101 protein-coding genes, 2 tRNA genes and 1 riboswitch (2 of these 104 only partly in view) are annotated in these 113,787 nt (G+C 60.8%); of the genes, 65 read left to right on the top strand and 38 right to left on the bottom strand.

Annotated features, from left to right (window positions below; translation table 11 throughout):
• The 3 genes in view from dxs to AC1Q5O_RS01125 are tightly spaced (at most 7 nt apart) and all read left to right on the top strand, a layout consistent with a single transcriptional unit that may run on beyond the window.
• Positions 1-526 carry the 3' end of a 1-deoxy-D-xylulose-5-phosphate synthase gene (gene dxs, locus AC1Q5O_RS01115; protein ID WP_346306388.1) on the top strand. 1,394 nt of this gene lie to the left of the window's left edge, so 526 of the gene's 1,920 nt are visible here — the last part of the coding sequence; the start codon falls outside the window, past its left edge; it ends in the stop codon at positions 524-526.
• A 6-nt stretch (positions 527-532) separates the two neighbouring features.
• The gene (locus tag AC1Q5O_RS01120) at positions 533-1,270 is read left to right on the top strand and encodes a TlyA family RNA methyltransferase (RefSeq protein ID WP_492561627.1); all 738 of its coding nucleotides are present in this window, start codon (positions 533-535) and stop codon (positions 1,268-1,270) included.
• A 7-nt stretch (positions 1,271-1,277) separates the two neighbouring features.
• The gene (locus AC1Q5O_RS01125) at positions 1,278-2,507 is read left to right on the top strand and encodes a class I SAM-dependent RNA methyltransferase (protein ID WP_464662926.1); all 1,230 of its coding nucleotides are present in this window, start codon (positions 1,278-1,280) and stop codon (positions 2,505-2,507) included.
• 16 nt (positions 2,508-2,523) lie between these two features.
• On the opposite strand, the gene tldD is transcribed toward AC1Q5O_RS01125, so the two are convergent.
• Together tldD and AC1Q5O_RS01135 are read right to left on the bottom strand one after the other, a co-directional pair.
• Positions 2,524-3,936, bottom strand: coding sequence for a metalloprotease TldD (tldD, locus tag AC1Q5O_RS01130; RefSeq protein ID WP_492561628.1), 1,413 nt, complete (start codon positions 3,934-3,936; stop codon positions 2,524-2,526).
• An 80-nt stretch (positions 3,937-4,016) separates the two neighbouring features.
• On the bottom strand, positions 4,017-4,535 hold the full coding sequence (locus AC1Q5O_RS01135; protein ID WP_223611539.1) for an invasion associated locus B family protein: 519 nt from the start codon (positions 4,533-4,535) through the stop codon (positions 4,017-4,019).
• Positions 4,536-4,919: 384 nt separating this feature from the next.
• Here AC1Q5O_RS01135 and coxB point away from each other — a divergent pair, with 384 nt between their 5' ends.
• The 11 genes from coxB (at position 4,920) to rnhA (ending at position 14,060) form a co-directional block, all read left to right on the top strand.
• Positions 4,920-5,765, top strand: a complete 846-nt coding sequence (gene coxB / locus AC1Q5O_RS01140; protein WP_105737343.1) for a cytochrome c oxidase subunit II — start codon at positions 4,920-4,922, stop codon at positions 5,763-5,765.
• A 39-nt stretch (positions 5,766-5,804) separates the two neighbouring features.
• Entirely contained in the window at positions 5,805-7,457 is a 1,653-nt protein-coding gene (gene ctaD, locus AC1Q5O_RS01145; RefSeq protein ID WP_346306384.1) for a cytochrome c oxidase subunit I, read from the top strand.
• 77 nt (positions 7,458-7,534) lie between these two features.
• Entirely contained in the window at positions 7,535-8,479 is a 945-nt protein-coding gene (gene cyoE / locus AC1Q5O_RS01150; protein WP_492561629.1) for a heme o synthase, read from the top strand.
• 1 nt (position 8,480) lies between these two features.
• Positions 8,481-8,636, top strand: coding sequence for a cytochrome c oxidase system small membrane protein (locus AC1Q5O_RS01155; RefSeq protein WP_165401776.1), 156 nt, complete (start codon positions 8,481-8,483; stop codon positions 8,634-8,636).
• Positions 8,636-9,277 (top strand): cytochrome c oxidase assembly protein, encoded by a 642-nt coding sequence (locus AC1Q5O_RS01160; protein WP_403170395.1) that lies wholly within the window; start codon positions 8,636-8,638, stop codon positions 9,275-9,277. Before AC1Q5O_RS01155 ends, AC1Q5O_RS01160 begins: the two co-directional genes overlap by 1 nt.
• Positions 9,278-9,335: 58 nt before the next feature.
• Positions 9,336-10,214, top strand: a complete 879-nt coding sequence (locus AC1Q5O_RS01165; protein WP_223611535.1) for a cytochrome c oxidase subunit 3 — start codon at positions 9,336-9,338, stop codon at positions 10,212-10,214.
• 193 nt (positions 10,215-10,407) lie between these two features.
• Positions 10,408-10,803 carry a DUF983 domain-containing protein gene (locus AC1Q5O_RS01170; protein ID WP_223611534.1) on the top strand — a complete coding sequence of 132 codons (396 nt, stop codon included), beginning with the start codon at positions 10,408-10,410 and terminating at the stop codon, positions 10,801-10,803.
• Between the two features lie 7 nt (positions 10,804-10,810).
• Positions 10,811-11,578: an SURF1 family protein gene (locus AC1Q5O_RS01175; protein ID WP_492561630.1), complete on the top strand. Its 768-nt coding sequence runs from the start codon at positions 10,811-10,813 to the stop codon at positions 11,576-11,578.
• A gap of 51 nt (positions 11,579-11,629) precedes the next feature.
• Positions 11,630-12,637, top strand: coding sequence for a 4-hydroxy-3-methylbut-2-enyl diphosphate reductase (gene ispH / locus AC1Q5O_RS01180; protein ID WP_346306381.1), 1,008 nt, complete (start codon positions 11,630-11,632; stop codon positions 12,635-12,637).
• Positions 12,638-12,639: 2 nt separating this feature from the next.
• Positions 12,640-13,620 carry a homoserine kinase gene (locus AC1Q5O_RS01185; protein ID WP_403170403.1) on the top strand — a complete coding sequence of 327 codons (981 nt, stop codon included), beginning with the start codon at positions 12,640-12,642 and terminating at the stop codon, positions 13,618-13,620.
• Positions 13,617-14,060, top strand: coding sequence for a ribonuclease HI (gene rnhA / locus AC1Q5O_RS01190; RefSeq protein ID WP_492561631.1), 444 nt, complete (start codon positions 13,617-13,619; stop codon positions 14,058-14,060). Before AC1Q5O_RS01185 ends, rnhA begins: the two co-directional genes overlap by 4 nt.
• A 55-nt stretch (positions 14,061-14,115) precedes the next feature.
• On the opposite strand, the gene AC1Q5O_RS01195 is transcribed toward rnhA, so the two are convergent.
• Complete coding sequence (locus tag AC1Q5O_RS01195) at positions 14,116-14,601, bottom strand: peroxiredoxin (protein ID WP_223611529.1); 486 nt, start codon at positions 14,599-14,601, stop codon at positions 14,116-14,118.
• A gap of 76 nt (positions 14,602-14,677) precedes the next feature.
• A complete protein-coding gene (locus AC1Q5O_RS01200) occupies positions 14,678-15,544 on the bottom strand; it encodes a protein-disulfide reductase DsbD domain-containing protein (RefSeq protein ID WP_492561632.1) in 867 nt (288 codons plus the stop codon).
• A gap of 115 nt (positions 15,545-15,659) precedes the next feature.
• Between AC1Q5O_RS01200 and AC1Q5O_RS01205 the strand changes: the two genes are divergently transcribed.
• Positions 15,660-16,262 (top strand): YqgE/AlgH family protein, encoded by a 603-nt coding sequence (locus AC1Q5O_RS01205; protein ID WP_223611527.1) that lies wholly within the window; start codon positions 15,660-15,662, stop codon positions 16,260-16,262.
• A gap of 3 nt (positions 16,263-16,265) precedes the next feature.
• Here AC1Q5O_RS01205 and AC1Q5O_RS01210 read toward each other — a convergent pair whose 3' ends face one another.
• From AC1Q5O_RS01210 to thrC, 4 genes are read right to left on the bottom strand one after another with little or no spacing between them, the layout of a single operon-like run.
• Complete coding sequence (locus tag AC1Q5O_RS01210; protein ID WP_223612378.1) at positions 16,266-19,145, bottom strand: EAL domain-containing protein; 2,880 nt, start codon at positions 19,143-19,145, stop codon at positions 16,266-16,268.
• A 35-nt stretch (positions 19,146-19,180) separates the two neighbouring features.
• On the bottom strand, positions 19,181-19,765 hold the full coding sequence (locus AC1Q5O_RS01215) for a GNAT family N-acetyltransferase (protein WP_492561633.1): 585 nt from the start codon (positions 19,763-19,765) through the stop codon (positions 19,181-19,183).
• Between the two features lie 20 nt (positions 19,766-19,785).
• Positions 19,786-21,081, bottom strand: a complete 1,296-nt coding sequence (locus AC1Q5O_RS01220) for a M16 family metallopeptidase (protein WP_492561634.1) — start codon at positions 21,079-21,081, stop codon at positions 19,786-19,788.
• Between the two features lie 10 nt (positions 21,082-21,091).
• Positions 21,092-22,489, bottom strand: coding sequence for a threonine synthase (gene thrC, locus AC1Q5O_RS01225; RefSeq protein ID WP_492561636.1), 1,398 nt, complete (start codon positions 22,487-22,489; stop codon positions 21,092-21,094).
• Positions 22,490-22,616: 127 nt separating this feature from the next.
• On the opposite strand from thrC, the gene AC1Q5O_RS01230 reads away from it, so the two are divergent.
• On the top strand, positions 22,617-23,210 hold the full coding sequence (locus AC1Q5O_RS01230) for a hypothetical protein (protein ID WP_492561637.1): 594 nt from the start codon (positions 22,617-22,619) through the stop codon (positions 23,208-23,210).
• Positions 23,211-23,455: 245 nt separating this feature from the next.
• On the opposite strand, the gene AC1Q5O_RS01235 is transcribed toward AC1Q5O_RS01230, so the two are convergent.
• Positions 23,456-24,142 (bottom strand): HAD family hydrolase, encoded by a 687-nt coding sequence (locus AC1Q5O_RS01235; RefSeq protein ID WP_492561638.1) that lies wholly within the window; start codon positions 24,140-24,142, stop codon positions 23,456-23,458.
• Between the two features lie 213 nt (positions 24,143-24,355).
• Between AC1Q5O_RS01235 and AC1Q5O_RS01240 the strand changes: the two genes are divergently transcribed.
• Entirely contained in the window at positions 24,356-25,489 is a 1,134-nt protein-coding gene (locus AC1Q5O_RS01240) for a site-specific DNA-methyltransferase (RefSeq protein WP_464662933.1), read from the top strand.
• Positions 25,490-25,578: 89 nt separating this feature from the next.
• Here the strand turns inward: AC1Q5O_RS01240 and AC1Q5O_RS01245 are convergent, their stop codons facing one another.
• Positions 25,579-26,190: an HAD family hydrolase gene (locus tag AC1Q5O_RS01245; RefSeq protein ID WP_492561639.1), complete on the bottom strand. Its 612-nt coding sequence runs from the start codon at positions 26,188-26,190 to the stop codon at positions 25,579-25,581.
• Positions 26,187-27,266 carry an A/G-specific adenine glycosylase gene (mutY, locus tag AC1Q5O_RS01250; protein WP_492561640.1) on the bottom strand — a complete coding sequence of 360 codons (1,080 nt, stop codon included), beginning with the start codon at positions 27,264-27,266 and terminating at the stop codon, positions 26,187-26,189. The genes AC1Q5O_RS01245 and mutY overlap by 4 nt, the downstream gene beginning before the upstream one ends.
• Before the next feature lie 87 nt (positions 27,267-27,353).
• Here mutY and AC1Q5O_RS01255 point away from each other — a divergent pair, with 87 nt between their 5' ends.
• The 7 genes from AC1Q5O_RS01255 (at position 27,354) to AC1Q5O_RS01285 (ending at position 38,264) form a co-directional block, all read left to right on the top strand.
• Complete coding sequence (locus AC1Q5O_RS01255) at positions 27,354-28,664, top strand: O-antigen ligase family protein (RefSeq protein WP_492561641.1); 1,311 nt, start codon at positions 27,354-27,356, stop codon at positions 28,662-28,664.
• 26 nt (positions 28,665-28,690) lie between these two features.
• Positions 28,691-29,665 carry an SDR family NAD(P)-dependent oxidoreductase gene (locus AC1Q5O_RS01260; protein WP_492561642.1) on the top strand — a complete coding sequence of 325 codons (975 nt, stop codon included), beginning with the start codon at positions 28,691-28,693 and terminating at the stop codon, positions 29,663-29,665.
• Between the two features lie 35 nt (positions 29,666-29,700).
• The gene (locus tag AC1Q5O_RS01265; RefSeq protein ID WP_492561643.1) at positions 29,701-30,201 is read left to right on the top strand and encodes a DUF721 domain-containing protein; all 501 of its coding nucleotides are present in this window, start codon (positions 29,701-29,703) and stop codon (positions 30,199-30,201) included.
• A gap of 138 nt (positions 30,202-30,339) precedes the next feature.
• Positions 30,340-31,053 carry a DsbA family protein gene (locus AC1Q5O_RS01270; protein ID WP_223611515.1) on the top strand — a complete coding sequence of 238 codons (714 nt, stop codon included), beginning with the start codon at positions 30,340-30,342 and terminating at the stop codon, positions 31,051-31,053.
• Between the two features lie 72 nt (positions 31,054-31,125).
• Positions 31,126-34,584, top strand: a complete 3,459-nt coding sequence (gene smc / locus AC1Q5O_RS01275) for a chromosome segregation protein SMC (protein WP_492561644.1) — start codon at positions 31,126-31,128, stop codon at positions 34,582-34,584.
• A 174-nt stretch (positions 34,585-34,758) separates the two neighbouring features.
• Positions 34,759-37,422, top strand: coding sequence for a pyruvate, phosphate dikinase (ppdK, locus tag AC1Q5O_RS01280; protein WP_492561645.1), 2,664 nt, complete (start codon positions 34,759-34,761; stop codon positions 37,420-37,422).
• Between the two features lie 89 nt (positions 37,423-37,511).
• Entirely contained in the window at positions 37,512-38,264 is a 753-nt protein-coding gene (locus AC1Q5O_RS01285) for a polysaccharide deacetylase family protein (protein WP_492561646.1), read from the top strand.
• Positions 38,265-38,315: 51 nt separating this feature from the next.
• Here AC1Q5O_RS01285 and AC1Q5O_RS01290 read toward each other — a convergent pair whose 3' ends face one another.
• Positions 38,316-39,524, bottom strand: coding sequence for an MFS transporter (locus AC1Q5O_RS01290; protein WP_492561647.1), 1,209 nt, complete (start codon positions 39,522-39,524; stop codon positions 38,316-38,318).
• 175 nt (positions 39,525-39,699) lie between these two features.
• Here AC1Q5O_RS01290 and AC1Q5O_RS01295 point away from each other — a divergent pair, with 175 nt between their 5' ends.
• On the top strand, positions 39,700-40,599 hold the full coding sequence (locus AC1Q5O_RS01295; protein ID WP_492563056.1) for a LysR family transcriptional regulator: 900 nt from the start codon (positions 39,700-39,702) through the stop codon (positions 40,597-40,599).
• Here the strand turns inward: AC1Q5O_RS01295 and AC1Q5O_RS01300 are convergent.
• Complete coding sequence (locus AC1Q5O_RS01300; protein WP_464662944.1) at positions 40,589-41,623, bottom strand: calcium:cation antiporter; 1,035 nt, start codon at positions 41,621-41,623, stop codon at positions 40,589-40,591. The genes AC1Q5O_RS01295 and AC1Q5O_RS01300 overlap by 11 nt on opposite strands.
• A gap of 333 nt (positions 41,624-41,956) precedes the next feature.
• Between AC1Q5O_RS01300 and gnd the strand changes: the two genes are divergently transcribed.
• Both gnd and AC1Q5O_RS01310 read left to right on the top strand, forming a co-directional pair.
• Positions 41,957-42,979 (top strand): phosphogluconate dehydrogenase (NAD(+)-dependent, decarboxylating), encoded by a 1,023-nt coding sequence (gene gnd / locus AC1Q5O_RS01305; RefSeq protein WP_492561648.1) that lies wholly within the window; start codon positions 41,957-41,959, stop codon positions 42,977-42,979.
• 336 nt (positions 42,980-43,315) lie between these two features.
• The gene (locus AC1Q5O_RS01310) at positions 43,316-44,311 is read left to right on the top strand and encodes an OmpA family protein (protein ID WP_492561649.1); all 996 of its coding nucleotides are present in this window, start codon (positions 43,316-43,318) and stop codon (positions 44,309-44,311) included.
• Between the two features lie 72 nt (positions 44,312-44,383).
• Here the strand turns inward: AC1Q5O_RS01310 and AC1Q5O_RS01315 are convergent, their stop codons facing one another.
• Both AC1Q5O_RS01315 and AC1Q5O_RS01320 read right to left on the bottom strand, forming a co-directional pair.
• Positions 44,384-44,800, bottom strand: a complete 417-nt coding sequence (locus tag AC1Q5O_RS01315) for a UCP034077 family protein (protein WP_492561650.1) — start codon at positions 44,798-44,800, stop codon at positions 44,384-44,386.
• Between the two features lie 217 nt (positions 44,801-45,017).
• Complete coding sequence (locus AC1Q5O_RS01320) at positions 45,018-46,109, bottom strand: citrate synthase/methylcitrate synthase (protein ID WP_492561651.1); 1,092 nt, start codon at positions 46,107-46,109, stop codon at positions 45,018-45,020.
• A gap of 87 nt (positions 46,110-46,196) precedes the next feature.
• Here AC1Q5O_RS01320 and AC1Q5O_RS01325 point away from each other — a divergent pair, with 87 nt between their 5' ends.
• The 3 genes from AC1Q5O_RS01325 (at position 46,197) to AC1Q5O_RS01335 (ending at position 49,206) form a co-directional block, all read left to right on the top strand.
• Positions 46,197-47,345 carry a citrate synthase gene (locus AC1Q5O_RS01325; protein ID WP_492561653.1) on the top strand — a complete coding sequence of 383 codons (1,149 nt, stop codon included), beginning with the start codon at positions 46,197-46,199 and terminating at the stop codon, positions 47,343-47,345.
• Between the two features lie 137 nt (positions 47,346-47,482).
• Positions 47,483-47,893 carry a YciI family protein gene (locus AC1Q5O_RS01330; protein WP_464662950.1) on the top strand — a complete coding sequence of 137 codons (411 nt, stop codon included), beginning with the start codon at positions 47,483-47,485 and terminating at the stop codon, positions 47,891-47,893.
• Between the two features lie 53 nt (positions 47,894-47,946).
• Positions 47,947-49,206, top strand: coding sequence for an RNA polymerase sigma factor (locus AC1Q5O_RS01335; RefSeq protein WP_464662951.1), 1,260 nt, complete (start codon positions 47,947-47,949; stop codon positions 49,204-49,206).
• Here the strand turns inward: AC1Q5O_RS01335 and AC1Q5O_RS01340 are convergent.
• Positions 49,203-49,667 (bottom strand): GNAT family N-acetyltransferase, encoded by a 465-nt coding sequence (locus tag AC1Q5O_RS01340; protein WP_492561654.1) that lies wholly within the window; start codon positions 49,665-49,667, stop codon positions 49,203-49,205. The genes AC1Q5O_RS01335 and AC1Q5O_RS01340 overlap by 4 nt on opposite strands.
• Before the next feature lie 70 nt (positions 49,668-49,737).
• Complete coding sequence (locus AC1Q5O_RS01345; protein WP_492561655.1) at positions 49,738-50,664, bottom strand: oxidoreductase; 927 nt, start codon at positions 50,662-50,664, stop codon at positions 49,738-49,740.
• A 99-nt stretch (positions 50,665-50,763) separates the two neighbouring features.
• On the opposite strand from AC1Q5O_RS01345, the gene AC1Q5O_RS01350 reads away from it, so the two are divergent.
• Together AC1Q5O_RS01350 and AC1Q5O_RS01355 are read left to right on the top strand one after the other, a co-directional pair.
• Complete coding sequence (locus AC1Q5O_RS01350; protein ID WP_492561656.1) at positions 50,764-51,363, top strand: TetR/AcrR family transcriptional regulator; 600 nt, start codon at positions 50,764-50,766, stop codon at positions 51,361-51,363.
• Between the two features lie 107 nt (positions 51,364-51,470).
• A complete protein-coding gene (locus tag AC1Q5O_RS01355) occupies positions 51,471-52,829 on the top strand; it encodes an esterase-like activity of phytase family protein (RefSeq protein WP_492561657.1) in 1,359 nt (452 codons plus the stop codon).
• A gap of 45 nt (positions 52,830-52,874) precedes the next feature.
• On the opposite strand, the gene AC1Q5O_RS01360 is transcribed toward AC1Q5O_RS01355, so the two are convergent.
• The 3 genes from AC1Q5O_RS01360 to AC1Q5O_RS01370 all read right to left on the bottom strand — a co-directional run bounded on the left by AC1Q5O_RS01360 (position 52,875) and on the right by AC1Q5O_RS01370 (position 55,221).
• Complete coding sequence (locus AC1Q5O_RS01360) at positions 52,875-54,272, bottom strand: aminotransferase (protein WP_492561658.1); 1,398 nt, start codon at positions 54,270-54,272, stop codon at positions 52,875-52,877.
• A 92-nt stretch (positions 54,273-54,364) separates the two neighbouring features.
• Positions 54,365-54,706 carry a hypothetical protein gene (locus AC1Q5O_RS01365; RefSeq protein ID WP_346306505.1) on the bottom strand — a complete coding sequence of 114 codons (342 nt, stop codon included), beginning with the start codon at positions 54,704-54,706 and terminating at the stop codon, positions 54,365-54,367.
• A 386-nt stretch (positions 54,707-55,092) separates the two neighbouring features.
• Complete coding sequence (locus AC1Q5O_RS01370) at positions 55,093-55,221, bottom strand: hypothetical protein (RefSeq protein ID WP_492561659.1); 129 nt, start codon at positions 55,219-55,221, stop codon at positions 55,093-55,095.
• 112 nt (positions 55,222-55,333) lie between these two features.
• Between AC1Q5O_RS01370 and AC1Q5O_RS01375 the strand changes: the two genes are divergently transcribed.
• Entirely contained in the window at positions 55,334-57,760 is a 2,427-nt protein-coding gene (locus AC1Q5O_RS01375; RefSeq protein ID WP_492561660.1) for an alkaline phosphatase family protein, read from the top strand.
• Positions 57,761-57,878: 118 nt separating this feature from the next.
• Positions 57,879-58,679, top strand: a complete 801-nt coding sequence (locus AC1Q5O_RS01380) for a DUF1499 domain-containing protein (RefSeq protein WP_492561661.1) — start codon at positions 57,879-57,881, stop codon at positions 58,677-58,679.
• Here AC1Q5O_RS01380 and AC1Q5O_RS01385 read toward each other — a convergent pair.
• Positions 58,664-59,569 (bottom strand): MBL fold metallo-hydrolase, encoded by a 906-nt coding sequence (locus AC1Q5O_RS01385; protein ID WP_492561662.1) that lies wholly within the window; start codon positions 59,567-59,569, stop codon positions 58,664-58,666. The two genes, AC1Q5O_RS01380 and AC1Q5O_RS01385, sit on opposite strands and share 16 nt — an antisense overlap.
• 105 nt (positions 59,570-59,674) lie before the next feature.
• Between AC1Q5O_RS01385 and AC1Q5O_RS01390 the strand changes: the two genes are divergently transcribed.
• The 7 genes from AC1Q5O_RS01390 to uraH all read left to right on the top strand — a co-directional run bounded on the left by AC1Q5O_RS01390 (position 59,675) and on the right by uraH (position 66,567).
• Positions 59,675-60,262 carry a biotin transporter BioY gene (locus AC1Q5O_RS01390; protein ID WP_492561663.1) on the top strand — a complete coding sequence of 196 codons (588 nt, stop codon included), beginning with the start codon at positions 59,675-59,677 and terminating at the stop codon, positions 60,260-60,262.
• A gap of 33 nt (positions 60,263-60,295) precedes the next feature.
• Positions 60,296-61,252, top strand: a complete 957-nt coding sequence (gene puuE / locus AC1Q5O_RS01395) for an allantoinase PuuE (protein WP_492561664.1) — start codon at positions 60,296-60,298, stop codon at positions 61,250-61,252.
• On the top strand, positions 61,249-61,749 hold the full coding sequence (locus AC1Q5O_RS01400) for an ureidoglycolate lyase (protein ID WP_492561665.1): 501 nt from the start codon (positions 61,249-61,251) through the stop codon (positions 61,747-61,749). Before puuE ends, AC1Q5O_RS01400 begins: the two co-directional genes overlap by 4 nt.
• A 203-nt stretch (positions 61,750-61,952) precedes the next feature.
• Positions 61,953-63,368: a xanthine dehydrogenase small subunit gene (gene xdhA / locus AC1Q5O_RS01405; RefSeq protein ID WP_492561666.1), complete on the top strand. Its 1,416-nt coding sequence runs from the start codon at positions 61,953-61,955 to the stop codon at positions 63,366-63,368.
• Complete coding sequence (xdhB, locus tag AC1Q5O_RS01410) at positions 63,365-65,710, top strand: xanthine dehydrogenase molybdopterin binding subunit (protein WP_492561667.1); 2,346 nt, start codon at positions 63,365-63,367, stop codon at positions 65,708-65,710. The genes xdhA and xdhB overlap by 4 nt, the downstream gene beginning before the upstream one ends.
• Complete coding sequence (uraD, locus tag AC1Q5O_RS01415) at positions 65,697-66,200, top strand: 2-oxo-4-hydroxy-4-carboxy-5-ureidoimidazoline decarboxylase (RefSeq protein ID WP_223611490.1); 504 nt, start codon at positions 65,697-65,699, stop codon at positions 66,198-66,200. The genes xdhB and uraD overlap by 14 nt, the downstream gene beginning before the upstream one ends.
• Before the next feature lie 10 nt (positions 66,201-66,210).
• Complete coding sequence (gene uraH, locus AC1Q5O_RS01420) at positions 66,211-66,567, top strand: hydroxyisourate hydrolase (RefSeq protein WP_492561668.1); 357 nt, start codon at positions 66,211-66,213, stop codon at positions 66,565-66,567.
• 165 nt (positions 66,568-66,732) lie between these two features.
• On the opposite strand, the gene AC1Q5O_RS01425 is transcribed toward uraH, so the two are convergent.
• On the bottom strand, positions 66,733-67,908 hold the full coding sequence (locus AC1Q5O_RS01425) for a DUF2793 domain-containing protein (protein WP_492561669.1): 1,176 nt from the start codon (positions 67,906-67,908) through the stop codon (positions 66,733-66,735).
• Between the two features lie 253 nt (positions 67,909-68,161).
• Between AC1Q5O_RS01425 and AC1Q5O_RS01430 the strand changes: the two genes are divergently transcribed.
• The gene (locus AC1Q5O_RS01430) at positions 68,162-70,030 is read left to right on the top strand and encodes a polysaccharide biosynthesis protein (RefSeq protein ID WP_464662967.1); all 1,869 of its coding nucleotides are present in this window, start codon (positions 68,162-68,164) and stop codon (positions 70,028-70,030) included.
• Between the two features lie 86 nt (positions 70,031-70,116).
• The gene (locus AC1Q5O_RS01435; protein WP_492561671.1) at positions 70,117-71,040 is read left to right on the top strand and encodes a glycosyltransferase; all 924 of its coding nucleotides are present in this window, start codon (positions 70,117-70,119) and stop codon (positions 71,038-71,040) included.
• Here AC1Q5O_RS01435 and AC1Q5O_RS01440 read toward each other — a convergent pair whose 3' ends face one another.
• The gene (locus tag AC1Q5O_RS01440; RefSeq protein WP_492561672.1) at positions 71,041-72,042 is read right to left on the bottom strand and encodes an MraY family glycosyltransferase; all 1,002 of its coding nucleotides are present in this window, start codon (positions 72,040-72,042) and stop codon (positions 71,041-71,043) included.
• Between the two features lie 442 nt (positions 72,043-72,484).
• On the opposite strand from AC1Q5O_RS01440, the gene AC1Q5O_RS01445 reads away from it, so the two are divergent.
• A tRNA-Gln gene (locus tag AC1Q5O_RS01445) sits at positions 72,485-72,559 on the top strand.
• Between the two features lie 46 nt (positions 72,560-72,605).
• Here AC1Q5O_RS01445 and AC1Q5O_RS01450 read toward each other — a convergent pair.
• Positions 72,606-73,574, bottom strand: a complete 969-nt coding sequence (locus AC1Q5O_RS01450; RefSeq protein ID WP_492561673.1) for an NAD-dependent epimerase/dehydratase family protein — start codon at positions 73,572-73,574, stop codon at positions 72,606-72,608.
• Positions 73,575-74,002: 428 nt separating this feature from the next.
• Here AC1Q5O_RS01450 and AC1Q5O_RS01455 point away from each other — a divergent pair, with 428 nt between their 5' ends.
• From AC1Q5O_RS01455 to AC1Q5O_RS01480, 6 genes are all read left to right on the top strand, one after another.
• On the top strand, positions 74,003-75,046 hold the full coding sequence (locus AC1Q5O_RS01455) for an autoinducer 2 ABC transporter substrate-binding protein (protein WP_223611483.1): 1,044 nt from the start codon (positions 74,003-74,005) through the stop codon (positions 75,044-75,046).
• A 181-nt stretch (positions 75,047-75,227) separates the two neighbouring features.
• On the top strand, positions 75,228-76,727 hold the full coding sequence (locus tag AC1Q5O_RS01460) for a sugar ABC transporter ATP-binding protein (RefSeq protein WP_223611482.1): 1,500 nt from the start codon (positions 75,228-75,230) through the stop codon (positions 76,725-76,727).
• Positions 76,724-77,701 (top strand): ABC transporter permease, encoded by a 978-nt coding sequence (locus tag AC1Q5O_RS01465; protein ID WP_492561674.1) that lies wholly within the window; start codon positions 76,724-76,726, stop codon positions 77,699-77,701. Before AC1Q5O_RS01460 ends, AC1Q5O_RS01465 begins: the two co-directional genes overlap by 4 nt.
• 17 nt (positions 77,702-77,718) lie before the next feature.
• On the top strand, positions 77,719-78,714 hold the full coding sequence (locus tag AC1Q5O_RS01470) for an ABC transporter permease (RefSeq protein ID WP_130268883.1): 996 nt from the start codon (positions 77,719-77,721) through the stop codon (positions 78,712-78,714).
• 72 nt (positions 78,715-78,786) lie between these two features.
• Entirely contained in the window at positions 78,787-79,716 is a 930-nt protein-coding gene (rbsK, locus tag AC1Q5O_RS01475; RefSeq protein WP_492561675.1) for a ribokinase, read from the top strand.
• 31 nt (positions 79,717-79,747) lie between these two features.
• A complete protein-coding gene (locus tag AC1Q5O_RS01480) occupies positions 79,748-80,203 on the top strand; it encodes an RbsD/FucU family protein (RefSeq protein ID WP_492561676.1) in 456 nt (151 codons plus the stop codon).
• A 165-nt stretch (positions 80,204-80,368) separates the two neighbouring features.
• On the opposite strand, the gene AC1Q5O_RS01485 is transcribed toward AC1Q5O_RS01480, so the two are convergent.
• The 6 genes from AC1Q5O_RS01485 to AC1Q5O_RS01510 form a co-directional block, all read right to left on the bottom strand.
• On the bottom strand, positions 80,369-81,352 hold the full coding sequence (locus AC1Q5O_RS01485; protein ID WP_492561677.1) for a LacI family DNA-binding transcriptional regulator: 984 nt from the start codon (positions 81,350-81,352) through the stop codon (positions 80,369-80,371).
• Positions 81,353-81,409: 57 nt separating this feature from the next.
• Positions 81,410-82,411, bottom strand: coding sequence for an ABC transporter permease (locus tag AC1Q5O_RS01490; protein WP_346305203.1), 1,002 nt, complete (start codon positions 82,409-82,411; stop codon positions 81,410-81,412).
• Positions 82,398-83,957, bottom strand: a complete 1,560-nt coding sequence (locus tag AC1Q5O_RS01495; protein ID WP_492561678.1) for a sugar ABC transporter ATP-binding protein — start codon at positions 83,955-83,957, stop codon at positions 82,398-82,400. The genes AC1Q5O_RS01490 and AC1Q5O_RS01495 overlap by 14 nt, the downstream gene beginning before the upstream one ends.
• 73 nt (positions 83,958-84,030) lie before the next feature.
• Positions 84,031-84,966 (bottom strand): sugar ABC transporter substrate-binding protein, encoded by a 936-nt coding sequence (locus AC1Q5O_RS01500; protein WP_464662973.1) that lies wholly within the window; start codon positions 84,964-84,966, stop codon positions 84,031-84,033.
• Between the two features lie 198 nt (positions 84,967-85,164).
• Positions 85,165-85,962: a glycosyltransferase family 32 protein gene (locus tag AC1Q5O_RS01505; RefSeq protein WP_130268888.1), complete on the bottom strand. Its 798-nt coding sequence runs from the start codon at positions 85,960-85,962 to the stop codon at positions 85,165-85,167.
• Positions 85,963-86,200: 238 nt separating this feature from the next.
• Positions 86,201-86,344: a hypothetical protein gene (locus AC1Q5O_RS01510; RefSeq protein ID WP_223611474.1), complete on the bottom strand. Its 144-nt coding sequence runs from the start codon at positions 86,342-86,344 to the stop codon at positions 86,201-86,203.
• Between AC1Q5O_RS01510 and cysD the strand changes: the two genes are divergently transcribed.
• The 3 genes from cysD (at position 86,343) to cysQ (ending at position 90,177) form a co-directional block, all read left to right on the top strand.
• Complete coding sequence (cysD, locus tag AC1Q5O_RS01515; RefSeq protein WP_223611473.1) at positions 86,343-87,248, top strand: sulfate adenylyltransferase subunit CysD; 906 nt, start codon at positions 86,343-86,345, stop codon at positions 87,246-87,248. The genes AC1Q5O_RS01510 and cysD overlap by 2 nt on opposite strands.
• A complete protein-coding gene (gene nodQ, locus AC1Q5O_RS01520; protein WP_492561679.1) occupies positions 87,248-89,185 on the top strand; it encodes a bifunctional sulfate adenylyltransferase/adenylyl-sulfate kinase NodQ in 1,938 nt (645 codons plus the stop codon). Before cysD ends, nodQ begins: the two co-directional genes overlap by 1 nt.
• Positions 89,186-89,364: 179 nt before the next feature.
• Complete coding sequence (gene cysQ / locus AC1Q5O_RS01525; RefSeq protein WP_492561680.1) at positions 89,365-90,177, top strand: 3'(2'),5'-bisphosphate nucleotidase CysQ; 813 nt, start codon at positions 89,365-89,367, stop codon at positions 90,175-90,177.
• A gap of 174 nt (positions 90,178-90,351) precedes the next feature.
• Here cysQ and AC1Q5O_RS01530 read toward each other — a convergent pair whose 3' ends face one another.
• The 4 genes from AC1Q5O_RS01530 to AC1Q5O_RS01545 form a co-directional block, all read right to left on the bottom strand.
• Positions 90,352-91,338: a FecCD family ABC transporter permease gene (locus AC1Q5O_RS01530; protein ID WP_492563057.1), complete on the bottom strand. Its 987-nt coding sequence runs from the start codon at positions 91,336-91,338 to the stop codon at positions 90,352-90,354.
• Positions 91,339-91,371: 33 nt separating this feature from the next.
• Positions 91,372-92,319: an ABC transporter substrate-binding protein gene (locus AC1Q5O_RS01535; RefSeq protein WP_492561681.1), complete on the bottom strand. Its 948-nt coding sequence runs from the start codon at positions 92,317-92,319 to the stop codon at positions 91,372-91,374.
• Positions 92,319-93,125 carry an ABC transporter ATP-binding protein gene (locus tag AC1Q5O_RS01540; protein WP_492561682.1) on the bottom strand — a complete coding sequence of 269 codons (807 nt, stop codon included), beginning with the start codon at positions 93,123-93,125 and terminating at the stop codon, positions 92,319-92,321. Before AC1Q5O_RS01540 ends, AC1Q5O_RS01535 begins: the two co-directional genes overlap by 1 nt.
• Positions 93,126-93,248: 123 nt before the next feature.
• Positions 93,249-93,611 (bottom strand): DUF1636 family protein, encoded by a 363-nt coding sequence (locus tag AC1Q5O_RS01545; RefSeq protein ID WP_492561683.1) that lies wholly within the window; start codon positions 93,609-93,611, stop codon positions 93,249-93,251.
• Positions 93,612-93,717: 106 nt separating this feature from the next.
• Positions 93,718-93,930, bottom strand: a riboswitch (cobalamin riboswitch).
• Positions 93,931-94,084: 154 nt separating this feature from the next.
• Here AC1Q5O_RS01545 and AC1Q5O_RS01550 point away from each other — a divergent pair.
• The 10 genes from AC1Q5O_RS01550 (at position 94,085) to AC1Q5O_RS01595 (ending at position 108,725) form a co-directional block, all read left to right on the top strand.
• Positions 94,085-97,405, top strand: coding sequence for a transglutaminase family protein (locus tag AC1Q5O_RS01550; protein WP_492561684.1), 3,321 nt, complete (start codon positions 94,085-94,087; stop codon positions 97,403-97,405).
• 198 nt (positions 97,406-97,603) lie between these two features.
• Positions 97,604-100,000 carry a circularly permuted type 2 ATP-grasp protein gene (locus AC1Q5O_RS01555; protein WP_492561685.1) on the top strand — a complete coding sequence of 799 codons (2,397 nt, stop codon included), beginning with the start codon at positions 97,604-97,606 and terminating at the stop codon, positions 99,998-100,000.
• Positions 100,001-100,011: 11 nt separating this feature from the next.
• The gene (locus AC1Q5O_RS01560; protein WP_492561686.1) at positions 100,012-100,890 is read left to right on the top strand and encodes a transglutaminase family protein; all 879 of its coding nucleotides are present in this window, start codon (positions 100,012-100,014) and stop codon (positions 100,888-100,890) included.
• 261 nt (positions 100,891-101,151) lie between these two features.
• Entirely contained in the window at positions 101,152-102,273 is a 1,122-nt protein-coding gene (gene ppaT / locus AC1Q5O_RS01565; protein WP_492563058.1) for a pyridoxamine--pyruvate transaminase, read from the top strand.
• Positions 102,274-102,286: 13 nt separating this feature from the next.
• The gene (locus tag AC1Q5O_RS01570) at positions 102,287-103,903 is read left to right on the top strand and encodes an ABC transporter substrate-binding protein (RefSeq protein WP_492561687.1); all 1,617 of its coding nucleotides are present in this window, start codon (positions 102,287-102,289) and stop codon (positions 103,901-103,903) included.
• Between the two features lie 121 nt (positions 103,904-104,024).
• Positions 104,025-105,005 (top strand): ABC transporter permease, encoded by a 981-nt coding sequence (locus AC1Q5O_RS01575; protein ID WP_492561688.1) that lies wholly within the window; start codon positions 104,025-104,027, stop codon positions 105,003-105,005.
• On the top strand, positions 105,002-105,820 hold the full coding sequence (locus AC1Q5O_RS01580; RefSeq protein WP_492561689.1) for an ABC transporter permease: 819 nt from the start codon (positions 105,002-105,004) through the stop codon (positions 105,818-105,820). The genes AC1Q5O_RS01575 and AC1Q5O_RS01580 overlap by 4 nt, the downstream gene beginning before the upstream one ends.
• A complete protein-coding gene (locus AC1Q5O_RS01585; protein WP_492561690.1) occupies positions 105,817-106,623 on the top strand; it encodes an ABC transporter ATP-binding protein in 807 nt (268 codons plus the stop codon). The genes AC1Q5O_RS01580 and AC1Q5O_RS01585 overlap by 4 nt, the downstream gene beginning before the upstream one ends.
• Positions 106,620-107,408 carry an ABC transporter ATP-binding protein gene (locus AC1Q5O_RS01590; protein ID WP_492561691.1) on the top strand — a complete coding sequence of 263 codons (789 nt, stop codon included), beginning with the start codon at positions 106,620-106,622 and terminating at the stop codon, positions 107,406-107,408. The genes AC1Q5O_RS01585 and AC1Q5O_RS01590 overlap by 4 nt, the downstream gene beginning before the upstream one ends.
• A 213-nt stretch (positions 107,409-107,621) precedes the next feature.
• Positions 107,622-108,725 carry a GGDEF domain-containing protein gene (locus AC1Q5O_RS01595; RefSeq protein WP_492561692.1) on the top strand — a complete coding sequence of 368 codons (1,104 nt, stop codon included), beginning with the start codon at positions 107,622-107,624 and terminating at the stop codon, positions 108,723-108,725.
• A gap of 10 nt (positions 108,726-108,735) precedes the next feature.
• Here AC1Q5O_RS01595 and AC1Q5O_RS01600 read toward each other — a convergent pair whose 3' ends face one another.
• Together AC1Q5O_RS01600 and AC1Q5O_RS01605 are read right to left on the bottom strand one after the other, a co-directional pair.
• On the bottom strand, positions 108,736-109,674 hold the full coding sequence (locus AC1Q5O_RS01600) for a phosphotransferase (protein WP_492561693.1): 939 nt from the start codon (positions 109,672-109,674) through the stop codon (positions 108,736-108,738).
• Complete coding sequence (locus tag AC1Q5O_RS01605; protein WP_492561695.1) at positions 109,646-110,290, bottom strand: FMN-binding negative transcriptional regulator; 645 nt, start codon at positions 110,288-110,290, stop codon at positions 109,646-109,648. Before AC1Q5O_RS01605 ends, AC1Q5O_RS01600 begins: the two co-directional genes overlap by 29 nt.
• A 188-nt stretch (positions 110,291-110,478) precedes the next feature.
• Between AC1Q5O_RS01605 and AC1Q5O_RS01610 the strand changes: the two genes are divergently transcribed.
• Positions 110,479-110,757 (top strand): hypothetical protein, encoded by a 279-nt coding sequence (locus AC1Q5O_RS01610; protein ID WP_472461561.1) that lies wholly within the window; start codon positions 110,479-110,481, stop codon positions 110,755-110,757.
• Positions 110,758-110,813: 56 nt separating this feature from the next.
• Here AC1Q5O_RS01610 and AC1Q5O_RS01615 read toward each other — a convergent pair.
• A tRNA-Pro gene (locus AC1Q5O_RS01615) sits at positions 110,814-110,890 on the bottom strand.
• A 257-nt stretch (positions 110,891-111,147) separates the two neighbouring features.
• Here AC1Q5O_RS01615 and AC1Q5O_RS01620 point away from each other — a divergent pair.
• A complete protein-coding gene (locus AC1Q5O_RS01620) occupies positions 111,148-113,382 on the top strand; it encodes an AGE family epimerase/isomerase (RefSeq protein ID WP_492561696.1) in 2,235 nt (744 codons plus the stop codon).
• Here the strand turns inward: AC1Q5O_RS01620 and AC1Q5O_RS01625 are convergent.
• Positions 113,379-113,787: the 3' portion of a TetR/AcrR family transcriptional regulator gene (locus AC1Q5O_RS01625; RefSeq protein ID WP_492561697.1), read on the bottom strand. It continues 233 nt past the right edge of the window; only the last 409 of its 642 coding nucleotides appear in the window; its start codon lies off the right edge, out of view; its stop codon occupies positions 113,379-113,381. The two genes, AC1Q5O_RS01620 and AC1Q5O_RS01625, sit on opposite strands and share 4 nt — an antisense overlap.

Genomic DNA, 113,787 nt, shown 5'->3' on the forward strand with positions numbered 1-113,787 from the left:
TGCGGAATATGACGAGGGTCCGATTTCGTTCCGCTATCCGCGCGGCGACGGCATCGGCATCGATCTGCCCGAACGCGGACAGATCCTGCAGATCGGCAGGGGCCGCATCATCCGCGAAGGCAGCAAGGTCGCATTGCTCTCCTTCGGCACGCGCCTGCAGGAATGCCTGGCGGCTGCCGATGAGCTGGATGCCGCAGGGCTTTCCACCACCGTTGCCGATGCCCGCTTCGCCAAGCCGCTGGATGAAGACATGATCCGCCGTCTGGCGCGCGAGCATCAGGTGCTTGTGACGGTGGAAGAGGGGGCCATTGGCGGCTTTGCCTCGCACGTCCTGCACTTCCTCAGCCGCGACGGTCTGCTTGACCATGGCTTGCGGGTCCGCACTCTGACCTTGCCGGACCTCTATCTCGATCACGCCAAGCCGGAAGCCATGTATGCGCGTTCGGGGCTCGACCGGGCCGGCATCGTCCAGACCGTCTTCGGTGCGTTCGGCCGCGACTATCTGGCAGCACCGGCCAGGGCATAGGCGGCAATGCGGCTGGATCAACTGCTTGTCGAAAAGGGCCTGTTTGCCAGCCGCTCCCGCGCGCGCGATGCCATTGTGCGCGGCACGGTCACCGTCGACAATGCGGTGGTCACCAAGCCCGGAGCAACGTTTTCCGGCATGGCCATCATCGGTGTCGACGACCCGGCAAGCGGTTACGTCTCGCGCGCCGCATTGAAACTGATTGCCGGTCTTGACCGGTTTTCCATCGATGCGCATGGCCTCGGTGCGCTGGATATCGGCGCGTCCACCGGCGGTTTCACCCAGGTCCTGCTCGAGCGCGGCGCAACGCACGTCGTTGCCGTGGATGTCGGCCACGACCAGCTGCATGACAGCCTGCGCACCGATCCGCGCGTCACCAATCTCGAAGGCCTGAATGCACGGGTGCTGTCCCGCGATCATCTGGGCGGGCAAAGCATTGGGCTGGTGGTGTCGGACGTCAGCTTCATCTCGCTGAAACTCGCTTTGCCGCCCGCATTGGAATTGGCCGAACCCGGCAGTCACTGCGTCCTCCTGGTCAAGCCGCAGTTCGAGGCCGGCCGCGAGGCGATCGGCAAGGGTGGCATTTTGCGCGATCCAATGGATGGCGAACGCGTTGCAAATGCTCTAAGGAACTGGCTGGATGGATTGCCGGGCTGGAAAGCCCTGGGGCTGTGCCCTTCGCCCATAGAGGGCGGCGATGGCAATCGCGAATATCTTCTGGCCGGTTTGAAGAGAAAAGATTGAAGAGCTGATGAGCACGCGCGTAACAATTGAGCGGATGGGCGCCGGTGGCGACGGCATTGCCGCAACGACGGCAGGCAGTGTCTATGTGCCGTTCTCGCTGCCCGGCGAGGTCGCCAATGTCGCGCTGGAAAACGGCCGTGCAACGATGATGGCCCTGCTTGAGGCATCGGCAGAGCGGATCGATCCCGCCTGCCGCCATTTTGAGGAATGCGGCGGTTGCGCGCTCCAGCATTGGCAGGACAGCGCCTATCAGGACTGGAAGCGTTCGCTGGTGCAGGACGCGCTCGGCGGGCGCGGATTGCAGTTCAAGCTCGATCCGCTCGTGCCCTGCGCGCCGCAGACCCGCCGCAGGGCAGTCTTTGCCGTCCGCACCAGCGACCATGGCGCCGTGCTCGGGTTCAATAGACACCAGAGCCACGAACTCATCGACATCACCGAATGTGCTGTCACGGTTCCGGAAATCGTTTCACGGCTGGATGACCTGCGCGAAGTGGTTGCGGTGCTGGGCGGCGGCATGAAGCCGTTCAAGCTGACGGTCACCGCCACTGCCTCCGGGCTCGACATCACCGCATCGGGATGCGGCGCGCCTGATGCTGCCAAGCGGCATGCCCTGACGAACCTTGTTCTGAAAAAGGGTTTTGCCCGGTTGAGCTTCGAGGGTGAAATCATCGTCGAGCCGAAAAAGCCGCTGGTGCATTTCGGCAAGGTTCCGGTCTATCTTCCGGCCGGCGGATTCCTGCAGGCAACCGTCGAGGCGGAGGAGGCCATGGCTGCGCTGGTGACAGGGCATCTCGCCAAGGCCAAGAAAACCCTCGATCTGTTCTGCGGCTCCGGCACGTTCGCATTGCGGATGGCGGAAAAGTCTGCCGTTCATGCCGTGGAAAGCGAACAGGTCGCGATTGATGCGCTGGATCGTGGTGCGCGTCATGTTCAGGGCTTGAAGCCGGTCAGCGTCGAGCGCCGCGATCTGTTCCGCCGGCCGTTTCTGGCGCGTGAGCTTGCGCCCTATACCGGACTGGTCTTCGATCCGCCGCGCGCCGGTGCGGAAGCCCAGGCCATCGAGATCGCAAAATCGAATGTGCCGAAAGTGGCTGCGGTGTCCTGCAATCCCGTGACGCTCGGGCGCGATCTGAGCATCCTCGTCAAGGGCGGCTACAAGATCGACCGCGTCGTCCCGATCGACCAGTTTCTCTGGTCGTCGCATGTCGAAGCCGTGGCACTGCTCTCGAAGAAATAGGCAGGAGAACGGCGGTTCAGACCGCCGTTCCACCCACGGTCATCTGGTCCATGCGCAGGTGTGGCTGGCCGACGCCGACCGGCACCCACTGGCCGCCCTTGCCGCAATTGCCCATGCCCGTATCGAGCTGCAGATCGTTGCCGATCATGGAAATGCGCTGCATGGCATCGGGGCCATTGCCGATGAGCATTGCGCCCTTGACCGGCGCGCCGATCCTGCCGTTCTCGATCATGTAGGCCTCGGTGCAGCCGAACACGAACTTGCCGGACGTGATATCCACCTGGCCGCCGCCGAACGAAACTGCATAGATGCCGTTCTTGACCGAGGCGATGATTTCTTCCGGCGTCTTGTCGCCGTCGAGCATGTAGGTGTTGGTCATGCGCGGCATCGGCGCGTGTGCATAGGATTCGCGCCGTCCGTTCCCGGTGGGCTGCATACCCATCAGGCGCGCGTTCTGCCGGTCCTGCATATAGCCGACGAGAATGCCGTCATCGATGAGAACGGTCTTGTTGGTCGGCATGCCTTCGTCGTCGACGGTCAGCGAGCCGCGACGCTCGGAAATCGTCCCGTCATCGACGACGGTAACGCCCTTCGATGCCACTTTCTGACCGAGCAGGCCGGCAAAGGCCGATGTCTTCTTGCGGTTGAAGTCGCCCTCGAGCCCGTGGCCGACCGCTTCGTGCAGCATCACGCCGGGCCAGCCGTTGGACAGGACAATATCGAATGTTCCCGCCGGGGCAGGAATGGCCTCGAGATTGACCAGAGCCTGACGCAGCGCTTCATCCGCCGCATGCTGCCATTTTTCGGCAGTGATGAACTCGCCAAAACCCTTGCGCCCGCCTGCTCCATAGGAACCGCTTTCCTGGCTGTCGCCATCGCCGACGACAACGGACACGTTGAGCCGGACCATGGGGCGGATGTCGCGGACGAAATGCCCGTCAGCACGCAGGATTTCGACCTGCTGCCACGATCCTGCCAGCGATACGCTGACCTGCCGGACCTTCGGATCCTTGGCGCGCAGATAGGCGTCGATTTCCTGCAACAGTTTGACTTTGGCTTCGAAACTGGGCGAGCCAATCGGGTTCTCGTCGCCGTAAAGACTGCGGTTGGTTCCGGGAGGGGCAGCGGTGTAGGCGCCGGCGTAGCCGGTGCGCACGGCGGAGGCGGCATCGGCGGCACGCTTGAGCGCGCCCAGCGAAAGCTCGCCCGCATGCGCATAGCCGACAGCTTCACCGGCAACAGCGCGCAGGCCAAATCCCTGATCCTGATTGAAGGTGCCGTTCTTCAGACGGCCATTGTCGAAGGCAAGACCTTCCGATTCCCGGTATTCGATGAAAAGCTCGCCGTCATCGGCGCCCTCAAGGCTTTGCTTGACGGTTTCGAGGATTTTTTCGCGCGGTGCGTCAAAACTGTCGATGAGGCTTTTCATGATCATTCATCCGTTCAGGTGATTATGAAGCGGATGTAGGGCCTCGCCCGGCCCGCTACAACAGAAAACTTATGGAGCGATCAGGGGAGGGCGTCGAAACCTTCGCCAAATCCATTGAGTTCAACGGGAATACCGATGCCTTCTTCCGGCGTCTGGAAGACGATGAAGGTTGCGGCCTTACCGGTCTTGAAGGTCTGGACCAACTGATCTTCCAGGATGACTTCCGCATAGCAGCCGTCTTCGAAGCAGCGGACGAAATAGGCGCGGCCGATATCCTTGCCATCCACGTTCAGGCCGAGCCCGTTGGGCAGGAGCACGCCGAGCGGTGCAAGCACGCGCAGGATCTTGGCCTTGTTGTCGGCGGTTTTGAGAACCACGACCGAAAGACCCATTTCCGGGCGATCCGCCGCGACGACATTCTGAATCAGGGCGCATTGCTCCGATTTCGCGCCTGCCGGCGTGTCGCACAGGATCGACCATGCGCCGTGAGTGGATTTGACCGTGCCGCTCTGCTGCGCTGCCATGGCACCGCCGGAAAAACCAGCAATGGACAGGGAAAGCAGACCGAGGGCGATGCTACGTAGCGCGAAAGAGGACATGTAGGCTCCAAAACGAATCATCCAGACGTTAAACCGCCACGGCCCGGATGAAAAGAATACCGCTCAAACACTCCCCAGCATACAGCGGCTCTGTCATCTCTGGTGTAATGCAAAAATGGCCGGATTGTGAGCCCTACACGTGTCGCCGGTCAAAATCGTCCGGAAAGTGAAAAAAGATACGTCTTTACAAGATGCTGTCATCCACAGGCGGCGCGCTGCGCGCAAAAATGCCGCACGGCATCACGTTCGCCTTCCTTGCGATGTAGGCTAATGTGTGATTTGAACGCGGCATATCGCCGGGCCACTTTTGAAGCCCGGTCTTAACGTATGGAATTGAAGCTTCATTCGGGAGATTTCTAGGTGAAGAAGAACATTGTCACGCTGATGGGTGTCCTGGGGGGCCTGTTAAGTGCCGGTACTGCATATGCTGCACAGCCTGAGCCTTGGCAGATGACGTTCCAGCCGGCAGGATCTGCCATTATGGAGCAGATCATCTGGTTCGAGCACTATACATTGTGGTTCATCGTCCCGATTACACTGTTCGTGATGGTCCTTCTGGGCTGGGTCATGATTCGCTACCGCGCCAGTGCCAATCCGGTTCCGTCCAAGACGAGCCACAACACGGCGGTGGAAGTGGTCTGGACCGTTGGTCCGGTTGTTATTCTTCTGTTCCTGGCAATTCCGTCCTTCCAGCTTCTCACCGCGCAGTATTCGCCCGAAGAAGCCAAGATGACGATCAAGGCGACGGGTTACCAGTGGTATTGGGGATATGAATACCAGGTGGGTGATGCACCGGTCTCCTTCGACTCCGTCATGCTCAAAGATGCCGATCGCGCTGCCGCAGGCAAGGAAGACCGCAAGGCCTATCCCCGTCTGCTTGCCGTGGACAATGAAATGGTTGTTCCTGTGAACACAACCGTTCGTCTTCTGGTGACGGGTGCCGACGTGATCCACTCCTTCTCGATGCCGGCCTTCGGCGTCAAGATGGATGCCGTCACCGGCCGCAGCAATGAAACATGGTTCAAGGCAGACAAGGAAGGCATGTATTATGGTCAGTGCTCGCAGATTTGCGGCAAGGATCATGCGTTCATGCCGATTGCGATCCATGTGGTTTCGCAAAGCCAGTATGATGCGTGGTTTGCTGCTGCCGGGAAGGATCTTCCAGGCGCATACAAGACACTCACCGCTAAAATCGACGCAGACAAGAACATAAACGTAGCCGGCAACTGAGCTGGTTGACGCGAATTATTGAGGAACGGGAGCACTTTGATGGCAGGTTCTGCAGCTCACGAGGACCATGGCGCCCATAAGCCGACAGGCTGGACGCGCTGGGTTTATTCGACCAACCACAAGGATATCGGCACGCTCTATCTGATCTTCGCGATCGTTGCCGGCATCATTGGCGGTTGCCTTTCGATCGCCATGCGTGCCGAGCTTCAGCAGCCCGGCATCCAGATTTTCAGCGGTCTTGCATCGATGGTCTACGGCTTCCAGGGTGACGCCGCCATCGATGGTGGCAAGCAGATGTACAATGTGTTCTCGACGGCACATGGTCTGGTCATGATCTTCTTCATGGTCATGCCTGCGCTGATCGGCGGTTTCGCCAACTGGATGGTTCCGATCATGATCGGTGCGCCTGACATGGCTTTCCCGCGCATGAACAACATCTCGTTCTGGCTGCTTCCGCCCGCGCTGCTTCTGCTCCTCCTGTCCATGTTCGTTCCGGGTCCTGCCGGCGGCTACGGCACGGGTGGCGGCTGGACCATCTATCCGCCGTATTCGACAACCGGCCAGCCCGGCCCGGCGATGGATTTTGCCATCCTGTCGCTGCACATTGCCGGTGCATCGTCGATCCTGGGTGCGATCAACTTCATCACCACGATCTTCAACATGCGTGCCCCCGGCATGACGCTGCACAAGATGCCGCTGTTTGCCTGGTCCGTGCTGATCACCGCGTTCCTGCTGCTGCTGGCTCTGCCGGTTCTGGCAGGCGGCATCACCATGCTTTTGACCGACCGCAACTTCGGCACGACGTTCTTCTCGCCGGAAGGTGGCGGTGATCCGCTGCTGTTCCAGCATCTCTTCTGGTTCTTCGGTCATCCCGAAGTGTACATCATGATCCTGCCGGCCTTCGGCATCATCAGCCACATCGTCTCGACCTTCTCGCGCAAGCCGATCTTCGGTTATCTCGGCATGGCCTATGCCATGGTTGCCATCGGCGTGGTCGGCTTCATCGTCTGGGCGCACCACATGTATACGGTTGGCCTTTCGCTCGACACACAGCGTTACTTCGTCTTCGCGACGATGGTCATCGCCGTGCCGACGGGCGTGAAGATCTTCTCGTGGATCGCGACCATGTGGGGCGGTTCCATCGAGTTCAAGCCGCCGATGGTCTGGGCAATCGGCTTCATCTTCCTGTTCACCGTTGGTGGTGTGACAGGTGTGCAGCTGGCTAATGCCGGTCTCGACCGTGCGATGCATGACACCTACTACGTGATCGCGCACTTCCATTACGTGCTGTCGCTGGGTGCTGTGTTCGGAATTTTCGCGGGCTGGTACTACTGGTTCCCGAAGATGACCGGCTACATGTACAACCACACCATTGCGCACACGCACTTCTGGGTGATGTTCGTCGGTGTTAACCTGGTGTTCTTCCCGCAGCACTTCCTCGGACTTGCCGGCATGCCGCGCCGCTACATCGACTATCCCGATGCATTCGCCGGCTGGAATGAAGTATCGTCCATCGGTTCCTACATCTCCGGTGTTGCCGTGCTGATCTTCCTCTTCGGTGTCTTCGAGGCTTTTGCCAAGAAGCGTGAAGCCGGCGCCAACCCCTGGGGTCCAGGTGCGACCACACTGGAATGGCAGCTGTCTTCGCCGCCCCCGTTCCATCAGTGGGAACAGCTTCCACGCATCAAGTAACAATACAACCGGGCCGCTGAACCCCAGCGGCCCGGGCATCTTCAAGTTGAAACGACCGAAACAACAAGACTGATCGAATGGCCCTGATTGAGAAAAATGCAACCGTAGATACCGCGATTGGCCTGTCTGAAGCCAATGCGTCGGACTATATTGCCTTGCTCAAGCCGCGCGTGATGTCACTGGTTGTCTTCACCGCCATTGTCGGCATGATGGCCGCGCCCGGTCATATCAATCCCATTCTCGGTGTTATCGCCATTCTCTGCATCGCCGTCGGTGCCGGAGCCTCCGGCGCGCTGAACATGTGGTACGATTCCGATATCGATGCCGTGATGAAGCGCACCGCCAACCGTCCCATTCCGGCCGGCCGGATCACGCGCGAAGAGGTACTGACCTTCGGTCTGCTGCTGTCCGCGTTCTCGGTGGTCACGCTCGGCCTTTTCGTCAATCTTCTCTCCGCGTTCCTGCTGGCCTTCACCATCTTCTTCTATGCGGTGGTCTATACGATGTGGCTGAAGCGCTCGACGCCGCAGAACATCGTCATCGGCGGAGCTGCGGGTGCATTTCCGCCCATGATCGGCTGGGCTGCCGTGACCAATTCGGTCGGCATCGAAAGCATCGTGCTTTTTCTCATCATCTTCCTGTGGACGCCGCCGCATTTCTGGGCGCTGTCGCTGTTCATGTCGGATGATTACGAGAAAGCCAAAATCCCGATGATGCCCAATGTCATGGGCGAAGCGTCGACGAAGTTCCAGATTTTCCTCTATACGCTGCTGGTAGCGCCGGTTGCCGTGCTGCCATGGGTCATGGGCTTTGCCGGCATTGTCTATGGCGTGTTTTCCGTCGGCGCCGGAGCAATGTTCCTTTTCTACGCCTGGACCGTCTGGCGTGCGCCGGTTGGCGCGCCGATGATCAAGCCGGCGAAGAAGATGTTCGCTTTCTCGATCTTCTATCTCTTTAGTCTCTACGCCGTACTTCTCGGCGAAATCCTTGTGCGCAAAGCACTTTTCCTGGCAGGTGCATGACATGAGTGATGATCGCGTTACACTGACACCCAAACAGAAAAGGGCGCAGCGCAGCCGCTCCATCGCGCTTGCCCTGGCCTTGGCCGCGTTCGTGATCCTCGTTTATGTCGGCACATGGGCCAAGCTCGGTGCCAGGATTCTCGAACGGCAGATGTGATGAGCGCTCCTGTGGAAGATAACCAGACACCAGCCGCGGATAGCACCCCTGCGCCAAAGCGCCGGGTTTCCGACCGGACAATCGCGATTTCCTGCCTTGCCTTTTTCTTCGGCATGGTGGGCATGGCTTTTGCGGCCGTGCCGCTCTACGCCATGTTCTGTCAGGTGACCGGTTATGGCGGCACGACCCAGCGGGTCGAGCAGATGTCCGACACGATCCTCGACAAGAAGATCACGGTTCGCTTCGACGCCAATACATCCGATGGGTTGGCGTGGCAGTTCAAGCCTGTGCAGCGCGAAGTGACGATGAACATTGGCGAGACCAAGCTCATTCACTATGAAGCGATCAACAAGCTGGACAAGCCGTCTGCCGGCCGTGCAGCCTTCAATGTCACGCCGCAGGCCGCCGGTGCCTATTTCAACAAGGTCGAGTGCTTCTGCTTCACCGACACCGTCCTGAAGCCGGGCGAAGACATGCAGATGCCCGTCGTTTTCTTCGTCGATCCGGATATCGTCAATTCGGAAGAACTGAAGGGCGTCAACACGATTACCCTGTCCTACACATTCTTTCCGATCGCGATGCCGGCACCGGTTGCCGCCAGTGCGGACGTGAAGAAAGACAAGCCGTCGGGACAGCTTTGAACTTGCGCTGACATTTTGTCAGTGGCTAAACAGATGAATAGAACTTGCGGGGGTTAAAATGGCCGAAGCGCACACAAAGAACCACGACTACCACATTATCGACCCAAGCCCATGGCCGTTCCTAGGCTCTGTCGGTGCTTTTGTCATGGCTATCGGCGGCATCGCTTACATGCGCTATCACAGCGGCGGGGAATTGCCGCTCTTTGGGCATAACCTGGCACAGCCATGGTTGTTCTTCATCGGCCTGGCCATCGTTCTCTACACCATGTTCGGCTGGTGGTCGGATACCATCCGGGAGAGCAAGGAAGGGCACCACACCCGCGTCGTTTCCCTGCACCTGCGCTATGGCATGATCATGTTCATCGCGTCGGAAGTGATGTTCTTCGTTGCCTGGTTCTGGGCCTTCTTCGATGCCAGCCTGTTCCCGGGCGAGGCAGAGCAGGTTGCCCGTGCGGCATTCACTGGCGGTCACTGGCCTCCCAAGGGCATCGAAGTTCTCGATCCGCTGCATCTGCCGCTGTACAACACCATCATCCTGCTGCTGTCCGGTACGACGGTCACCTGGGCGCACCATGCGCTGATCCATAAGGACCGCAAGGGCCTGATCACCGGCCTGACGCTGACTGTCCTGCTCGGCATGCTCTTCTCGTTCGTGCAGGGCTACGAGTACATGCACGCACCGTTCGCGTTCAAGGATTCGATCTACGGCGCGACGTTCTTCATGGCCACGGGTTTCCATGGCTTCCACGTGATCATCGGAACGATCTTCCTGCTGGTCTGCCTGTTGCGCGCCATGCGCGGCGATTTCACCCCGCAGAAGCATTTCGGCTTTGAGGCTGCCGCCTGGTACTGGCACTTCGTCGACGTGGTCTGGCTGTTCCTGTTCTTCTCGATCTACGTCTGGGCCTCATGGGGCGCGACGCTGGCCGTTGAATAAGCAAGCCGCTGCAAACAGAAATAAAGAGGGCGGTCATGGAAACATGGCCGCCCTTATTGTTTGGGCACAATCCCGATGAGGGGCGGGTGCTTCAACTTATCGACTGGACAGAGGGGTGCAATGGCGTCACTAATCGCGCAATGGATGAAATCTGGGCGCTGGTCCAGGATGGAACACCGATCGAGACCAACCCATGAGTGAAGACAGAGCCCTTTATCCGCCAGTTGACCCGTTCACTGCGGGCGTCAAGGCACGTTGCCCCCGCTGCGGGCAGGGCAAGCTGTTCGATGGTTTTCTGACACCGGCCCGGCAATGCTCCAGCTGCGGGCTCGATTATTCCTTTATCGATTCGGGCGATGGTCCGGCCGTGCTGGTGATGCTGCTGATCGGGTTCATCGTCGTCGGTCTGGCGCTGTGGATGGAAGTCACGCTCGATCCGCCGCTTTGGGTGCATTTCATCCTGTGGATTCCGCTGGCGCTTGTGCTTTGCCTGACCGCTCTGCGCTGGATGAAAGGTGTCCTGATTGCCCTTCAATACAAACACAAGGCTGCGGAAGGGCGTCTTGATATTCCCGCGGCCCATGAGTGATATCGCAATGCCAGTAAGGCCCACCCGGTTTCCATGGATCACGCTGAGCCTCAGCGCTATCCTCTTTGTCATTCTGATCGGGCTCGGTACCTGGCAGGTGGAACGCCTGCAATGGAAGGAAGCGCTGCTGGCAACCATCGCCGCGCGCACCCATTCCGCACCGCAGCCGCTGGCGGAGATCGAAAAGATCTGGGCGCAGGACCATGATGTCGAATACCGTCCCGTGACAGTCGCCGGGCGCCTGCTCAATGACCGCGAGCGGCATTTCTTCGCCACCTATGAGGGCTATTCCGGTTACTTCATCTATACGCCGCTGCAACTCGACGATGGCCGGGCGGTTTTCGTCAACCGCGGCTTCGTGCCCTACGACCAGAAGAACGCGTCGACACGCCAACAGGGCGAAGTGACGGGACCGGTGACCGTCACCGGGCTTGCGCGCAATCCGTTGGCAGGAAAACCGTCCTCCATTCTTCCCGATAATGATCTCGTCAAGAACATCTATTTCTGGAAAGACCTGCCTGTTATGGCGGCGCAGTCCAGCATCAATCCCGAACAGCTGGTGCCGTTCTTCATCGATGCAGATAAAACGCCCAATCCCGGCGGCTTTCCCATCGGCGGTGTCACCATCATCGATCTTCCCAACAGCCATCTGCAATATGCGGTCACGTGGTATGGTCTGGCGGCGACGCTGCTGACCATCGTGATCATCTCCATGGTGCGGCGCAGGCAGGGCGACAAAGCAGAAACTCAACCTTCGGACTTGACTTCCCGTTGATTGCCGCCCAATTCCATGGGCACATCCAACGCTTCGACTTCCGCGAGACCTATGACCATGGCTGACAAGAAACCACTGACAATCCGCCTGTGCGGACCGCGCGGATTTTGCGCCGGGGTGGATCGCGCCATCCAGATCGTCGTCCTGGCACTGAAGAAATATGGCGCACCGGTCTATGTCCGGCACGAGATCGTGCACAATCGCTATGTGGTGCAGGGCCTGCAGGCGCGCGGTGCCGTTTTCGTCGAAGAACTCGACGAAATCCCGGCAGAACATCGCAGCCAGCCCGTGGTTTTCTCTGCGCATGGCGTGCCGAAGTCGGTGCCGGAAGACGCGGAACACAAGAACCTGTTTTATCTCGATGCCACCTGTCCGCTTGTCTCCAAGGTGCACAAGCAGGCCATGCGCCATCAGCGGCTTGGGCGCCACGTCATTCTGGTCGGCCATTCCGGTCATCCTGAAGTCATCGGAACGATGGGGCAATTGCCGGAGGGCGCGGTTACATTGATCGAAACCATCGAAGACGCTGAGAACTATCAGCCGGCGGACCCGAAAAACCTCGGCTTCGTCACGCAGACGACGCTGTCGGTCGATGACACTGCCGGGATCATCGCTGCCTTGCAGAGTCGCTTTCCGGATTTGACCGCGCCGGCCGCCGAATCCATTTGCTATGCCACGACGAACCGTCAGGACGCTGTGAAAGCAGCGGCGCCCGGTTGCGATCTGTTCCTCGTCGTCGGTGCGCCGAATTCGTCCAATTCGAAGCGGCTGGTCGAGGTTGCAGAGCGCTCCGGTGCTTCGCAATCGCTGCTGGTGCAGCGGGCCGCGGATATCGACTGGGACCTGATCGGCGATATTGCGACCGTCGGCCTCTCCGCCGGTGCGTCCGCACCTGAAATCATCGTCGATGAAATCATCCAGTCCTTTTCGGAGCGCTATTCCGTGTCGATTGAACTTGCCGAGACGACCATCGAAACCGAGAATTTCCATGTCATGCGCGATCTGCGCGATGTGGAACTGACCAGCGGCGACATGGCATTCGTCAACGGAAGTCACTGATTATGGCTGTCTATACCGATATCAACGAAATCGATCTCGCGCACTTCCTTCGGGATTATGACATCGGCAACCTGCTCTCCTACAAGGGCATCGCCGAAGGCGTCGAGAATTCCAACTATCTGCTGCATACGAGCAAGGGCTCCTACATCCTGACGCTCTATGAAAAGCGGGTGAACAGCAATGATCTGCCGTTCTTTCTGGGGCTGATGCAGCACCTTGCGGGGAAGGGGATCAGCTGTCCCTTGCCCGTCGGGCAGAAGAACGGTTCCAGCATCGGCGAACTCGCGGGCCGCCCGGCCGCCATCGTCACCTTCCTTGAAGGCATGTGGATGCGCAGGCCCACGGTGCAGCACTGCCACGCGCTGGGAGAGGCGCTGGCGCGCATGCACGTGGCGGGGGCGGATTTCCCCATGCGCCGCAAGAACGCGCTCTCTGTCGCCGGCTGGCGGCCATTGTGGAACAATTCAAAGGCCAATGCCGACCGGGTCGAGCCGGGCCTCGCCAGCGAGACCGAAGCCGATCTGGCTTTCTTCGAAGCCCATTGGCCGCAACACCTGCCGGCCGGTGTCATCCATGCCGATCTTTTCCCGGATAACGTGTTCTTTCTCGGCGACAAGCTTTCCGGCCTGATCGATTTCTATTTCGCCTGCACGGATCTGCTCGCCTATGATGTTGCGGTCTGCCTGAATGCCTGGTGCTTTGAAAAGGACCATTCCTTCAATCTGACCAAGGGCACGGCATTGCTGCGCGGTTATAATTCCGTTCGCCCGCTGTCGGCGGAGGAGGCGGAAAGCCTGCCCATCCTCGCGCGCGGCTCGGCGCTGCGTTTCATGCTCACCCGGCTCTATGACTGGCTGACCGTTCCCGAGGGCAGTTTCGTCGTCAAGAAGGACCCGATGGAATATGTCCGCCGCATGCGCTTCCATCGCCAGATCAAATCCGCCGAAGAATATGGCCTTCTGCCAGCGGGTGCCGCCTCGTGAAGTCGATACAGGTTTTTACCGACGGCGCCTGTTCCGGCAATCCCGGCCCTGGCGGCTGGGGCGCAGTCCTGCGCTGGAACGGCAATGAGAAAGAGCTTTCCGGCGGTGAAGCGGATACCACGAACAACCGCATGGAGCTGATGGCGGCCATTGCCGCGCTCAATGCGCTGAAGGAGCCTTGTTCGGTCGATCTCTATACGGATTCGGTCTATGTCCGTGATGGCATTTCCGGCTGGATCGAGGGCTGGAAACGCAACGGCTGGAAAACCGCCGCCAAGAAGCCCGTGAAGAATGCCGAGCTTTGGCAGGCGCTTGATGAGGCACGCAAGCGCCACAAGGTTGTCTGGCACTGGGTCAAGGGCCATGCGGGGCACCCGGAGAACGAGCGTGCCGACGAGCTTGCCCGAACCGGCATGGCGCCGTTCAAAAACAGATCCTGAGCAAACAAAAGGGCCGGTCAGACCGGCCCCTTGCATGGGTTGGCTCTGTCGCTGTTTACAGCTGGCCGAGCAGGGTCGCTGCACTTGAGGTCACAGCCTGACCGGGCGAGTCCTCGATGTTGAGTTCTTTGACCACGCCATCCTCAACCAGCATGGAATAGCGCTTGGAGCGCACGCCCATCGTGCCGGCAGCAAGGTCGATATCCAGGCCGACAGCCTTGGTGAAGGTCGCATTGCCATCGGACAGGTACTGGATCTTGCCTTCGCCATTGGTGGCCTTGGCCCATGCGCCCATCACATGCGGATCGTTGACGGCGACAACGGCGATGGTGTCGACGCCCTTGGCCAGAATGGCATCGCGGTTTTCAAGATAACCCGGCAGATGGTTCATGCTGCAGGTCGGGGTGAAGGCACCCGGTACAGCGAAAAGCACCACCTTCTTGCCCTTGAACAGGGTGTCCGAGCTGACTTCGCTGACACCGTCATCGGATTTTGTCTTGAACGTGGCGTCCGGCAAACGCTCGCCTACCTTGATTGTCATGAATTGGCTCCATATGAACAAAATTAGCCCTATGCAGATAGGGCGTGCATGACCAAAAGTCGAGAGTAGACCGGTGCTATTCCTGTGCCTCAAGCTTGCCTGAAACCGCCTTCTCGCCCTGGACCAGGGTGTAGTTCAGCGTCACGGCCTTCTTGTCCTTGCCGGTGAGAACCGGCACCGAGAACACGGCGGTTGCCGCCTCGCGGCTTTTCAGTTTCGCCATGCCGAACGTCACGCCGCCCTCGCCGGCAACGAAGAGGTCGGTCTGCGGCTGATCCGTCGGCAGCTGAACGGTAACCTTGACATGATCATCCCGGCGCACGGCACTTTTCACGCCGAACGAAGCCGATGCCTTGTCGGGCAGGGCGGCAAATGCATCGCTGACAAGCGTTTTCGTCAGCGCGTCCGACGGGCTGTTGTCGATGGAAATATCGAATTCGGCGGTGACGGGAATGCAGATCGCCTCGCAGATGCCGAGAAACGCATGGCCCTTGAACTGAGCGGGTTTGGAGGGGTCGGCGAGTGTCAGGATAACCGGCAGCGCCACGGATTTCTTGTATCCTGACCACTTCGAAGTGCCGTCCTCAAACCGGTGTGGCGCAGGGAACCCGAGCGAATAGCTCTTGATGTTGCCCTCCTGGGAGAGTGCGAGTTCCGGCGGCACACCGGCATCGCCGGGCTCGCGCCAATAGGTTTTCCAGCCCGGATCAAGATTGATCTGTACCGCGCCGTGTACCTCGCTCACGCCCTTCTGGGGATTGTCGACAATCAGCCGGACGCTGCCGCCGGGTGTCTTTGTCCACTCGGAGGTTCCAGCCTGCGACGGCGAGGCAAAAGCCGCAACAGTCAACGCTGCAGCAAGAAAAATGGGCATGTTCGTGTTCATGCGCGGACCATTGCAGGCCTTTTCGGCCTTATCAAGGATGTCACGGAATTTGCTCATCATTTCTATGTGAGGCGCGCGTTATATCCTGCGCGAACGCGCATGGATTGCGGCTCTTTTACAATTCCTCGTTCAAAACCGTTGTCATTTGCGCAATCCTTGATACCTTTATTCGATGGATATTTTCAGAACGGCGAACAAAGAGACCGGATTTCTGAATGGTCAATTCCTTCTGGCGATGCCGGGAATGGACGACAGCCGCTTCGCGCGTTCGGTTATCTACGTCTGTGCGCACTCGGAAAAGGGTGCCATGGGGCTGATCATCAATCGCCCACAGGAGATGGAATTCTCCGACATTCTCGTGCAGCTCGGCGTTCTCGATGAACATCAGGCCATCATGCTGCCTGACTGCACCCGCGATTTCATCGTGCGCAATGGCGGACCGGTGGAGATGCGCCGCGGCTTTGTCCTGCATTCCGACGATTATCTGACGGATTCCACCATGCCGGTTTCGGAAGAGATTTGCCTGACAGGCACGGTGGATATTCTGCGCGCCATATCCGGCGGCCGCGGCCCGCGCTGCGCCCTGATGACCCTGGGTTATTCCGGCTGGGCGGCGGGACAGCTTGAAAACGAGATCGCCAACAATGGCTGGCTTACCTGCCGCGCGCCGCAGGAACTGCTGTTCGACACCGACCTCGAGAGCAAGTACGACCGCTTGCTGGCGCATATGGGCGTTGACCCGTCACGCCTCGCCACCGTCGCCGGCCACGCCTGACCCCTACGATGCCTTTGACTGCTGGAACTGCTCGCGCAGCAGCTTTGTCGCGACATCGAGCGTCAGCGGCGGGCTGAACATGAAGCTCTGGGCATATTCGCAGCCCATCTGACGCAATTGCAGCGCGTCGCTCTCATTCTCGATGCCTTCCGTCACAACCGACAGTCCGAGGTCATGCGCCATGCTGATCATCGAGCGCAGCAGCGTGACTTTCTGCGGCTGTTCGGCCTTGAGGAATGACCGGTCGATCTTGATCATGTCGAAGGGGAACGAGGTGAGGTAGGAGAGGGACGAATAGCCCGTTCCGAAATCATCCAGCGATACACCGACGCCCATGGCCTTGATGCTGGAGAGAACATGGGCGGACCGCTCGGGATTCTCCATCATCAGGGATTCCGTCAGTTCCAGTTTCAGGCTGGCCGGATCGATCTGTGTCTGGGTCAGCACCGAGCGCACATCGTCGATGAGATCCTGACGGATCAGCTGGCTGCTCGATATGTTCACCGAGACAAACAGCGGCGTGGCGCCGATGGTGCGCTGCCAATTGACCAGGTCTTCCGCCGCATGCTGCATGACGAACAGGCCAAGCTGCACGATCAGCCCCGAGCTTTCGGCAATCGGGATGAATTCGGATGGCGGTATCGAGCCGCGGCGCGGGTGATCCCAGCGCATCAGGGCTTCAAAACCGGCAATGGTGTTGTCCTCCAACCGCACGATCGGCTGATAGGCAATGTGGATTTCGTGGCGTTCGAGCGCGCGGCGCAGGTCGGATTCGAGCTGCAGCTTGTCGCTGCCCACCGCACGGAACGCCGGACGGAAGGGTTCGATCCGGTCGCCGCCAAAGCGTTTCGCCTGGAACATGGCAAGCTCGGCGTCCTTCACGAGGTCTTCCGGAGAGGCCGTGCTGCCGCTGGTCCAGGTGATCAGGCCAAGCGATGCGGTCAGGACGATTTCGCGCTTGGCGAAGGCAATGGGCGCGCGGATGGCCTGTTTGACGGCTTCGGCAAAGGCGGCGATGCGCGCCGGCTCGACTTCCGATACCAGGATCAGGCCGAACTGATCGGCGGAGAGACGGCTCAACGTGTCCTGCGGCCGCAAAAGGCGATGCAGGCGCCGCGAGACGGTCAGAAGGAACGTATCGCCTGCCGACATGCCGAGCCCGTCATTGACCTGCTTGAAGCGGTCGATATCGATGATGAACACGGTCGGGCGGATCTTGCTTTCGGTCTGCGCCATGGTGATGACGGAGCCGAGGCGGTCGAGGAACAGTTCACGGTTGGGCAGGCCGGTCAGATTGTCGTGGACCGCATCGTGCAGCAGGCGCTCTTCGGCCTTTTTCTGCTCGGTCACATCGATGAGGGTGCCGACGCAGCGGACAATCTCACCGTCGGAACCGATCACCGGGCGGGCTTTCAGCGTGTACCAGTAGTAGTGGCCGTCATTGGCGCGCAGGCGGAAGGTCTGCGAGATGCGGCCGCGGCGGTTTTCCAGAATGACGTCGAGTGTGGTGCGGAAACGGTCGCGGTCATCGGCATGCAGCGTTGGCAGCCAGTTGCGCACGGCGCCATGCAGCGAACTCGCCGAAGCGCCGAGGAAATTGGTAAGGTCCGGCGTCGTGACAACGCGGTCGCGCGGCACGTCCCAGTCCCAGACGATGTCGCCGGAACCGATGATGGCCAGCGCCTGCCGCTCCACGTCGGAGAACAGCCCCTGCTGCAGGGCGCCGCCGGAAAAGGCGTGCTGCATCACCGTGAACCCGATGAGCAGGACGATCAGCACGAGGCCGCCGCCGAGCGCCGGCTGGACGATGTCATTGGCAAGAATGCCGGAGACGGTCAGCCAGCTTCCCAGCAGCCAGACAAGCAGGAGCAGCCAGGTCGGTATGAGCATGATCGCCCGGTCATAACTTCGGAATGAAAAGAAGCCGATGAGGACGATGCCGGCAATGACCGTCAGGGCAAAGGAAAAGCGCGCAATGCCGGACGCGATGGGCGGATCGAAGATGGCCACGCCGGAGAGAATACCGAGACCCAGAATCCAGGTCAGCGCGCCGTAGCTGAAATTGTCGTGCCATCGGTTGAGATTGAGGTAGGTGAAGAGAAAGATCACCAGTGTCGCCGCAAGCGCCACTTCGGTGCCCGCCCGCCAGACCTGTTCATTGCCGGGCGTGATCTCGATCAGCTTGTTCCAGAAGCCGAAATCCACGCAGATATAGGCAAGAACCGCCCAGGCCATGGCGGCGGTCGCGGGAAAGAGCGATGTTCCCTTGACGACAAAAAGAATGGTCAGGAACAGCGCGAGAAGACCGGCAATACCGAGCAGGATGCCGCGGTAAAGCGTGTAGGAATTGACCGTGTCCTTGTAGGCGTTCGGCTCCCACACATAGACCTGCGGCAGGTTGGGCGAGGCGAGCTCGGCGACGAAGGTGATGACCGAACCCGGATTGAGCGTGACCAGGAAAATGTCGGCGTCTTCGCTGGCCTGTCTGTCGAGGGCAAAGCCCTCACTGGGGGTGATGGAGGTGATGCGCGTCGAGCCGAGATCCGGCCAGATGAAACCCGATCCGACCAGGCGGAAATGCGGAGCGACGATCAGGCGGTCGATCTGTTCATCGGTGGGATTGGCCAGCGAGAAGGCCGCCCAGTCGCCGGTGGAACGGCTATCATTGGCCTGCACCTCGATGCGGCGGACAATGCCGTCGGTGCCAGGCGCCGTGGAAATCTGGAAGGTCTCGCCCTGGTTTCGGTAAATCTCCACGGCCTTGGACAGATCGAGTGCGGTGCTTTCCTTGGTGATCTTGATGGTTTCAAAGGCGCTGGCAGCCGACAGCATGGACATCATCAAAAAGAGGAGGACAAAAATCCTCGATAGGCCTTTCAGCATGTGTCCGGTCAATGATGCCACGAATTCAACCTTTGTTATTTGGCGCGCACATCGTCTTCTATGAGCGAGAAGAGCAGATGGTCTTGCCACGTACCATTTATTTTCAGGTAGGAGCGTAGCAGTCCTTCCCTCTGAAATCCGGCTTTTTCGAGAAGGCGGATCGATCTTTCATTGCTTGGAATACAGGCGGCTTCCAGACGGTGCAACCGGACTTTCGTAAAAGCGTGGGATATCAGCAGGCGCAGCGCTTCGCTCATATAGCCCTGACCGGCATAGGGCGCACCCATCCAGTAACCAATCATGCCGTTTTGGCCGACACCCCGCCGGATGTTGCCAAGCGTGATGCCGCCGAGAAGGCGGGAATCTGAATTGTGGAAAAGAAAGAAGGGATGCGCCGTTCCCGCCGCCGACTCGTCATCATAGTGCCGAATCCGGTGGCGGAATGCGCTGCGTTCCAGATCGTCATCGGCCCACAGCGGTTCCCATGGTGCAAGGAAATCCCGGCTCGTTGCGCGCAAATTTGCCCAGGCCCGATAATCGGAAACCTGTGGAGGGCGCAGATAAAGCCGTTCGCCCTGCAGCAAGGGCGAAGCGCTTTTCAGGAAGGGCAGGGCGATCATGGCGATGTGCCGTTGACGCTCTAGACCGCTATTTTTCGTGGGCTCGGCGTTGCCGTTGCCAGCCCATGTCGAATATCAGGGAACTTCATCAAGGGGGCGATTGGACCAACGGCAGCCAAAGTCGGCGATGCGTCGATGAACAGCCGCCCGGCAAGATCGGTCAGGCGTTCCGTGGTGATCTTGGACAGGCGCTCCACCAGTTCCTCGGTGGAAACGGCATGGCCGTAGAGCAGCATCTGGCGGGCAATCTGCCCGGCGCGGCTTGCCGCGCTCTCATGCGACATCAGCAGGCTGGCGCGGTACTGCGCCCGCGCGCGGTTCAATTCGTCCTGCCCGATGTTGCGGGCCGCTTCGTGCAGTTCGTTGATGATGACGGGGATGAGCTTTTTCAGGTGACTGCGTCCGGTCGCGGCATGGATACCGAAAACGCCGGTGTCGGAGAAACCCCAATGGAAGGCATAGACCGAATAGCACAGCCCGCGCTTTTCCCGCACTTCCTGAAACAGCCGCGAGGACATGCCGCCGCCAAGAATCATGGCAAGGAGCTGCGAAGCATAGAAATCGCGCACGTGATAGGCGCGGCCCTCGAAGCCGAGAACGACCTGCGCATCCATCAGGTCGCGCTGCTCGCGGAAGTCTCCGCCGACATAATGGGCGACATCGGGTTCCGGCGCCGTTGTCTTTGCCCGGAAAGAGCCAAGGCGGCTTTCCACTTCCCGGACGAAGTCGTCGTGCTTGACGCCGCCGGCCGCGACAACAACCATGCGCTCGGCGCTGTACTGGTCATCCATGTAGCGGCGCAGATCGGCCGATGAAAAGGACTGGACGGTTTCCGGCGTGCCGAGAATGGTGCGCCCGATCGTCTGATTGCGGAAGGCGGTTTCGGTGAAGCGGTCGAAGACCACGTCGTCGGGCGTGTCATGCGCCGCGCCGATCTCCTGCATGATCACGTTTTTCTCGCGTTCCAGCTCTTCCGCGTCAAATTTGGAGCTGTTGAGAATATCGGCGAGAATATCGATGGCCAGCGGCATGTCATCGCGCAGGACGCGGGCATAGAAGGATGTCGTTTCAACACTGGTGGCGGCGTTGATCTCGCCGCCCACATCCTCGATATCGGCGGCTATTTTCCAGGCGGAGCGATTTTCCGTTCCCTTGAAGGCCATATGTTCCAGAAGATGGGCAATACCGTGCTGATTGCTCGCCTCGTTACGTGATCCTGCCTTGACCCAGATGCCAAGGGCTACACTCTCCACATGCGGCATTGTCTCTGTCGCAATCGTCAGACCGTTGGAGAGGCGACTGATTTCAACGCCCATTCAATGCTCCTTACCTTGCCGCTCTTGAACGTCGGCTGACATACTCTTCCACATTTCTAAGGTCATTGGGAAGTACCGTATACTGTTCTTTTCGCTGCATGAGGTCGCCGAGCCAGAGCGGAAGCGCCGGATGAACGCCGCTTGCGGCTTCCACCGCATCGGGAAATTTGGCCGGATGCGCCGTCGCGAGAACAATGCTGGGTACGCCGGTCCCGACTTTTTCGCGTGCGACCTTCAGGCCGATGGCGGAATGCGGATCGAGCAGGTAGCCCGATTGTGCCAGAACATCCTTGATCACAAGCGCGGTATCCGCAGTGGTTGAGCGCCCCGCGTCGAATTCGCCGCGGATTTTCGCAAGCGGCGCGTCGGCAATGGTAAAGCTGCCGGACTGCTTCAGGCCGTCCATCAGGCGGCGAACCGCTGCGGCATCGCGGCCATGCGCCTCGAACAGCAGGCGTTCGAAATTCGACGAAACCTGAATGTCCATGGACGGCGACGTGGTGTGGAAGACGCCGCGTGTTTCGTATTTTCCCGTCTCGATTGTCCGGGTCAAAATATCGTTATCGTTGGTTGCGATCACCAGCCGGTCGATGGGAAGCCCCATGCGCTTGGCGACATAGCCGGCAAAAATATCGCCGAAATTGCCGGTCGGGACCGTGAAGGAAACCGGCCGGTCCGGACTGCCGAGGGCAACCGCCGCGGTGAAGTAATAAACGATCTGCGGCATGATGCGCGCCCAGTTGATCGAATTGACGCCCGACAACGAAAGGGAGTCGCGGAAGTTCAGGTCGTTGAACATGCCTTTGACCAGCGACTGGCAGTCGTCGAAGTTGCCCTCGATGGCCAGGGCATGCACGTTGGACGCTGCCGATGTCGTCATCTGCCGCTGCTGCACCGGCGAGACGCGGTTATGCGGGAACAGGATGAAGATATCCGTGCGGTCACGATTGGCGAAGGCTTCGATGGCCGCGCCGCCCGTGTCGCCTGATGTGGCGCCGACAATGGTCGCGCGCTGGTCGCGTTTGGCAAGGATGTAGTCCATCAGCCGGGCGAGCAGCTGCATGGCGACATCCTTGAATGCAAGGGTGGGGCCATGGAAAAGCTCAAGGACGAATTCGTTGTGGCCGGTCTGGATCAGCGGGCAGACCGCCTTGTGGCGGAACGTTGCATAGGCTTCATGCACCATGCGCTCGAAATCCGCCTGATCGATATCGCCGGCAATGAACGGGGTGAGGACGCGGATTGCCACCTCTTCGTAGCTCTTGCCGCGCAAGGCGCGAATCTCTTCAGGGGAAAACTGTGGAAACTCCTGAGGCAGATAAAGGCCGCCATCGCGCGCCAGACCAGCCAGAAGGGCATCGGAAAAGCCCAAAACCGGCGCTTCTCCGCGAGTGCTTGCATATTTCATATCATTCGCCTTTTGTACCGCGCTTGCGAGCCAGCCAACTCCTGTGGCAGAAAGCTGGAAAGCACCGTCGCATTCTTACCTCACCGTTGGTATAGAACAGGTCCGTTCGTCAAGGAAAGTTCAGTTCATGAAGTCAGAAACACATAAATCTCTGCCCTTCTATCAACTTTGCGGCATGATTTTCGCTGTGGGTCTTGCGGGATGCTCCACCAGCGGTGCCAAGGATGCATCGAAGGATCCGGCAGTACAGGAAGCACAGGCGCGTATCACCGCAACAGAACTGACCGCCTATTGCCCGCCGGTGACGATCCGTGAGGGAACAGCAATCTTCAACAATTACGGCAAGGCGCCAAAGGCACCGGAAAACCTGATCTATCAGGCATCGATCGCCGACGAGACGCGCTCCTGCCAGCGCAACGGCGGCGCGCTCGGGATGAATGTCGCCATTTCCGGCAAGGTCGTTCCCGGCCCGAAATTCAGCCCCGGCACGCTGACCATGCCGATCCGTGTTGCTGTCATGCAGGGATCGAATGTGCTGTATTCCAAGCTCTACCGGCAGCCGATTTCGGCGACCGATACCTCGGCCGCATCGCAGTTCATTTTCAACGATCCCAATGTCAGCTTCCCGACGCCGACGGCGAAGGACATTCAGGTCTTCGTCGGATTCGACGAAGGCCCGGATGATTCCCAGGCAAAGACCAAGACAAAAAAGAAGAAGTGAGAATAAGGCTGGCGCAGCCGGCTTTATGAAAAAGGCACCGCTTGGCGGTGCCTTTTGTTTTGTTTGAATGGCAGAAATCTGTGGTGCGTGGTTCGACAAGCTCACCATGAGGGAAGTGGTTTGGCTGCAATGCCAATCGCTAAGGTTGCAGAATAGTGCTCCCTGCAACCCTTACCCTCCTCATGGTGAGCTTGTCGAACCACGCACCACAGCATTGCTGCTATTTCAGCTTGCTCGGTTCGATCCTAGACGGCTTCGGACCAGACGGCCATGGCCTCGATAACGGCGTGGAGGTCGCGGTGGCGGCTGATGACGGTTTCAGCGCCGGCATCGGTCAGCTTGTCCGCGTGGCCCGGATAGGTATGGGCGCCGCCGGTAAAGCCGATAACTCGCATGCCGGCGGTCACTGCCGCATGCACGCCGTGCGCGGAGTCTTCGATCACGATGCAGCGGGCAGGATCGACGTTGAAATGCTTGGCGGCGTAGATGTAGACATCCGGCGCCGGCTTTGATTTCCGGGTTCCCACTTCGCGCGCCGAGAAAATATTGGGAGCGAAGAGTTCGTAAAGCGAGCTTTGCTCCAGCATCATCTTCAACGAAGCGCTGGTCGAGTTCGAGGCAATGCATTTGGGGTATTTGAGCGCGGCGACGACCGGTTCGATACCCTCGATGACATTCAGTTCATGGCGCAGCTTGTGGTCCATCTGACGGGCGGATTCCTCGATCAGCGACGCGGAAATCGGGACACCCGATTCTTTCTCCACCTGAATGAGGATGTCGGTCCAGGTCAGTCCGGCAAAGCGCTCGGCAATGGCCTCGGCCTCAATCGGATAGCCCGACTCCGTCAACAGTTTCGATTCGACTTCGGCGGCCAATATCTCTGAATCGACGAGCACGCCATCGCAGTCGAAAATAATCAGCTGGGGTTCCATTACGTCATACCTGTTCGTGAAAAATGGCTGCATCGCGCAGCTTTGGGTCAAGTCTGGGGGATTACCGGCATCGACTACACTCTTATTGGCGATGCGTCAAAGAAAAGCGCATTGTTTTCATTCACGGATATCGGTCGGCTTTAACGCGATGTTTACCCTGCTCGGTAACCATAAGGTCAGTTCAGTAACGCGTCTCCAGTAATCGAGTATCCCATGTCCGTTGTTCGTCTCGTCAATGACCTGCCCCAGGCTGCGCCGCAATCCTCCTGGCTCGACACGATCCTCAAAGGCGACTGTGTTGCCGCCCTCAATCGTTTGCCCGATCATTCGATCGATGTCATCTTTGCCGATCCGCCCTACAATCTGCAGCTTGACGGCGATCTGCATCGCCCGGACCAGTCAAAGGTCGATGCTGTTGATGATCATTGGGACCAGTTCGACAGTTTCCAGGCCTATGATGCCTTCACCCGCGCCTGGCTGCTTGCCTGCCGCCGCGTCCTGAAGCCGAACGGCACCATCTGGGTCATCGGCTCCTATCACAATATCTTCCGCGTTGGCGCCACCATGCAGGATCTCGGATTCTGGATGCTCAACGACATCATCTGGCGCAAGAACAACCCCATGCCGAATTTCCGTGGCCGCCGTTTCCAGAACGCGCATGAAACCATGATCTGGGCGTCGCGCGACCAGAAGGGCAAGGGCTACACCTTCAACTATGAAGCGATGAAGGCTGCCAATGACGATTTGCAGATGCGGTCCGACTGGCTGTTTCCCATTTGCACCGGTGCGGAGCGTCTGAAAGATGAGAATGGCGACAAGATCCACCCGACACAGAAGCCGGAAGCCCTCCTGGCCCGTATTCTCATGGCTTCGTCCAAACCCGGCGACATCATTCTCGATCCATTCTTCGGGTCGGGAACAACAGGCGCGGTCGCCAAACGTCTGGGCCGTCATTTTGTCGGCGTTGAACGGGAACAGAAATACATCGACGCGGCGATGAGCCGGATTGCCTCGGTCGAGGAGCTGGGCGGCGCCGAACTCAAGGTGATGACCGGCAAGCGGGCCGAGCCGCGTGTTGCCTTCGGCAGCATCGTCGAAGCAGGGCTCTTGAAGCCCGGCGTCGTCTTGAGCGACATTCGCCAGCGGCATGCGGCCATCGTGCGCGCTGACGGAACCGTTGCCAGCAATGGCGATGCGGGTTCGATCCACCGCATGGGCGCCAAGGTGCAGGGTTTTGACGCCTGCAACGGCTGGACGTTCTGGCACTATGAGGAAGACGGCAAGCTCAAGCCGATTGACGAACTGCGTAAGCAGGTCCGCGACGGAATGGTTTCCGCCGGCGTTTAAATCCCAATCCGATCGGACGAGACCTCCAGTACCGCTCTGATCCCGGAACGCCCAAGGTTCACCTTGGGCGTTTCGTTGTGTGCAGCGGATCAGACGCGGATGCCGAGGCGGTTGAGGTCAGCGCGCAGTGTTTGCGGATCGATGAACTGCACCGACTGCCATCCGGCGGCCTGCGCCCCGGCGACATTCTTGGCGCTGTCATCGATGAAAAGCGTGGCGGCGGGATCCACGCCGAATGTTGCGACGTGATGGTCATAGATCGCCTTGTCAGGCTTGATCAGGCCGATATCGCCGGAGATGGTCACGCCGCGGCTTTCCGTCAGGAATGGGAAACGCTGCCAGGCTTCGCGCAGCGTATCTGAGGCGAAATTCGTCAGCATCGTCACATCGTGCCCGTCGGCGATCAGCTGGCGCATGATGACGACACTGTCGTCGATGCTATGGGTGATCATCTGGTGCCAGTTCTGCCGGAAGGCGCGGATCTGGTTTTCGCGGTCGGGAAAATCGGCGATCAGCAGCGCTTCGGCATCGGCCCATTTGCGGCCGCGGTCCTGTTCGATGTTCCACTCGTGGGTGCAGACGTTGTCGAAGAACCATTTGCGCTCGGCCGCATCCGGGATGACACTGCGGAGAGCAACATCGGGATCATAGTGAATAAGAACCTGTCCGATGTCGAAAACGATGTGTTTGACGGGTGTCATGCCTCTTTCCTTCTTTTCTCGAAAGCATCCGGTATTGCGGCAGCAATGGCTTTTTTCATCACCGTCGGCAATGCCTCATTGTCCAGATTCTCCACACTGATCCACCAGCCATTCCCGCCGGCCGGCTTGCGCACGTTCCGGGCCTCGTAGATCGTCAGGCGCAGTTCAAAATGCGTGAAAATATGGGTTATCGTGCCGCTGGGCACCCATTCGGCATCAAAGGGAGCCGCATCGATACCCGTTTCGCCATCGATTCGGGCGGTCCACTCCGTCGTCGGCACCTCGGTCATGCCGCCAAGCAGTCCCGTTTGAGCGCGCCCGCGCAGATAGACTTCACCATTGGTGGAAACGGCGATGAACGCCGCGCCCAGCCGGATTGGCTTTTCCTTTTTGGGCGCCTTCACCGGGAAAAACTCCGGGTCCGTGGTTTTCAGGGCCTCGCAATTGTCGTTGAGGGGGCAGATCACGCAGGCCGGCCGCTTGGGCGTGCAGATGGTTGCGCCAAGGTCCATCATCGCCTGCGCAAAATCACCCGGCCGTTTGTCGGGGGTCAGCAGCTGCATCAGCCGCCGGATCTCGGGCTTTGCCGCGGGCAGGGGCGTCGACAGGGCATAGAGGCGCGTGATGACGCGCTCGACATTGCCGTCGACAACGGCAATCGGCATGCCGAAGGCAATGGATGCAATGGCCGCCGCCGTATAGTCGCCGATTCCCGGCAATGATTTGAGCCCGGCAAGATCGGCGGGGAAATGCCCGCCGAAGTCCGCTGCCACGATATCGGCGCACTTTTTCAGGTTGCGCGCCCGGGAATAATAGCCGAGCCCGGCCCAGGCGCGCATCACGTCATCCTGGCTGGCGGCAGCCAGGTCCATGACCGTCGGCCACTTGCGTATGAAGGTCAGGAAATAGGGTTTTACCGCCTCGACCGTCGTCTGCTGAAGCATGATTTCCGACAGCCAGATGCGGTAGGGATTAGCTACAATTCCGGACTTGTGATCCCCCGGCGTTATGCGCCAGGGTAAAATGCGATGATGGCTATCATACCAGGCGAGCAGTTCATTCGTTATTGGTTGCATCAATTCAAAACTGCTTTACAGGGAAGTGAAGTGACATTTCTCATGAAACGGTTGCGAAAGTAAATTCAAGAACATTCGGATTCATAAATGTTCCCAGCTCAGTTGACCAACGCCCTGCTGCTACCCACAAAAGGGCGTCTCGTCGGTATTGATCGCAACAATCGCATCTTCACTTTCCTGTTTGCACTTTTCCCCGGCCTGCTGGTCAGCGGAACCTCGGTAACGCTGGTCTGCGCCTTCCTCTGGGCGATAATTTCCCTGATCCTGCGACGCTTTCCCTGGCAGATGACACGCCAGGACCGCATCATCGGCTGGATTTTTACCGCCTATGTCCTGGTGACGGTTCTCGTCGTGCTTCTCAGCCCGAATCTGGCGAAGGGCGCTGAATATCTCTTGAAGATGATCCCGTTCCTGGCGGTCTGGGCCATTATCCCCAGGCTGAGGGTGAGTCTCGACGGACGTATCGGTCCGTTCTTCGTGACCGGCGCGGGCATCGGAATGATCGGCGCCCTGATCTACAGCGTGGTCCAGATGCTCCTGCATGAGAGCCGGGCCACCGGCGGTGCGGGCAACGCAGCGGTTTTCGGGCTGTTCGCCGTGCTGTTCGGCAGCATCGCCCTGCTCAATGTCCACTCACAAAGCAAAACCGAACGGCTGATTGCGGTTGCAGGCTTCACCTGCGGGCTGGTCTGCGTGTTCCTTTCCGGCACCCGGTCGGCCTGGCTCGTCATCCCGTTTCACTGCGCCATCCTGTTCTGGTACCTGCGCGGCCAGACGCTGCCCTCGATCAATCGAACCGTTAAATTATTGATGGCGCTCCTGCTCGTGGTCGTGGCTCTTGCGGCAGTCCCGAAGGTCATGGACCGCTACAGCGCATTGCAGACCGACATCGTGCGGCTGGACGAAGATCCCAACGACATCAGCTCGCTGAGTGCCCGGCTTCTGCTGTGGAGCGGGGCTGAAAAGGCATTTCTCGCGTCACCGCTTGTCGGACAGGGCCCGCAAAACCGCATGCAGTCGGTCAACAGGGCTTTGGATCTGCCTCCCGAGAAGTATATGCTGTTCACGCATGTCCATAACGGCTTTTTGAATGCGGCAGTCGATGGCGGGGTGCTGGGGGTTCTGGCGCTGCTTCTGCTGCTGTCGGCCCCCATCGTCGCCGCGCGCCTGAAGGAACCCGGACCCGGGCGGGATTTGACAACGGCGCTTTCCTTGCTGCTCGTGACGGCCTATGTGATCACGGGAATGTTTGGCATCATGTTCGGGCACGACGCGACCGACGCGGTCTTCATCTATGTGACGCTGCTCATTTGCACGATTTCCGGTTCGACACCCTATCTGTCGGTGAGGGAAATCGCGGACCGCGCCGAACAAGACAAAGCCGCACTAGCGGCATGATAATGGGTTGGGGATAAAGTTCTGACATGAAAGCGATTGTTACCGGAGCGGCAGGCTTTATCGGCTTTCACGTGGCAAGGCGGCTCGCCAGGGAAGGCTTTGAGGTCATCGCCATCGACAACCTCAATGACTACTATCAGGTGGCCCTCAAGGAAACGCGCCTGTCGGCGCTCGATGGCCAGTCCAATATCCGTTTTGCCCGCGCCAATATTGCCAGGCCCGAGGAATTGCGTGCCGCGATTGCCGGCGACACCGATGCGGATGTCATCGTGCATCTGGCGGCTCAGGCGGGTGTGCGCTACTCCGTGGAAAATCCCGCCGCCTATGTCGATGCCAATGTTCAGGGACAGGTGACTGTGTTTGAACAGGCGCGCGTGATGCCGAAGCAGCCGCCGGTCGTCTATGCAAGCTCGTCGTCGGTTTACGGCGCCAACACCAAGGTGCCGTTTTCCGAGAGCGATCCGGTCAACAATCCGGTGTCCGTCTATGCGGCGACAAAGCGCTCTGCTGAACTGCTGGCCTATTCCTATGCGCATGTCCACAAGGTCGCTTCGACGGGCCTGCGATTCTTCACGGTCTATGGCCCCTATGGCCGTCCTGACATGGCGCCCTGGCTGTTCACGGACGCCATTTCAAAGGGCGAGCCGATTAAGGTCTATAATCACGGCAAGATGGCGCGCGATTTCACCTTCATCGATGATATTGTCAGCGGCGTGCTTGGTGCGGTGAACCGCATCCTGTCCAATCCGGCGGAAACTGCACCGGTCTACAATCTCGGCAACAACAATCCGGTGGCTTTGCTGCGCTTTATCGAAATCATCGAGCAGGCTGTGGGACGCGAAGCCGTCAAAAAGTTCGAGCCGATGCCGCCGGCGGATGTCGAGCGGACCTATGCCGACATCGACCTTGCCACGCGTGATCTCGGCTTCTGCCCGAAGACGACGCTGGAGGAGGGTATTCCCCTGTTTGTCGAATGGTTTCGCGGCTATAATGGCCGCTGACGCTTCCATTCCGGACATGCAAGGCAGTTTGCACCATGAGCGATGACCGCAAGCAAAGGGGATTCCGGCCATTGGCCGATCCCGCATCGGGCGTGCTCGATCCTGTCTTGCGCAAGCGCGCCGGGATCACGATAGAGCTTGTTCAGGCTTGGGAAGAAGTGGTTGGCCCCGCTCTTGGTGACCAGTCCCGCCCGCTGAAGCTGCTGTGGCCGCGCCGTGCGCATGAGGACGACCCGTTCCAGCCGGCGACACTGGTGATTGCCTGCCAGGGGTTTACCGCCATGCGCATCCAGCACGAGACCGGTGAAATCATCAGCCGGGTCAATGCCTTTCTCGGATTTGCCGCGGTCGGCCGCATCAAGATCGAGCAGAAGGCCATCACGCTGCCTGCGCCGAAGCGGCGTGCATTGCCGCCGGTCGACGCGGCAACCAGAGGGAAGATCAGTCGCGTCGTCGAAGCCATCGAGGACGATAGCCTGCGCGAGGCGCTGGAACGGCTCGGGCAAAGCATCCACGCGGAAAAGGTCAAGCGCTGAAACACGTTCTGCCTGATTTTATCCCGTTCAGATCACGAAAAATTCAAAGACAGATGGCAAGCTCTGCCTTAAAGAGACTGCCATAGGGCTCTACGGAGTCAAACAACGCATAATCAACACCGGAGACAGGTGATCCTTATGACTGACATGCTGACACGCCGAAACATTCTGACCCTCGCGGCCGTATCGACGGCGGCGCTCGCTGTGACTGCGGGCAACCCGGCATGGTCAGAAGATGCGGCCAAGCCCGCCGCGACACCGGTGCCCGGTACGCCCGCCGACGTCAAGATTCCGGAATCCGCCGGAAAGGTCGATCAGGCCAAGCTGATGGAGCAGGGTCCTCTCAAGGATATCGTGCTGGGCAAGGCCGATGCCCCCGTCACCATCGTCGAATACGCGTCGATGACCTGCCCGCATTGCGCCCACTTCACCGTTGCCACGCTGCCGACGATCAAGGAAAAGTACATCGACACGGGCAAGGCCAAGCTCATCCTGCGCGAATTCCCGTTCGATCCGCGCGCTGCCGCTGCCTTCATGCTCGCCCGCTGCGCGCCGGAAGACCGCTACTATCCGCTTGTCGATGTGCTGTTCAAACAGCAGGAACAGTGGGCCGCATCGGCAAATGCAGTAGAACCTTTGATGCAAATCTCCAAATTGGCCGGTTTTACACAGGAGTCGTTCAACGCTTGCTTGACGAACCAAAAACTTCTGGATGATGTGAATGCATCGCGTGACCGCGGAGCCAAGGATTTCGGCGTCAATGCAACGCCGACCTTCTTCATCAACGGCACGAAATATGCAGGAGCCCTATCGGTTGACGAAATGTCAGCGATTATCGACGGTCTACTCTGATAGCTGCCTGTTGAATTCAGGCGGACGCCTTGCCGCGTCCGCCCTTGCGGTTTTGTGCGGGAAGGGCCTCTGATGCGCTTCACGAAACTCCGCCTCCTCGGTTTCAAATCCTTCGTCGAACCCGCCGAATTCGTCATTGAAAGCGGATTGACCGGCGTTGTCGGCCCCAATGGCTGCGGCAAGTCCAATCTCGTGGAAGCCCTGCGCTGGGTCATGGGCGAAAGCTCCTACAAGAACATGCGCGCATCCGGCATGGATGACGTCATTTTCTCCGGCTCCGGCACGCGCCCGTCGCGCAATACGGCCGAAGTCACGCTCTTTCTAGACAATCATGATCGCAGTGCCCCGGCAACCTTCAACGATGCCGATGAACTGCAGGTGTCGCGCCGCATCGAACGCGAGGCGGGCTCGGTCTACCGCATCAACGGCAAGGATGCCCGCGCCAAGGACGTGCAGCTGCTGTTCGCGGATCAGTCGACCGGCGCCCGGTCGCCATCCATGGTCGGTCAGGGCCGCATTGGCGAACTTATCCAGGCCAAGCCGCAGGCCCGCCGGGCACTTCTCGAAGAAGCTGCCGGCATATCCGGCCTGCACACCCGCCGCCACGAAGCGGAACTGCGCCTGCGGGCAGCGGAACAAAATCTGGAGCGGCTGGAAGACGTCGTCGGCGAGCTGGAAACCCAGATCGAGAGCCTGAAACGGCAATCGCGCCAGGCCAATCGCTTCAAGAGCCTGTCGGCGGATATCCGCCGTTCCGAAGCGATCCTCCTGCATCTGAAGTGGGCGGTCGCCAAAAATCAAGAGGCCGAGGCGCAATCGGCTCTGTCTGCCGCAACATCAGGGGTTGGGGATTTCGCTCAGGTCCAGATGAACGCGGCGAAGGAACAGGCAATCGGCGCGCACAAGCTGCCGGATCTGCGTGAGGCGGAAGCCAAGGCTGCCGCGGCCCTGCAGCGCCTGACCATCGCCCGTTCGCAGATCGAGGAAGAGGCCCAGCGCATCCGGGCCCGCCAGTCGGAACTGGAAAAGCGTCTGGCCCAGCTCACCGCCGATATCGCCCGCGAAGAGCAGATGGTGCGCGATAATGCCGATATTCTGGCGCGCCTCGATGCGGAAGAGCGTTCGCTCAATCAGGACAACGCCAATGCCGGCGAACACGAACTGGAAACCCGCGCTGATTTTGAACGCGCCGATGCCAAGCTCCGGGAAAGCGAAGCGGCCCTTGCCAAGGTAACTGCTGAACGCGCCGAAGCCACCGCCGAACGGGCGCAGATCGAGCGCAATTTGCGCGAAAGCACGGAGCGCCGCGACCGCCTTGCCCGCCAGATGGGCGATGTGGAACGCGATCTCGCGGCGATAGCAGCGCAGATTGCGGCTCTTGCCGATCCCATCGAGAAGCAGGCGCTGGTTGAAGCCGCCGAGGCAACGCTCGAGCAGGCCGAGGAAGCCGCCCTGGCTGCGGAAGCGGCCGTCGAGACGGCGCGCCGCACGGAAGCGCAGTTGCGCCAGCCGGTGCAGGACGCGCGCAGCAATCTCAACCGCATCGAGACTGAAGCCCGCACCTTGGCCAAGATGATCAATGTCGGCGGGTCGGACCTGTTTCCCGCTGTTGTCGAAGCGGTAAAGGTCGAAAAGGGGTTTGAAATCGCCCTTGGCGCGGCGCTCGGTGAAGATCTCGACGCGCCGCTGGATCGCAGCGCCCCGGTTTTCTGGGGTGATGTGGACGGTGCCGGTGATGATCCCGCACTGCCGGCCGGGCTGAAAACCCTTGCCAGTGTGGTCAAGGCGCCGCGCCAGCTGACCCGTCGTCTTGCCCAGATCGGCATTGTCGACGAAGCGGACGGCGCACGCATTCAGGCATCGTTGAAGCCGGGTCAGCGACTGGTCAGCCGTTCCGGTGCGCTGTGGCGCTGGGATGGCTATACGGCAAGCGCCGATGCACCGACACCGGCGGCACAGCGTCTGGCCCAGAAAAACCGCCTGGCCGAGCTGGACGTCGAGGTTGTCGAAGCGACGAAGCGCCTGCGTGAGGCGGAAGCAGCGATCGCTGCGGCCGAAGCTGCCGTGCGGCAATCGGTCGAGAATGAACGCACGGCTCGCGATCACTGGCGGGCCATGCAGCGCGCCGTCAGCGATGCGCGTGAGGCGCTTGCATCAGCCGAACGGGCTGCAGGCCAGCTTTCCAGCCGCCGCGCCGCTTTGGACGAGGGCAAGGCCCGCCTCGCCGAAACGCTTGAAGAAACACAGGAACAGTTCCTTGAGGCAGAAGACCGGCTGGCCCGCGCGCCGGATCTGGAAGAGGTCAATATCCGCCTTAGCCAGCTGACCGCAGAAGTCATGACCGACCGGGCGGCGCTCGCCGAGGCACGTGCCGTGCATGAAGGGTTGCGCCGCGAGGCCGAGAACCGCATGCGGCGCCTGGAGTCCATCGGGTTTGAACGCAGGAGCTGGAACGACCGCGCGCTGAATGCCGACCGCCAGATTGAATCCCTGACCGAGCGGCGGCAGGAAGCGGAAGAAGAGTTTGCCGATCTGGTCGATGCGCCCGATGAAATTGCCGAACGCAACCGGGCGCTGCTGTCGCAGCTCTCGCAAGCGGAAGCGTTGCGCAAGGAGGCCGGTGATCGTCTGGCCGTGGCGGAAGCGCGTCAGCAGGAATTGGACCGCGCTGCCACCGATGCCATTCAGGCACTGGCCACGGCGCGTGAAGGCCGGGCACGGTCGGAAGAGCGTCTTGCCGCGGCGCAGGAACGCCGCCATGACGCCGAAACACGCATTGCCGAAGCTCTCAACTGCGCGCCGCACGAAGCAATGAAGCTGACCGGCCTTGGCCCCAACGATCCCTTGCCGGATGTCGATGCGACGGACCGCAATCTGGAACGGCTCAAGATCGAGCGCGAGCGTCTCGGTGCCGTCAACCTGCGGGCCGAGGAAGAGCAGGAAGAGTTGTCGGCGCGGCTCGAGGCGATTGTCAGCGAGCGCGAAGACATTATCGAGGCGGTCAAGAAACTGCGCCAGGCGATCCAGAGCCTCAATCGCGAGGGGCGCGAGCGTCTGCTTGCCGCGTTCGAGGTGGTGAATGCGCAGTTCCAGCGTCTGTTCACGCATCTGTTCGGCGGCGGCACGGCGGAGCTGCAATTGATTGAATCGGAAGACCCGCTCGAAGCCGGTCTTGAAATTCTTGCCCGCCCGCCCGGCAAGAAGCCGCAGACCATGACGCTGCTGTCCGGCGGCGAGCAGGCCCTGACCGCAATGGCGCTGATCTTTGCAGTGTTCCTGACCAATCCGGCACCGATCTGCGTGCTGGACGAGGTGGATGCGCCGCTCGATGATCACAATGTCGAGCGCTTCTGCAACCTGATGGACGAGATGGCGGCATCCACCGAAACACGGTTTGTCGTCATCACCCACAACCCGATCACCATGGCGCGCATGAACCGTCTCTTCGGTGTCACGATGGCCGAGCAGGGCGTCAGCCAGCTGGTGTCGGTCGATCTCCAGACCGCCGAGCAGCTGCGCGAGGCGAGCTGATACCAGACTGCTTCAAGCTTGAAATGACGAAGGATTTCAAAGATTAACGCGGATTTACTCTGCTAATCGATTTGAATGGTGCAATGCAGCATTTTTTGGTGGTGCTTCGCGAACCTATCGAATAGACCTTCTTCAGCGCTTTGCGGCGCGTGGACGGCGGCATGGGAGGCTGCAATGGCGAAGTGGGTTTACACATTCGGGGACGGCAAGGCGGAAGGCTCTGCCGGCGATCGCAACCTTCTGGGCGGCAAGGGGGCCAATCTGGCCGAGATGTGCGCGCTCGGGCTGCCGGTCCCGCCCGGATTTACCATCACGTCCGAGGTCTGCAGCTGGTTCTATGAGAATGGCCACCGCTATCCCGATACGCTCGAAGCTGATGCCAAGAAGGCGCTCGGTCACATTGCTGCGGTGACGGGCCGCGATTTCGGCGATCCGTCCAAGCCGCTGCTGGTGTCCGTGCGTTCCGGCTCCCGCGCTTCCATGCCGGGCATGATGGACACCGTGCTCAATCTCGGCCTCAATGATCAGACCGTGGAAGCCATCGCCCGCGAATCCGGCGATCCGCGCTTTGCCTATGACAGCTACCGCCGTTTCATCCAGATGTATTCCGACGTGGTCATGGGGCTCGACCATTCGGTCTTCGAGGAAATCCTCGAGGATACCAAGGCCAATCTCGGCGTCGAGATCGATACGGCGCTCTCGGCCGACGACTGGAAGGGCATCATCGACCTTTACAAGGCCAAGATCGAGGAAGAGCTGGAAGAGCCATTCCCGCAGGACCCGGAAAAGCAGCTTTGGGGCGCGATCGGCGCTGTTTTCTCCAGCTGGATGAACACGCGCGCCATCACCTATCGCCGCCTGCACAACATCCCGGAAAGCTGGGGCACGGCCGTCAATATCCAGGCCATGGTGTTCGGCAATATGGGCGAGCGTTCGGCAACGGGCGTTGCCTTCACGCGCAATCCGTCGACCGGTGAAAAGAAGCTCTATGGCGAGTTTCTCGTCAATGCCCAGGGCGAAGACGTGGTTGCGGGCATCAGGACGCCGCAGAACATCACGGAAGACGCGCGCATTGCCGCCGGTTCCGACAAGCCGTCGCTGGAAAAGCTGATGCCGGCCGCCTTTGCCGAATTCTGCGCCGTGTCGGACCGACTGGAAAAGCATTACACCGATATGCAGGATCTCGAATTCACCATCGAGAACGGCAAGCTGTGGATGCTGCAGACGCGGTCCGGCAAGCGCACCGCCAAGGCTGCGCTGAAGATCGCCGTCGAAATGGCGAATGAAGGGCTGATCACACGGGAAGAAGCGGTTTTGCGTATTGACCCGGCTTCGCTCGATCAGCTGCTGCATCCCACGATTGATCCTTCGGCCAAGCGCAATGTCATCGGCAGCGGGCTTCCAGCATCGCCGGGCGCGGCGACGGGTGAGATCGTGTTCTCGTCGGAAGATGCCGAACAGCTGAAGTCGGAAGGCCGCAAGGCCATCCTCGTGCGCATCGAAACCAGCCCGGAAGACATTCACGGCATGCACGCTGCCGAGGCCATCCTGACCACCCGCGGCGGCATGACCAGCCACGCGGCCGTTGTAGCGCGCGGCATGGGCAAGCCCTGCGTCTCCGGTGCGGGTTCCCTGCGCGTCGATTACCGCAATGAAACCCTGCTGGCCGCAGGCGTGCTTTTGAAGAAGGGCGACATCATCACCATCGATGGCGGTATCGGCCAGGTGCTCAAGGGCGCCGTTCCCATGCTGCAGCCGGAATTCTCCGGCGATTTTGCCAAGATCATGGAATGGGCCGACACGACGCGCCGCATGAAGGTGCGTGCCAATGCCGAAACGCCGAATGATGCGCGCATGGCGCGCTCGTTCGGGGCCGAGGGCATCGGTCTTTGCCGCACCGAGCATATGTTCTTTGACGGCGAGCGCATCATCGCCATGCGCGAAATGATCCTGGCCGACAGCGAGAAGGGCCGCCGCGCCGCGCTGGACAAACTGTTGCCGATGCAGCGCGCCGATTTCAAGGAGCTGTTCGAAATCATGAACGGCCTTCCCGTGACGATCCGGTTGCTTGACCCGCCGCTGCACGAATTCCTGCCGAAGACGGAAGAGGAAATCGCGGAAGTTGCTGCTGTCATGAATGTCAGCCCGGAGAAACTGCGCGAGCGCACCGACAGCCTGCATGAATTCAACCCGATGCTCGGCCATCGCGGCTGCCGCCTCGCCATTTCCTATCCGGAAATTGCCGAAATGCAGGTGCGGGCGATTTTCGAAGCCGCTGTGCAGGCGGCGGAAGTCACCGGCGCGCCGGTCGAACCGGAAATCATGGTGCCGCTGGTTGGCCTGCGTGCCGAACTTGATTTCGTCAAGGCGCGCATCGATGCGGTCGCCGCCGACGTGATGAAGGAAGCCGATATCAGGATCAATTACCTCGTCGGCACGATGATCGAACTGCCGCGCGCTGCGGTACGTGCGCATTCGATTGCCGAGGTGGCGGAGTTCTTCTCCTTCGGCACCAACGATCTGACGCAGACAACCTTCGGTATTTCGCGCGACGATGCATCCGCCTTCCTGATGACCTATCAGATGAAGGGTATCATCCAGCAGGATCCGTTCGTCTCCATTGATGTGGACGGCGTCGGCGAACTGGTGCGCATTGCCGTGGAAAAGGGCAAGACAACCCGACCGGATATCAAGCTGGGCATCTGCGGTGAACATGGCGGCGATCCGGCTTCCATTCACTTCTGCGAAGAAACCGGCCTTGACTATGTCTCCTGCTCGCCGTTCCGCGTGCCGATCGCGCGCCTGGCGGCGGCACAGGCCTCGGCCAAGCAAAAATAGCGCCTCGGCCCTGCTGGCAGGGCCGGTGCCGCATTTTGGACGTGATCTGCGCGTGTATCTGCGGGCAATTCTCAAGATTGGTAAACACCGTGCGCTCAGCTTCTGCCATCATCGCTGCTCTTCTTCTCGTCACGCCTGCGGGGATCGCAACGGCCGGGGATCATCCGGCGCCATTCGTCGAGCCGAAGCTTTATATTGCCAAGGGCGGCGCCGCGGCGCCGCAGGTGGCCCTGACGCTGGATGCCTGTTCCGGGCAGACGGACCTGCGCATTCTCAATACGCTGATCGAAAACCGCATCCCGGCAACGATCTTCGTCACCGCCCGCTGGATGCGGCACAATGCCGAGGCGCTTGCGGTCATGAAGGCGCATCCCGACCTGTTCGAACTGGAAAATCACGGCTTCAACCACATCCCCGCCATCGACAACCAGCCCACCATGTTCGGGTTGAAGACGGCAGGCTCGGAAGCCGCCATCCGCAGTGAAATCCAGGGCGGTGTCGACGCTATGCTGAAGGCCTCCGTCGCCAAGCCGGTCTGGTATCGCGATGCGACCGCCCGCTACAGCGAAAACGGTATCCGCATCATCCATGAGATGGGCTACCGGGTGGCCGGTTACTCGCTCAATGCCGATATGGGCGCCTCGCTGATGGCCGGGCTGGTGGAAAAGCGCATTGCCGCTGCCAAGGATGGCGATGTCATCATCGCCCATATCAACCAGCCGGGCCGTGTGGCCGGTGCCGGTGTTGCCAAAGGCGTTTTGGCCCTGCAGCAAAAGGGTTTTCGCTTCGTGCGCCTGCAGGACGTGACGGCTTCCGACCAGCCGGTGCGCTCCGGGGTCTGATCAGACCGGCAGCGAAACACCGCCGCCGGTTTTGCTTTCTCACAATCTTATTTATGCCGCTGTTACTGCAGCCGGAAAGCCGTGGCTTCGTGCCCGGACGGCGGCGATGAAGGCCAGGGCGAGCAGTACCAGCAGCACCCATGAGAACGAGGTGACGCCGGTTGTTTCCAGGAGGAAGCCGCCGATGATGCCGCCGCCGGCAATGCCGATGTTCCAGACGGTGACGATCATCGATTGTGCGACATCCGCCGCATCGCCCGCGGTTTTGGCCGATGCGGTCTGGAACAGGGTCGGCACGCCGCCATAGGTCACACCCCAGATGGCGAAGCTGAGATAGACCATCGTGCTGTTGGCGGACCAGATGGCCAGGAGCACGGCCGCCACGGCAAAGGCAGCGATGCAGATCAGCGTCAGTTCACGCAGCCAGCGGTCGATCATCAGGCCGATCATCCAGGTGCCGAGGATGGCAGACAGGCCAAAGACGAACAGCACCTTGTCGATGCTTCCGGCGAGCCCGGCGGGAACCAGAAACGGCGCGATGTAGGTATAGAGCACGTTATGGGCCACCACATAGGTGAGCGTGACAAACAGCACGGCCTTGACGCCCGGAATGGCGAAGACGCCGGAGATCGGCAATTGCCTGCCCGCTTCCTGGCCGGGAAAATCCGGCAATTTCCAGATGGTCCAGCCGACCAGCAGCACCGTCAGCCCGCTCATGATGCCGAACGTGTATTGCCAGCCGACAAACGCGCCCAGAAATGTCCCGGCGGGCACGCCGAGAGACAGCGCGACGGGAGCGCCGAGCATGGCGACGGCCATGGCCTTGCCTTTCATGTGGTCTGGCACCATGCGCCCGGCATAACCCGCAACCAGCGCCCAGAGCAGCCCGGCAAAGACGCCCGCAAAGAACCGGGCGCCGAGCGTGAGCGTGTAGCTGGTGGAAACCGCCGTGATCGTGTTGACGATGGCAAATCCGCCGATGGCGCTGAGCAGCAGTGGCTTGCGCCGCCATCCGCGTGTGGCTGCGGTCAGCGGGATAGCGGCGATGAGGGAGCCGAGAGCGTAGATGGTGACGAGCTGGCCCACCAGCGATTCGGACACTGCCAGACTGGCGCCCATCTGGGGCAGCAGACCCGCCGGCAGCGCTTCGGTGAGGACGGTGATGAAACCGGCTGCTGCAAGGGCAAGCAGGCCGCTGAACGGCAGCCGGAAGGAGGAGGCGGGAGGAGCCTCGTCCAGCGATGTTGTGATCGATGTCATGTCTTTGCCTGGTCAATAGGTAAGGGGTTGGGCAGGCGGAGAGGCGATGCCTTTACAGTGCAAAGCTTCACACCTGCGATGGGAAACCGAACCTAGTCATCTTCGCAAAACGGAAAAACAGGCTATAGTTCCTTTCACAAGCGACATTTTTGTCGGCAATGAAGAGGTGATGTCGATGGACAATCTGGGCTCGTGGAATGCCTTCGTGCAGGCCGCCGAATACCGCAGTTTCGTGGCCGCCGGCCGCCACCTCGGCGTTTCCCCCTCTGCCATCGGCAAATCCATTGCCCGGCTGGAGGAGCGGCTTGGTGCCCGGCTTTTTCACCGCAGCACCCGCAGCATCACGCTGACGCCCGAAGGCTCGCTGTTCCTGGAGCGGTGCCGCCGCATTTTCTGCGAGATCGAGGCGGCTGAACTGGAATTGTCGCAGGCCAATGAGGCGCCGCGCGGCAGGTTGCGTGTCAGCATGCCGATTGCGGACCGGTTGATGATGCCGGTGCTTTCCGCCTTCATGCGCGCCTATCCCGATATCGAGCTGGACATTGACTGCTCCGACCGGCTGGTCGATGTGATCGAGGACGGTTTCGACGCGGTCCTGCGCACCGGCGAGCCGAATGATTCGCGGCTGATGACCCGGGTGCTCGGCTCGTTCCGCAAGCGCCTTGTCGGATCACCGGACTATTTCGCGCGCATGGGAACACCAGATGTGCCGAAGGACCTGACGCGGCATCATTGCCTATTTTACCGCTATCCGACCACCGGAAAATTGCAACTCTGGCCGCTGTCCCGCGATGGCAGGGATGTGGAGCTTGACCTGCCCGCGACCCTCATCTGCAACACGTCGGCGCCACAGATCCACATGGCGCAGGAGGGGCTTGGCATCGCCTGCCTGCCGGATTTCACCATAATGGACGAGCTGCGGGCTGGAACGCTGGTCAGCGTTCTCGATGATTTCATCCCGTTTTCCGGCACGTTCCGCGTGCTCTGGCCGTCGAGCCGTTATCTCTCGCCCAAGCTGCGGGTGTTCGTCGATTTCGTCGCCGAACACCTCGATCTTGCGCCGGTCAGGGGCTGAAGATCAGCACGAGATAGACAAAGAAGATCATCAGATGCACCGCGCCTTCGAGCACCGTGGTGCGCAGGCCGGAAAAGGTCAGGGTGCTGAGGATCAGCGTTACCGCCAGCAGGGTCATTTCGGTGGATGACAGGCCGAGAATGGCGGTCTGGCCGGTGAACAGGCTGATGGCAAGCACGGCCGGCACGGTCAGGCCGACGGTCGAGGTTGCCGCACCCAGGCACAGATTGACCGCGCGCTGCAGTTCATTGCCGGAAACGGCGCGAAGCGCGGTAATGGCTTCCGGCGTGAAGACAATGGCGGCGATGAGCAAACCGCCGAGTGCGGTGGGCGCGCCGAAGCTGGCAATGCCATGGTCAAGCAGCGAGGCCAGGCTCTTTGACAGCAGCACGATCGGCAGGATGTTCAGGATCAGCAGCAGCGTGTGGCCGCCAATCGACCCGGCAGGCTTCGCGTGGGGCGCTTCGATTTCAGGCGATGCCTGCAGAACGTCCTCGTCTCCCTTGGGATAGACGAAGAAGTCGCGGTGCCGCCCGGTCTGCAGCACGAGGAAAATCACATAGAGGGCAATGGTGAAGATCGAGAAGAACACCGATTGAACCACGGTGAGGGAGCCATTGCTGGTGGAAACCGTGAAGTTCGGCAGGATCAGCGGGATGACCGTCAGCGGAATGATGACGATGAGATAGGATGCCGCGCCCTGCAGATTGTAGCCCTGCTGGCCGTAACGCAGCCCGCCGATGAGCAGGCCAAGGCCGACCACGCCGTTCAAAACGATCATCAGCACCGCGAACATCGTGTCGCGGCCGAGCGTCGGCGCATCCGAACTCAACATCACGGCGCTGATCAGCACCACTTCGATGATGACGATGGAGAGGGTGAGAATGAGCGTTCCGAGCGGTTCGCCCAGCAGTTCCGCCAGTTCCTCCGCCTCATGCACGACGCCGAAGGCCGACCAGATGATGACGCCGAACAGCCAGACAAACAGAAACGAAGCTTTCATCACCGAACTCAGATCGGCCATCCAGCCATATCCGAAAACAAGAAAGGCACCCACAGTTGCCCAAGCTACAATCAGTCTGATCCATCCGGATATCATCGGCCCTCCTTCATCGGGTTGAGGTATCATTTCATCTTGCAGAACCTATACAGGAAATTATTGGCGATCTTACCGTTTTCTGACGCTTTATCAAAGATTTCGCTCTGCCAACGGATACTCACCCATGCCCTGGCCGCTGCTATCACGCGCTTATGACGCAACGCTTGCTTGTGTCCGTGGTCCTGTCTGCCTAACTTGCTCCCGATGAGGAGCCCGCGGGCTCCCCCGACGGATTGCAAACACTCCAAGGAGAATGAAATGCAGCTTGGCATGATTGGGTTAGGGCGCATGGGCGCCAACATGGCGCAGCGCCTCATGAAGCGTGGTCACGCCCTCGTGGTTCACGACACCCGTGCCGAAAGCATGGCGGACCTGCAAAAACAGGGTGCGGCCGGAACGGTCGTACTGGAGGAGTTCGTCTCGCTTCTGGCCAAGCCGCGCGCCATCTGGCTGATGCTGCCCGCCGCCGTTGTCGACAGCGTTCTCGCCAAGCTCGTGCCGCTGCTCGAGCCGGGCGATATCCTCATCGATGGCGGCAATTCCTATTATCACGACGATATCCGCCGCGGCGGCGAGCTGAAGACAAAGGGCCTGCACTATGTCGATGTCGGCACCAGTGGCGGCGTCTTCGGACTGGAGCGCGGCTATTGCCTGATGATCGGCGGCGAAAAGGATGTGGTGGCGCATCTCTCGCCCGTATTCGCCTCGCTGGCGCCGGGTGGCAATGACCCGGCTGCGCCCGCCGTGGCTGCGCCGGGCAAGGGTACGGCGCCGCTCGGTTATCTGCATTGCGGTGCCAATGGTGCGGGCCACTTCGTCAAGATGGTCCATAACGGCATCGAATATGGTTTGATGGCGGCCTATGCGGAAGGCCTGAACATCCTGCGCAATGCGGATATCGGCCTGCGTTCGCATGAGGTGGACGCGGAAACCACGCCGCTCCTGCATCCCGAGCACTATCAATACAGTTTCGACCTGCCGCAGATCGCCGAGGTCTGGCGCCGCGGCAGCGTGATCAGCTCCTGGCTGCTGGATTTGACCGCCGACGCCCTGAACGACGATCCGACCCTGTCGAATTTCCAGGGGCGTGTTTCGGATTCGGGCGAGGGACGCTGGACGGCGATCGCCGCCATTGACGAGGCCGTACCCACGCCGGTTCTCAGCGCGGCGCTGCAGGAGCGTTTCAGCTCGCGCGGCAATGCCGACTTCGCCAACAAGGTGCTGTCGGCCATGCGCAGCGAGTTTGGCGGCCATGTGGAGAAACCCGCTTCCAAAGCCTGAGGCCCCGTGCGCAGCTCTGGTCCGGTCCCGCTGCGGGGCCGGAGCGGAGCTGTCTGTACATTGCGCTGGAATTTCGAACTATTGTTTTTGTATTTTGCTATTTGTCTAGACATTTCTCTTGGCGGAAGACGGGCATCCCGCATGTATTAAAACTGTGATCAAACGCCTGTAGATCGCCGGATTTGGTCTGGCGGTTGATCATTCAATGGTGAAAACGGGATATGTTTTGTGTATTGCTAAATGATTTTTGTATTATTATAAAGCAATCCTGTAGCGCAGCTTGTCCAAGGTTTCAGGCCGGCAGTGCAACAGCGTCACATCATTTTGGAGATACTCATGACATCGAAACTCTGCAGTGGAGTCTTCGCGGCACTTATGTTCATGGCCGTTTTCATCGCATCGTCGGCCCATGCGGCAGACAAGCCGGGCTGCCAGGATTTCCCCGGTATCAAGCGCTTTGAAGGGTCATCGATCATGTTGTGCGATGCGCGCAACTTTGCGGAATATACCCTGCCGACCGGAAAGTGGGTCAAGAACGAGGATGACTCCGCCAAGTCGGATTTTGCCAGCAAGGAAGCACTGGAAGGCCGCCTCACGCAGAATGTCTATTCCGTCCCTGCCGGACCTTCCTCGGCCGAAGTGTTCCGCAACTACCTGAACGATCTGCAATCGGCGGGCTACAAGGTCCTGTTCCAGGCCAAGCAGGCCGACACCTATCAACTGGAGAATGTCTTTGGCGAAAAAGGCCCCGGCGGCCAGTTGTTCGGCTACAGCCCGGACGAGGCGCGTTATGTGGCGGCCGTCAAGGAAGAGGGCGGCGTCAAAACCTACATTGCGCTCTATGTCATCGAATTCGAGGACGGCTATGTGCCGGAATTCGATGCGGTCAAGGGCCAGGTCTATGTCCGCCTCGACTCGCTTCAGGTCGGCAACCTGACCGACCAGATGGTCGTGGTTTCCGCCTCGCAGATCAGCAAGAGCCTCGATACGGCGGGCAAGGTTCTGCTCTACGGTATTCATTTCGACTTCAACAAGGCGTCAATCAAGCCGGAGTCGCGCCCGAGCCTTGATGAAATCGCCAAGTTCCTGAAGGATCAGCCGAACGAGAAACTCGATGTGGTTGGCCATACCGACAATATTGGCGGTGCTGACTTCAACATGCAGTTGTCGAAGGCGCGGGCCGATGCGGTTGTTGCCGATCTGGTCAGTACCTATAGTGTTTCGGCGAACCGTCTCAAGGCGAAGGGAGAGGGCTTGCAGTCGCCTGTCGCATCGAATGACGACGAAGCTGGACGGGCCAAGAACCGCCGGGTGGAACTCCATCGCCAGTAGTATTGGCATGCTCTTTGCCGGAACAGGAAAGGCGGCTCACGGAGCCGCCTTTTTGCCGTACATGGCCGCCGGTCAGTTTGGCCGCACGCTGGCTTGCCGGTTGCAATCACCGCCGCAGGCGTCAGGCGAAACAAACTGCATGGTGAAGACCTGGCCGCCAATGCCCTGGGCAAGTTCCGGTGACAATGTCAGCGGCGTGCAATCCCTGACGGCGGAAATGGCCGCATCGATGAAAGATTTGCGCGCTGCCGCGTCATTGCCCGGAAAATCGATGGCAGCCGTTCGCGGCGGGCCGATCAGCGAGCCGTCGCGCTTGAAGCTGAAACGGAGCGTCACGGTGGATTTTCGTGAACCCTCCGGCGCAGTCCAGCAGGCATGAAGCGCTTTGCCGACATCATCCATGGTGGTCAGCGGGCCGGCCATCACGGAGGGAGTGGTGGAGAGCGTCATGGCGAGTGCCAGAGACAGGCGATTGAGAAGCTGTGTCATGATCCCAGTTGCTCCTTTTGAAGGTCCAAAGACGGTGCACTTGAGTCCATCGACAGAATACCACCAAAAGCCCGTTTTAGTGAGTAAAAATACTATCTAAGGTTGAACATTACTGGGGTAATTGCAGTATTGTCTGGGATATCCGGGTTTAAACACGCACATGTGATGGTGGATGGCCATTTCCGGCCGTTTCCACCATCACATTACTTTGAAAAACCTATGCGGCCTTGATCGCGCGCGGTCCGATGTACCGTGATTGCGGGCGAATCAGCCGGCCATGTTGGGTCTGCTCCCTGGCATGGGCGATCCAGCCGCCGACCCGTCCCATGGCGAAGACGCTGGTAAAGCTGTCCCGCGGAAAACCAAGCGTTTCCAGCAGCAGTGCCGTATAGAATTCCACATTGGTCTTGAGCGGGCGGTCGGGTTTGCGGCGGGCGAGGATGCGCAATGCCGCCGCTTCGACGCTCTCCGCCAGTTTGAAGCGGCCCGCACCGTGATTGCCCGTTCCAGCCAGCCGCCGCAGCGCCTGCATCAATGCATCCGCGCGCGGGTCGCGCACCCGGTAGATGCGATGGCCGAAACCCATCAGCCGCTCGCCGTCGTCCAGTGCTCTTTCCAGCCAGGTTTCGGCGTTGTCCGGTGTGCCGATGGCGTCGAGCATGTCGAGAACCGGCCCCGGTGCACCGCCATGCAGCGGCCCCTTGAGCGCGCCGAATGCAGCCAGCACGGAGGACACCAGTCCCGCATGGGTGGACGCCACCACCCGAGCCGCGAATGTCGAGGCGTTCATGCCGTGGTCACTGACCGTAACGAGATAGGTATCGAGTGCGGCGGCTTCCTGCCGTGTGACGGTTCGGCCGTGCAGCATGTGCAATATATCCGCTGCGTGGCTGAGCGCGGTGTCGGGGGCGACAGGTGCCTGGCCGTTCTTCAGCCGGATGACCGCCGGGGTGAACACGGCGGGAGCCGCGATCAGACGCAGGGCGGTGGCAAGGTCATCCCCATCAGTGAATTGGGCGGTCAGTGCGCGCACCGCATCGGTGACCGGCAGTGCGAGCAAGGGCGCGGCAGCATCGGGTATCGTGCGGAAAACCTCCTGACGGGCCAGGCCGATGCGCGTGCGCAATCCGTCCGCGTCGAGCTTTTCGTCAAAGGCATCCGACAGCAGTAGCGCCAGCAATTCCTCATAGGAGACAACGCCGGCCAATTCATCCAGCGACCGGCCGCGAATGATCAATATGCCTCCAAGCCCGTCAACATCCGACAGCGTGGTTTCCGTGGCGACAACATCATCAAGACCGTTTTTCATGGCAAACTCCAGTTTTTGTTTCCGCCACAGGATGAGGTGCGCTATGATTGACGTCAATCTTGACGTAAATGATCAATGTGAGGTTCCATGGCGTGGTTGACGGCATCGCAGGCTCTGGCGGCCCTTGGCGTCCAGCCGCAGACCCTTTACGCCAATGTCAGCCGGGGACGGATTCAGGCCAAGCCCGATCCGCAGGACCCGCGCCGCAGCCTTTACAAGAGCGAGGATGTGAAACGCCTCGCCGGTCGCAAGGCCGGGCGGCGCACGGTGGCCAATGTCGCCGCCGAGGCCATCGGCTGGGGTGATCCGGTCCTGCCGTCGAGCATCTCGACCATTGCCGACGGGCGCTTGTGGTATCGCGGCAGGGATGCATCCGCATTGGCCGCCACGTCGACACTTGAACAAGTTGCAGCGCTGTTGTGGGAAGCGGAGGAAATCACCGCATCGCCTTCCGCCCATGATATGCCCAGGCCCGACCGCCCGCTGGAGGCAGCCATGATTGTCCTTGCCCGGCGTGCCGCAACGGACCTGCCGGCCCATGGCCGTTCGCGTGCCGTGCTGGTTGCCGAGGCATCCGGTGTCTTTGCGGACGTCGTTGCGGCGATGCTTGGCACAGGCAGCGCCGCCAATCACGCCGTTCACATCCGACTGGCCCATGCCTGGAATGCGCCGGAAGCGGAAGACTGCATCCGCCGGGCGCTGGTTCTGCTGGCCGATCATGAGCTCAATGCCTCGACCTTTGCGGCCCGCGTCGCCGCCTCGACCGGAGCGCCGCTGTCGGCCGGCATGCTCGCCGGTCTTGCCGCGCTGACCGGGCCACTGCATGGCGAGGCCTATCTCAGCGTGCAGGCGCTGGTCCGGACCGCACAGGCCACCGGCGCAGGTTTTGCGCTACGCGAACTGCTGGCCCAGGGCAGGGCCATCCCGGCCTTCGGGCACCCGCTCTATCCCCATGGTGACCGGCGCGCCGCGGCGCTGCTGGCACAGTTCGAACCGGGCGCCATCTATCGGCAGATTCGCGAAACGGCAGAGATGCTGACCGGCGAGCAGCCCAACATTGATTTTGCTCTCGCCGCCATGACCGATGGCTTTGGTTTGCCTCCGTCGGCACCCGTCATTCTCTTCGCCATTGCCCGCTCCGTCGGCTGGATTGCGCATATTCTGGAACAACAGTCGATGAACCAGCTGATCCGCCCGCGTGCCCGTTACACCGGCCCGCCCTTGTCCCTGTCCTGAACCCGGCTATCGCCCATGAAAAAATTCAGGCGATATGTCGATACCGGTAAATCCCGCGCGTCGTGTCATCGGAGCGAGGGTTTACCAACGACCGGACCATCCGGCCGCCCGGCATCCGAACCGAAGGAGAAACGACAATGCGATTCATGATTCTGGTGAAGGCAACGAAAGATTCGGAAGCCGGTGTCATGCCGCCGGAGGAACTCTTCAGCGCCATGGCCGATTATCACGAGCAGCTGGCGAAAGCCGGGGCGCTGCTGGACGCCAATGGCCTTCAACCCACTGCAAAGGGCTGGAAAATCCGGTATTCCGGCGGCAAGCGGACCGTGATCGACGGGCCGTTCGCCGAAGCCAAGGAACTGGTGGCGGGCTACACCATCATTCAGGTGAAGACGCGCGAGGAGGCGATTGAATGGGCCAACCGGTTTCCCAACCCGCATCCGGACAGTGGCGAGATCGAAATCCGGCAGATGTTCGAACTCGAAGATTTCGGCGAATTCGAAGCCATCGACCGCTTTCGCGATATGGGCGCCGGCCAGAACAAGTAAGCCACGCGCCGCGATCTTGCGCGACGGCCTCGAAGGTGATGTGATCGGCCCTTATGACGACCGCCGCCGAAACCCATCGTGCCATCGAAACCGTGTGGAAAATCGAGCAGGCCCGGATTATTGCCGGGCTTGCGCGCATTGTCAGGGATGTCGGGCTCGCCGAAGAACTGGCGCAGGAGGCGCTGATCGCCGCACTGCGCCACTGGCCGTCGGAGGGCATCCCGCGCAATCCCGCCGCATGGCTGATGGTCACCGGCAAACGCCGGGCCATCGATCACTTCCGCCGCACCAAGATGCTGAAGCGCAAGCACGGGCAGTTGGGCTATGACGCGGAAATCGAACAGGCCGCCATGCCGGATTTCGATACGGCACTGGACGACGACATCGGCGACGACATGCTCAGCCTCATCTTCACCGCCTGCCACCCCGTGCTATCGGCCGAGGCGCGCACGGCGCTGACGCTGCGCATGATTGGCGGGCTGACGACGGAAGAGATCGCCCGCGCCTTCCTGACCCCTGAAGCCACCGTTGCCCAGCGCATCGTCCGGGCCAAGCGCACGCTGTCGGAGGCGAATATTCCCTTCGAGGTGCCGCGCGGCAAGGACCGCACGGAGCGTCTCGCCTCGGTGCTTGCCGTGCTTTACCTGATTTTCAACGAGGGCTATTCGGCCACCGCGGGAGATGACTGGATCAGGCCGCAACTGGCACAGGAAGCCATGCGGCTCGGGCGGATTCTTGCTGATCTGATGCCGGATGAACCGGAGGTGCACGGGTTGATCGCCCTTATGGAAATTCAGGCCTCGCGCTTTGCCGCGCGGGTCGGGCCGTCGGGCGAACCGGTCCTGCTGTTCGACCAGAACCGCGCGCACTGGGACCATCTGCTGATCCGGCGCGGGTTGGCGGCGCTGGAGCGGGCCGAACGTCTGGGCACCGTCTACGGCCCCTATGGCCTGCAGGCGGCCATCGCCGCCTGCCATGCACGGGCGCGAACCGCCGAGGAAACCGACTGGGTCCGGATCGCCGCGCTCTATGAGCAGCTGGCAAAGCTCATGCCATCGCCTGTTGTCGAGCTCAATCGGGCGGTAGCGCTTTCCATGGCTTTCGGTCCGCAAGCCGGGCTCGACCTCATTGACCAGCTGACGGGCGAGCCGTCCCTGCAGGCTTATCACCTGCTGCCAAGCATTCGCGGCGATCTCCTGCTGAAACTCAAACGGCCGGATGAAGCGCGGGCTGAGTTCGAGCGGGCCGCAAGTCTCACGCGCAATGCCCGCGAGCGCACAATCCTCCTGGAGCGCGCGGCTTCCTGTGCCTAGCGCTGCAATGCGAGCTTCATGCCCTCATGGCTGGCGACAAATCCCAGCGCTTCGTAGAAACGCGCCGCGTCGGGCCGCGTCTTGTCGGTGGTAAGCTGCACCAGCCCGCACTGGCGTTCGCGGCAAGCGTCGATGGCCCATTCAAACATGCGGCGGCCAAGCCCGCCGCGCCGGTGCGTTTCGGCAATCCGCACGCTTTCGATCTGCCCGCGCCACATGCCGGAGCGTGATAAGCCGGGGATGAAGGTGATCTGGGCGCAGCCGACGACAAGTCCTACGTCTGCCGCCACGACCAGAAGCTGGTTCGGGTCGCTGTCGATGGCGGCAAAGGCTGAGCGATAACGCCGATCGACCGGATCGGAGATCACCTCGCGCTGGCTGCCGAGCGGATCATCGGCCAGAAGCGCGACAATGGCGGGGAGATCGGCGCTTGTGGCCTTGCGGATGAGGGGTTCGGTCAACACTGGTCTCCCACCTGAAAAAGATTGCACGAACCACGCACCACGCGTTGGCAATCAGCTTTAATACATCTCATTCCACAGTATCAAATCCAACCCCTGTCAGATGCTCCGACATATCCCACAGCTTCGCCGCCACGGCGGTATCTTTGGCCTGCGGCATGACCTTGGCCGGTTCTGGCGGTCCCTTCATCTCATGGAACCAGTTCGGGCCGTAGTAGCCGCTGCCGGTTGCGGCAGGAGAGGTGGCGGCGAACAGCGTCGGCAGCGAACCGTCGGCAGCGGAATGGCTGGCAAAGGGTTGCATCAGCATGCTGACCCTGGATAGGAGCCCGTTTGCGCCGGGGCCATTGGAAACAAGTTCGGTACGGGCAAAGCCGGGGTGTGCCGCATTGCTCATCAGGCCCCAGCCGGCGGTATCGCTGCGGCGTTGCAACTCGAACGAGAACATCAGCATTGCCAGTTTCGACTGGGAGTAGGCCGGCCACGGCTTGTAGGTCTTTTGCCATTGCAGATCGTCGAAATGAATTTTGCCGCGGCGATGGGCAAGGCTGCTCAGATTGACCACGCGCGGCCGGTCCCCTCTGATCAGCAGGGGCAGCAAATGTGCCGTGAGAGCGAAATGACCGAGATAGTTCGTACCGAACTGCAACTCAAAGCCGTCGCTCGTCGCCTGCCGGGTGGGCGGTGCCATCACGCCAGCATTGTTGATCAGCAGGTCAAGGCTCTGGCGCTGCTCCCGCATGCGGTCGCTGAACGAGCGCACCGATGCGAGGCTGGCAAGGTCGAGTTCCTCGAAACGGACGTCCGCGCCGGGGATGGCAGCCTTGATCCGTGCGACGGAAGTTGCCCCCTTGGCCGCATTGCGCCCGGCGAGAATGATCGCGCCGCCCGCGCGGGCGAGGGCAAGCGCTGTCTCGTAGCCGAGGCCGCCCGTGCCGGTGACAATGACGGAGCGGCCACGCTGTGAGGGAATATCCGAAAAAGTCCAGTCTGCCATGATGCGTACTCGCGTTGATGATCGTGGTCATAAAATATGCACTCAGTGCAAATTTGCAAGTAGGGCAATTATTTGTCATAAGATGTGCCGGAGACAGACATGACGGACACCCTATCAACCCAGGAAGGATTGCGGGCGCGCAAGCGGCGCGAGACACGCCAGCGTATCGCCGAGGCGGGACTGCGCCTGTTCCTGAAAGACGGTTTCGAGGCCACGACGCTGGATGCCATCGCGGCGGCCGCTGATATTTCACGCCGGACGTTTTTCCATTATTTCAGCTCCAAGGAAGAGGTCGTCAACGCGTTCGAAAGCAGCACCGATGAAGCATTCCGGACGGCCATTGCAGACGAGCCTCTTGATGAAGCGCCGCTCGATGTCGTCCGCAACGCCTTTCTCAAGGTCATAGCCAGCTACGAAACCAAACAGGCGATCGCCATCGACGGCCTGTTGCGCTCGACTGAGGCTTTGTGTGCCCGCAAGCAAGCCAATTATCAGCGCAAGGAGCAGATGCTGTTCGACGCGTTGAGTGAGCGCTGGCCGGAGCCGGAGAGGCGGGCGGGCCTGCGGCTGGTGGCCATGGTCAGCGTCGGCGCGCTGCGGCTGGCCGCGGAAACGTGGAGCGCCGAGCAGGGGCGACGTCCTCTGGCGGACTATCTGCAAGAGGCATTTCACGGTTTGCGAACCGAAATCGCCACCTGACCAATCCGGCAGCGTCACCAAAACTTCACGGAACAGTCAAACGGCAGAGATGCACGGCACCTAATCCTGCGGGCTCGATCCACGCACTCGAACCTCAGGTGAACCCCATGCGACCCCTCTTTGCCGCTCTGCTCTGCGCTTCCTTTCTGGTTCCTGCCTCGGCCCTGGCCGCGGATCAGGAATTCAAGGCGAAACTCGTCTCCCATGCCATCCTGCCGGCCAACACGATCATCAAGGCACCGGATGATGCGCCGAAACACCTGAAGACCTCGGGCAAGTTCACCACCGCCGACCGCAAGCGGGCGGAAGGTCTGGCGACCGTTCCCGGCAAGGACGGCGTGCGGCTGACCGGCCTTGGTCTGCCGTTCGATGGCCAGCCGGTGCAGGGCTTTTCCGGTATCAAGGCGGTCGGTGACGGCACCTACTGGTCGCTCTCCGATAACGGCTTCGGCACCAAGCTGAATTCGCCCGATGCCATGCTCATGCTGCATCACCTCGCTTTCGATTGGGACAAAGGCACGGTCGAGCGCAAGGAAACCGTGTTCCTGCGCGATCCGGACAAGAAAATCCCGTTCCCGATCGTCATGGAAGGCAGCGATACCCGCTATCTCACCGGCAGTGATCTCGATGTCGAATCGATCCAGCCTGTCGCCGATGGCTTCTGGATCGGCGAAGAGTTCGGCCCTTATCTCGTCAAGGTGACCCGCGACGGCAAGGTCACCGACGTCGTCGCCACCAAGGTCGGTGATCGCGCCGTCCGTTCGCCGGACAATCCGGCCATCACCCTGCCGGCCAATCCGACGCTGAAGAACCCGGCATTCAACCTCAAGCGTTCCGGCGGCTTCGAAGGGCTGGCGCAGTCAAAGGACGGCAAGAAACTCTACGGCCTGCTCGAAGGCCCGCTGTTCGGCGATGACGGCGTGGTGGAAAAGGTTGACGGCCAGCCGGCGCTGCGCGTCATCGAATTCGATGTCGCATCGAAGAACTGGACCGGCCGCAGCTGGCTCTATCCGCTGGCACCGGGCGGCGAGGCGATCGGCGATTTCAACATGATCGACGACACGACGGCGCTGGTGATCGAACGCGACAATGGTGCGGGCACCGCGGCAAAGGCGTGTGCCGACCCGAAGACGCCCAAGCCCGATTGTTTCGATGTACCGTCCAAGGTCAAGCGCATCTACAAGATCGAAATGACCGACCAGAATGTGGGCGCTGCCGTGCGCAAGATCGGCTACATCGATCTTCTCAACATTGCTGATCCTGACAACAGGAAGCGCCAGGGCGGCGGCGAGGGCTTTTACGACATGCCGTTCGTCACCATCGAGAATGTCGACGTCGTCGATGCCGGCCACATCATCGTCGGCAACGACAACAACCTGCCATTCTCGGCCGGACGTGCCGTCGACAAAGCCGATGACAATGAATTCGTCCTGCTGGAAGTCGGCGAATTCCTCAAGGCACGCTGAACCGGATACGGGGCGGCGCAAGCCGCCCCGTCTCTTTTTGAGAAATTAGCTTATTGCGCGCAGATTGTTCTTCGCGACGTGCTCTTCCGTATCGGCCAATGCCAGCTCGAAGCGGTTGAAGAGCTCGTTCAGCTCCGCTTCCGTGATGATCATCGGCGGGCAGAAGGCGATGGAATCGCCGATGGCCCGCAGCACCGCGCCGTGGCCTTCGAGGAAGCGGGCGAGTTGTGCGCCGACGCCGTGCGCCGGATCGAAAGAGCGTTTGGTTGCCTTGTCGGCCACCAGTTCCACCGCACCCATCAGGCCGGAATTGCGCACTTCGCCGACCAGCGGATGATCGATGACCTTCTTCAGGCGTGCTTCGAAGGTCGGCGTCAGGCTGCGCACATAGTCGACGATGTTGCGGCGCTGGTAGATCTCGATGGCCTTCACCCCGAGCGCGCAGCCCAAGGGATGGCCGCCATAGGTGAAACCGTGGCCGAATGTGCCGATCTGGGCGCTGTGATCCACATAGGCCTGGTAGACGTCTTCGGGAACCAGCACGGCGCCGAGCGGTGCATAGGCCGACGTCAGCTGCTTGGCCGCCGAGATGGTGGTCGGCGTCATGCCGACGGCCTGGCTGCCCCACCAGTGGCCGGTGCGGCCAAAACCGTTGATGACCTCGTCGGCGATAATCAGGATGTCGTGCTCGCGCAGGATCGGCTCGATGGCGGCGAAATAGCCCGATGGCGGCACCAGCACGCCGCCTGCACCCATCACCGGCTCGGCAATGAAGGCGGCGATGGTGTCGGGGCCTTCGCGTTCAATCATGTCGCGCAGCGAATCGGCAAGACGCGCCACGAATTCCGCCTCGCTCTCGCCCGCCTGGCCGAAACGGTAGTAATGCGGGCAGTCGGTGTGCAGGATGCCTTCCACCGGCAGGTCCCAGCCCTTGTGGTTATAGGGCAGGCCGGTCAGCGACGCGGCCATGATGGTCACGCCATGATAGGCCTTGACGCGCGAGATGATCTTTTTCTTCTTCGGGCGGCCCAGCGCGTTGTTGTAATACCAGGCGAGCTTGACCTGCGTGTCATTGGCTTCGGAACCCGACGAGGTATAGAAAACCTTGGAGATCGGAACGGGCGCGATTTCCTTGAGCTTTTCGGCAAGCTCGATCGCCGGTTCCATGCCCTTGCCGCCGAAGAGGTGGTAATAGGGCAGGGTGCGCAGCTGCTCGGTCGCAGCGTCGATCATTTCCTCGTCGCCGAAGCCGAGACCGGCGCACCACAGGCCCGCCATGCCCTCGATATATTCCTTGCCCTGCGTGTCATAGATATAGACCCCCTTGGCATGGCCCATCACCAGCGGTCCTTGATCCTGCAATTTATGGAGGGGGGTATAGGGATGCAGGATCGAATCGATATCGCGCTGCTGGACATTTGTAAGGGGGCGGCTGCTCGCCATTTCATGACTCCATTTTGACGGGATGGGGCGAGCTTAGCCAGACTTGCCGGAAAGAGCAAAGCGGCTTCCAAAAGAAAACGTCGCCTGCGCCGTTATTCCGGGCGAAGGCCCTTCATCACCGCCGCATAATCCTTGCCGAGCCGGGTGAGCAGCGTGGTTTCATCATCTTCGGCCGAAACGGTGAGGCTGGTGCCGTCATTGCCGAGCATGACGAAAACGAGCTGGTCGACGGCACCGTCCGACAAGGAAATGGCCGCAATGCGCTGCTGGTCCCCGTCTTCCGGCGCGCGAATGTTGAAAACAACCTCCCCGCCAACCAGGGCTGCGGCCTTCTGCAAAACGCCTTCGAAACCGTCGGCAACAATATCCTGTGCGCCAAGCGCCAGTTCGATCTCGACAACTTCAAGCGAAACCGCTTTGCCAGTCTCAGGCATTCTATCCGGCCTCGTCATTTTGCGTTGTAAAAGCGGCTTGCTTGCCCGCCTTCTATCCTGCCCTGAATCACCGGGGCGATGATGTCAGCTATGTGACAGCCGATCTACTCATAAAGTGTAAACGGTTGAGATGGTTCGGTGGCGGGCAGATGCCGCCCGGCGCCGGGTTGTGGGCGATTGCGTCATCAGAGCTTCATACACTGCGGGCATTCATGTGCCGTTGCCCATATTCAAACTCAAAAACCGATTTCATTTTTTAGACACTGCATTTTCAGTCACGCATTCATTAACCGGAGGGTATCTTGAAACCTCGACTTTTTCTATTGCTCCCATGGCTCTTTCTCACCGCCTGTTCCGACACTGAACAACCCGACCCAAGTTCCGTTTCAGCATCGACATTTGACGCGGCACAGTTCGACGAACTGAAGAACCAGATTGCTGCGCTTGCCAACCAGAACGCCGGTTTTGCCGCGGATGCAGCCGAAATGAGGCGGCTTCAGGATGAGATCAACCATCTGAAAGCCGCCGAATCTGCTCGCTTGCAGCCTGCTGTCGACGTTTGTCAGTAAGGCGTTCGATCCAAAAAAAGATAGTTATTTCAATATTTTATTATTCCGGGAAGCTACTATGGACAGACGCGATTTCATCAAGATGCTCGGTATCGCCGGCGTCAATACCGCCGCCTATGCGGCATGTTCGGCCTATATGCAGGAGGCTTTAGCCAGTTCAACCGTTGTGGAAGATATGCTGAGCGCTTCGGCGCACTGCCGGAAAGGCTCGCCGGCGGATATCGAGCATGTGGTCATTCTGATGCAGGAGAACAGGTCCTTCGACCACTACTTCGGTACGCTGCGCGGTGTGAGGGGTTTCGGCGACCCACGGCCGCTGAAATTGAAAAATGGGGAACCGGTCTGGCACCAGGCGCAGTCGGACAGTTCGGCGCAAATGGTAAGGCCGTATCAACTGCCGCAAGGTGATACGCCGGACGAGGAGGGTGGCGCGGGCGGTGTCTTCCTGCAAGACCCAGCCCATGATTACAAAAGCGGTCTTGCCGCGTGGAACAGTGGTCTCATGGACAAATGGATTCCGCAAAAGGGCATTGTGTCGATGGCCCACTACAGTGAAAAAGATATTCCACTGTATTTCAAGCTGGCCAAAGCCTTCACCATTTGCGACGCATATTTTTGTTCGCACAATGGCGCGACGGATACCAATCGCGTCTTCTTCTGGACCGGGACCAGCAAAGGCCGCTACGACAGCAGCCATTTTCCCTTCGCTACCCCGCACAAAGTACTGGGACGACCAGATTGGAAGTCCTATCCCGAAGTATTGGAAGGCGCGCTCAAAAACCTTGAATTGCGCACACCGAAGGTGAGGCAGGAACTGGAAAAATGCCTCAGCTGGAAGTTTTATCAGGATGGTTTAGGCAGCGATGTATTCACGGGAAACTATGACAACAATACCTTGGAAGCCTTTGCAAATTTTCGTATCAAAAACACATCGCTCCATGAGAAAAGCCAAAGTGTAAACTCCGTCTTGCGGACAGATGTCAACAAACCGTCGCAGTTTGAGCAGGATGTTGCTTCGGGCAATTTACCCGCTGTTTCATGGATCATCGCGCCGGAAGCGTTTTCCGAGCACCCCAAATACCCCCCGCATTTCGGCGAGTATTATGTAAACGAGATACTGCGCGTGTTCGCCGCCAACAAGGATGTCTGGAAAAAGACAGCGTTCTTCATAACCTATGACGAGAATGGCGGCTTTTTCGATCATGTGCCGCCACCCGTGCCGCCTTTGAGTTATCTCGAAGCCGCTGCGTTGCACGGCATGTCCGCAAATGATTTGTTGGAGGACATAAAGATCACGTTAACACGATTGAACAACGAAACAGGAAAAGAAGAAGGGCGCGATTTCAATTCGGAAAATGCATTCAAGGAAAAGCTCGTCGATAAAGAAACCGACGATGAAAAGCAGGAACGTGAAGCTCCACGGCCGTTGGGAATGGGTATGCGTGTCCCGTTGCTGGTCATTTCTCCATGGAGCGCCGGCGGGCGTGTTTGCTCCGAAGTATTCGATCACACCTCGTTCATTTCATTCCTCGACACGTGGATCGAAAAACGATTTGCGGCAAAGGGAGAATATTTCAAAGGGTCTAGCCTTCCGAATGTTTCCTCCTGGCGAAGGGCAATCGCGGGTGATCTGACAAGTGCATTCGATTTTAACCGCGAGGCCGCTGCAGCAATCGACACACTGATCGATAAAGCGCTGCCGATGAAAATTTTTACTGACAGTGAAAAAAACAACGCCAAGAAAAATGCCGATAATCCACTCAAACCCAAAATCGAGCATGTCAATGCCGATCCCAATACAGAAAAACCTGTTGCAGTGAAGCAGGATCGGACACAGTGCGATCTGTTGCCGCTTGGTTACGATTTTCAGGTCAGCTTTCGATTTTTTTCCTCCATGTCTGCGTACCCGGAGTGTGTGTTTAAAAATTCAGGCAAGCTGGGCGTGTCATTTGTACTTTACAACTACAATGAGCAAGCTTTGCTGCAGTCCCAACCCATAAGTGTGGGAGGAATAACGCTTGGCGATCCTGAGTTGACGATTTCTTGCCCGTTGTCCCTTGACAACAATATGAACTATCACTTTGCCGTGCACGGGCCCAACGGCTATCTGGCTGAGGCACGCGGCGATATGATGAGCCCGACAGAAGCAGCCTTTTATTTCGACTGCCATATAGTTCCCGATAAAGAGGGCAAGATACTCAGTTTTCACTTCCGAAATTGGCCTACTGCCAACGGAGAACTGAAACTTATCAACGCCTACTATTCCAAAGAAGCACCCAAGCGTATTTCCAATGGCACCAAGCGTGTTGACGTCGCTACAAAGGACGGCTGGTACGATGTTTCCTTCGTCGATGCGGTGAACACGAGCAAGTATCTGCGCCGCTATGCGGGCCACATTGAAACCGGCAAAATGAGCCGGACCGATCCGGCCATCGGGATGATCTACGACGAGACGGCGCGGGTCTATATCCCGGCAGTGGTCTAGCGGGGAGGAGCCTTGGCAACGGCCGGTGCCGCGGGGGCCTGCCGTTCCAATGCTTGTCTCACCGGGGAAATACGGTTAGCTGTTCATGTCAGTCACAGACCAGCCAAATCGGGATTCCATGCGACACCACATCCGACGCCGCCAATCGATTTCCGCCAAATGGTCGGTGCGGATCGCGTTCCTGTCGGCCATCCTGTTTGTCCTGTCGGGTCTGGGGCACCGCTTCGAGCGGATCGAAACACCCGAGTTTCTCTGGCTGCTCGCCATCGTGGCGGGCCTCGCGGTGCTGGCGCTGCTGCTCGGCATCAAGGGATTCACCAGCCTGTGGCGCCGCGGCGACCGCGGCGGCCCGTCCGCCTTCTGGGGCGCGGTAATCGCGCTGGTGGTCCTCGGGCCCTTTGTCGTGACGGTCTATCAGGCGATGACCCTGCCGGCGATCTATGACGTGTCGACCGATGTCACCGAGCCTCCCGCGCTGTTTGCCCTTGCCGGGCAACGGACGGACCGCATGAACCCGCTGGTCAACGATCCGCACAGCCGTGCCCTGCAGGCCAAGGCCTATCCCGAAGTGACGGGCCGGCGCTACGAAGGCTCGCCGGACCGCATTCTCGATGCCGCCGTGACGGTGATCACCAATAATGGCTGGACCATCATCGATCAGAAGGGCGTGCCCGGCGACGACGAGGAAATACTCATGGAAGTCGTGGCGCGGACCTGGCTGCTGGGCTTCACCAGCGACGTCGTCATCCGCCTGAGCGACGAGGGCGAGACCACCTATGTCGATATGCGCTCGGTCTCGCGCTACGGTATTCACGATCTCGGCGAAAATGCCGGCCGCATCGCCCGGTTCATGACTGACCTCGATGCGCAGGTGCAGAATGCGCAGCCGGAGGAAGACACCACTCAGCCGGCCCAGTAGACGCCGTCGATGGAGGGGTTGCCTTCCGTATGCACCTTGCCGCGGGCAACGAGATCTTCCAGATGGGCAAGCACCGACAGTCCCGCCGCGCCGTGCAGGCGCGGGTCAGTTTCCCGGTAGATGACCTTGACCATGGCGGCGATCGTGCGGTCGCCCAGCTTGACCCGCTCGAGCACGGCGCGCTCGCGCATCTTGCGGTGGGCTTTCAGGCCGCGCACGAAGGTTTTCGGCTTGGTCACCGCACCGCCATGGCCGGGAAGATAGACCCGGTCATGCCGCTCAAGGAGCCGGTCGAGCGAAGCCATGTAGTCCGACATCGAGCCGTCGGGCGGTGCCACGATGGATGTGGCCCAGGCCATCACATGGTCGGCGGAAAACAGGATGTCCGTTCCCTCAAGCCCGAACACCACATGGTTGGCCGTGTGGCCGGGCGTATGAATGGTGCGCAGGGCCCAGCCATCGCCTGTGATAACGGAATTGTCGGCAGCGGCGATATCGGGCACGAAATCATAGTCGCCGCTGGCATCGAGCAGGTTGATCTCGCCGATATGCAGCGGCCGGGCCGGGCGGTGCGGGCCTTCCGCCACCAGCGTGGCGCCAAGCTCGGCTTTCAAAACCGTGGCGAGCGGTGAGTGGTCCCGGTGCGTATGGCTGACAAAGATATGGCTGACCGGCCGCCCGGCGATGGCGCGCAGCAATGTCGCGTGATGGGCATCGTCAACCGGACCCGGATCGATCAGCGCCAGCGTATCGCGGCCGATCAGATAACTGTTGGTGCCGAAAAAGGTGAAGGGGCTGGGATTGTTGACCGTGATGCGCTTGATATCAGGCGCAATCTCGACGGCTTCGCCATAATGCGGCGCAAAAGAACTGTCGAAAACGAGGGACATGGGGGTGTGCGGACCTTGTGTATGGCCTTGCGCATATTGCGCTGCGGCGTCATCCCCAATATACCCTTTTCAACGCGTGGCGAAAGCCGATCCGGAGGATAGAACATGATTGCTGCCCAGACCCGTTCCCTTGCTGAAACCTTCCAGCCGGAAGGCCAGCTTGCCAAAGCCGTATGGTTTGTCTCGCTTGCCTTTGTCGGCACGGCGCTGATGACCCTTGCGGCGAAGACCAAGATCGACATGGTTTTCGTCAATGTCACCATGCAGACCTTCGCCGTTTTCGCCATTGCCGCCGCCTATGGCTCGCGCCTGGCCGTGGCCACCATGGCGCTCTACCTGCTCGAAGGTGCGCTCGGCATGCCGGTTTTCACCGGAACGCCGGAAAAGGGTATCGGCCTTGCCTATATGGTCGGCACCACGGGCGGCTACCTCGTCGCCTATCTCGCCGCAGCCTGGGTTGTCGGTCTTGCCGCTGACAAGGGCTTTGCCCGCAACCCCGTCGTCATGGGTGTTGCCATGCTCGCCGGTGAGGCGATCATCCTCAGCCTCGGCTTCCTCTGGATGGCTTACCTGCTCGGCTTCGAGAAGGCGTTTGCCTTCGGCGTCGGCCCGTTCATCGTTGCCGATATCCTGAAGCTGGCGCTGGCCGCCGCCATTGTCCCGGCCGTCGGCTCGCTGCTCAAGCGCCGCTGATTCCTGCTCTTTGCACCCCCTCTGTCCTGCCGGATGGAGGGGGTGCCGCATTGTCTGTTGGAGAGGCACTCCGTGTCCGATTACCCCCGCGATCTCATCGGCTTCGGCCGCAATACCCCAGACCCGAAATGGCCGGGCCATGCCCGCATCGCCGTGCAGTTCGTGGTCAATTACGAGGAGGGTGGCGAAAGCTGCATTCTCGACAATGATCTGGCGTCGGAAAACCTGCTCTCGGAAATCGTCGGTGCGGCGGCGTGGCCGGGGCAGCGCAATCTCAACATGGAATCCATCTACGAATACGGCTCCCGTGCCGGTTTCTGGCGGCTGTGGCGCATCTTTACCCGCCGCAACCTGCCGGTCACGGTCTATGGCGTGACGCTGGCCATGGCGCGCAACCCGGAAGCGGTGGCCGCCATGCAGGAAGCCGATTGGGAAATCGCCAGCCACGGCCTGCGCTGGCTGGAGTACAAGGATTTTCCGGAAGACATCGAGCGCCGGCACATCCTTGAAGCCGTGCGGCTGCACACCGAAATCACCGGCTCGCGCCCGCTTGGCATCTATCAGGGCAAGCCCTCGGACAACACGCTGAAGATCGTCATGGAAGAGGGCGGTTTCGTCTATTCCGCCGACAGCTATGCCGATGAACTGCCCTATTGGGTGAAAGGGCCGAAGGGTCCGCATCTGATTGTTCCCTATACGCTCGATGCCAACGACATGCGGTTTGCCACGCCGCAGGGTTTCAATACCGGCGATCAGTTTTTCACCTATCTCAAGGACACGTTCGACGTGCTCTACCGGGAAGGGCAGGAAGGCGCGGCCAAGATGATGTCCGTCGGCCTGCATTGCCGTCTTGTCGGACGCCCCGGACGGGCGGCGGCGCTGGAGCGGTTCCTGGATTATGTACAGGGGCACGAGGCTGCCTGGGTGACGCGCCGTATCGATATCGCACGCCACTGGCACGAGCATCATCGCCCGGACAGTGCCGTATGACCATCTCTCTGCTTGCCGTCCAGCCGCTGACCCGCGCGGCGTTCGAACCCTTTGGCGATGTGATCGAAACCGAGGGTGCCGACATACGCCTGATCAACAATGGCACCACGCAGCGTTTTCACGATCTGGCCCATGTCGATGTGAGCGGGGCGGAGGCGCGGGTTCTGGTCAATATTTTTCGCGGACAGGCTTTCGCCCCGCCCATCGACATCGCGATGCTCGAGCGCCATCCCCTCGGCAGCCAGGCATTCTATCCGCTGCAGGACCGGCCGTTTCTCGTCGTCGTGGCGGAAGACGATGCGGGCCGTCCGGGTCAGCCGAGGGCGTTCTTGGCACAGGGCAATCAGGGCGTCAATTACGGCCGCAATGTCTGGCATCACCCGCTGATTTCGCTGGAAGCGGCGTCGGATTTCCTCGTGGTCGATCGCGGCGGTGCAGGGGACAATCTTGAAGAGTTTTTCTTCGGGGATGTGGTTTATCGGATCGAAACGGTCTGAATCGCAGATAGGCGGTGCGTGGTTCGACAAGCTCACCATGAGGGAGAGTGAGGATTGCAGGGAGCTATATTCTGCAACCTTTGCGATTGGCATTGTAGCCAAACCACGTCCCTCATGGTGAGCTTGTCGAACCACGCACCACGACGCCACGAACTTCCCTCTGCCCCTTGACGCTTCATCGCTGCCGGATGAAGCTGTGCACCATGTCACAAACGATCAAATTTTTTCTCAATGGTCAAAAACAGCTGGCGTCGGTCCGGCCGGATATGACGGTGCTCGACTGGCTGCGCAGCGCGCCGCGCCTGACGGGAACCAAGGAAGGTTGCGCCGAGGGCGACTGCGGCGCCTGCTCGGTGCTGATCGGCGATCCCTCTGGTGATTCGGTGCGCTATCACGCCGCCAACAGCTGCATTCTCGCCATGGGTCAGATCGATGGGCGGGCGCTGGTCACCGTCGAGGGCCTGAAAACCGAAATCCTGCACCCCGTACAGGCGGCAATGGCGGAAAACGGCTCGTCGCAGTGCGGCTTCTGCACGCCGGGCATCGTCATTTCGCTGGCCGGTCTTGCTGCCAGCACGGCACATCCCGATGACCACGAAATCCACGATGCGCTGGCGGGCAATCTGTGCCGTTGCACCGGCTACCGCCCCATCGTTGAAGCCGCCCGCAAGGTGGCAGGCGCTGGCGGCGCCCCGATATCGGGCCTAGAGGTGAGGGCATTCGCCGAGATGGAGCCGCAAAAGGCGGTATCGGCTGATGGCTCCACCTTCCACCAGCCGCAAACGCTTGCGGACCTTTTGCAACTGCGCAAGGACAGACCGGATGCCCTGCTACTCGGCGGCGGCACCGATCTCGGCGTGGCGCTGGCCGATTATCATACGGATTGGGACGAGGTCATTTCGCTGGCGCATGTGCGGGAAATGCGGGCCATCGGCGAGACGGACAATCACCTGAGTTTCGGGGCTGCCGTGACCTGGGAGGAGGTGCTTGCGCGCGTCGCCGGTTCCTATCCGTCCTTTGCCACGCTTATTCGCCGTTTCGGCTCGACCCAGATCCGCTCCATGGGAACCATTGGCGGCAATATCGGCACCGCAAGCCCTATCGGCGACGGCCCGCCTGCCTTGATCGCGCTGGGCGCCGATGTGGAATTGGCCTCGCTCAACGGCCGCCGGTTCATGGCGCTGGAGGATTTCTTCCTTGACTATCGCAAGACGGAGCTGCGGGCCGACGAGGTGATTGCATCGGTCTCCATTCCCAAGCCGAAGCCGGGGCAGGATTTTCGCGTCTACAAGATTTCCAAACGCTACGATCAGGATATCTCGACGGTCTGCGCCGCCTTTTTCGTTATTCGCGAGGATGGGCAGGTCCGCAGCGCGCGCATTGCCTTCGGCGGCATGGCGGCAACACCGCGCCGGGCGGTGGCAGCAGAGCAGGCGCTGGTCGGCACGCAGTTCGATGCGAAAGCGGTCGAAGCCTGCGCGGCGGCGATCACCGCGACGTTCAAGCCGCTCGACGACTGGCGCGGCAGCGCGGATTACCGGCTGCAGGTGGCAGCCAATCTGGTTGAACGGTTCTGGCGGGATGTCTCCGGCGAGACCGTGGAAGTGATGGCGCTATGACCGACAATGCTCCCCATACTGTCCAGCGCAGCATCGTCGGCAAGGGCATTGCCCATGATTCCGCCGCACGCCACGTGGCGGGCGAGGCAAACTACATCGACGACATGCCCGAACTGCCCGGCACGCTGCATGCGGCCTTCGTGCTCTCGCCAGTCGCCCACGGGCGGCTGAAATCCATCGATCCGGCGCAGGCGCTGGCGATGGAGGGCGTGGCCGGTGTCTGGTGGGCCAGGGATGTGCCCGGCCACAACGAGGTCGGCCCGATCCTCAATGGCGAAACGCTGTTCGCCGAAGATATCGTCGATCATGAAGGGCGGGTCATCGCCGTCGTTGCCGCCCGCGATTTCGAAACGGCCTATCGCGCCGCGAAGAAGGTCAAGGTCGGCATCGAACCGCTGGAGCCGGTGCTGGATATCGAGGAGGCGCACCGGCGCAGGAGCTATGTCCTGCCGCCGCAGGAAGTCATCGACGGCGATGCCGTGACGGCGATTGCCGGTGCACCGCATGTTTTTTCCGGCACGCTGCACATGGGCGGACAGGATCACTTTTATCTGGAAACCCAGATCGCCTATGCCATTCCCGGTGAAAATGGCGAGATGCTGGTGCATTCCTCGACGCAGCATCCGACTGAAGTGCAGCACCATGTGGCGCTGATCCTCGGCCTGCATGCCAATGCGGTGGAATGCCAGGTGCGGCGCATGGGCGGCGGCTTCGGCGGCAAGGAAAGCCAGGCGACGATCATCGCCGGGGCGGCGGCACTGGTGGCTGCCAAGACGGGAAAGCCGTGCAAGCTGCGGCTGAAACGCCGCGACGACATGGCGGGAACCGGCAAGCGGCACGATTATGTGGCCAACTGGAAAGTCGGTGTCGATTCACGCGGCCGCATTCGCGGGCTGGATGTGGAATATCTCGCCCGCGCCGGAAACCTGCCTGACCTCACCGGCCCTGTCATCACCCGCACGCTGACGCATACGGACAATGCCTATCATATTCCGCACGCCCGCTTTATCGGCCATGCCTGCAAGACCAATACGGTTTCCAACACCGCCTTCCGGGGATTCGGCGGGCCGCAGGGCATCCTGACCATCGAGAACATCATCGATACCATCGCGCGGGAGTTGCAGCTCGATCCCAACAACGTCCGCGCCATCAACTATTACGGCGATGAAACCGGCGCGGTGACGCCCTATGGCCAGCCGGTGGAAGACAACCGGCTGATCGAGGTGACCGAAGCGGTGCTGGCCTCGGCCGACTGGCGCCAGCGGCGCGCCGAGATCGATGTGCATAACGCTGCCAATCCGGTCATCCGCCGGGGGCTGGCGATGATGCCGGTCAAGTTCGGTATTTCCTTCAACCTGACCTCGCTCAATCAGGCCGGTGCGCTGGTGCACGTCTACCTCGACGGTTCGATTTTCCTCAACCACGGCGGCACGGAAATGGGGCAGGGCCTGTTCGTCAAGGTGGCGCAGGTCGTGGCGGAAGTCTTCCAGGTCGAGCTCGACATGGTGCGCATCTCCTCCACCGCGACGGGCAAGGTGCCGAACACCAGCGCCACGGCGGCGTCCACCGGCTCCGATCTCAACGGCATGGCGGCCTTCAAGGCAGCCACGGCGATCAAGGCGCGCATGACCGCCGTTGCCGCCGAACATTTCGGCGTGCAGGAAGCGACCATCGTCTATCGCGAAGGCCGTGTTCACGCCGACAACGAATCCATATCCTTCGGCGAACTGGCCAAGATGGCTTGGCTCAAGCGGGTGCAGCTGTCGGAAGCCGGGCACTATGCCACGCCGAAAATCCATTGGGATGGCAAGACGATGAAGGGCCGGCCCTTCTTCTATTTCACCTATGGCGCGGCGGTGACGGAAGTCGCCGTCGATACGCTCACCGGCGAGACGCGCTGCCTGCGCGCCGATATCCTGCAGGATGTCGGCTCGCCGCTGAACCCGGCGATTGATCTCGGCCAGATCGAGGGCGCCTTTGTCCAGGGCATGGGGTGGCTGACCTGCGAGGAACTCTGGTGGGACAAGACAGGCAGGCTGCGCACTGTCGGGCCGTCCACCTACAAGATTCCCGGATCGCGCGATGTCCCGCCGGAATTCAATGTACGCATTCTCGACAACGCGCCCAACCGCGAGGAAACGGTGTTCCGTTCCAAGGCCATCGGCGAGCCGCCGCTGATGCTCGGCGTCTCCGTCTGGCTTGCCATCCGTGATGCCATTGCCTCGCTGGCGCAGGGTACCGTCGCTCCCCGGCTCGATGCGCCCGCGACGCCGGAAAACGTGCTGCGTGCGGTGAACGCACTGAAACAACGCATGAAGAAAGATGCCGATGACTCTCGATGAACTGAACGATGCCGCGCCTGAAACCTTCGTCAAGGCGCTGGGCGGTATTTTCGAGCATTCGCCGTGGGTTGCGGAAGCCGTGGTGCCGCTGCGGCCCTTCGCCAGTGTGGAACTCCTGCACGCGGCCATGGCCGGTGCCGTCGACAAGGCCGGGCAGGTGGCGCAGCTTGGCCTCATCCGTGCCCACCCGGACCTTGCAGGCAAGGCCGCCCGCCAGGGCAGCCTGACGGTGCACTCGACCAGCGAACAGAAGGGCGCCGGGCTTGACCGGCTGACGGATGGCGAATTCGACGAATTCCACCGGTTGAATGACGGCTATCAGCGGCGGTTCGGCTTTCCGTTCATTCTCGCCGTACGCGGTCATGACAAGCATTCCATCCTGGCGGCATTCAGGACGCGGTTGCAGAACAATGCCGGCGAAGAGGTGGCCGAAGCCCTGCGCCAGATTGCCCTGATCGCCCGGTTCCGCCTCGACGATCTGCTAGCCTGAGAGGTCATCCATGGGAAAACTGTCCACACATGTGCTGGATACGGCGGCCGGGTGTCCTGCCGCAGGCATGACGCTGAAACTGCATCGGATCGACGCGGATGAGATCAGGCATCTGCTCAAAACGACGGTCACCAATGCCGATGGCCGTACCGACGCGCTGCTGTTGTCGCCCGGCGAAATGGCGGCCGGGCGCTACGAGCTCAGTTTTTTTGTCGAGGCATATTTTCGGGCAAAGGGCGCTGTTTTGGCGGAACCTGCCTTTCTCGATGTGGTGCCCATCCGTTTTGCTATCGCGGATGTGGAGGCGAATTACCACGTGCCGCTCTTGGTGACGCCATGGTCCTACTCAACCTATCGCGGCAGCTGAGGAAAGTTTTGCAGTGCAGTGTTGCGTGGTTCGACAAGCTCACCATGAGGGATGGAGCGGGCTGCAGAGAGCTAAGTTCTGCAACGTTTGTGATTAACCTTGCACCAAACCACCTCCCTCATGGTGAGCTTGTCGAACCACGCACGATAAAAAAACCAGTGCCGCTCATCCGTAAATCCCGATCACAGTGAATCGCCTGCGCTCGTCCGCTTTGAAGATGAGCAGATTGCCGGATGATACCGGTGAAGCGATGGGGCATGGGATTGTCACATCCCCGCCCGCCCCGTTGCCCAGCAATACCCCATCCTGCGGGAAGGCCCCGCCAAGCTGCTTTTGCATGAGCGGTGAGATATCGAGAGCGATGGTCTGATTGGCCGGATCGGCGGTCTGGATCGCATCGCCCGCGGCCCATGGCCGGATATGGGCGGGATCGCTGACCTGCAGCTGATCGGCAGCGGTGTCCCATTTCGCCCAGGCGGACTGGGCCGGCGATTTGCTGGTGTTCCAGATACGGACCATGGCGACGCCGCGCATGCCCGTTGCAAAGATGCCCGCCGCCGCTTTGCCTTTCAGTGACAGCAGGTCGGCGGAGACGGACGCACAGACAGCGCTGCCGGCGGCGGGTTCGAGAACGGCGGTGCCGCCGCCATCGGGCAGGAAAATCAGCCCGGACAGTTTCTTGCCCGTCCTCGGCTGGACGATGCCTCCGGGAAACTGCACTGCCCCGGTTCTGCTGTCGGCAAGCAGGATATCCCGCCAGTCCTTGCCGTCGATGCTGGCCTTGATGGAAAAATCCCGGTTCCAGATCGTGCCGATCTCGACGCGGCCCTGATAGGCCGACTGAAAGAGAATGGATGCGAGCTGCTGCTCGCCAGCCTTGTTGATTTTCAGCTGATGCCCGCTGCCTGCATGGTCGAACAGCGAGGCGGGGCTCTTCACGCTCAGGCGGTTCGTGTCATCCGCCTGCGCTTGGATACCGACGCGGTCGACGGGATTTGTTGCCGGACGGAAATCGGTCCACTGTCCCTGATTGAAAATTGTAAGGCAGTTCTCGGCAACGATCCATGCGCGCCATCCGTCCCGCGGCTGGAGGAATGCCCACGCGTCATCCTGCCACGCCGCGATGTGCCCGTCCTTGCCGCCCCACGCACCGGACGCGCCGGATGCGATACAATAGCGGTAGCCTTCCCGCGGCTCGGCCGGCGGCTCCTTGAGTGTTCTGCTCACCACGCAGAGCTGCACGAGGGCATCCAGCGCCCGGATGGCCTCATTATGGGTGACATGCTTCTGGGCTTGCGACGGTGCGATGTAAGGGAGCTGAAGGTTCGGTGTCTGGTCCATGGGGCGTTGTTCCATCGTTGGAAAAAAGCCAAGGATAAACGCTGCCAGTCTGTGTTGGATAAAGTGACTGAAAGGACAACCGCCGATTGACCGCCAGACGATGATTGCATTTATGTAACCCTATGTTACTGGTCTTGAAACTATTGGGGAATCCAGGGATGAGCATCTCCATCTCACAAATGCCTCAAATTGGACTTTAAGGAAAATTGCAGTTTCTCATGTCACCCAGGCATTCCGTAAGCACCGAGGATCAATGAAATTGGAAAATTTTCGGCAACGCATCGCCATGATGCCGCGTCGTTACAAGCAGGTGCTCCTTGTCAGCTTCGACATGGTGGTGCTGACATTTGCGGCCTGGTTCAGCTACGTGCTGCGGTTCAACACCCTGTTTATGCCCAATACCGAGCAGGCGATGCTGATGATCGCTGCTCCTCTGATCGCATCGCCGGTGTTTATCCGGTTTGGCCTTTACCGGGCGGTTATTCGCTATCTGCCGGATAAAGCCATCTGGACGATGATGCAGGCGGTGACCTTTTCGGTGATCATCTGGGTGGTTGTCGCGTTTCTGACCCAGATGACCGGTGCCGAAGGCGTGCCGCGCGCCGTCCCCTTTTTGTATTGGGTCCTTGCCGTTGTCCTGATTTGCGGCAGCCGTTTTGCCGCCAAATGGCTGCTGTGGAGCCCGATTCGTGAAAAACTCCTGGCCCGGCAGTGCCTGATATTCGGCGCCGGCGATGCGGGGCGCCAATTGGCCAATGCGCTGCGCAGCCAGAACGAGGTTTTCGTCGCCGGTTTCATTGATGACGATGCCACGCTGCATGGCATGGACATCCTCGGCATCCGCGTCTACCCGACCGCGCAGATCGAAGATCTCATCGACAGTTTCGGCATCAACGAAATGATCGTGACCACCTCGTCCCTGAGCGGCAATCAGCGCCGTTTGCTGATGGGCAAGCTCAAGTCGCTCAATGTCAAGGTGCGCATCCTGCCGGCGATTTCCGACCTGACGGCCGGAAAATACATCGTGAGCCATCTGCGCGATATCGATATCGACGATCTCCTGGGGCGCTCGCCGGTGCCGGCCCACCCCGACCTTCTCGACAAGACGGTGGAAAACCGCGTCATCCTGGTGACCGGTGCCGGCGGATCCATCGGTTCGGAACTCTGCCGGACGATCGTCAAGCTGGCCCCGGCCAAACTCGTGCTGTTCGATGTGAACGAGCACAGCATCTATCAGCTTCACCGCGAACTCGCCGGTATCAGCGATTGCGTTCTGGTGCCTGTCCTTGGCTCGATCAGCGACGGCCCGCTGCTCAAGGTGGTGCTCGATCAGCACAAGGTGGAGAACGTCTATCATTGCGCCGCCTACAAGCATGTGCCGCTGGTTGAGGAAAACGTCGTGGAAGGCGCCCGCAACAATGTCATCGGCACCGATGTTCTGGCGGCCGTGGCCCGCGAGGCGGGTGTCCGCAATTTCGTCCTCATCTCGTCTGATAAGGCAGTGCGTCCATCCAATGTCATGGGTGCAACCAAGCGTTGGGCCGAGCTGATCGTGCGCTACCATGGCGACGTGGCGAAGACGCACGGCACCGGCCAGATATTCACCTGCGTCCGCTTCGGCAATGTCATCGGTTCCAGCGGTTCCGTCGTTCCGCTGTTCCGCGAGCAGATCGCCCATGGCGGTCCGCTGACGGTGACCCATGACGAGATGACCCGCTATTTCATGTCCGTCCGCGAGGCGGCGGAACTGATCATTCAGGCTGGCGCATTGTCGGAGGGCGGCGACATCCTGCTTCTGGAAATGGGCGACGCCGTGCGTATCCGTGATCTCGCCGAAAATATGATCCTCCTGGCGGGGCTGTCGGTGAAGGACGGCAAAAACCCCCATGGCGACATCGAGGTCGTCACGATCGGTATCCGCGACGGCGAAAAGCTGCATGAGGAACTCTTCTACGATCCAACGGGTGTTTCGGCGACGAGCCATTCCAAGATTCTGCGCGCCAGACGGCGGGTGGCGCCGGTCGACCATCTGCCTGCAGCGGTCGAAGAACTGCGCGGGCTGATCGCACAACAAAACCCGGATGCCGTGCGGGCCCTGCTTTTCGAGAAGGCTCTCAGTTAACACGGGACCTCAATCTTGGCGAGATTCCCGTGCAGAAACGGCTGCACTGGTTTCACCGAAACAGACACAGAGCGGGATAGCGGTTGTTGAAAAGGGCTCCATCATCAGGAACGGTTGCCGTCCTCCTGGAAACCTTCAATGGTGCCGCATGTCTCGACGCGCAATTGGCCTCCATCGCCGCGCAAACCTATCCCGATATCGATCTGTGGGTCTCGGACGACGGATCGACGGATGGCAGCCGGGCGATCCTGCAGCAATGGGCGCGGCGCTGGACCAAGGGCCGGGTGACCCTGCTGCACGGCGCCGGTGAGGGGAGAAGCGAAAATTTCCGGTCGCTGATCACCAATCCGGCCATCCAGGCGGAATATTATGCCTTTGCCGATCAGGACGATATCTGGGAGCCGGAAAAGCTTGCCGCCTCCATCCGCTGGATCGAGCACAATGCTTTTGCCGTGCCATCCCTCTTCTGTTCGCGGACGCTTACCATTGCCGAAAATGGTGCTATCGTCGGTTCGTCGCCGCTTTATGCGCGCCCGGCGGAATTCCGCAATGCACTGGTCCAGAACATCGCCGCGGGCAGCACGATGCTTTTCAACCGCAAGGCACACGATCTGCTCACGGCGTCGTGCCGGACGACGCAATTTTCCAGCCATGACTGGTGGTTGTATCTGATTGTCTCCGGCGCCGGTGGCGTGGTGCATTTTGACCCGCAGCCGCTGGTGCGGCACCGCCGGCCGAGCCGTGGCGAGGGCTGGCAGGGGCAACTGGCTGCCTTGCGCGCCCGCTTCGCCGTCCGGTTTGCCGATCGGGCCGATCTCAACATTCAGGGGCTGGTGCGTAACCGGGATCTGCTGACGGCCGAAGCGCAGGCGACCTGCGATCTCTACTGGAAGGTGCGATCCGACAACGTCATCCGGCGCATTCTCGCCCTGCATCAGTCGGGCGTTTACCGGCAGACCCTCCCGGGCCAGGTCGGGCTTTATCTCGCCGCCATCTTCCGCAGGCTCTGATCAGGCCGCTGTCTGTCTGCGAAAGCGCAGCAGAACGGCGGAAACGCATACAACCGCCACCACAATACCGGTCAGGCGGACCGGAATGCTGATGGAACTCGCGGCAAATGCGCAGATGCCAAGAATGACATTCAGTGCAGCCACGGTCAGTACCACCTGCCACACGCTCCATCCCGCGCGTTTGGCAACCTGATAGGCATGTTTGGAATGGGCGGCGAAAATATTGTCGCCCTCGAGCAGGCGCTTGATCAGCGTCGTCGTCGCATCGGCAATGAAAAACAGCGGCAGGATCAGTCCGGTGGCAATGCGCATGTCGCGGGCGACCATGAAAAAGGCGAGGCCGCACAGCAGCCCCAGCGGCAGGCTGCCGGAATCGCCGAGAAAAACCGTGGCCTTGGGGCGGTTGAACAGGGCAAAGCCGCAGAGCCCCCCGGCTATGGCCGCCGCGATGCTGCCGCTGGCCATGCCCGCCAGGCCGAAGGCCGCGAAGCCCGCGAGAAAGGCAAGCGGAATGCCCATGCCGGACACGACCATCAGGTCGAGGCCATCCATGAAATTGGTCAGGTTGATGAAATAGACCAGCGCCAGCACAAGCAGGCCCCGCTCAAGCAGGACCGGGAAAAAATCCGGCAGCAGGCGAAAATCCGGCCCGAGGCCGTAAACGCAAAGGCAGGCGGCGATCAGCTGCGCGATGATCCGGATGCTTTCCGGCAGGTGATGCCGGTCGTCGAGCATCCCGGTGATCCAGAGGATCAGCGCACCGATGGACGCGGTGACGAGAAAGCGCTGGTCGAGACCCATCCGCGCGCCGAACAGCCAGAGGAGCGCCACGACCACCGGCACGATGGCAAGGCCGCCAAGCTGGCGTGCAGACTGGGTGTGGTTTGAGCGTTCATTGATTCCCGCGGCCAGAAAATGGCTGGGCAGCAACCGGATGAGAACGGCAAGAAGCACGGCGCTGGCAATGGCGGCAAGGACAAAGACGGTGAGGATCGGCGACAAGGCAGCGGCACCCTTAATCTAGGGTCAGGACCCATTAATCTGGTCGAAATGGTATGAGGCCATTTGTTTGGTTACAAGGAGCAAAGACGAAGGCAATGTGGTTCATTGTCGAGTCTTTGCGACGATGGAGCCGGGCAAATGGACCATATCCTGCGGACGCCGAAACGGCTGCAAGCTGCCGTGTCGAACTGCTCGGCCGGGGGGAAGACCCCGCGCTTCGCATCTCTCCTCGCATCTTCTTGCCGTTTCAGGCGCCATTTCGATCATATTAATGAGTCCTGCCCCTAGAGCTTGGCGAATTGTTCACACCCTTGTCATGAAAATAATGCCGAAACAATTGTGAAAGAGCGACAAACTGGGCAATCATTCACGTTGCGCAAGCTGGAACCAGAGGTTATAAGGCCGCGCTGTCCTGCGGTGCATTGCACCCGCATCGGCATTTTGGGGCGTAGCCAAGTGGTAAGGCAGCGGTTTTTGGTACCGCCATTCCCTGGTTCGAATCCAGGCGCCCCAGCCATGTCACAGCAATATCCAAGCCATTGAATATATTCATATAACCGGAATCAATCGCGCGCGGCTGCGCGGCTCGCAGGCAAAACCGACTGCGCGATCCGCAACCCGGAATCAACAGTCGGTTCCCAGCCGGTTGATTCCAGCAGGGCGGCGCTTGCCACAAGATTGCCGTTGAGTGTCTGCCAGCGCTGCTGCTGGCCGGTCACGGCGGCGGCGAGATGCAGCAGTCCGGCGGGAATGCTGACCAGTCCGGCATCCCGGCCGAGGCCATGCCGGATCGCCGTGACGATTGCCGCCGCTGTCATGGGCCTCTTGTCCGCGACGATATAGATGCCCCCGTCCGTGTTCGTGCTGCACAGGCCATGCAGGATGGCGCGGCACAGCGCCGAGCGGTCAAGCACCGAGCGTTGTCCCGTCAGTGACTGCAGCGGCAGGGGTATCTTGCGGGCCGCGAGCCTGATCAGGGCCGCCATGTTGCCTTTGACGCCGGGCCCGTAGACAAGGACGGGACGCAGGATGGTGAAGTTGCGCCTTGGCATGGCCGCGGCGATTTCCGCCTCGGCGGCAAGTTTTGCCCGGCCGTAATCATCGCTTGGCCGGGGCGGTGACAGCTCGGTGACCAGACCCTCCTGCGTGGCTCCCGATTGCGCCCGGATTGACGAAAGGAACACCAGTTTGCCGCTGATCGCCTGATCCGCAGCCCTGGCGAGTTTGGCGGCGAGGACACAGTTCACATCGTGGTAGAGCTGTGCTGCCTCCGGCAGCCGCGTGTGGGCGATGGCCGCCAGATGCACCACATGATCGAACCCGGCGAGCAGCCGCGCGAAATCTTCGTCCGGGGCCGCGGGCGAGGGCAGAGGAATCGTTTCAATCGGGAGGGTCGCCGGGCTCGCCGATGAGCGTGAAGCGCCGGTCACCTGATAACCGGCGGCCATGAGGTGCGGCACAAGCTCCTGTCCGATGAAGCCGGAAGCGCCCGTGACGAGGACCTTGCCCTTGAACATTGTGTGAAACCCCATTCCTGAACCTCACTCATATCAAGAGGTGTCGCCGCCAATCAATGCGCCAATCCATATTCATGGCGGGGAAAGCGGATTTCCGGCTGCGGCCGCGCCAAAAATTCGTGACAATTCAATATCCCGATAAACATTTGTTCAATCTCGGCCGAGTCGTATTGACAAGTCCCGCATGATCCGAAATGTTAAATGAAACGTTTCATGAAGGCATGAATCGCAGGGAGAGGCACATTTGCGCCGGTTTGGGAGAATCTCGGGCGCAAATTGATCTGACAGTTTTTGGCATCGTACCGCGGCACCCATCGAGGGCGGACCGGTTTTGATGTGCATCGTCAGGCCAAGGCATTTTCCGCGACATGAGAAGGGTTTCAGGGTGGGCGCTTCGCGCACAGCCGGGAAAATACAAGGCAAAACCAAGGGAGGATAAACCTGTGAAGAAACTGCTCGCATCACTCGCCATCGTTGCGGCACTGGCCGCACCGGCCATGGCCGACAGCGCCGTCGATACATCCAAGGTGAAGAAGGAATACGTCACCTCCGCCAGCGGCAAGACCTATTCGATTGCCACGGTCGTCAAGGTCGACGGCATCGCCTGGTTCGACCGCATGCGCACCGGCGTTGCACAGTTCAAGGCGGAAACCGGCGCAGACGCGTGGATGGTCGGCCCAAGCCAGGCCGATGCCGCGGCGCAGGTGCAGATCGTTGAAAATCTGATCGCGCAGGGCGTCGATGCCATCTGCATCGTGCCGTTCTCGGTGGAAGCGGTCGAGCCGGTTCTGAAGAAGGCGCGCGATCGCGGTATCGTCGTCATCGCGCACGAAGCCTCCAACATAGTCAACGTCGATTATGAGCTCGAAGCCTTCGACAACAAGGCCTACGGCGCGAAGCTGATGGAAGTTCTGGCCAAGGATATGGGCGGCAAGGGCAAGTATCTCGCCACCGTCGGCAGCCTGACCTCGAAGTCGCAGATGGACTGGATCGATGGTGCCATCGAATACCAGAAGAAGAATTTCCCCGACATGTCCCTGGCAACGGAGCGTCTGGAAACCTATGACGATGCCAACCAGGATTACACCAAGCTGAAGGAAGCCATGACCACCTATCCGGATGTCAAGGGCATCCTGGGTGCGCCCATGCCGACCTCCGCGGGCGCTGGACGTCTGATCGCCGAAGGCGGTCTGAAGGGCAAGGTCTTCTTTGCCGGTACCGGTCTGGTTTCCGTTGCGGGCCAATACCTTAAGAATGGCGACATCCAGTACATCCAGTTCTGGGATCCGGCCGTTGCCGGTTACGCCATGAACGAACTGGCCGTCATGGCGCTGGAAAAGAAGAACGGCGAGATCAAGGCCGGTCTTGATCTGGGCCTGCCTGGCTACAACAGCCTGCTCGTTCCCGATGCATCCAAGCCAAACCTGCTCTATGGTGCAGGCTGGGTTGGCGTAACCTCGGCCAATATGGGCGATTACAACTTCTAAGGGAACACTCACCCCCCTCTGTCCTGCCGGACATCTCCCCCATAAGGGGGGAGATCACATTGCCATCAACTCTCTCACTTACTTTGCAACATTTCAGAAATGATCGATACAGTAGTGAAGGCTGATCTCCCCCCTTGTGGGGGAGATGGGCGGCAGCCCAGAGGGGGGTAAAAGGAAACACATGAGCGAACACCTTCTGGAACTGAAAAATATCGGCAAGCGCTTTGGCGGCCTTGTGGCGCTGGATGCTGTCTCGCTCTCGATCAAGCCGGGTGAAATCCACTGTCTCGCCGGAGAGAACGGTTCCGGTAAATCGACGATCATCAAGATCATGGCCGGTGTATATCAGCCGACCGATGGTGAAATCCTGATCGATGGCAAGCCGGTCTCCGGCATGACGCCTGCCCAGTCGGTGCAGCATGGCATTCAGGTCATCTATCAGGACTTTTCCCTGTTCGGAAATCTGACCGTCGCAGAAAATCTGGCGCTGAACACGCTGCTTCTCGAAGGCAAGCGCACCGTCAACTGGCGCCGTGTGCGTGAACTCGCCGAAAAGGCGCTCGCCCGGCTCGGTGTGACGATGGACCTCGACGCCGATGTCGAGACGCTGCCGACATCCGGCAAGCAGATCGTGGCGATCGCTCGTGCGGTCATGGCCGATGCGCGCCTGATCATCATGGATGAGCCGACGACGGCGCTGACCCGGCACGAGGTCGACGCGCTGTTCCGCATCGTGCGCGATATCCAGGCGCAGGGTATCGCTGTGCTGTTCGTCAGTCACAAGATGCGCGAAATGCTGGAGATCAGCGAACGGCTGACGGTCCTGCGCAACGGCAAGAAGGCCGCCGAAGGCCCGATCAGCGATTTCGATGAGCCTGCGATCACCCGCGCCATGACCGGTCATGACCTGACCGATCAGGTCTATCGCTGGCAGCCGACAAAGGGCGATACGCTGCCGCGTCTCGACGTGCGCAATCTCAGCATTGCCGGCAGCCTCGATGACATCAACCTGACATTGCATGCGGGCGAGATTGTCGGCCTGTCCGGCCTCATCGGCTCCGGCCGCACGGAACTGGCCCTGGCGCTGTTCGGCATGCATCCCAAGTTCACCGGAACCGTCAAGATCGACGGCACCAGCGTGCATCCGAAGACCGTGCAGGAGGCCATTGCCAGCGGCCTGGCCTATGTGCCGGAAGACCGGCTGACGGAAGGCCTGTTCCTGACCCAGTCGATCGAGCGCAACATGCTGGCGACATCGCTCGACAATTTTGTCCGGGGCCTGTTCATCGACCGCAAGAAGACGGCGAAGGCCACCACCGCCATGTTCGGTGCCATGCAGATTGCCGCGCCCGGACCCTATACGCCCGTCAACCATCTCTCCGGCGGCAATCAGCAGCGCGTGGTTCTGGCGCGCTGGCTGTTGACCGGGGCGCGGGTGCTCATCCTCAACGGCCCGACCGTCGGCGTCGATGTCGGTTCCAAGGCGCAGATCCATCGCAAGATCCGCGATCTCGCCACCCAGGATGGCCTTGCGGTTTTGATGATATCCGACGATGTGCCCGAGCTTGTGCAGAACTGCAACCGCGTCATCATCATGCACCGCGGCCGTTTCGTCGATGAAGTCGGACCTGATGCTTTGGATGAAGACACTCTAAACGACCGCCTGAAGGCCTTGAAATGACTCTGTTTCGCCGATCGGAATTCATCATCGCGTGCATCCTCTTTGCCGCCATGATCATCATTGGACTGATCAACCCGGCCTTCTGGTCGCTGGACAATCTGTTCGGGCTTCTGCGCAGCAACGTCATCATCGGCATCATGGCGCTCGGCGTTCTCGTGGTGATGATCTCGGGCGGCATCGACGTGTCGTTCACCGCCTTTGCCGCCGCGGCCATGTATCTGACCATCAAGCTGATGATCTATATGGGCTATGAGGGCGTGTTTCTGCCCTTCGTCGCGGCAACGCTGATCGGCCTGTTTCTCGGCGCGTTCAACGCGTTTTTCATCCACACGTTCCGGATGATCCCGCTGATCGTGACGTTGGGCACCGGCAGTGTCGTGCGCGGATTGCTGCTTGGCCTTGTCGGCACCAGCGTCATCAACATCGACAAGATGCCCCAGCAGCTGATCGCGTTCGCCAAGACCGATCTGGTCAGCCTGACCTCGGCCACCGGCACCAATTTCGGCCTGACGGCGATGATCCTGATCTATCTCGGCCTGGCCCTCGTCACCCACCTTTTCCTGCGCTACACCATGGCGGGGCGCAGCATCTTTGCGTTGGGCGGCGCACCGGAAGCGGCAAGCCGTGTCGGCTTCAACACCCGCCGCACGCTGTTCTTCGTCTATTGCTTTGCCGGGGCGCTGGCTGGTTTTGCCGGTCTCCTGCACGGCTCGATGATCTGGCTAGCCAATCCACGTGATTTTGCCGGGCTCGAACTCGACGTCATCGCCGCCGTCGTGCTTGGCGGCGCCTCGATCTTCGGCGGACGCGGCAGCGTCATGGGCACGCTGCTCGGGGTGTTCATGCTTGTCATGGTCAAGAACAGCCTGATCATCATGAAGGTCGACACCACGTGGCAGCGTGTCGTCGTCGGCCTGATCATTATCGTCGCGACAGCGCTGACCGCCTGGCGCGACCGCAGGAAACTGGTGTGAGAGCAGGGAACGTCATCATGCAAAACAGCTCATTCGCCAAGCGCATTTTCGGACAGGACCGTAACATCCTGCAACTACTCGTCATCACCGTGCTCGTCTTCGCGCTGATGTCCTATCTCAACCCGGACAAGTTCCTGCGTTACTATAACTTTGAATCCATCACCTACATCATGCCGGAACTGGGCATCCTCGCCATTGCCATGATGATCGCCATGCTGACCGGCGGCATCGACCTTTCGGTGGTGGGCATTGCCAATCTCGCCGGCATCCTCGCTGGTGTGTTCTTCCATTCGGTGATCGTCGGAACCAGCCAGTCCACCGGCATGGTGCTGCTGTATACCGGCATCGGCGTCCTGATGGCGCTCGCCATCGGCCTGCTCGCCGGGGTGCTCAACGGTTTCCTCATCTCGAAACTGCGCATCACGCCGATCCTGGCGACGCTGGGCACCGGGCAGATCTTTACCGGTCTTGCCGTGGTCCTCACCGGCGGCCCGGCGATTGTCGGCTTCCCGGATGCCTGGAATTTCATCGGCAACGGCAAGATTCTGGGCATTGCCACCCCGTTCATCCTGTTCGTCATCGTTGCGGGTGCCGTCGCTGTCCTGCTGACGCGCACCACGCTTGGCGTCAACCTGATGCTGATCGGTACCAATCCGCGCGCCGCGATCTTTGCCGGACTGCGCAAGGACCGGATGATTTTCTACTCCTACATGATGACGGGGCTGCTCGCGGCCATTGCCGGGATCATCCTGTCGGGCCGGACCAACGCGGCCAAGTCGGATTACGGCGCATCCTATCTCCTGCAGGCCATTCTGATCGCCGTGCTCGGCGGTACCAATCCGGCGGGCGGCAAGGGCAGGGTGCTCGGGGTTTCGATTGCCCTGATCGCGCTGATGCTGCTGTCCTCCGGCTTCCAGATCCTGCGCTTTTCCAACCACCTGATCGACTTCATCTGGGGTGGTTTCCTGCTGCTGGTCATCGCGCTCAACGCCTTCAGGAACAGCGACAGGTAGGGGCATGTTTCTTTCGTGAAGTCATTGATATAGAGCAATTTCAAACACTACGGATAAGGCAAGGAACATAATATGGCTCGTCGCATTGCAGTCGTTGGCAGCAACATGACCGATCTCGTCACGTCGATCATCCGCATGCCGGCGCCCGGCGAAACCCTGGAAGCACCGGCATTCGCCATGGGGTTCGGCGGCAAGGGTGCCAATCAGGCCGTGGCCGCCGCCCGGCTTGATGCCGACGTGATGATGGTCACCAAGGTGGGCGATGACGTGTTCGGCCAGAGCACCATCGACAATCTGCGGAACAACGGCATCGATATCAGCCATGTCGGCATGGTGGCCGGGCAGTCGAGCGGCGTCGCACCGATTTTTGTCGACGAAACAGGCGAGAATTCGATCCTGATCATCAAGGGCGCGAACAACGATCTCAAGCCCGCCGATATCGATGCGGCCGCCGAAGACCTGAAGCAATGCGACCTGATCCTGATGCAGCTGGAAGTGCCGCTGGAGACGGTCTACTACACCGCTGCCTTCGCCGAGAAACATGGTATCGAGACCATCCTCAATCCCGCCCCCGCCGCGCCCGATCTGGATGCCGCGAAGGTTGCCAAAGTCACCTTCATGGTGCCGAACGAGAGCGAGCTGGCGCTTTTGACCGGCATGCCCACCGATACCGACGAACAGATCGAACAGGCGGCCCATGCGCTGATCACCCGGGGTATCCGCACCGTCATCGTCACGCTCGGCTCGCGCGGTGCGCGGCTGATCACCGCCGACAAGTCGACCATGATCGAACCGGTCAAGGTCAAGCCGAAGGATACGACCGGTGCCGGCGATGCCTTCATCGGCAGCTTTGCCCGCTTCTACGTCGAGACCAAGGAGCTGGAAGCGTCGCTGAAGAAGGCGGCGCTCTATGCGGCGGATTCCATCACGCGTCCAGGCACGCAGAAATCCTATGCGACGACGGCGGAGTTCGAGGCCTTCGTTGCTGCCAACAAGGCTTAAGGCCAATACCCGCTAGAATGAGGAAACAACCGTGCTGAAAAATCTCGATCCGCTGCTGAATGCCGATGTCCTCTATGCGCTGAAGTCCATGGGGCACGGCGATCGCCTGGTCATTTGCGATACGAATTTCCCCGGCGATTCCATTGCTCGGCAGACCCGTCTCGGCCGCCTGCTGCGGATCGATAATGTGAGCGCGCCGCGTGCCGCCAGGGCCATTCTTTCGGTCATGCCGCTCGATACCTTCATCGATGACGCCGCCGCGCGCATGGAAATCGTCGGCAGCCCCGATGAGATTCCGGATGTGCAGAAGGAACTGCAGGCGGAAATCGATGCCGCCGAGGGCAAGCACTGGCCGATGGTGTCCATCGACCGCATGGCCTTCTACGAGCACGCCAAGAATGCCTATTGCGTCATCGCCACCGGCGAGCGGCGTTTTTACGGCTGTTTTATTCTGACCAAGGGCGTGATTGCGCCGGACGCAGTCTGAAATCTTTTGTTGCCGTTGCACTAAGCGTGGTGCGTGGTTCGACAAGCTCACCATGAGGGATGGAGCGAGCTGCAGGAAACTATGTTCTGCAGCGTTTGTGATTGACCTTGCACCAGACCACTTCCCTCATGGTGAGCTTGTCGAACCACGCACCACCCAACGCCTTCAGACGTCCCGGCGCGGCGGCGCTGTCGAACCGCGCACCACCAGCGTTGCCTCGAGATAGTCATCCTGCAGAGGCACATTGTCGGCCCCTGTGATGGCGGCAAACGCCCGCGCGGCGATCTGCTCGACGGGCTGGCTGATCGTGGTCAGGCGCGGCGTCACCAGATTGGCCAGCGGAATATCGTCGAACCCGATGATCGACACGTCGTCCGGCACCTTGAGGTCGAGATCGCTGGCGGCGCGCAGAAGGCCGATGGCCTGCTGGTCGCTGGCCGTGGCAATGGCGGTCGGGCGCTCATGCGGCGGACGGTCGAGCAGGAAGCGCCCGAGCGTCTCGCCCGACGCATAGTCGAAATGGCCCTCGACCGCCTCGCAGCGCACGCCTGCCGTGCCAAGCAGGTTGAGGAAACCGGCGCGCCGTTCGCGCGAAACCGGCGCATCGGCGGAACCGGCGATATAGGCAATACGCTCATGGCCGAGCGCTACGAGATGCGCAGCGGCAAGCGCTGCGCCCCGGTAGTGATTGACGGAAATGAGCGGCAATCCGGTAAAGCGCCGGTCGACGGCAACCGTCGCCACGTCGCTGCTCCAGCCCTTTGAGGCGCCAAACTGCGTCGGCACGACGATGAGGCCGGTGGGATAGCTTTTGAGCAGGCTGTCGATCTGCGCCAGTTCGATCTTCGGATCGTCATTGGTGATCGACAGCAGCACCGAGAAACCGGCCTGCGAGGCAATCGCCTCCACATGTTTTGCCAGTTCGGCAAAGAACGGGTTGGTTATATCGGGAATGACGAGGCCGATCATGTCCGTGCGGCTGCGGCGCAGACCGCGCGCAACGCCGTTCGGCCGGAAATTCAGCTCGCGAATGGTGGCTTCCACCAGTTCGCGCAACTCCTTGCCGACGGTCTCGTTCTTTGCCAGAACGCGTGAAACAGTGCCGACGGAAACATTGGCCCGTGCTGCTACATCCTTGATGTTGACCATCTTCCCATGCCTGACCTGTTGCGGGTGCCGACCAATGCGGACAACTGTGTTTTCCCCTTATGCTTTCGTCAATCTTTCACGATATTTGTCAAGGATTACTGCAAGGATAATCACAAATCCGGTGATCATCTGGCGCATGAAATCGCTGAGACCAAGCAGGATGAGGCCGTTGGCGAGCACGCCGATGATGCAGGCGCCGAGCAGGGTGCCGACAATGCTGCCGCGTCCGCCGCTCAGGCTGGTGCCGCCGATGATGACAGCGGCAATGGCATTGAGCTCGAAGCCGATGCCGATGATCGGGCTGGCGATATTCAGGCGGGCCATGTAGATGATTGCGCCGATGCCGACGAGAACGCCGCAGATGGTGAATGCAGCCACCTTGTAGAAGAACACGTTGTGACCGGCGAGGCGGGCCGCTTCCTCATTGTTGCCGATGCCGTAGAGCACGCGGCCGAACACGGTCTTGGTCAGCACGAACCAGCCGATTGCTACCAGCACCAGTGCAATCAGGAACAGCAGCGGAATGCCGTAGAAGGTCTGCGAGCCGAAGGCGTTGAAGGCGGCCGGGAAGGAATAGATGGTCGATGCATTGGTGACCTGCAGTGCCGCGCCGCGGGCAATGTTGAGCGTGCCCAGCGTGACGATGAAGGAGGGGATGGCCCACCAGGCGCTGATCAGGCCGTTGAGGAGGCCGAAGGCGATGCCGGCCACGATGGCGCTGATGGTGGCGAGGAACACGGCAACGGCAGGATCGAGCCCCGGCAGGGTCATCACCGTACCAGCCACAACGGCGCAGAAGGACAGGACGGAGCCCACCGAAAGATCGATGCCGCCGATGAGGATGACGAAGGTCATGCCGATGGAAAGCACCAGATTGATCGTCACCTGCGTCAGGATATTGGTGACATTGCTGGAGGACAGGAAGTGCGGCGTGAAGGAAAACACGATGATCAGCGCGATGAGCGCGATGCCGATGCCCGCTTCGCGCAGCACGGTCTTGGTCGTGGTGGCGATGGTCTTGCTGCCCGCCTGTGCCGTGGTCAAATCAGTGGTGTCCATGGTTGCGTTCGTCCTTGTAGGCAAAGTTCAGGATGCGCTCTTCGGAAAACTCCGCACGTGCCACTTCACCGGCGATGCGGTGTTTCGACATGACGAGGATGCGGTCGCTGAGGGTGATGAGCTCGGGTAGTTCCGACGAGACGATGAGCAGCGCCAGCCCCTTTTCCGAAAGGCCGCGCAGCAGCGCGTAGATTTCGGCCTTGGCGCCCACATCGACGCCACGGGTCGGCTCGTCGAGCAGCAGGATTTTCGGGTTGTTCGCCAGCCACTTGGCCAGGACGACCTTTTGCTGGTTCCCGCCCGACAGGGTGGAGACCGCATCGGCGGTGTCACCGTATTTCAGCTTGATCTCGCCGCCGAGCGCGCGCGTCAGCCGGGTTTCCTCGCGTGTGACGAGAAGGCCGAGCCGCGAGACCTTGCGCAGGCTCGCCAGCGTGACATTGGCCGCAATTGCCATGCCGAGGATCAGGCCTTCCTCCTTGCGGTCTTCCGTGACGAAGCCGATGCCGTCACGGATGGCCTGCTTGGGATTGCGGTAGTGGCGCGGCTGGCCGTCGCGTTCAATCGTGCCGGACAGCGGCAGGTCGGCGGCGAAGATCGAGCGCAGCAGTTCGGTGCGGCCGGAGCCGACCAGTCCGGCAATGCCGAGGATTTCACCGTAATGCAGATCGAACGAAACGCCTTCCGCGTGCGGGGAGGCGGGATGGCGCAGGTTGCGCAGGGAAAGTGCGGTGCGGCCGCTCGTGTCGAGATCGCGCGCGGCGGCCATGGCGGCGGCAAGCTGGCGCCCGACCATGTTGGTGACCAGCTGATCGGTCGTCGTCCCCGCAATATCCGCCGTCATGACGGATTCGCCGTTGCGCAGGACCGTGACCCGGTCGCAGATCGAGAAAACCTCGTTGAGGTGGTGTGAGACAAACACGACAGCGACGCCTTTGGCCTTCAGGGCGGCGATGATCTGGAACAGCCGTTCGGTCTCGCGTGCCGTCAGGGTTGCTGTCGGCTCGTCGAGAATGAGAATGCGGCTTTCGCCCATCAGCGCCCGGGCGATTTCCACCAGCTGGCGGTGCGCCACGCCGAGGGATTCCACCGGGCGGCGTACATCGACATCCCCCAGCCCGATCGCATCGAGCGCTTTGCGGGCTTTTGCGTAGAGCGTGGGATAATCAACCATGCCGAACGCCTTGCGCGGCATGTCCTCAAAGCAGATGTTTTCGGCAACCGAGAGGTAGGGCAGCAGGTTGAATTCCTGGTGCACCACCTGAATGCCGGCCTTCTTCGCATCGCCCGGCGTGTGCGGATCATAGGTCCTGCCGTCCAGCGTGATCTCCCCGGCATCCCGCTGGATGATTCCGCACAGGATCTTGATCAGCGTCGACTTGCCCGCGCCATTTTCACCGACCAGCGCATGTACCTCGCCGGGGCGCAGCGAAAAGCTGACGCCGTTGAGGGCGACAACGCCGCCGAAGCGTTTCTTGACGCCGGAGAGTTCGAGCACCGGCTCGGCACCAGCACCCGCCGGGGCCGAAGCGGCTGCGCCTGCCATGTCAGTGTTTTCCATGATCATCGACCCGGTTGGCGGCTGTGCCGAACCAGACACAGCCGCGGTTTACCCCGTGTTACTTCACGTCGTCCGATGTCACGAGCTTGATGTCGGTCTTGACCCAGCCTTCGAGCGGCTTGCCGCCGGCCACGACACCAAGCGCCTTGTCGATGGCGTTGGCGGCCATCTGCTGGCCGAACTGGTCGACCGTGGCAAGCAGCTTCTTTTCCTTCAGCAGCGGCTGGACAGCCGGGATGTTGTCAAAACCGACGACTTCGATCTTGCCCGTTTTGCCCGCCGCTTCGATGGCCTTGACGACGCCGAGGACCATGGAGTCATTGGCCGCCATCACGCCCTGGATATCCGGATGGGCGGTCAGCATGTTGGAGAATACGGTATTGGCTTCTTCGGTTTCCCAGTGGGCGGTACGCGAGTCGAGCAGGTCGAGCTTGCCCGCCGTGACGGAGTCCATGAAGCCGAGCTTGCGCTGGGCCGCATTGTCGGCGCCGGGATTGCCTTCGATGATGACGACCTTGGCGCCTGCACCGAGCTTTTTGGCGAGCGCATCACCGGCCATCTTGGCGCCTTCGCGGTTGTCCGGGCCGACAAAGGCGAGCTTCAGGCCTGCCTCCTGCTTGGCCTTGTCATCGAGCGCCACGTCGAAATTGACGACAGTGATACCGGCATCCACGGCACGCTTGATCGGCGGAACGAGCGCGCGGGAATCGGACGGCGCAACAACGATGGCATCGACCTTTTGGGTGATGAAGCTCTCGATGGCATTGATCTGTGTCTCGACATCGGTCTCGGACTGCATGCCGACGGCTTTCAGCGTGTAGTCGCCGCGCTTGGCCTCGTGGGCCTTTGCGCCCTCGAGCATGTTCTTGAAGAATTCGTTGGCAAGGGATTTCATCACAAGCCCGACCACGGGCTTGTCGGCGGCATAGCTGGCTGCAGGCATGGCGAGCGTGCCGGCCAGAAGGCTGGCGGCAATAAAACGTGCGAATTTCATTGTATTCCTCCCAGAATGACAAAAGACGTTCAGCGGTTTGCCACGTCCTCCAACATGGCGATGAAACGTTTCATTGCGCGGGCGCAATAGCGGCGTCTCAGCTCAATAGGAGCCCGAAGATCACGGATTTGTCAACATGAAACGTTTCATTCAAGAGATGGGCGGGCTGCGTGCGAACGGAACGCTGCCTGCAGAACCTTACAGATAATCCGCAACGCGGTTGGCAGCCCAGTGGTAAAAACTGCCGGGAACAAGCGGCTGGTTGGTCGGGTCTTTCTTGTGGACGTGGAAGCCGATGAAATCCGGATGGTCGAGCGGTTCCAGTCCATAAGCCGGGTCAAAGATGCGCAAGGCATCGCGCGCCGTCCAGTAGTAGAAATTTTCCTTCGGCGCGGCATCCTTGAAGAAACCGTAACGCTTGGCCATGCGCGAAATGCCGTCATTGGCGAAGGCGGTGATGCCGATGGTGGCCGGGGTTACCTTCTGTCCGGTCATGCGGAACCATGCCGGGCGCATGACGCGGCGGCGAAAGCCCAGCCATGGCGGAACGACGACCGTTCCTTCCATATAGGCGTCGAACTCGCCGATGACGGGATTGTCAGGCGGCAGGTACATCGCCGATACGCCGAGGCGGAAGTGGTTTTCCCGGGCGAGGTAAGGCTTGTCGGTCGCCGGATGAAACTGCTTCATCAGATAGATGTCGGTATCGAGCCAAAGGCCCTGCTGTTTCTTCATCAACGTGACGCGAAACAGGTCGCTGAACTGGGATACGACGTGACCGGGGTTCTCGATATCGGGAAAATCCGGGTCGATGCGCCGAAGATATTTTTTGTCCAGTATCGGTGCCGCATCGCAAATCTCGATGCCCTTGGGAAGGTTTGCGATCTCGTCGAACGCGTAGAGTTTCACCCGCTGTCCGGTCATCACCATCGATGCCAGACAGACCCGGTCCACCTCCCGAAGGCGCGGGCCATACCAGAAGGTGCAAATATCCATGAACTATTCCAGCGGAAAAAATTGTTAAAGTGCCAGTCCATCTATGAGAGTTGCTCATCCTGGTCAATCGCATTGTTAGACTAAAATCGTAGACGTTTGGCCGCATTTCAACGACGCAAAACGTGAGGGAAGGCATAGCCGGGGAGCGGAAATCAGGGTGGATCAATTTTCCACGGATCCGCATTTTTAAAAAAGCCGGACTCCCGCATTCCGCTTCGCTGGAATGAAGTTCTTTCATTCATTGTGCCGGCAGCAATAAATTGGCGCGAATTTGCCCCGGGTTGTGAAACCATCCTTTTCTTCCGGCGATGCGTTCCACTATGGTTGCCGCACGTATCGGCACATCGTAAGACGCCGAAAAACAGTGGACAGTGATTTTCATGACCAAGAGCCTGACGCACCTTCAGCGTCTTGAAGCCGAAGCGATCCATATTTTCCGCGAGGTTGCCGCAACATTCACCAAGCCGGTGATGCTGTATTCGATCGGCAAGGATTCCTCCGTGATGCTGCATCTGGCGATGAAGGCCTTTTATCCGGCCAAACCGCCATTTCCGTTCCTGCATGTGGATACCACGTGGAAATTCAAGGAGATGATCGCGTTTCGTGATTCAGAAGCGAAACGTCTCGGCTTCGACCTGCTGCTGCACAGCAACCAGGATGGCATCGACCAGGGCATCAGCCCCTTCGTGCATGGATCGAACACCCATACCCATATCATGAAGACCGTCGCCCTGCGGCAGGCGCTTGACAAATACGGGTTTGACGCAGCCTTCGGCGGCGCGCGGCGCGACGAGGAGAAGTCGCGGGCCAAGGAGCGCATTTTCTCCTTCCGCAACGCGCAGCATTCCTGGGACCCGAAGAACCAGCGCCCGGAAATGTGGAAGATCTACAACACGCGGGTCGCCAAGGGCGAATCCATCCGCGTCTTCCCGATCTCCAACTGGACCGAGCTCGATGTCTGGCAGTACATCCTGCAGGAGAACATCCCGATCGTCCCGCTCTACTACGCCGCCAAGCGGCCTGTGGTGGAGCGCGACGGCATGCTGATCATGCGCGATGACGAACGCATGCAGTTGCTGCCCGGCGAAAAGCTGCAGGAGAAGCTTGTTCGCTTTCGCACGCTCGGATGCTATCCCTTGACCGGTGCGATTGAATCCGATGCGGTGACCTTGCCGGAAATCGTCAGCGAAATGCTGATTGCCCGCACCTCCGAACGGCAGGGCCGCATGATCGACAAGGATGAAGCCGGTTCGATGGAGAAGAAGAAGCGCGAGGGCTATTTCTGATGAACACCGTTGCCCCGATCGAGGCTTCCGCCGCCGAGGAAATCCGTGCCTACATGGCCGAACAGGAAAAGAAATCGCTGCTGCGCTTTCTCACCTGCGGTTCGGTCGATGACGGCAAGTCGACGCTGATCGGCCGTCTGCTCTACGACACCAAGCTGATCTTCGAGGACCAGCTGGCCGCCCTGCAGAATGACAGCCGCAAACATGGCACCAATGGCGAGGATATCGATTTTGCGTTGCTGGTCGATGGTCTGGAAGCCGAGCGCGAGCAGGGCATCACTATCGATGTCGCCTACCGCTTCTTCTCCACGCCCAAGCGCAAGTTCATCGTCGCCGACACGCCCGGCCACGAGCAATATACCCGCAACATGGCGACCGGCGCCTCCACCGCCGATCTTGCCATCGTGCTTGTCGACGCGCGGCAGGGCATCCTGCGGCAGACACGCCGCCACAGTTTCATCGCCTCGCTGCTCGGCATCCGCAACATCGTCCTGGCCATCAACAAGATCGATCTCGTCGATTACTCCCAGGAGATTTTTGACAGGATTGTCGCCGACTACCAGGACTTTGCCGGCAAGCTCGGCTTCCAGTCGATCCAGCCCATTCCGCTCTCCGCCCGCTTCGGCGACAATGTGATTTCCGCTTCCGCCAACATGCCCTGGTACAAGGGCCCGGCGCTGCTCGAACACCTCGAAGACGTGCCGCTCGCCGATGCGGATGAGGAGCGCCCGTTCCGGTTCCCGGTGCAATATGTCAACCGGCCCAATCTCGACTTCCGCGGCTTCTCCGGCACCATCGCCTCCGGTGTTGTCGCGCCGGGGGACGAGGTGGTGGTGGCCAAGTCCGGCAAGTCCTCGCGCGTCAAGCGTGTGGTGACGCTGGACGGCGACCTCGACCGGGCTGTCGAAGGGCAGGCGGTGACGCTGGTGCTGGAAGACGAGGTCGAGGTATCGCGCGGCAACATGCTGGTGGCGCCCGGCGCCCGCCCCGAGGTGGCGGACCAGTTTGCCGCGCATCTCGTCTGGTTTGCCGAACATGCGCTGATCCCCGGCCGTTCCTATATCCTGCGGACCGAGACCGATCAGGCGACAGCCACGGTCACCGATCTCAAATACCGAATCGATATCAACAGCTTCGCCCAGGAAGCGGCCAAATCGCTTGACCTGAATGAAGTCGGCGTCGTCAATATTTCGACGCAGGAGCCGATTGCCTTCGACCCCTACAAGTCGAACCGCTCGACCGGTTCGTTCATCCTGATCGACCGCCTGACCAATGCGACGGTCGGCGCCGGCATGATCGATTTCGGCCTGCGCCGCGCGTCGAACGTGCATTGGCAGGCGTTGGATGTCAGCAAGGCATCGCGCGCCGACCAGAAGAACCAGAAGCCGGCGGTGATATGGTTCACCGGCCTTTCCGGTTCGGGCAAGTCGACGGTCGCCAATCTCGTTGAAAAACGCCTGTCGTCCCTCGGCAAGCACACCTATATTCTCGATGGCGACAATGTGCGCCACGGGCTCAACCGCGACCTTGGCTTCACCGAAGAGGACCGGGTGGAAAACATCCGCCGCGTCGGCGAAGTGGCCAGGCTGATGGTGGATGCCGGGCTGATCGTGCTGGTCTCGTTCATTTCGCCGTTCCGTTCGGAGCGCCGGATGGTGCGCGAGCTGCTGGCCGACGGCGAATTCCTCGAAGTGTTTGTCGATACGCCTTTCGAGGAATGCGCGCGGCGTGACCCGAAGGGGCTCTACGCCAAGGCACTGCGCGGCGAGATCAAGAATTTCACCGGCGTCGACTCGCCCTATGAAGCGCCGGAGAATCCGGAACTGCATCTGCACACGGTTGGCCGCACGACGGAGGCACTTGCCTCGGAGGTGGAGAAGCTGCTGGTCGAGCACGGCATCATCTTCAACTACGATCAAAGCTCGTGGTCGATTTAGGCGATGCCTGATTTGTTCACCCCCCTCTGTCCAGCCGGACATCTCCCCCACAAGGGGGGAGATCACATTGGCATGGACGCTTTCGCACAACAGGTAACGTTTCAAATTTCGCAGAAATGGCAATGTCGGCTGATCTCCCCCCTTGTGGGGGAGATGTCCGGCAGGACAGAGGGGGGTGCATGACACCAACCCTTACAACCCTCGACCACTCGAGCCTGCTTGCCGTCCTGGAAACAGCGGCCATTGCCGCCGGACAGGAAATCCTGCGCATTTACGCTGAGGGCTGTGATTTCGCGCTGAAGGATGACCAGTCGCCGGTCACGGAAGCCGATCATGCCGCCGAAGCCATCATCCTGGCGGCTCTGCGCAGGGTGACGCCTGATATACCCGTCGTGGCGGAAGAGGAAATCTCCGGCGGGCACGTGCCCGGCGATCTCGGCGCGCGCTTCTATCTGGTGGATCCGCTCGACGGAACGCGGGAATTTGTCAGCCGCAACGGTGATTTCACCGTCAACATTGCGCTGATCGAAAACGCAGCGCCCGTTCTCGGCGTTGTCTATGCCCCCGTCCGCGGTGTGCTGTTCACGGGCGGCACTGCCGGTGCACAGGAAGTTGCTATCGGCGAGGGCGGCGGGGTCACCGCACGCAAAGCCATAGGCTGCCGCACCAGTCCGGACGATCTCATTGCCGTTGCCAGCCGCTCGCACCGCACGCCGGAAACCGATGCCTATCTGGAAAAATTCCGTATTGCTGACTGTGTGTCCGTCGGGTCGTCACTGAAATTCGGCCTGCTGGCGCGCGGCGAGGCCGATATTTACCCGCGTTTCGGCCGGACCATGGAATGGGATACGGCGGCGGGCGATGCGGTCCTGCGGGCTGCGGGCGGGATCACGCTCACGCTGGACGGCAATCCGCTGACCTATGGCCGTCGCAATCAGGCCGACGATGCCGATTTCGCCAATCCGGATTTTGTGGCCTGGGGAAAGCTATAGTCTGATCGCAATGCCATTGTGCGTGGTGCGTGGTTCGACAAGCTCACCATGAGGGATGTGGATTGGTCCAAGATCAATGGCGAAGGTTGCAGAGTGTAATTCCCTGCAATGCATACCCTCCCTCATGGTGAGCTCGTCGAACCACGCACTGTGCTGTTGCCATCCGATCACCGGTTACCCCGGTCGCTTCCTCAACAGGATCGTCACCACAAAAAACGCGCCGATGGAACTGGTAACGATACCGATGGGCAATTCCTGCGGCGCCAGCAGCAGACGGGCCGCGAGGTCGCTGAGCAGGATCAGCAGGGCGCCGAGCACGGCGCAGGTGACGATCAGTCCCGCATGCAGCTGACCGGAAAAACGCCGGGCAATGTGCGGGATCATCAGGCCGACAAAGCCGATGACGCCCGCCACCGAGACAAAGATCGCGGTGGAGAAGGCGCAGACGATGAACACCGTGTTGCGCAGGCGCGTCACCCTTATGCCAAGGCTTTCCGCCGTGTTTTCGCCGGCCAGCAGCGCATCGAGATTGCGGTGGTTGTACAGGGCGTAGACCAGGATGGCGGCAAGCCCTGTGAGGGCCAGCGGCAGGTTCTCCCAGCGGGCAAGACCGAGGCCGCCGAGCGTCCAGAACATCACCGAATGCGCGGCGCGCTGGTCACCGGCAAACACCATGTAATTGGTCAGCGCAGCAAACAGGAACGAGACGGCAAGGCCCGCCAGGATCAGCCGTTCCGGCCCCTGTCCCTGCACGCGCCGCACCAGCATCAGCACGACGATGGCCGCCAGCATGCCGCCGCTGAAGGCGGCAATCGGCAGGGTCCAGATGCCGAAGCGGTCGCCGATGACCGTGATCACCGAGACTGCTCCCGCCGCCGCACCATTGGAAAGGCCGAACAGGAACGGATCGGCGAGATCGTTGCGGGTGACGGTCTGCAGCAGGGCGCCGATGATGCCGAGCCCGGCCCCAACGCAGATGGCAAGGATGACCCGCGGCAGGCGCAGGTCGACGATGATCTTGCCGACCGGACCATTGACGGCGGTATCGGAGAGGCCGGCGGCATGGGCGAGGGCGTGCAGGACATCACCGAGCGGAATGACCGTTGCCCCATAGGCAATCGACACGAGGGCGAGGGCCAGAATGGCCATCACCCCCGTCATGAGGGTCAGATGCTGACGGAAAGGCAGATGCACTCAGAATGCTTCCGGATGCATGGCCTTGGCCATCTTGGCGATGGCCTCGATATTGGCCGGTCCGGGCGTCAGTTCCGCATAGCGCAGGGCGACGAAGCGGTTGTTCTTGACGGCGTCGGTTTCCTTCATTGCCGGATGCGATTTGAGGAAGTCGAGCAGCTTCTGGTAGCCCGCATCATCCTGATAATCGAGGAGGACGAGGAATTCCGGATTGCGCGTCGCCACGGTTTCCCACGAGGTGGTGCCCCAGCTGGTGTCGAGATCGGCCATGATGTTGGTGCCGCCGGCTTCGCTGATCATTGCCGTCGGAATGGCGAATTTGCCCGCTGTAAACGGCTTGTCCTCGCCGGAATCGTAGAGGAAGACGCGGGTGCCGCTCTTGTCGCCGATCTTTGTCTTGATCGCCGCGAGTTCTGTCTTCCAGCCGCTGACCAGTGTGTTGGCTTCCTCTTCCCTATCGAAAATCTTGCCGAGCTTTTCCATGTCGCCATAAAGCAGGTCCATGGTGGCGGCGGGCCGGGACTTGTCGAGATGGATGCAGCTTTCGGTCAGTTCAAGTGTCTTGATGCCGTGCGGCGCCAACGTGTCGGGGGTGACTTCGCCACCCGGCTTCATGCCGTAATTCCAGCCGGCGAAGAAGAAATCCGGTTCCGCCGCAATGAGATTTTCAAGGGTGGGATATTTCGGCGCAAGCTCGGGAATGGTGCCCAGCTGCTTCTTGAAGGCGTTGTCCAGCTTGTACCAGCCGGTAATGCCCGAAACCCCGACCATCGAGGATTGCAGGTGCAGGGCGAAGGCCATTTCGCTCATGTTGATGTCTTGGATGACCGCACGCTTGGGTGCGGCCTCGAAGGTTACGGGCTTGCCGCAACTGTCGACCGTCACGGGAAACGCCCATGCGGGGGCGGACAGCGCCGACAAGGCGAGGGCGAGCAGCATTCTTTTCATCAAATTCTCCGTAGCTGAGCAGTTTGTTTTGTGGTTGGTCCGGGTGCTTCGAACACCATGAGGTCGCGATCCTGCGACGGATGGCGCAGGCGCAGGACATCGAGATCGAAGACATCGCTGACGATGCGCGGCGTCAGCGTTTCGTCGGGCGTGCCGGCGGCGACAAGCTGGGCGGCATGCATGACGGCGACGTGGGTTGCAAACGGCGCCACCAGCGGCAGGTCGTGCAGCACCGCTATAACAGTCACATCGAGACCGGCGACGAGCGCCAGCAGTTCGCTGCGCGCCTTCGGGTCGAGGTGATTGGTGGGTTCGTCGAGAAACAGGATGTCCGGCTGCTGGGCGATGGCGCGCGCCAGCTGCACGCGCTGCCTTTCGCCGCCGGAGAGCGAGCCGATGGGACGGCGCGAAAACGCGGCGATCCCGGCGCGGAGCAGGGCTTCCGTCACGATATCCCGGTCCTTCGCCTTGGTCAGGGTGCCGGTGTGCGGAATGCGGCCAAGGGAGACATAATCGTCCACCAGCAATTGCGGGTCCGGCATGTCGGTCTGGCCGACGAAGGCAAATCTCCTGGCCCGTTCCTTCGGCGGCAGCCGGTCTATTGCCGCGCCGTCGAGATGGATGCTGCCGGAGGAGGGGCGCTGCAGCCCGGCCAGCATGCGCAAAAGCGTGGATTTCCCGGCGCCGTTCGGCCCGATAATGGCAAGTCGCGCGCCGCGCGCGATGTCGAGCGATACCTCATCCACCAGCGTCTGGCCGGCGGTGCGGAACGTCACCTCGTCGGCACGCAGGGCGACGTGGTTCATGGGCGGATATCCGTGACTGCAGGCAAGGCACATGGTGTCAAATCCCAACCGGTAAACGTCGTGTTATCGCGGACGCTCCGTTCTCGTATAGTAACGTTATAACATTGGTCAATACCCGGTGTGTCATAGGTGCGCCGGAATGCGTGCGAGTGTCTTGTCCCAAAGGCCTTGCGGGCGCTGTGATGCTTTGGACCAGCCATCGGCGAGCGCGTGATACATCCGGGCGAAGTCCAGAAGATCGGCAAAGTCCGTGGCGGGATCGATATCGCCGAAGAGATATTGCGCCTTGCCGGGCGCCCGGAACGCCACGGTGCAGGGTCGTTCGCAGCCCGCCATGCAGCCAACACCGCGCACCTCATAGCCGAGCTGGCCATCGAGTTCCGCCCACAGCCTGTGGGCAAGGGTCTGTCCCGGTCGTGACAGTCCGTCAGCCGCCTTGCACTGGGTGCAGGCGATAATCTGGTGGTCGGGTCTTGGCGTGGTCATGCCGGTGCCTTGCCTTGTGGACAAAGGTTAGGGGAACGCGGCCAATGCACCATCGCGACAATGCGGGAGAGGACATCGCATCGCTCCCGGCACACCCCGTCCGGTTCGAATTGTAGATGAGATGGCAGGTCTCCTGGCTCGCGGGTCTCAGCTTCGCCTTGCCTTCCCGACCTTCCGGTCAGTGGCATGTCAGGCATCGCTCACCGCTTACAGTTGCGGGGGCAGCCACGGTCTCGGTCCCTTTTGGGTACGCCTCACCGTGTTCCCTTTTCATCTCCCGCGTTGTCGTGCGGAAGAAACCATCGGCGCGAATGCTATGCGGCCAGCCGCGCAGTTGCAAGCACGTTTATGCGGCAATTTTTACAGCTGCCAAAATTTTTGGCAAATGAAAGATTTCAATTGGCCGGTAACGCGCTAGAGTGCTGGGAGCATTTGTGGAACCGCAGTTTTTTGAATCAGACTTTTGAGGCGATATGGCAATTCACGCAGCAGTCTATCATCTGACACATTACCGGTATGACCGGCCCATCATGCTCGGGCCGCAGATCATCCGGCTCCAGCCGGCACCCCATTCCCGGACAAAAGTTCTCAGCCATTCCCTGAAAGTCAGTCCGGCCAATCATTTCGTCAACCTGCAGCAGGACCCCTACGGCAATTTCCTCGCCCGCTTCGTCTTTCCCGAACCGGTGACGGAGCTGAAGATCGAGGTCGATCTCGTCGCTGATATGACCGTCTATAATCCATTCGATTTCTTCGTCGAACCGGTCGCCGAGACCTGGCCGTTCAGCTATCCCGAAGAGATCAGCGACGACCTGTCGATCTATATGAAACCGCAACCGGCAGGACCGCTGGTTTCGGCTTTCCTTGCAACCATCGATCGCAGCCCGACGAACACGGTGAATTTCGTCGTTGATCTCAACGCACGTATCCAGCGCGAGATCGGCTATGTCATCCGCATGGAAACCGGGGTTCAGGAGCCGGACGCCACCTTGAACCTGCGCTCGGGATCGTGCCGGGATTCAAGCTGGCTGCTGGTGCAGGTGTTGCGCAATCTCGGTTTTGCCGCGCGGTTCGTCTCCGGCTATCTCATCCAGCTGAAGCCTGATCTTGTCGCCATCGATGGTCCCGCCGGCACCGACAAGGATTTCACCGACCTGCATGCCTGGTGCGAAGTCTATCTGCCGGGGGCGGGCTGGATCGGCCTCGACCCCACCTCCGGGCTTCTGACCGGCGAAAGCCACGTACCGCTTGCCGCTACGCCGCATTACCGCAACGCCGCACCGATTTCCGGCATGGCGGAATTCGCCAATGTGGAATTCGGTTTCGACATGCGCGTGACACGCGTATCCGAGCACCCGCGCATCACCAGGCCGTTTTCCGACGAATCCTGGAATGCGCTCGATGCGCTCGGCGAAAAGGTGGACGCGATCCTGAACGAGAGGGATGTACGCCTGACCATGGGCGGCGAGCCCACATTCGTGTCCATCGACGATTTCGAATCGGGCGAATGGAACACCGATGCGGTCGGGCCGACCAAGCGCGAAAAGGCCGACAGGCTGATCCGGCGGCTGCGCGAGCGTTTTGCGCCGGGTGGTTTTCTGCATTACGGGCAGGGCAAGTGGTATCCGGGCGAGAGCCTGCCGCGCTGGACGTTCTCGCTTTACTGGCGCAAGGACGGCAAGCCGATCTGGGTCAATCCCGACCTGATCGCGCCGGAGAACGGCAAGGCTGACGTCAAGCCGGAAGATGCCGGAAAACTCCTCGTCGCGTTGGCGCAGGAGCTTGGCGTTGAAGAAGAGATGGTGGCGCCCGCCTATGAAGATCCGGCGGAATGGATCATCAAGGAGGGCAACCTTCCCGACAATGTCGATCCGTCCAACTCCAGGCTCAAGGATCCGGAAGAGCGCAGCCGCATCGCCCGGGTTTTCGAGCGGGGCCTGACCGACCCAAGCGGTTTTGTCCTGCCGGTGCAGCGCTGGAACAGCCAGGCCTCCGGCCCGCGCTGGCGCAGCGAAAAATGGAAGACGCGGCGCGGCAAGTTGTTCCTGGTGCCGGGCGATTCGCCCGTCGGATACCGGCTGCCGCTCGGCGCCCTGCCGCATGTTCCGGCCTCGGAATATCCCTATATCGTGCCGGTCGATCCGTCGGTGGATCGCGGGGCGCTGCCGGACCCGGCACCGCAGGCGCGTGAGAACATCCTGGCGGTTGCCTCTTTCACTGCTGATGAAGGCAACCAGCAGGAGCGGGTCGAGCAGGAACTGGGGGAAATCGGCGGGGCCGTGCGCACCGCCATATCGGTCGAGCCGCGCGACGGGCGTCTCAGCGTGTTCATGCCGCCGGTGGAGGCGCTCGAGGACTATCTGGAACTGGTTGCGGCGGCGGAAGCTGCCGCCCACAAGCTCGGGCTGCCGGTCCATATCGAAGGTTACAGCCCGCCGCAGGATCACCGCATCAACGTCATCCGCGTTGCACCCGATCCCGGCGTGATCGAGGTGAATATCCATCCGGCGGCCAACTGGCGCGACTGCGTGGCAACGACAACGGCAATCTACGAGGAGGCCCGCCAGACGCGGCTCGGTGCCGACAAGTTCATGATCGATGGCCGCCATACCGGTACCGGCGGCGGCAACCATGTGGTGGTCGGCGGCGAAACACCGGCCAACAGCCCGTTCCTGCGCCGTCCTGATCTGCTCAAAAGCCTTGTCCTGCACTGGCAGCGCCATCCATCGCTGTCCTACCTGTTCTCCGGCCTGTTCATCGGGCCGACCAGCCAGGCACCGCGCATCGACGAGGCGCGGCATGACAGTCTCTACGAGCTGGAGATTGCCCTCTCGCAGGTGCCCCGGCCGGGCGAGGGCACGCCGCCTTTGCCCTGGCTGGTCGACCGGCTGTTCCGCAATCTGCTGGTGGATGTCACCGGCAACACGCACCGTTCGGAAATCTGCATCGACAAGCTGTTTTCCCCCGATGGTCCGACCGGCAGGCTCGGGCTGGTCGAGTTCCGCGGTTTCGAGATGCCGCCCAATGCGCGCATGAGCCTTGCCCAGCAATTGCTGATCCGCGCGCTGATCGCCCGGTTCTGGAACAATCCGATTCAGGGCAGTTTCGTCCGCTGGGGCACGGCGCTGCATGACCGTTTCATGCTGCCGGCCTATGTCTGGCAGGATTTCCTCGATGTTCTCGCCGATTTGCGCGAGAACGGCTTTGATTTCCGCCCGGAATGGTTCGAGGCCCAGCTGGAATTCCGCTTCCCCTTCTGCGGGGAAATCGAGAATGAGGGTGTGAAACTGGAAATCCGGCAGGCGCTGGAGCCATGGCATGTCATGGGCGAGCAGGGTACCATCGGCGGCACGGTGCGTTTCGTCGATTCCTCGGTGGAACGGCTGCAGGTCAAGGTCGACGGCTTCAATCCGGCGCGCTACAGCGTTGCCTGCAACGGGCGCGAGGTGCCGCTGAAGATGACGGACAGCCAGGGCACGGCGGTTGCCGGCGTGCGCTACAAGGCGTGGCAGCCGCGCTCCGGCCTGCATCCGATGATCCCGGTCAACACGCCGCTGGTTTTTGATATTTACGACCAGTGGTCGCAACGGGCGATCGGCGGTTGCGTCTATCATGTCGCACACCCCGGCGGGCGCAGCTATGATACGTTCCCGGTCAATTCGAACGAGGCCGAGGCGCGCCGGCTGGCGCGTTTCGAGCCGCGCGGCCATACGGCCGGCGGATATGAATTGCGCAGGGAGCAGCCATCGGGGGAATTTCCGATGACCCTTGATCTGAGAAGGCCGAGGCATTGAGATTGTGGGATTGATGCAAAGAGAGATTTCACCCCCCTCTGGGCTACCGCCCATCTCCCCCACAAGGGGGGAGATCAGCCTGCACAATTGTTTCAGCCAACCATCAATCTCGCAAAGCAGGCAAAACCGTCAATGCCGATGTGATCTCCCCCCTTGTGGGGGAGATGCCCGGCAGGGCAGAGGGGGGTATTGCAACCAATGTCCCAGGTGAGCAAATCACGACCACTCCCCGGTCTCCTTGCCAGCTACAAACCCCTGCAGGGCGTGGCGGACGAGATGATCGATCCCAGCGGGGCAGTGCGGCCCGGCTGGGAAAAGCTGCTGCGCTCGCTCGACACGCTCGGCCCCGAAAAACTCGCCACCCGCTTTGCCCGCGCCAACCAGTATCTGCACGATGCGGGCGTGTTTTACCGGGTCTATGACGAGACCGGTACGCAGGAGCGCGAATGGCCGCTCGCCCATGTTCCGCTTCTGATCAACGAGGATGACTGGCGCGCCATCACATCAGGGCTGACCCAGCGCGCCGATCTCCTGGAGGATATCGTTGCCGATATCTATGGCGACAACCGGCTGGTGCGTGATGGCCTGCTGCCGCCGGATCTGATTGCCTCGAACCCCGAATTCCTGCATCCCGTCGCCGGTATCAAGCCGGCCAGCGGGCATTTCCTGCATTTCTGTGCTTTCGAGCTGGGGCGTGCGCCCAATGGCCAGTGGTGGGTGCTGGGCGACCGCACGCAGGCGCCTTCGGGTGCCGGGTTCGCCCTGGAAAACCGCGTTGCCACCACCCGCGCCCTTTCGGATATTTCCGGCGCGATGAACGTTCATCGTCTCGCCGGTTTCTTCAAGGATTTCCGCGATTCCCTGCAGAGCCTGATCCACGATCCCGCAGGGCGCGCGGCGATTCTCACGCCCGGCCCGAACAATGAAACCTATTTCGAACACGCCTATATCGCCCGCTATCTCGGCATCATGCTGCTGGAAGGCGACGACCTGACCGTCAGCAAGGGCCGGGTCATGGTGCGCACCGTGTCCGGTCTGAAGCCCATCGATGTTCTGTGGCGGCGCATGGATGCCGCCTATATGGACCCGCTGGAGCTGAAGTCCGATTCGTGGATCGGCACCCCGGGCATGGTCGGCGCGCTGCGCCAGCGTTCCGTCTCGCTGGTCAATGCGCTGGGATCGGGCATTCTCGAAACCCGGGCGCTGCTGGCCTTCCTTCCTGCGATCTCGAAAGCCCTGCACGACCGCGATCTTGCCTTGCCGAGCATCGCCACCTGGTGGTGCGGCCAGGAGAAGGAACGCCAGCATGTCATGAACCGGCTCGACCAGATGATGGTCGGCCCGGCGCTGTCGACCCGCTTGCCGTTCGAAGACGTGCAGGCCACGGTTCTGGGGTCCACCCTCGACGATGCGGCGCGCCAGGCCCTGTTGCACAAGCTCAAAACCGACGGCCGCGGGCTGGTCGGGCAGGAAGCCGTCAAACTGTCGACGACGCCGGTCTATGTGGACGGCAGGCTGGAGCCGCGCCCCTTTGTCCTGCGCGTCTTTGCGGCGCGTCACGGCGATGGCTGGAGTTTCATGCCGGGCGGGTTTGCCCGCGTCGGGTTCACGCTCGATACGGCGGCAATCGCCATGCAGCGCGGCGGGCAGGCAGCGGATGTGTGGATCACCAGTTCGGCCCCCGTGCGCAAGGATACGCTGCTGCCGCGCGAGGACGATGCGTTCCGCCGCAATGTGCCGGGTACGCTGCCGAGCCGTGCGGCGGAAAACCTGATGTGGATGGGCCGCTATATCGAACGTGCCGAAGCCACGGCGCGTATCCTGCGGGCGTGCCATGCCCGCTATGCCGAGACGGCCAATGCGGAATTGCCGCTTCTGACGGAAATGCGCGATCAGCTCAAACCCCTCGGCATTGATCTCGATGAAGCCATTCCCAAGGGCCTCCTGCGTTCCATCGACGGCGCAATGCTCAGTGCCGGACGCATCCGCGACCGGTTTTCGCCCGATGGCTGGCTGGCGCTGCGCGATCTGTCGAAGACCGTGCACCGGTTCCAGGGGGTGGTGTCGCAGGGCGATGACGGCACCCGCGCCATGACGATCATCCTGCGCAAGCTGGCCGGGTTCTCCGGTCTGGTGCACGAGAACATGTATCGTTTCACCGGCTGGCGTTTTCTTGAAATCGGCCGCCGGCTGGAGCGCGGCATCCAGATGGCGCGCATTCTGGCGAACCTGTCGCGGCATGAAGCCCCGGAAGGGGCGCTGGAAATGCTGCTGGAAATCGGCGACAGCGTCATGACGCACCGGAGGCAGTACAGCGTCTATTCCGGCCGCCTCAGCGTGCTCGATCTTCTGGCGCTCGATCCGCTCAATCCGCGCTCGATCATTTTCCAGCTCGATGCGCTCAAAACCGAGTTCAATCTTTTGCCGCAGCGCGAGGCGGGTGCGCATATGTCCGCCTTTTCCAAGGATGTGCTGCGCCTGCACACGCAGCTTGCCATCATGGAATCCAGCGAACTGACCGCTGACAAGCTGCATGAACTCGCCAATGAAATCGGCGCGCTGTCCGATACCATCTCCGATACGTATTTTGCCTGAGGGGGTGAGGAATGCTCTATAACATCCGCCTCCACCTGCATTATGACTATGAGCGCTCCGCAGCGGGCGGGCGCCACCATATCCGGGTGATGCCGCAGACCCTGCCGGGAATCCAGCGCGTGGTCGCCTCCAGCCTGTCCTTTGATCCTGCAGCGGCGGAACGCTCCGATTTTACCGATTTCTTCGCCAATACGGTGACCTCCATCGTCTACCGCAATCCGCACGAGACGCTCGACGTGACGATGACGGCCCGCATCAACGTCGCGCGGCCGCAGACCATGCTCGATGTTTCGCCCGATCTTGCCGGCCTGATCCGGGAAATACGCGGCGTCTGGTCGGTGGCATCCGACGCGCCGCATCACTTTCTGACATCCAGCGCCCACGCTGCCATCGACCCTGACATATCGGCCTACGCCGCGACAAGCCTCGGCAGGACGCGCACGGTCATGGAGGCGGCGGGCGATCTGTGCAACCGCATCCATGCGGATTTCGCCTATGATTCCGACGCCACCAATGTGCGCACCACGGCGCGCGAGGCGTTCGGACTGCGGGCCGGTGTCTGCCAGGATTTCAGCCACATCATGATTGCCGGCCTGCGCGGCATCGGCATTCCGGCGGGCTATGTCAGCGGTTTCCTGCGCACCATCCCGCCACCCGGCAAGGAGCGGCTTGAGGGTGCCGACGCCATGCATGCCTGGGTGCGTGTCTGGTGCGGGCGTGAGGCGGGCTGGCAGGAGTTCGATCCCACCAATGCGATGATGGCCGGCAATGACCATATCACCGTCGGCTACGGCCGGGATTATGCCGATGTTTCGCCCATCGTCGGCGTGCTGAAAACCAGCGGTTCGCAGGAAGCGAAGCAATCGGTGGATGTGATCCCGCTGGAGTAAAGAGCTTTTGTGCGTGGTTCGACAAGCTCACCATGAGGGAGGTGGGGGATTGCAGGGAGCTATATTCCGCAACGTTCAAGATTAGCGCTGTAGCCCACCGGGTTCCCTCATGGTGAGCTTGTCGAACCACGTATGATGGTTTTGCCAGCGCGTTTTGGAATATTGGAATAGTTTTTCTTGGTTTCCAGCAAACGGGAGAATATGGTCTGCTTCAAGTGCCATTTGCGCCGGTGAATGGGATGAAATTTCGAAGTGCGATCCATGCTCCCCATTCCGCCGCTGATGCTGACCACAGGTCCGGTTCCCGCCTATCCGCAAGTGCTTGCCGCGCTCGGAAAGCCTGTTCTCTATGACTATCATCCCGCCTTCCAGGCCTTCTATGCCGAGGTGATCGAAAAGCTGCGGCTGGCGCTGCGGCAGGACACGGCGCCCGTCATCATGCAGGGGGAGGCCATTCTCGGCATCGAAGCTGCTGCTGCCGCGCTGATTGCCCGTGACGATGTGGTTCTGAACCTTGTCTCCGGTGTCTATGGCAAGGGGTTTGCCGGCTGGGCCGCGCGCTATGGCAAGGAAGTCGTCGAGCTTGCCGTGCCCTATGACGACATCATCGACCCGCAGGCGGTGCGTGCGGTGCTGCGCCAGCGCCCGGACATCAAAATTGTCTCGCTCTGCCATCACGACACGCCGTCCGGCACGCTCAATCCGCTGCGGGACATCGGTGCGGTCGTTGCCGAGCACGGGGCCTATCTCATTGTCGATGCCGTGTCGTCCTTTGGCGGGTTGGATGCCCATCCGCGTGAGACGCATGCCGACATTTTCATCACCTCGCCATCGAAATGCCTGGGCAGCACGCCGGGCCTCAGCCTTATCGGCGTGAGCGAGCGGGCCTGGGCCAAGATCGAGGCCAACCCGGATGCGCCGCGCGGCTCGTTCCTCAGCCTTCTCGGCTGGAAAGGCGCCTCGGAGCCCGGCAAGCCTTTTCCGGTGACGCCGTCCATTGCGGAAATCTATGCGCTGGATGCGGCGCTGGATCTCTATGCCGCGGAGGGCGCCGAAAACGTCTGGGCCCGCCATGCGGAAACGGCTGAAATCACCCGCAACGGCCTGCTTGAGCTTGGCTTGAAGCTGTGGCCGAAAAAGCTGGAATTCTGCGCGCCGACGGCGACCGCTTTCAAGCTGCCCGATGGTTTCAGCGACACGGCCTTGCGCGACCGGTTGCGCGATGAGCACGGCATCCTCCTGTCGCTCGGCCGCGCCGACACATCGGGCAAGCTGCTGCGCGTCGGGCACATGGGCGCGTCCGCCAAACCCGATTTTGCCCGCGCCACCATCAGGGCTCTCAGCCAGATTCTGTCCCGCCCCCTCGGCCAAACCTATACATAAGAGGATCGCAAGCATGTCCCGTATCCTGTTGAACCGACGCTCTTTTCTCCATCTGACCGCCAGCGCCGCCGCGCTCACCGCCATGCCGGGTCTTGGCTGGGCGCAGGGGGAAACGCCCGTCAAAGGCGGGCGTCTGATCGTCGCCGGGGACAGTGAACCGGCCAATCTCAATCCAGCCATCGTCGCGTCCAACGGCGTGTTCTTTGTCGCCAGCAAGATTGTCGAACCGCTGGCCGAACAGTCCTACGACGGCAAGGACGGCCTGTCGCCGCGCCTGGCCACCGCCTGGGAGGGCTCGGCCGACGGCCTGACCGCGACGTTCAAACTGCGCGAAGGCGTGACCTGGCATGATGGCAAGCCGTTCACCTCGGCTGACGTTGCCTTCTCCGCGCTGGAAGTGTGGAAGAAGCTGCAGAACCTCGGCCGCGTGGTCTTCAAGAACCTCGAGAGCGTCGAAACGCCGGATGACCACACGGCCGTCTTTAAATTCTCGCAGCCGACGCCGTTCCAGCTCATCCGCAATGCGCTGCCGGTGGTCACCTCAGTCGTGCCGAAACATCTCTATGAAGGCACGGATATCGCCAAGAATCCGGCCAACCAAGCATTGGTCGGCACCGGCCCGTTCAAGCTCGGCGAACACAAGCCGGGCGAATATTACCTGTTGAAGCGCAATGAGGCGTACTGGCAGAAGGACCAGCCGCTGCTGGATGAAATCGTCTACCAGATTCTGCCCGACCGTTCATCCGCCGGCAATGCGCTGGAGGCCGAACAGATCCAGCTGGCTGCTTTCTCCGCCGTGCCGCTTGCCGATCTCGCCCGCATCTCCAAAGCGCCGGGCCTGAAGGTTTATGCCAATGGCTATGAAGGGTTGACCTATCAGCTCATCGTCGAAATCAACCATCGCCGCAAGGAACTGGCCGATCCGAAGGTGCGTCAGGCGCTTGCCCATGCCATCGACCGGGATTTTGTCGTCAAGACGATCTTCCTCGGCTATGCAAAACCGTCCACGGGGCCGGTTCCTGCCTATGACAAGGCGTTTTATGAACCAGATGTGGCCGCCCATGCCTTCGATCCGGCCAAGGCGGAAGCGCTGCTCGACGCGGCGGGCTACAAGCGCGGCGCCGATGGCAACCGCTTCACGCTCAAGCTCCTGCCAGCACCATTCTTCAATGAAACCAAGCAGTTCGGCGACTATCTGCGCCAGGCGCTGGCCAAGGTGGGCATCGATGCGCAGGTGGTCAGCAATGATACACCCGCCCATCTGAAGGCGGTCTATACGGACCACGATTTCGATATCACCGTGGCAACGCCGGTCTACCGTTCCGATCCGGCGATCTCCACCACCATCCTGTTCGAAAGCGGGCTGCCTGCCGGTGTTCCGTTCTCCAACCAGTATGGCTATGCCAATGCGGATGTGGACAAGCTGATCAAGGATGCCGCTTCCACCGTGGATAGCGACAAGCGCGCCGGTCTCTACAAGAAGTTGCAGAAGGTGGTGGTTGAGGACCTGCCGCTGATCAATGTGGCGGAGTTCTCCTTCATCACCGTTGCCCGCGATACCGTGCAGAATGTGTCCGACAATCCGCGCTGGGCGGTGTCGAACTGGTCCAATGTCTGGCTGAAAGGGTAGGGGTTGAGTGTATGGTTTTATCATGATACCGCATCTTCCCTCCTGAACACAAACCCGTTTGTCTTCCGGCATTATTGGCTCTAGTGTCCCCCTCCATTCGCATGACCTGTCGGAGCCCTTCTTGCCGCCACTCGCATCCTTTTTTCTGAAACGCCTTTTGGGTGCGATTCCGGTTCTGGCCGTTGTGCTCATCGGCAGCTTTCTGCTGCTGGAGGCCGCATCCGGTGATGCGGTGGATTCCTATGTCGCGCGTTCCGGAGGCATGGATGCCGACCAGCTGGCACAATTGCGCCAGGCATGGGGCCTTGATCAGGGCCCATTCCATCGTTTCATCGCCTATGTCTCGGCACTTGGCCACGGCGATCTCGGCTGGTCGACAGCGTTTCAACGTCCTGTGTTGTCGGTGATCATCGAACGTCTGCCGGCGACGCTGCTGCTGATGGGCATTGCCACGGCGCTGGCCTTCTTCCTTGGTTCGCTGCTCGGCGTCATCGCCGGTGCGAAACCCGGTTCCCTGCGCGACCGGTTCCTGTCGATCGGTTCGCTGGCGCTTTATGCGGTTCCCGGATTCTGGCTGGGGCTGGTGCTGATTGTGGTCTTCGCCGTCGATCTGCGCTGGCTGCCGGTTGGCGGCATCGAGACCATCGCGTCCGGCAAGAGCGGATGGGCGCGCATGGCGGATATCGCCGCGCATCTGGTCCTGCCGGTCGCCTCGCTTGCCATGGTGTACCTCGCGCTGTATCTGCGCCTGATGCGCGACCGCATGAGCGAGGTCTGGCGCGATCCCTTCGTCACCGGCCTGAAGGCGCGCGGTCTCAGCCGTGGCCGTATCGTCTGGCGGCATGTGGCGCGCAATGCGGTCCTGCCTGTCATCACCATGCTTGGCCTGCAGGCGGCGGTGATGCTGGGCGGCAGCGTCGTGGTGGAAAGCGTTTTTGCCATTCCGGGATTCGGACGGCTGGCGGCGGAGGCTGTCTCGCGGCGCGACACGCCGCTGCTGCTGGGTGTCATCCTGTGCAGCGCCGTCACGGTGATTATCGCCAATCTGCTGGTCGATCTCGCCTATGGCAGGCTCGATCCGCGCGTGAGGATCGGCCGATGACGATCTGGCGGCGTCTCAACCTTGAAGGCCGTGCCGGACTGGTGCTGTTGCTTGCGCTGGTTCTCATGGCCCTGCTCGCCCCGTGGATTGTGCCGGGCGATCCGCTCGCCATCGTCGGCGAACCATTGCTGCGGCCTTTCGCATCGCAGGCGCATTGGCTGGGCACCGACCGTCTTGGCCGCGATGTGCTGTCGGAGCTTCTCTACGGCACGCGCACGACGCTGCTCGTGGCATTCTTCTCGGCTGCGGCATCGCTTGTCATCGGCAGTCTGGTCGGCACGCTGGCCGGTTTTCTCGGCGGTATGGCCGATGCGGTGCTGATGCGGATCACCGAGGCATTCCAGACGGTTCCGGGTTTTCTGCTGGCGCTGGCGACAATCAGCGTCACCGGGCCGAGCGTCCCGACCCTCATTCTGGCTATCAGCCTCGGCACATGGACGCAAGCCGCGCGGGTGACACGGGCGGAGGTTTTGTCACTGCGCGAGCGCGATTTCGTGGCCGCCGCCCGCACGCTTGGCATGCGGCCGCTGGAGATTGCCTTCCGGGAAATATTGCCGAATGCCTTTGGTCCGGCCGCCTCGCTCGCCGCCATTTCCGTGGCCGCGGCCATCCTCATCGAAGCTGCCCTGTCGTTCCTCGGCTTCGGCGATCCGAACCGGGTGACCTGGGGCAGCATGATTGCCGAAGGGCGCACGGTGCTGCGCGCGGCGCCTTATCTTTCCATCGTGCCGGGTCTGGCGCTGGTGGTGACGGTTCTCAGCGTGCATCTGATCGGGCGCGGCCTGTCGCGCAGTGAAAGGTTCCTCCAGCCATGAGCGAACCATTGCTGCGCGTGGAAAATGTCGGCGTGAGCTACGGCAAGACCGTTGCGCTGGCGGATATCTCGCTCGACCTCGACCAGGGCGGGCGGCTGGCTTTGATCGGCGAAAGCGGCTCGGGGAAATCCACTCTCGCCATGGCCATTGCGGGGCTTCTGCCAAAACAGGCGCGCCAGACTGGCTCGATCGTCTTTCCCGGCACGTCGGGCCGCCCGCGTCTCGGCCGGGACATCGGCGTGGTGTTCCAGGACCCGGGCGGCAGCCTCGATCCGGTCATGAGGGTTGGCGACCAGATTGCCGAGGTCATCCGGGCGCATGAGGACACCAGCTGGATCGCCGCGCGGGTGCGTGCCGCCGACCTGATGGACCGGGTGCGCATCCCGAAAGCCCTGTCGCGCCTCAACAGCTATCCGCATGAATTCTCCGGCGGGCAGCGCCAGCGCATCGCCCTCGCATTGGCGCTGGCGGCCAATCCGTCGCTTGTCATCGCCGATGAGTTGACCAGCGCGCTCGACACGGTGGTACAGCGCCATATCGTCAACCTGCTGGACGAGCTGGTGCGCGAGGACGGGCTGACGCTATTGTTCGTCACCCATGATATCGCGCTGGCGTCCGAACGCGCCGACCAGATCGCCGTTCTCTACAAAGGACAACTGGTCGAACAGGGCACCGCAACCGATGTTCTCGGCCAACCCGCGCATCCCTACACCAAGGCGCTGATCGGCGCGCACCTGTCACTGGACACGCCGCGGCAAAGGCGGCTTGTTGAAATCAACCCTGACAGCCTGAACGTGCCATGAGTGAAACCGACAATTCCATTGTTCTCGAAGTGAAGGATGTTGCCAAGCGCTTTGGCGAGCGCAACGCATCGGGCCTGAAGAATATCGGATTTGCCTTGCAGCGCGGTGAAACGCTGGCGCTGGTCGGGGCATCGGGATCGGGCAAGACGACGCTCGCCCGCCTCGTCATGCGGCTGGGCAATCCGGATGCGGGATCAATCCACCTGTGCGGCCACGATATCACGGCCCTGCGGGGCGAAGCCTTGCGGCTGCTGCGCCCGAGATTCCAGATGGTGTTCCAGGATCCGCTGGCGGCATTCAATCCGCGGGCTACGGTCCGGCGCATCCTGGAAGACCCGCTGCGCCTGCACGATCTGGCGCCACGGGGCAGCTATAGCCAGCTTATCGCCGCCGCGCTCGAACGGGTGGGGCTGAGCCCTGATCTGATGCAGCGCAGCCCGCTGGAACTGTCTGGCGGCCAGCGCCAGCGCATTGCCATTGCCCGGGCGATCGCCACCCGTCCGGACCTGGTCGTGCTGGACGAGCCGGTATCCGCGCTCGATGTTTCCGTGCGGGCGCAGATCCTCAATCTCCTGCTCGATCTGCAGGAGGAAACGGGTGTGTCCTATCTCTTCATTTCCCACGATCTCGCCGTGGTCCGGGCCGTGGCCGACCGCATGATCGTGCTGGACGAGGGGCGGATTGTCGAAAGCGGCGAGACCGAACGGGTTCTTGCTGCCCCGCAGGCCGAAGCAACCCGGGTTCTGATCGATGCCGTGCCCAGACTGCAGGTTCCCGCCGCTTGAGAACCCGGCGATCCCCGCTCCGGGAATAAAAATCCGCTTCCATGCTTTTCAAGCAATCGATTGGTAAAATTTGTTTCAAAGGTCGTCAGTCAATACAACCTGTGGTAGAAGATTCGCGTGGTATCGCCCAATAGTTCAATTTTTAGGGATGTCCTTCGCACGAAATTAGCCCGCAAACGCTAGTGTCGCGTGAAGTGGAATTGAGGTTGATAATTGTACGCTGAATATTTCCCTGTCATTGCCGATCTCGTCCATCGTCTTGGGTTGGTTGCCCTGGTCAGCATGGCCTATGGCTCCATTATTCGCGCTTTCAACCTGCCCTGGACGCGCGGCCTGATGGTTGGGCTTCTGTTCGGCGGTGCCGCCATCATTTCCATGCTCGACCCCGTCATCGTCGATGAGGGCATCATTGTCGATGCGCGTTCCATCCTGCTGGCGCTCAGCGCACCGTTCGGCGGCGTTGTGGCGGTGCTGGTGTCGACAGCTCTAACGATCCTGTCCCGCGTCCTGATCGGAGGGGTTGGTGTGCAGGCCGGTGTCGTCGGCATTGTCATCATCGGCCTGATCAGCCTGATCTTCACGCTGGTCTACAGGCCCCAGACCTATTCCTGGAAACATTTCCTCATTCTCGGCCTGACGGTTCCGCTCTACACGCTGAGCATCTTCATCCTGCCATTCGAGCAGGCGCTGCCGATTTTCCAGCGCATTGCCTTGCCGATACTGATCTTGAGCGTTGCCGGGATTTTTCTCATCTCCATGTTCCTGCATCGCGAACGCCTGCGTGTCGACCGGGTGAAGACGCTGGAGGTGGACGCCCATACGGATCCGTTGACCAACCTTGCCAACCGCCGTCTGTTTGACCGGGTCGCGCGGCGCACCTTCCGCAAGGCGGCATCGACCGGCGGCGACGTCTTTTCGCTTGTCATGATCGACATCGATTCATTCAAGAGCATCAACGATCGGTGGGGTCACTCCAATGGCGATCTGGTGCTGGTGGAAATTTCCACCATCATTCGCTCGCTGGTGCGCAAATCCGATCTGGTCGCCCGCTATGGCGGGGAGGAGATAGCGATCCTGATGCCGTCCGCAGGCGCCGGCGAAGCCATGGCGATGGCCGAAGCGATCCGGCGGCGCGTCAACGAGACCTTTTTCGATCTCGGGCGCACGCGGGCCCATGTCACCGTCAGCGCCGGTGTCGCCACTTTTACAGCGCAGCATCAGTCAATGACGGAACTGATCGAGGAGGCGGACGTGGCGCTCTACCGGGCCAAGCGCCTCGGCCGAAACCGCATCGAGCTGGCGGCCATGGCTGCCTAGGGTCTGGACCCTACGCTGTCCTCAGTAGGCTGTCGATGGCGCGGCAGCGTTGCAGCGCCCAATGCATGTCGTCGAGTGCCCCGTCGACGGCGCTCTCATGGACCTGCTGCAGCCCGATGCGCAGCTGATAACACGCGAGTACGGTTTTGTCCCGGACGAGATCCGGCCGGTGAACCTCGAAATAGCGGGCCTGCTGCTCCATGCAGTCCAGCCATGGCCGCCAGAACAGGATATTGGCGATATCGTAGAGCGGGTCACCATACATGGCTTCCGACCAGTCGATGACACCTGTGATCCTACGGCCATCGGTCAATACATTGTTCGAACCGAAATCCGCATGCACAAGCGCCCGCACATCGGGGCAGTGCCTGGCCAGTTCGGCACAGCGTCCGGCCATATCCGCGACCTGGTCATCGCCGGTCACGCTACCCCAGTCATAGGCTGACACGGCGGACAGGAATTCCGTCCAGCTTGCATTGCGTCCGTTTCCCGACGCATCGAACGGGCCGTAGCCGCGCGCTGAGCCAATGTCTGAGACAGCAATGGCCTGCAGGACATTGGCGACCGGTGCAAGAACCGGCGGCAGATCCTGCGGCGGCAAATCCTGCAGGGTGACGCCTTCTGCCATGTGCGAGATACAAAACCCGTTGCCGTCATCGAGAACGCCGTGCGCGACAACGGCCGGAATGGGCAGCGCGGGCGCGGAAAAATGCCGGCTCGCATAGGCGTCCTTGGCAAATCCATCAGCGGACCGGTTGATGCGCAGGACAAAGCGCTCGTTGCCCAGATTATAACGGAAGGCACGCGAATCCTCACCTTCCGTGATTGGGACGAGCCGGACGGTCTCGCCCGTCAATTGCCGGAGCTTGCCTGCGGCGGCGGCCAGTGAAATGTCAGGTTTCTGCATGGCGGGAAGGCGGTCAGGCGCCGCCGGATTTTCCCCGTTCATGCACGATCCGCGCCATGGCCTGCGCTTCCGGGCCCTCTTGCCGCAGGCCCTCGGCAACGCCGGTCCTGTCGGCTTCAGCCCGGTTCTGGCTGACTTTCCATTTGCCTTCGATGCGCGTGATCGGGATTTCAACGCCGATAATGCCTTTCACCTGTCCGGCAATGAATGGCTCGGGCGCATCTTCTACAGCCCATGGCTGGGCGCGGCCGCCTTCCTGCGTGCGGGTGAGGCTGCCGATCTGCCGGCGCAGCCATTCCGGATCGTCCTGTATCTGCGGTGTACCCCAGGCCTGGACAACGACGTAGTTCCAGGTTGGTACAACCTTGCCGTGTTCGCGCTTGGCCGCATACCAGGACGGCGTGATGTAGGTGTTGGGGCCCTGGAAAATGACCAGCGCCTCGGCACCCGCCTGCAAGGCCGCCACCTGCTCGTTGGCTCTGGCCAGATGCGCGCGAAGGGTTCCGTTCGACCCCGCATCCGCATCGAGCTCGAAGGGAATGAGGTTTGCCATCAACCCGTGTTCGCCGCTCGTCACCAGCATGGCCAGCGGATGCTTGCGGATCAATGCGTGCATCACGTCAAGGCGATCTTCACGAAACGCGGGTGGTCTGTACATGGATTGCTCCGCTCGATCTGGGGTGGTCATGGCTTCATGCCATGCATGGAACGTGGACTGGAATAATAGTGGATCGGTACGGCGGCGCAAGGCGCACGCAAGACCGTGCCGGCCGGCACGGATGAATCTGGATTTTCCCGCTTGCTATTTCACGACGCGTCGTAAGATGATGAAGCGAGAAACAAGGAATGTCCCGAGGGCTGATGATGGACGAAGAACCCGAACTGGTTGTGTCGCGTTTGTCGAAGGAGTTCACGCGCGATGGAATCACCGTCAGCGTTGAGATTTACCGCCTTGCCGAGCAGAGCGAATGGACGCTCGAAGTAGTGACCGAAGACAAGGATTCGATTGTCTGGGACGACCCGTTCGAAACGGACCAGGCTGCATTTGACGAATTTCTGCGTGCGGTCGAGGACGAGGGGCTGGCCGGCCTGATCGATCCCGACGGCGGCGATACGCTGCACTGACATGCGCGTGGCATGTCCGCAGATCGGACATCGAATGGGAAAGCTGTTGAAAACACTGGTCGGAGTGAGAGGATTCGAACCTCCGACCCCGTCGTCCCGAACGACGTGCGCTACCAGGCTGCGCTACACTCCGTGACCAGTGATGCGGGGTATATACCGCCGAGTTTTTATGCCTGCAAGTCGTTTCATAAGCACTTCTTCAATTATACCCGTGCAAACATAAACCTTGTTCCGGAAATGGTTGAACCGGCCTTGTGATCGCTGCTGAAAGTCTTGTATCGGTAAAATACGGATGATGCGATGTATCGCAAAGTCTGCCGGAAGAGAGCGAATTGTATATCGGACGAGATATCGACTGAAACAATGGGGTTGCATGCAATGACATCGGGAATGAAGCGGATTATCAGCTTTGTGATGAGTGGCGGTGTTGGTTCGAGGCTCTGGCCTTTGTCGCGCGAAGACTTTCCCAAGCAGTTTCATAATCTTTCCGGTCAAGGTTCTATGCTGCTGCGCACCGTCAAGCGCATGGGCGCGCGCGGCGGCGAAATGCCTGTTCCGGTCTATCTGCTTGCCTCCGAACGGCATGCCGACCGCATCAGCCAGGATCTTTCCGGTGTCGATCTGGCGGGCGGGCGGGCGATTCTCGAACCCATGGGGCGCAACACCGCGGCCGCCGTCGTGCTGGCAACTGAGATCACGCTGCGCGAACATGGCGATGATCTGGTGCTGGTTGTGCCCTCCGATCATGAAATCACCACGGACCGGGATTTCTGGAACACGGTGGAAGCGGGCACCGATGCGGCCATGGCCGGCCGGATCGTTGTCTTCGGCATCCAGCCGGACCGGCCGGAGACGGGCTACGGCTATATCGAGGTCGGACCGCAGAATGAAAACACGCGCGATGTCATCCGTTTCGTGGAAAAGCCGAACGAGGAAACTGCGATCCAGTATCTTGAATCGAAGAACTTCCTCTGGAATTCCGGTATCTTTCTGTTCCGCGCCAGCACCATGCGCGATGCCTTTCGTGCCCATGCGCCGCAGATCTGGGATGGTGCCGTCACGGCGCTCGACGAGGCGACAAGCAATGTCTCCGGCACCTACCTGCCGCACGATCTCTATGCGGAGGTGCCATCCATTTCCGTCGACTATGCCATCATGGAACATGCGCAGGACATTGCGCTGGTCCCGGCGCGCTTCCGCTGGAACGATCTCGGGTCCTGGCAATCGCTGCTCGAAGTCAGTTCAAGCGACGGCAGCGGCAATGTGATTGTCGGCGATGTCGTGGCCATCGATTGCGAGAACAGCTATCTGCGCAGCAATGGCCGCCTTTTGTCCGCCATCGGCCTGCGCGATCTCGCCGTCGTGTCGACTTCCGATGCAACATTCGTTGCTCCCGTCACCGAAAGCCAGAATGTCCGCAAGATCGTCGAACAGCTGGAAAAGACGGGACGGCTTGAAACCAAGTTCACGCCGGCGCAGGACCGGCTGCCGCAGGTCGGCGCCTATGAAAAGCGCGTACGCCATTGGCTGTTCGAGGAGACGCTGCCGCTCTGGTCGACGGTCGGCGTCGACCGGCGCTATGGCGGTTTCCATGAGGCGCTGACCTTCGACGCCACCCCCATCGTCAAGACCAAGCGGATGCGCACCACGGCGCGGCAGATCTATGCCTTTGCGGTGGCGCACGAAATGGGCTGGGATGGCCCGGCCCATGATCTGATCGACCATGGTATCCGCTTCATCACGGCCAATGGCCGGACGAAGCGCGGCGGCTGGGTCAAGACGTTCAACCCCGACGGTACGGTGCTTGACGGGGCAGAAGACGCCTATGACCAGTCCTTCGTGCTGCTGGCGCTGGCGCATGCCCATCGGGCGGGCCATCCGCAGGCGCTTGGTCTTGCCACGGAAACCTTTGCCTTCATCGATGAGTATCTCGCCGATTCCAAATTGCGCGGTTTTCTGGAAATGCCGGGTGATACCGGTTTGCGCCGGTCCAACCCGCATATGCACCTGCTGGAATCATTCCTTGCCTGGTACGATGTGACGGGCAACCGCGATTATCTGCAGCGTGCCGCGCGCATCGTCGATCTGTTCCGGCATCACCTCTTCGATGCGGAGACATGGACGCTCGGCGAATATTTTACCGATGACTGGGAGCGGGCACCGGGCGAAAAAGGCGAGTGGACGGAACCGGGGCACCATTTCGAATGGGCCTACCTGCTGTCCAATTTTGCCAAGGCGTCGGGCCAGAAAGACATCATCCGCCACGCGCGCAAGCTCTATGCCTCGGCTATTGCCAACGGGCTGAACCGTACCACGGAACTCGCCTATGGCGCTGTATCCCGGCACGGCCTGCCGCTCGACACCAATTCACGCAGCTGGCCGCAGACAGAGGCGGTGAAGGCCGCTATTGCGCTGGACGGCAATGGCGGGCCGGACTTGAAACCGGAAGTCGAGGCACGGGTGGGCCGTCTGTTCCGCTGGCATATCGAACAGGCGCCGAAGGGCCTGTGGATCGACCTGATCGATGAAAAGGGCAGGGCACGGGCCGAAGACGTGCCGGCCTCGATCTTCTATCATCTCGTCTGCGCCCTGACGCAGTATGTGGATTACATCGGCAAGGCTTAATCCGGGGCTTTCACGGGCCAGGCGCACATCGCCGTTTCGGCAATCCCGGTCAATTCCTCGATGGTCGCGCCATCGCGCGCCTGCACCGACATGCCTTGAATGATGGTGCCATAAAAACGGGCAAGCTGACGCGTATTGGTGGTCTCCGGCAGTTCGCCCGTGCCGATGCCCTTGCGGATATAGTTCTCAATCATGTCCAGACTACCGCTGCGCATGGCGGCCAGACTATCGGCGACCCCTTTCACTTCCGATGCGCAGGAGAGAACCGCCGTCGAGATCATGCAGCCGCCCGGGCCTGCGGTGAACGTTTCCGCCGCGCCGCGCAACAGACGTCTGATCCCGCCATAAACCGTCTTTTCCTCCGTAAGCGCTGCGGGGAAATAGGCGCCGAAACTGCTGCGGTAG

The sequence above is a fragment of the Phyllobacterium sp. MT110 genome, assembly GCF_058792715.1.

What these genes read in the sequence shown, in the direction of transcription:
- AC1Q5O_RS01120 (WP_492561627.1), top strand. Translation starts at nt 533, where the DNA reads ATGCGGCTGGATCAACTGCTTGTCGAAAAGGGCCTGTTTGCCAGCCGC.
- AC1Q5O_RS01125 (WP_464662926.1), top strand. Translation starts at nt 1,278, where the DNA reads ATGAGCACGCGCGTAACAATTGAGCGGATGGGCGCCGGTGGCGACGGC.
- tldD (WP_492561628.1), bottom strand. Translation starts at nt 3,936, where the DNA reads ATGAAAAGCCTCATCGACAGTTTTGACGCACCGCGCGAAAAAATCCTC.
- AC1Q5O_RS01135 (WP_223611539.1), bottom strand. Translation starts at nt 4,535, where the DNA reads ATGTCCTCTTTCGCGCTACGTAGCATCGCCCTCGGTCTGCTTTCCCTG.
- coxB (WP_105737343.1), top strand. Translation starts at nt 4,920, where the DNA reads ATGGGTGTCCTGGGGGGCCTGTTAAGTGCCGGTACTGCATATGCTGCA.
- ctaD (WP_346306384.1), top strand. Translation starts at nt 5,805, where the DNA reads ATGGCAGGTTCTGCAGCTCACGAGGACCATGGCGCCCATAAGCCGACA.
- cyoE (WP_492561629.1), top strand. Translation starts at nt 7,535, where the DNA reads ATGGCCCTGATTGAGAAAAATGCAACCGTAGATACCGCGATTGGCCTG.
- AC1Q5O_RS01155 (WP_165401776.1), top strand. Translation starts at nt 8,481, where the DNA reads ATGAGTGATGATCGCGTTACACTGACACCCAAACAGAAAAGGGCGCAG.
- AC1Q5O_RS01160 (WP_403170395.1), top strand. Translation starts at nt 8,636, where the DNA reads ATGAGCGCTCCTGTGGAAGATAACCAGACACCAGCCGCGGATAGCACC.
- AC1Q5O_RS01165 (WP_223611535.1), top strand. Translation starts at nt 9,336, where the DNA reads ATGGCCGAAGCGCACACAAAGAACCACGACTACCACATTATCGACCCA.
- AC1Q5O_RS01170 (WP_223611534.1), top strand. Translation starts at nt 10,408, where the DNA reads ATGAGTGAAGACAGAGCCCTTTATCCGCCAGTTGACCCGTTCACTGCG.
- AC1Q5O_RS01175 (WP_492561630.1), top strand. Translation starts at nt 10,811, where the DNA reads ATGCCAGTAAGGCCCACCCGGTTTCCATGGATCACGCTGAGCCTCAGC.
- ispH (WP_346306381.1), top strand. Translation starts at nt 11,630, where the DNA reads ATGACCATGGCTGACAAGAAACCACTGACAATCCGCCTGTGCGGACCG.
- AC1Q5O_RS01185 (WP_403170403.1), top strand. Translation starts at nt 12,640, where the DNA reads ATGGCTGTCTATACCGATATCAACGAAATCGATCTCGCGCACTTCCTT.
- AC1Q5O_RS01195 (WP_223611529.1), bottom strand. Translation starts at nt 14,601, where the DNA reads ATGACAATCAAGGTAGGCGAGCGTTTGCCGGACGCCACGTTCAAGACA.
- AC1Q5O_RS01200 (WP_492561632.1), bottom strand. Translation starts at nt 15,544, where the DNA reads ATGAGCAAATTCCGTGACATCCTTGATAAGGCCGAAAAGGCCTGCAAT.
- AC1Q5O_RS01205 (WP_223611527.1), top strand. Translation starts at nt 15,660, where the DNA reads ATGGATATTTTCAGAACGGCGAACAAAGAGACCGGATTTCTGAATGGT.
- AC1Q5O_RS01210 (WP_223612378.1), bottom strand. Translation starts at nt 19,145, where the DNA reads ATGCTGAAAGGCCTATCGAGGATTTTTGTCCTCCTCTTTTTGATGATG.
- AC1Q5O_RS01215 (WP_492561633.1), bottom strand. Translation starts at nt 19,765, where the DNA reads ATGATCGCCCTGCCCTTCCTGAAAAGCGCTTCGCCCTTGCTGCAGGGC.
- AC1Q5O_RS01220 (WP_492561634.1), bottom strand. Translation starts at nt 21,081, where the DNA reads ATGGGCGTTGAAATCAGTCGCCTCTCCAACGGTCTGACGATTGCGACA.
- thrC (WP_492561636.1), bottom strand. Translation starts at nt 22,489, where the DNA reads ATGAAATATGCAAGCACTCGCGGAGAAGCGCCGGTTTTGGGCTTTTCC.
- AC1Q5O_RS01230 (WP_492561637.1), top strand. Translation starts at nt 22,617, where the DNA reads ATGAAGTCAGAAACACATAAATCTCTGCCCTTCTATCAACTTTGCGGC.
- AC1Q5O_RS01235 (WP_492561638.1), bottom strand. Translation starts at nt 24,142, where the DNA reads ATGGAACCCCAGCTGATTATTTTCGACTGCGATGGCGTGCTCGTCGAT.
- AC1Q5O_RS01240 (WP_464662933.1), top strand. Translation starts at nt 24,356, where the DNA reads ATGTCCGTTGTTCGTCTCGTCAATGACCTGCCCCAGGCTGCGCCGCAA.
- AC1Q5O_RS01245 (WP_492561639.1), bottom strand. Translation starts at nt 26,190, where the DNA reads ATGACACCCGTCAAACACATCGTTTTCGACATCGGACAGGTTCTTATT.
- mutY (WP_492561640.1), bottom strand. Translation starts at nt 27,266, where the DNA reads ATGCAACCAATAACGAATGAACTGCTCGCCTGGTATGATAGCCATCAT.
- AC1Q5O_RS01255 (WP_492561641.1), top strand. Translation starts at nt 27,354, where the DNA reads ATGTTCCCAGCTCAGTTGACCAACGCCCTGCTGCTACCCACAAAAGGG.
- AC1Q5O_RS01260 (WP_492561642.1), top strand. Translation starts at nt 28,691, where the DNA reads ATGAAAGCGATTGTTACCGGAGCGGCAGGCTTTATCGGCTTTCACGTG.
- AC1Q5O_RS01265 (WP_492561643.1), top strand. Translation starts at nt 29,701, where the DNA reads ATGAGCGATGACCGCAAGCAAAGGGGATTCCGGCCATTGGCCGATCCC.
- AC1Q5O_RS01270 (WP_223611515.1), top strand. Translation starts at nt 30,340, where the DNA reads ATGACTGACATGCTGACACGCCGAAACATTCTGACCCTCGCGGCCGTA.
- smc (WP_492561644.1), top strand. Translation starts at nt 31,126, where the DNA reads ATGCGCTTCACGAAACTCCGCCTCCTCGGTTTCAAATCCTTCGTCGAA.
- ppdK (WP_492561645.1), top strand. Translation starts at nt 34,759, where the DNA reads ATGGCGAAGTGGGTTTACACATTCGGGGACGGCAAGGCGGAAGGCTCT.
- AC1Q5O_RS01290 (WP_492561647.1), bottom strand. Translation starts at nt 39,524, where the DNA reads ATGACATCGATCACAACATCGCTGGACGAGGCTCCTCCCGCCTCCTCC.
- AC1Q5O_RS01295 (WP_492563056.1), top strand. Translation starts at nt 39,700, where the DNA reads ATGGACAATCTGGGCTCGTGGAATGCCTTCGTGCAGGCCGCCGAATAC.
- AC1Q5O_RS01300 (WP_464662944.1), bottom strand. Translation starts at nt 41,623, where the DNA reads ATGGCCGATCTGAGTTCGGTGATGAAAGCTTCGTTTCTGTTTGTCTGG.
- gnd (WP_492561648.1), top strand. Translation starts at nt 41,957, where the DNA reads ATGCAGCTTGGCATGATTGGGTTAGGGCGCATGGGCGCCAACATGGCG.
- AC1Q5O_RS01310 (WP_492561649.1), top strand. Translation starts at nt 43,316, where the DNA reads ATGACATCGAAACTCTGCAGTGGAGTCTTCGCGGCACTTATGTTCATG.
- AC1Q5O_RS01315 (WP_492561650.1), bottom strand. Translation starts at nt 44,800, where the DNA reads ATGACACAGCTTCTCAATCGCCTGTCTCTGGCACTCGCCATGACGCTC.
- AC1Q5O_RS01320 (WP_492561651.1), bottom strand. Translation starts at nt 46,109, where the DNA reads ATGAAAAACGGTCTTGATGATGTTGTCGCCACGGAAACCACGCTGTCG.
- AC1Q5O_RS01325 (WP_492561653.1), top strand. Translation starts at nt 46,197, where the DNA reads ATGGCGTGGTTGACGGCATCGCAGGCTCTGGCGGCCCTTGGCGTCCAG.
- AC1Q5O_RS01330 (WP_464662950.1), top strand. Translation starts at nt 47,483, where the DNA reads ATGCGATTCATGATTCTGGTGAAGGCAACGAAAGATTCGGAAGCCGGT.
- AC1Q5O_RS01335 (WP_464662951.1), top strand. Translation starts at nt 47,947, where the DNA reads ATGACGACCGCCGCCGAAACCCATCGTGCCATCGAAACCGTGTGGAAA.
- AC1Q5O_RS01345 (WP_492561655.1), bottom strand. Translation starts at nt 50,664, where the DNA reads ATGGCAGACTGGACTTTTTCGGATATTCCCTCACAGCGTGGCCGCTCC.
- AC1Q5O_RS01350 (WP_492561656.1), top strand. Translation starts at nt 50,764, where the DNA reads ATGACGGACACCCTATCAACCCAGGAAGGATTGCGGGCGCGCAAGCGG.
- AC1Q5O_RS01355 (WP_492561657.1), top strand. Translation starts at nt 51,471, where the DNA reads ATGCGACCCCTCTTTGCCGCTCTGCTCTGCGCTTCCTTTCTGGTTCCT.
- AC1Q5O_RS01360 (WP_492561658.1), bottom strand. Translation starts at nt 54,272, where the DNA reads ATGGCGAGCAGCCGCCCCCTTACAAATGTCCAGCAGCGCGATATCGAT.
- AC1Q5O_RS01365 (WP_346306505.1), bottom strand. Translation starts at nt 54,706, where the DNA reads ATGCCTGAGACTGGCAAAGCGGTTTCGCTTGAAGTTGTCGAGATCGAA.
- AC1Q5O_RS01370 (WP_492561659.1), bottom strand. Translation starts at nt 55,221, where the DNA reads ATGGTTGATCTCATCCTGAAGCCGCCTCATTTCGGCTGCATCCGCGGC.
- AC1Q5O_RS01375 (WP_492561660.1), top strand. Translation starts at nt 55,334, where the DNA reads ATGGACAGACGCGATTTCATCAAGATGCTCGGTATCGCCGGCGTCAAT.
- AC1Q5O_RS01380 (WP_492561661.1), top strand. Translation starts at nt 57,879, where the DNA reads ATGCGACACCACATCCGACGCCGCCAATCGATTTCCGCCAAATGGTCG.
- AC1Q5O_RS01385 (WP_492561662.1), bottom strand. Translation starts at nt 59,569, where the DNA reads ATGTCCCTCGTTTTCGACAGTTCTTTTGCGCCGCATTATGGCGAAGCC.
- AC1Q5O_RS01390 (WP_492561663.1), top strand. Translation starts at nt 59,675, where the DNA reads ATGATTGCTGCCCAGACCCGTTCCCTTGCTGAAACCTTCCAGCCGGAA.
- puuE (WP_492561664.1), top strand. Translation starts at nt 60,296, where the DNA reads ATGGAGGGGGTGCCGCATTGTCTGTTGGAGAGGCACTCCGTGTCCGAT.
- AC1Q5O_RS01400 (WP_492561665.1), top strand. Translation starts at nt 61,249, where the DNA reads ATGACCATCTCTCTGCTTGCCGTCCAGCCGCTGACCCGCGCGGCGTTC.
- xdhA (WP_492561666.1), top strand. Translation starts at nt 61,953, where the DNA reads ATGTCACAAACGATCAAATTTTTTCTCAATGGTCAAAAACAGCTGGCG.
- xdhB (WP_492561667.1), top strand. Translation starts at nt 63,365, where the DNA reads ATGACCGACAATGCTCCCCATACTGTCCAGCGCAGCATCGTCGGCAAG.
- uraD (WP_223611490.1), top strand. Translation starts at nt 65,697, where the DNA reads ATGACTCTCGATGAACTGAACGATGCCGCGCCTGAAACCTTCGTCAAG.
- uraH (WP_492561668.1), top strand. Translation starts at nt 66,211, where the DNA reads ATGGGAAAACTGTCCACACATGTGCTGGATACGGCGGCCGGGTGTCCT.
- AC1Q5O_RS01425 (WP_492561669.1), bottom strand. Translation starts at nt 67,908, where the DNA reads ATGGACCAGACACCGAACCTTCAGCTCCCTTACATCGCACCGTCGCAA.
- AC1Q5O_RS01430 (WP_464662967.1), top strand. Translation starts at nt 68,162, where the DNA reads ATGAAATTGGAAAATTTTCGGCAACGCATCGCCATGATGCCGCGTCGT.
- AC1Q5O_RS01450 (WP_492561673.1), bottom strand. Translation starts at nt 73,574, where the DNA reads ATGGGGTTTCACACAATGTTCAAGGGCAAGGTCCTCGTCACGGGCGCT.
- AC1Q5O_RS01460 (WP_223611482.1), top strand. Translation starts at nt 75,228, where the DNA reads ATGAGCGAACACCTTCTGGAACTGAAAAATATCGGCAAGCGCTTTGGC.
- AC1Q5O_RS01465 (WP_492561674.1), top strand. Translation starts at nt 76,724, where the DNA reads ATGACTCTGTTTCGCCGATCGGAATTCATCATCGCGTGCATCCTCTTT.
- AC1Q5O_RS01470 (WP_130268883.1), top strand. Translation starts at nt 77,719, where the DNA reads ATGCAAAACAGCTCATTCGCCAAGCGCATTTTCGGACAGGACCGTAAC.
- rbsK (WP_492561675.1), top strand. Translation starts at nt 78,787, where the DNA reads ATGGCTCGTCGCATTGCAGTCGTTGGCAGCAACATGACCGATCTCGTC.
- AC1Q5O_RS01485 (WP_492561677.1), bottom strand. Translation starts at nt 81,352, where the DNA reads ATGGTCAACATCAAGGATGTAGCAGCACGGGCCAATGTTTCCGTCGGC.
- AC1Q5O_RS01490 (WP_346305203.1), bottom strand. Translation starts at nt 82,411, where the DNA reads ATGGACACCACTGATTTGACCACGGCACAGGCGGGCAGCAAGACCATC.
- AC1Q5O_RS01495 (WP_492561678.1), bottom strand. Translation starts at nt 83,957, where the DNA reads ATGGCAGGCGCAGCCGCTTCGGCCCCGGCGGGTGCTGGTGCCGAGCCG.
- AC1Q5O_RS01500 (WP_464662973.1), bottom strand. Translation starts at nt 84,966, where the DNA reads ATGAAATTCGCACGTTTTATTGCCGCCAGCCTTCTGGCCGGCACGCTC.
- AC1Q5O_RS01505 (WP_130268888.1), bottom strand. Translation starts at nt 85,962, where the DNA reads ATGGATATTTGCACCTTCTGGTATGGCCCGCGCCTTCGGGAGGTGGAC.
- cysD (WP_223611473.1), top strand. Translation starts at nt 86,343, where the DNA reads ATGACCAAGAGCCTGACGCACCTTCAGCGTCTTGAAGCCGAAGCGATC.
- AC1Q5O_RS01510 (WP_223611474.1), bottom strand. Translation starts at nt 86,344, where the DNA reads ATGAAAATCACTGTCCACTGTTTTTCGGCGTCTTACGATGTGCCGATA.
- nodQ (WP_492561679.1), top strand. Translation starts at nt 87,248, where the DNA reads ATGAACACCGTTGCCCCGATCGAGGCTTCCGCCGCCGAGGAAATCCGT.
- cysQ (WP_492561680.1), top strand. Translation starts at nt 89,365, where the DNA reads ATGACACCAACCCTTACAACCCTCGACCACTCGAGCCTGCTTGCCGTC.
- AC1Q5O_RS01530 (WP_492563057.1), bottom strand. Translation starts at nt 91,338, where the DNA reads ATGACGGGGGTGATGGCCATTCTGGCCCTCGCCCTCGTGTCGATTGCC.
- AC1Q5O_RS01535 (WP_492561681.1), bottom strand. Translation starts at nt 92,319, where the DNA reads ATGAAAAGAATGCTGCTCGCCCTCGCCTTGTCGGCGCTGTCCGCCCCC.
- AC1Q5O_RS01540 (WP_492561682.1), bottom strand. Translation starts at nt 93,125, where the DNA reads ATGAACCACGTCGCCCTGCGTGCCGACGAGGTGACGTTCCGCACCGCC.
- AC1Q5O_RS01545 (WP_492561683.1), bottom strand. Translation starts at nt 93,611, where the DNA reads ATGACCACGCCAAGACCCGACCACCAGATTATCGCCTGCACCCAGTGC.
- AC1Q5O_RS01550 (WP_492561684.1), top strand. Translation starts at nt 94,085, where the DNA reads ATGGCAATTCACGCAGCAGTCTATCATCTGACACATTACCGGTATGAC.
- AC1Q5O_RS01555 (WP_492561685.1), top strand. Translation starts at nt 97,604, where the DNA reads ATGTCCCAGGTGAGCAAATCACGACCACTCCCCGGTCTCCTTGCCAGC.
- AC1Q5O_RS01560 (WP_492561686.1), top strand. Translation starts at nt 100,012, where the DNA reads ATGCTCTATAACATCCGCCTCCACCTGCATTATGACTATGAGCGCTCC.
- ppaT (WP_492563058.1), top strand. Translation starts at nt 101,152, where the DNA reads ATGCTCCCCATTCCGCCGCTGATGCTGACCACAGGTCCGGTTCCCGCC.
- AC1Q5O_RS01570 (WP_492561687.1), top strand. Translation starts at nt 102,287, where the DNA reads ATGTCCCGTATCCTGTTGAACCGACGCTCTTTTCTCCATCTGACCGCC.
- AC1Q5O_RS01580 (WP_492561689.1), top strand. Translation starts at nt 105,002, where the DNA reads ATGACGATCTGGCGGCGTCTCAACCTTGAAGGCCGTGCCGGACTGGTG.
- AC1Q5O_RS01585 (WP_492561690.1), top strand. Translation starts at nt 105,817, where the DNA reads ATGAGCGAACCATTGCTGCGCGTGGAAAATGTCGGCGTGAGCTACGGC.
- AC1Q5O_RS01590 (WP_492561691.1), top strand. Translation starts at nt 106,620, where the DNA reads ATGAGTGAAACCGACAATTCCATTGTTCTCGAAGTGAAGGATGTTGCC.
- AC1Q5O_RS01600 (WP_492561693.1), bottom strand. Translation starts at nt 109,674, where the DNA reads ATGAACGGGGAAAATCCGGCGGCGCCTGACCGCCTTCCCGCCATGCAG.
- AC1Q5O_RS01605 (WP_492561695.1), bottom strand. Translation starts at nt 110,290, where the DNA reads ATGTACAGACCACCCGCGTTTCGTGAAGATCGCCTTGACGTGATGCAC.
- AC1Q5O_RS01610 (WP_472461561.1), top strand. Translation starts at nt 110,479, where the DNA reads ATGTCCCGAGGGCTGATGATGGACGAAGAACCCGAACTGGTTGTGTCG.
- AC1Q5O_RS01620 (WP_492561696.1), top strand. Translation starts at nt 111,148, where the DNA reads ATGAAGCGGATTATCAGCTTTGTGATGAGTGGCGGTGTTGGTTCGAGG.